The sequence below is a fragment of the Pseudomonas sp. MWU16-30322 genome (assembly GCF_020515535.1).
Lineage (GTDB): Bacteria > Pseudomonadota > Gammaproteobacteria > Pseudomonadales > Pseudomonadaceae > Aquipseudomonas > Aquipseudomonas fluorescens_H.
Genome location: NZ_JAIWYL010000004.1, coordinates 114611 through 229953, shown reverse-complemented (window position 1 = coordinate 229953; position 115343 = coordinate 114611). Strand labels below are relative to the sequence as shown.

At 60.5% G+C, this 115343-nt stretch carries 104 protein-coding genes, 9 tRNA genes and 1 pseudogene (1 of these 114 cut by a window edge); 35 read left to right on the top strand and 79 right to left on the bottom strand.

Going from position 1 to position 115343, the window contains the following annotated elements; all coding sequences use genetic code 11:
- The 13 genes from LCH64_RS09650 to LCH64_RS09590 form a co-directional block, all read left to right on the top strand.
- Nucleotides 1-180, top strand: partial view of a polysaccharide biosynthesis/export family protein gene (locus tag LCH64_RS09650; RefSeq protein WP_226500081.1) — the final stretch only. It extends 846 nt beyond the left edge of the window; the window shows 180 of its 1026 coding nt (coding positions 847-1026); the start codon falls outside the window, past its left edge; it ends in the stop codon at nt 178-180.
- A 17-nt stretch (nt 181-197) separates the two neighbouring features.
- On the top strand, nt 198-1790 hold the full coding sequence (locus LCH64_RS09645) for a Wzz/FepE/Etk N-terminal domain-containing protein (protein ID WP_226500080.1): 1593 nt from the start codon (nt 198-200) through the stop codon (nt 1788-1790).
- Nucleotides 1787-2878: a glycosyltransferase family 4 protein gene (locus tag LCH64_RS09640; protein ID WP_201137184.1), complete on the top strand. Its 1092-nt coding sequence runs from the start codon at nt 1787-1789 to the stop codon at nt 2876-2878. The genes LCH64_RS09645 and LCH64_RS09640 overlap by 4 nt, the downstream gene beginning before the upstream one ends.
- Nucleotides 2875-4245 (top strand): O-antigen ligase family protein, encoded by a 1371-nt coding sequence (locus tag LCH64_RS09635; RefSeq protein WP_226500079.1) that lies wholly within the window; start codon nt 2875-2877, stop codon nt 4243-4245. The genes LCH64_RS09640 and LCH64_RS09635 overlap by 4 nt, the downstream gene beginning before the upstream one ends.
- Nucleotides 4242-5210: a glycosyltransferase gene (locus tag LCH64_RS09630; RefSeq protein WP_226500078.1), complete on the top strand. Its 969-nt coding sequence runs from the start codon at nt 4242-4244 to the stop codon at nt 5208-5210. Before LCH64_RS09635 ends, LCH64_RS09630 begins: the two co-directional genes overlap by 4 nt.
- Nucleotides 5203-6339: a glycosyltransferase gene (locus tag LCH64_RS09625; RefSeq protein ID WP_226500077.1), complete on the top strand. Its 1137-nt coding sequence runs from the start codon at nt 5203-5205 to the stop codon at nt 6337-6339. Before LCH64_RS09630 ends, LCH64_RS09625 begins: the two co-directional genes overlap by 8 nt.
- 13 nt (nt 6340-6352) lie before the next feature.
- The gene (locus LCH64_RS09620; protein ID WP_226500076.1) at nt 6353-7354 is read left to right on the top strand and encodes a polysaccharide deacetylase family protein; all 1002 of its coding nucleotides are present in this window, start codon (nt 6353-6355) and stop codon (nt 7352-7354) included.
- A complete protein-coding gene (locus tag LCH64_RS09615; RefSeq protein WP_226500075.1) occupies nt 7351-8655 on the top strand; it encodes an oligosaccharide flippase family protein in 1305 nt (434 codons plus the stop codon). The genes LCH64_RS09620 and LCH64_RS09615 overlap by 4 nt, the downstream gene beginning before the upstream one ends.
- A complete protein-coding gene (locus LCH64_RS09610; RefSeq protein ID WP_226500074.1) occupies nt 8652-10571 on the top strand; it encodes a hypothetical protein in 1920 nt (639 codons plus the stop codon). Before LCH64_RS09615 ends, LCH64_RS09610 begins: the two co-directional genes overlap by 4 nt.
- A 176-nt stretch (nt 10572-10747) precedes the next feature.
- A complete protein-coding gene (locus LCH64_RS09605) occupies nt 10748-11437 on the top strand; it encodes an N-acetyltransferase (protein WP_226500073.1) in 690 nt (229 codons plus the stop codon).
- A gap of 4 nt (nt 11438-11441) precedes the next feature.
- A complete protein-coding gene (locus LCH64_RS09600; RefSeq protein WP_226500072.1) occupies nt 11442-12626 on the top strand; it encodes a GNAT family N-acetyltransferase in 1185 nt (394 codons plus the stop codon).
- Nucleotides 12598-13398: a ChbG/HpnK family deacetylase gene (locus LCH64_RS09595; RefSeq protein WP_226500071.1), complete on the top strand. Its 801-nt coding sequence runs from the start codon at nt 12598-12600 to the stop codon at nt 13396-13398. Before LCH64_RS09600 ends, LCH64_RS09595 begins: the two co-directional genes overlap by 29 nt.
- Before the next feature lie 104 nt (nt 13399-13502).
- The gene (locus LCH64_RS09590) at nt 13503-14195 is read left to right on the top strand and encodes an N-acetyltransferase (protein WP_226500070.1); all 693 of its coding nucleotides are present in this window, start codon (nt 13503-13505) and stop codon (nt 14193-14195) included.
- A 135-nt stretch (nt 14196-14330) separates the two neighbouring features.
- On the opposite strand, the pseudogene LCH64_RS09585 reads toward LCH64_RS09590, so the two are convergent.
- Together LCH64_RS09585 and LCH64_RS09580 are read right to left on the bottom strand one after the other, a co-directional pair.
- A pseudogene (locus LCH64_RS09585) lies at nt 14331-15138 on the bottom strand (class I SAM-dependent methyltransferase).
- Nucleotides 15139-15337: 199 nt separating this feature from the next.
- The gene (locus tag LCH64_RS09580; protein WP_103483592.1) at nt 15338-16225 is read right to left on the bottom strand and encodes a LysR family transcriptional regulator; all 888 of its coding nucleotides are present in this window, start codon (nt 16223-16225) and stop codon (nt 15338-15340) included.
- Nucleotides 16226-16354: 129 nt separating this feature from the next.
- On the opposite strand from LCH64_RS09580, the gene LCH64_RS09575 reads away from it, so the two are divergent.
- Both LCH64_RS09575 and LCH64_RS09570 read left to right on the top strand, forming a co-directional pair.
- The gene (locus LCH64_RS09575) at nt 16355-17371 is read left to right on the top strand and encodes an alpha/beta hydrolase (protein WP_226500069.1); all 1017 of its coding nucleotides are present in this window, start codon (nt 16355-16357) and stop codon (nt 17369-17371) included.
- A 176-nt stretch (nt 17372-17547) separates the two neighbouring features.
- A complete protein-coding gene (locus tag LCH64_RS09570; protein WP_226500068.1) occupies nt 17548-18975 on the top strand; it encodes a mechanosensitive ion channel family protein in 1428 nt (475 codons plus the stop codon).
- Between the two features lie 200 nt (nt 18976-19175).
- Here LCH64_RS09570 and ycaC read toward each other — a convergent pair whose 3' ends face one another.
- The 7 genes from ycaC to LCH64_RS09535 form a co-directional block, all read right to left on the bottom strand.
- A complete protein-coding gene (ycaC, locus tag LCH64_RS09565; protein ID WP_103520016.1) occupies nt 19176-19799 on the bottom strand; it encodes an isochorismate family cysteine hydrolase YcaC in 624 nt (207 codons plus the stop codon).
- Nucleotides 19800-19865: 66 nt separating this feature from the next.
- Nucleotides 19866-21704, bottom strand: coding sequence for an amidohydrolase (locus LCH64_RS09560; protein WP_103520015.1), 1839 nt, complete (start codon nt 21702-21704; stop codon nt 19866-19868).
- Between the two features lie 30 nt (nt 21705-21734).
- Nucleotides 21735-22361, bottom strand: a complete 627-nt coding sequence (locus LCH64_RS09555; protein ID WP_003226324.1) for an antibiotic biosynthesis monooxygenase — start codon at nt 22359-22361, stop codon at nt 21735-21737.
- Nucleotides 22354-22770, bottom strand: a complete 417-nt coding sequence (locus LCH64_RS09550; protein ID WP_226500067.1) for a DoxX family protein — start codon at nt 22768-22770, stop codon at nt 22354-22356. The genes LCH64_RS09555 and LCH64_RS09550 overlap by 8 nt, the downstream gene beginning before the upstream one ends.
- A 105-nt stretch (nt 22771-22875) precedes the next feature.
- Entirely contained in the window at nt 22876-23544 is a 669-nt protein-coding gene (locus tag LCH64_RS09545; protein WP_226500066.1) for a hypothetical protein, read from the bottom strand.
- Entirely contained in the window at nt 23472-25766 is a 2295-nt protein-coding gene (locus LCH64_RS09540; RefSeq protein WP_226500065.1) for a hypothetical protein, read from the bottom strand. Before LCH64_RS09540 ends, LCH64_RS09545 begins: the two co-directional genes overlap by 73 nt.
- A gap of 160 nt (nt 25767-25926) precedes the next feature.
- On the bottom strand, nt 25927-26850 hold the full coding sequence (locus LCH64_RS09535) for a LysR family transcriptional regulator (protein ID WP_226500064.1): 924 nt from the start codon (nt 26848-26850) through the stop codon (nt 25927-25929).
- Between the two features lie 181 nt (nt 26851-27031).
- Between LCH64_RS09535 and LCH64_RS09530 the strand changes: the two genes are divergently transcribed.
- Both LCH64_RS09530 and LCH64_RS09525 read left to right on the top strand, forming a co-directional pair.
- On the top strand, nt 27032-27463 hold the full coding sequence (locus LCH64_RS09530; RefSeq protein ID WP_103520180.1) for an AraC family transcriptional regulator: 432 nt from the start codon (nt 27032-27034) through the stop codon (nt 27461-27463).
- 134 nt (nt 27464-27597) lie between these two features.
- Nucleotides 27598-30414, top strand: coding sequence for a winged helix-turn-helix domain-containing protein (locus LCH64_RS09525; protein ID WP_226500063.1), 2817 nt, complete (start codon nt 27598-27600; stop codon nt 30412-30414).
- Here the strand turns inward: LCH64_RS09525 and LCH64_RS09520 are convergent.
- Nucleotides 30370-31827 (bottom strand): winged helix-turn-helix domain-containing protein, encoded by a 1458-nt coding sequence (locus LCH64_RS09520; protein WP_226500062.1) that lies wholly within the window; start codon nt 31825-31827, stop codon nt 30370-30372. The genes LCH64_RS09525 and LCH64_RS09520 overlap by 45 nt on opposite strands.
- 160 nt (nt 31828-31987) lie before the next feature.
- Nucleotides 31988-32938 (bottom strand): GlxA family transcriptional regulator, encoded by a 951-nt coding sequence (locus LCH64_RS09515; protein ID WP_226500061.1) that lies wholly within the window; start codon nt 32936-32938, stop codon nt 31988-31990.
- 212 nt (nt 32939-33150) lie between these two features.
- Between LCH64_RS09515 and LCH64_RS09510 the strand changes: the two genes are divergently transcribed.
- On the top strand, nt 33151-33873 hold the full coding sequence (locus LCH64_RS09510) for a pirin family protein (protein WP_007961274.1): 723 nt from the start codon (nt 33151-33153) through the stop codon (nt 33871-33873).
- A gap of 49 nt (nt 33874-33922) precedes the next feature.
- Here the strand turns inward: LCH64_RS09510 and LCH64_RS09505 are convergent, their stop codons facing one another.
- Together LCH64_RS09505 and LCH64_RS09500 are read right to left on the bottom strand one after the other, a co-directional pair.
- Complete coding sequence (locus LCH64_RS09505; protein ID WP_226500060.1) at nt 33923-34339, bottom strand: hypothetical protein; 417 nt, start codon at nt 34337-34339, stop codon at nt 33923-33925.
- 249 nt (nt 34340-34588) lie between these two features.
- The gene (locus LCH64_RS09500; protein WP_226500059.1) at nt 34589-35464 is read right to left on the bottom strand and encodes a LysR family transcriptional regulator; all 876 of its coding nucleotides are present in this window, start codon (nt 35462-35464) and stop codon (nt 34589-34591) included.
- Nucleotides 35465-35637: 173 nt separating this feature from the next.
- Between LCH64_RS09500 and LCH64_RS09495 the strand changes: the two genes are divergently transcribed.
- A complete protein-coding gene (locus LCH64_RS09495) occupies nt 35638-36636 on the top strand; it encodes an NAD(P)H-quinone oxidoreductase (protein ID WP_226500058.1) in 999 nt (332 codons plus the stop codon).
- Between the two features lie 109 nt (nt 36637-36745).
- The gene (locus LCH64_RS09490) at nt 36746-37690 is read left to right on the top strand and encodes an alpha/beta fold hydrolase (RefSeq protein ID WP_003226339.1); all 945 of its coding nucleotides are present in this window, start codon (nt 36746-36748) and stop codon (nt 37688-37690) included.
- Here LCH64_RS09490 and LCH64_RS09485 read toward each other — a convergent pair.
- Nucleotides 37687-39498, bottom strand: a complete 1812-nt coding sequence (locus LCH64_RS09485; protein WP_226500057.1) for an ABC transporter ATP-binding protein — start codon at nt 39496-39498, stop codon at nt 37687-37689. The two genes, LCH64_RS09490 and LCH64_RS09485, sit on opposite strands and share 4 nt — an antisense overlap.
- A 202-nt stretch (nt 39499-39700) precedes the next feature.
- Between LCH64_RS09485 and LCH64_RS09480 the strand changes: the two genes are divergently transcribed.
- On the top strand, nt 39701-40114 hold the full coding sequence (locus LCH64_RS09480) for a VOC family protein (RefSeq protein ID WP_103483608.1): 414 nt from the start codon (nt 39701-39703) through the stop codon (nt 40112-40114).
- Nucleotides 40115-40171: 57 nt separating this feature from the next.
- Here LCH64_RS09480 and LCH64_RS09475 read toward each other — a convergent pair whose 3' ends face one another.
- The 5 genes from LCH64_RS09475 to LCH64_RS09455 form a co-directional block, all read right to left on the bottom strand.
- Nucleotides 40172-40501, bottom strand: coding sequence for a hypothetical protein (locus tag LCH64_RS09475; protein WP_003226343.1), 330 nt, complete (start codon nt 40499-40501; stop codon nt 40172-40174).
- A gap of 106 nt (nt 40502-40607) precedes the next feature.
- The gene (gene rtcA, locus LCH64_RS09470; protein ID WP_226500056.1) at nt 40608-41636 is read right to left on the bottom strand and encodes an RNA 3'-terminal phosphate cyclase; all 1029 of its coding nucleotides are present in this window, start codon (nt 41634-41636) and stop codon (nt 40608-40610) included.
- A gap of 8 nt (nt 41637-41644) precedes the next feature.
- Entirely contained in the window at nt 41645-42433 is a 789-nt protein-coding gene (locus LCH64_RS09465; RefSeq protein WP_226500055.1) for a nucleotidyltransferase domain-containing protein, read from the bottom strand.
- 14 nt (nt 42434-42447) lie between these two features.
- Nucleotides 42448-43674, bottom strand: coding sequence for an RtcB family protein (locus tag LCH64_RS09460; RefSeq protein WP_226500054.1), 1227 nt, complete (start codon nt 43672-43674; stop codon nt 42448-42450).
- Between the two features lie 336 nt (nt 43675-44010).
- Nucleotides 44011-45558 carry an RNA-binding protein gene (locus tag LCH64_RS09455; protein WP_226500053.1) on the bottom strand — a complete coding sequence of 516 codons (1548 nt, stop codon included), beginning with the start codon at nt 45556-45558 and terminating at the stop codon, nt 44011-44013.
- Nucleotides 45559-45762: 204 nt separating this feature from the next.
- Here LCH64_RS09455 and rtcR point away from each other — a divergent pair, with 204 nt between their 5' ends.
- A complete protein-coding gene (gene rtcR, locus LCH64_RS09450; RefSeq protein ID WP_226500052.1) occupies nt 45763-47370 on the top strand; it encodes an RNA repair transcriptional activator RtcR in 1608 nt (535 codons plus the stop codon).
- Between the two features lie 92 nt (nt 47371-47462).
- Complete coding sequence (locus LCH64_RS09445) at nt 47463-47735, top strand: hypothetical protein (protein WP_003226354.1); 273 nt, start codon at nt 47463-47465, stop codon at nt 47733-47735.
- A 35-nt stretch (nt 47736-47770) separates the two neighbouring features.
- Here the strand turns inward: LCH64_RS09445 and LCH64_RS09440 are convergent, their stop codons facing one another.
- From LCH64_RS09440 to thrS, 12 genes are all read right to left on the bottom strand, one after another.
- Nucleotides 47771-48100 carry an RDD family protein gene (locus tag LCH64_RS09440; protein ID WP_226500051.1) on the bottom strand — a complete coding sequence of 110 codons (330 nt, stop codon included), beginning with the start codon at nt 48098-48100 and terminating at the stop codon, nt 47771-47773.
- 172 nt (nt 48101-48272) lie between these two features.
- Nucleotides 48273-48620, bottom strand: a complete 348-nt coding sequence (locus LCH64_RS09435) for a hypothetical protein (RefSeq protein ID WP_226500050.1) — start codon at nt 48618-48620, stop codon at nt 48273-48275.
- 98 nt (nt 48621-48718) lie between these two features.
- Nucleotides 48719-49381, bottom strand: coding sequence for a DUF2625 domain-containing protein (locus LCH64_RS09430; RefSeq protein WP_226500049.1), 663 nt, complete (start codon nt 49379-49381; stop codon nt 48719-48721).
- Nucleotides 49382-49459: 78 nt separating this feature from the next.
- Nucleotides 49460-49536, bottom strand: a tRNA-Pro gene (locus LCH64_RS09425).
- An 88-nt stretch (nt 49537-49624) separates the two neighbouring features.
- Entirely contained in the window at nt 49625-49981 is a 357-nt protein-coding gene (locus LCH64_RS09420) for a MerR family transcriptional regulator (protein ID WP_003179985.1), read from the bottom strand.
- The gene (gene ihfA, locus LCH64_RS09415) at nt 49962-50264 is read right to left on the bottom strand and encodes an integration host factor subunit alpha (protein ID WP_002553164.1); all 303 of its coding nucleotides are present in this window, start codon (nt 50262-50264) and stop codon (nt 49962-49964) included. Before ihfA ends, LCH64_RS09420 begins: the two co-directional genes overlap by 20 nt.
- A 3-nt stretch (nt 50265-50267) precedes the next feature.
- Nucleotides 50268-52646 (bottom strand): phenylalanine--tRNA ligase subunit beta, encoded by a 2379-nt coding sequence (gene pheT, locus LCH64_RS09410; protein WP_226500048.1) that lies wholly within the window; start codon nt 52644-52646, stop codon nt 50268-50270.
- 26 nt (nt 52647-52672) lie between these two features.
- A complete protein-coding gene (gene pheS / locus LCH64_RS09405; protein ID WP_003226365.1) occupies nt 52673-53689 on the bottom strand; it encodes a phenylalanine--tRNA ligase subunit alpha in 1017 nt (338 codons plus the stop codon).
- 109 nt (nt 53690-53798) lie between these two features.
- Entirely contained in the window at nt 53799-54155 is a 357-nt protein-coding gene (gene rplT, locus LCH64_RS09400) for a 50S ribosomal protein L20 (protein WP_002553161.1), read from the bottom strand.
- A 28-nt stretch (nt 54156-54183) separates the two neighbouring features.
- A complete protein-coding gene (gene rpmI / locus LCH64_RS09395; protein WP_002553160.1) occupies nt 54184-54378 on the bottom strand; it encodes a 50S ribosomal protein L35 in 195 nt (64 codons plus the stop codon).
- 60 nt (nt 54379-54438) lie between these two features.
- The gene (infC, locus tag LCH64_RS09390) at nt 54439-54990 is read right to left on the bottom strand and encodes a translation initiation factor IF-3 (RefSeq protein WP_170929410.1); all 552 of its coding nucleotides are present in this window, start codon (nt 54988-54990) and stop codon (nt 54439-54441) included.
- Nucleotides 54990-56912 carry a threonine--tRNA ligase gene (gene thrS, locus LCH64_RS09385; RefSeq protein ID WP_003226368.1) on the bottom strand — a complete coding sequence of 641 codons (1923 nt, stop codon included), beginning with the start codon at nt 56910-56912 and terminating at the stop codon, nt 54990-54992. Before thrS ends, infC begins: the two co-directional genes overlap by 1 nt.
- Before the next feature lie 381 nt (nt 56913-57293).
- Between thrS and LCH64_RS09380 the strand changes: the two genes are divergently transcribed.
- The gene (locus LCH64_RS09380) at nt 57294-57593 is read left to right on the top strand and encodes a hypothetical protein (protein ID WP_003226370.1); all 300 of its coding nucleotides are present in this window, start codon (nt 57294-57296) and stop codon (nt 57591-57593) included.
- Between the two features lie 292 nt (nt 57594-57885).
- On the top strand, nt 57886-58098 hold the full coding sequence (locus LCH64_RS09375) for a cold-shock protein (protein ID WP_003179963.1): 213 nt from the start codon (nt 57886-57888) through the stop codon (nt 58096-58098).
- Between the two features lie 72 nt (nt 58099-58170).
- On the opposite strand, the gene LCH64_RS09370 is transcribed toward LCH64_RS09375, so the two are convergent.
- Complete coding sequence (locus tag LCH64_RS09370; protein ID WP_226500047.1) at nt 58171-58488, bottom strand: I78 family peptidase inhibitor; 318 nt, start codon at nt 58486-58488, stop codon at nt 58171-58173.
- Between the two features lie 168 nt (nt 58489-58656).
- A complete protein-coding gene (locus tag LCH64_RS09365; protein ID WP_226500046.1) occupies nt 58657-58962 on the bottom strand; it encodes a hypothetical protein in 306 nt (101 codons plus the stop codon).
- 132 nt (nt 58963-59094) lie between these two features.
- Between LCH64_RS09365 and LCH64_RS09360 the strand changes: the two genes are divergently transcribed.
- On the top strand, nt 59095-59307 hold the full coding sequence (locus LCH64_RS09360; RefSeq protein ID WP_003226376.1) for a hypothetical protein: 213 nt from the start codon (nt 59095-59097) through the stop codon (nt 59305-59307).
- Between the two features lie 33 nt (nt 59308-59340).
- Here LCH64_RS09360 and LCH64_RS09355 read toward each other — a convergent pair whose 3' ends face one another.
- The 8 genes from LCH64_RS09355 to LCH64_RS09320 form a co-directional block, all read right to left on the bottom strand.
- Nucleotides 59341-60369: a nucleoside hydrolase gene (locus tag LCH64_RS09355; protein ID WP_003226378.1), complete on the bottom strand. Its 1029-nt coding sequence runs from the start codon at nt 60367-60369 to the stop codon at nt 59341-59343.
- 45 nt (nt 60370-60414) lie between these two features.
- On the bottom strand, nt 60415-60819 hold the full coding sequence (gene rbsD / locus LCH64_RS09350; protein WP_226500045.1) for a D-ribose pyranase: 405 nt from the start codon (nt 60817-60819) through the stop codon (nt 60415-60417).
- Nucleotides 60816-61733 (bottom strand): ribokinase, encoded by a 918-nt coding sequence (gene rbsK, locus LCH64_RS09345; protein ID WP_226500044.1) that lies wholly within the window; start codon nt 61731-61733, stop codon nt 60816-60818. The genes rbsD and rbsK overlap by 4 nt, the downstream gene beginning before the upstream one ends.
- Nucleotides 61734-61757: 24 nt before the next feature.
- The gene (locus LCH64_RS09340; RefSeq protein WP_226500043.1) at nt 61758-62777 is read right to left on the bottom strand and encodes a LacI family DNA-binding transcriptional regulator; all 1020 of its coding nucleotides are present in this window, start codon (nt 62775-62777) and stop codon (nt 61758-61760) included.
- 3 nt (nt 62778-62780) lie between these two features.
- A complete protein-coding gene (locus LCH64_RS09335) occupies nt 62781-63758 on the bottom strand; it encodes an ABC transporter permease (RefSeq protein WP_003226385.1) in 978 nt (325 codons plus the stop codon).
- A complete protein-coding gene (locus LCH64_RS09330) occupies nt 63755-65308 on the bottom strand; it encodes a sugar ABC transporter ATP-binding protein (protein ID WP_103483617.1) in 1554 nt (517 codons plus the stop codon). The genes LCH64_RS09335 and LCH64_RS09330 overlap by 4 nt, the downstream gene beginning before the upstream one ends.
- 57 nt (nt 65309-65365) lie before the next feature.
- Complete coding sequence (locus tag LCH64_RS09325; protein WP_003226388.1) at nt 65366-66322, bottom strand: sugar ABC transporter substrate-binding protein; 957 nt, start codon at nt 66320-66322, stop codon at nt 65366-65368.
- 202 nt (nt 66323-66524) lie between these two features.
- Nucleotides 66525-66980 carry a hypothetical protein gene (locus tag LCH64_RS09320; RefSeq protein WP_226500042.1) on the bottom strand — a complete coding sequence of 152 codons (456 nt, stop codon included), beginning with the start codon at nt 66978-66980 and terminating at the stop codon, nt 66525-66527.
- 348 nt (nt 66981-67328) lie between these two features.
- Here LCH64_RS09320 and LCH64_RS09315 point away from each other — a divergent pair, with 348 nt between their 5' ends.
- The 3 genes from LCH64_RS09315 to LCH64_RS09305 all read left to right on the top strand — a co-directional run bounded on the left by LCH64_RS09315 (nt 67329) and on the right by LCH64_RS09305 (nt 69580).
- Complete coding sequence (locus LCH64_RS09315; protein ID WP_047597376.1) at nt 67329-68417, top strand: asparaginase; 1089 nt, start codon at nt 67329-67331, stop codon at nt 68415-68417.
- Between the two features lie 178 nt (nt 68418-68595).
- Nucleotides 68596-68886 (top strand): DUF1654 domain-containing protein, encoded by a 291-nt coding sequence (locus LCH64_RS09310; RefSeq protein ID WP_003226395.1) that lies wholly within the window; start codon nt 68596-68598, stop codon nt 68884-68886.
- Between the two features lie 4 nt (nt 68887-68890).
- Nucleotides 68891-69580: an endonuclease I family protein gene (locus LCH64_RS09305; RefSeq protein ID WP_064588319.1), complete on the top strand. Its 690-nt coding sequence runs from the start codon at nt 68891-68893 to the stop codon at nt 69578-69580.
- Between the two features lie 55 nt (nt 69581-69635).
- Here the strand turns inward: LCH64_RS09305 and LCH64_RS09300 are convergent, their stop codons facing one another.
- Nucleotides 69636-70547, bottom strand: a complete 912-nt coding sequence (locus LCH64_RS09300) for a siderophore-interacting protein (protein WP_226500041.1) — start codon at nt 70545-70547, stop codon at nt 69636-69638.
- Between the two features lie 86 nt (nt 70548-70633).
- The gene (locus LCH64_RS09295; protein WP_226500040.1) at nt 70634-71002 is read right to left on the bottom strand and encodes an SPOR domain-containing protein; all 369 of its coding nucleotides are present in this window, start codon (nt 71000-71002) and stop codon (nt 70634-70636) included.
- Nucleotides 71003-71252: 250 nt separating this feature from the next.
- On the opposite strand from LCH64_RS09295, the gene csrA reads away from it, so the two are divergent.
- Nucleotides 71253-71447, top strand: a complete 195-nt coding sequence (gene csrA / locus LCH64_RS09290; protein WP_003179932.1) for a carbon storage regulator CsrA — start codon at nt 71253-71255, stop codon at nt 71445-71447.
- A gap of 233 nt (nt 71448-71680) precedes the next feature.
- On the opposite strand, the gene LCH64_RS09285 is transcribed toward csrA, so the two are convergent.
- Nucleotides 71681-72136: a DUF2214 family protein gene (locus LCH64_RS09285; RefSeq protein ID WP_226500039.1), complete on the bottom strand. Its 456-nt coding sequence runs from the start codon at nt 72134-72136 to the stop codon at nt 71681-71683.
- A gap of 523 nt (nt 72137-72659) precedes the next feature.
- Nucleotides 72660-72736 (bottom strand) — tRNA-Val (locus LCH64_RS09280).
- 184 nt (nt 72737-72920) lie between these two features.
- On the opposite strand from LCH64_RS09280, the gene LCH64_RS09275 reads away from it, so the two are divergent.
- Nucleotides 72921-74204 carry an FAD-binding oxidoreductase gene (locus LCH64_RS09275; RefSeq protein ID WP_003226404.1) on the top strand — a complete coding sequence of 428 codons (1284 nt, stop codon included), beginning with the start codon at nt 72921-72923 and terminating at the stop codon, nt 74202-74204.
- 147 nt (nt 74205-74351) lie between these two features.
- Here the strand turns inward: LCH64_RS09275 and LCH64_RS09270 are convergent, their stop codons facing one another.
- The 23 genes from LCH64_RS09270 to leuC all read right to left on the bottom strand — a co-directional run bounded on the left by LCH64_RS09270 (nt 74352) and on the right by leuC (nt 99545).
- Nucleotides 74352-75323: an XdhC family protein gene (locus LCH64_RS09270; protein WP_226500038.1), complete on the bottom strand. Its 972-nt coding sequence runs from the start codon at nt 75321-75323 to the stop codon at nt 74352-74354.
- A 1-nt stretch (nt 75324) separates the two neighbouring features.
- Nucleotides 75325-76560, bottom strand: coding sequence for a cytochrome c (locus LCH64_RS09265; protein ID WP_226500037.1), 1236 nt, complete (start codon nt 76558-76560; stop codon nt 75325-75327).
- Between the two features lie 2 nt (nt 76561-76562).
- A complete protein-coding gene (locus LCH64_RS09260; RefSeq protein ID WP_003226408.1) occupies nt 76563-77102 on the bottom strand; it encodes a (2Fe-2S)-binding protein in 540 nt (179 codons plus the stop codon).
- Nucleotides 77095-79926 carry a xanthine dehydrogenase family protein molybdopterin-binding subunit gene (locus LCH64_RS09255; protein ID WP_139055549.1) on the bottom strand — a complete coding sequence of 944 codons (2832 nt, stop codon included), beginning with the start codon at nt 79924-79926 and terminating at the stop codon, nt 77095-77097. The genes LCH64_RS09260 and LCH64_RS09255 overlap by 8 nt, the downstream gene beginning before the upstream one ends.
- Before the next feature lie 499 nt (nt 79927-80425).
- Nucleotides 80426-80502: transfer RNA gene (locus LCH64_RS09250), tRNA-Asp, on the bottom strand.
- Nucleotides 80503-80596: 94 nt separating this feature from the next.
- Nucleotides 80597-80673 (bottom strand) — tRNA-Asp (locus tag LCH64_RS09245).
- A gap of 55 nt (nt 80674-80728) precedes the next feature.
- Nucleotides 80729-80804 (bottom strand) — tRNA-Val (locus LCH64_RS09240).
- A gap of 216 nt (nt 80805-81020) precedes the next feature.
- Complete coding sequence (locus LCH64_RS09235; RefSeq protein ID WP_003226413.1) at nt 81021-81797, bottom strand: SDR family oxidoreductase; 777 nt, start codon at nt 81795-81797, stop codon at nt 81021-81023.
- Complete coding sequence (locus LCH64_RS09230; RefSeq protein WP_226500036.1) at nt 81794-83005, bottom strand: O-succinylhomoserine sulfhydrylase; 1212 nt, start codon at nt 83003-83005, stop codon at nt 81794-81796. Before LCH64_RS09230 ends, LCH64_RS09235 begins: the two co-directional genes overlap by 4 nt.
- Before the next feature lie 80 nt (nt 83006-83085).
- On the bottom strand, nt 83086-84591 hold the full coding sequence (purF, locus tag LCH64_RS09225) for an amidophosphoribosyltransferase (protein ID WP_003226416.1): 1506 nt from the start codon (nt 84589-84591) through the stop codon (nt 83086-83088).
- A 41-nt stretch (nt 84592-84632) separates the two neighbouring features.
- Nucleotides 84633-85193: a CvpA family protein gene (locus LCH64_RS09220; RefSeq protein ID WP_045122548.1), complete on the bottom strand. Its 561-nt coding sequence runs from the start codon at nt 85191-85193 to the stop codon at nt 84633-84635.
- 98 nt (nt 85194-85291) lie between these two features.
- Nucleotides 85292-85933 (bottom strand): SPOR domain-containing protein, encoded by a 642-nt coding sequence (locus tag LCH64_RS09215; protein WP_226500035.1) that lies wholly within the window; start codon nt 85931-85933, stop codon nt 85292-85294.
- The gene (folC, locus tag LCH64_RS09210; RefSeq protein WP_226500034.1) at nt 85917-87224 is read right to left on the bottom strand and encodes a bifunctional tetrahydrofolate synthase/dihydrofolate synthase; all 1308 of its coding nucleotides are present in this window, start codon (nt 87222-87224) and stop codon (nt 85917-85919) included. The genes LCH64_RS09215 and folC overlap by 17 nt, the downstream gene beginning before the upstream one ends.
- Nucleotides 87221-88141 (bottom strand): acetyl-CoA carboxylase, carboxyltransferase subunit beta, encoded by a 921-nt coding sequence (accD, locus tag LCH64_RS09205; RefSeq protein ID WP_027611535.1) that lies wholly within the window; start codon nt 88139-88141, stop codon nt 87221-87223. The genes folC and accD overlap by 4 nt, the downstream gene beginning before the upstream one ends.
- Nucleotides 88142-88341: 200 nt before the next feature.
- Nucleotides 88342-88986 carry a phosphoribosylanthranilate isomerase gene (locus LCH64_RS09200; protein ID WP_226500033.1) on the bottom strand — a complete coding sequence of 215 codons (645 nt, stop codon included), beginning with the start codon at nt 88984-88986 and terminating at the stop codon, nt 88342-88344.
- Between the two features lie 65 nt (nt 88987-89051).
- A complete protein-coding gene (gene truA, locus LCH64_RS09195) occupies nt 89052-89876 on the bottom strand; it encodes a tRNA pseudouridine(38-40) synthase TruA (RefSeq protein WP_226500279.1) in 825 nt (274 codons plus the stop codon).
- Nucleotides 89877-90143: 267 nt separating this feature from the next.
- The gene (locus LCH64_RS09190) at nt 90144-92783 is read right to left on the bottom strand and encodes a FimV/HubP family polar landmark protein (protein ID WP_226500032.1); all 2640 of its coding nucleotides are present in this window, start codon (nt 92781-92783) and stop codon (nt 90144-90146) included.
- 209 nt (nt 92784-92992) lie between these two features.
- Nucleotides 92993-94003 (bottom strand): aspartate-semialdehyde dehydrogenase, encoded by a 1011-nt coding sequence (locus tag LCH64_RS09185; RefSeq protein ID WP_226500031.1) that lies wholly within the window; start codon nt 94001-94003, stop codon nt 92993-92995.
- Between the two features lie 247 nt (nt 94004-94250).
- On the bottom strand, nt 94251-95363 hold the full coding sequence (gene asd, locus LCH64_RS09180) for an aspartate-semialdehyde dehydrogenase (protein ID WP_003226428.1): 1113 nt from the start codon (nt 95361-95363) through the stop codon (nt 94251-94253).
- 66 nt (nt 95364-95429) lie between these two features.
- On the bottom strand, nt 95430-96512 hold the full coding sequence (gene leuB / locus LCH64_RS09175; RefSeq protein ID WP_226500030.1) for a 3-isopropylmalate dehydrogenase: 1083 nt from the start codon (nt 96510-96512) through the stop codon (nt 95430-95432).
- 52 nt (nt 96513-96564) lie between these two features.
- Entirely contained in the window at nt 96565-97332 is a 768-nt protein-coding gene (locus LCH64_RS09170; RefSeq protein WP_226500029.1) for a class I SAM-dependent methyltransferase, read from the bottom strand.
- Between the two features lie 137 nt (nt 97333-97469).
- Nucleotides 97470-98114, bottom strand: a complete 645-nt coding sequence (gene leuD, locus LCH64_RS09165) for a 3-isopropylmalate dehydratase small subunit (protein WP_103484400.1) — start codon at nt 98112-98114, stop codon at nt 97470-97472.
- A gap of 12 nt (nt 98115-98126) precedes the next feature.
- Nucleotides 98127-99545, bottom strand: coding sequence for a 3-isopropylmalate dehydratase large subunit (gene leuC, locus LCH64_RS09160; RefSeq protein ID WP_226500028.1), 1419 nt, complete (start codon nt 99543-99545; stop codon nt 98127-98129).
- 141 nt (nt 99546-99686) lie between these two features.
- Here leuC and LCH64_RS09155 point away from each other — a divergent pair, with 141 nt between their 5' ends.
- Together LCH64_RS09155 and LCH64_RS09150 are read left to right on the top strand one after the other, a co-directional pair.
- Nucleotides 99687-100577 carry a LysR family transcriptional regulator gene (locus tag LCH64_RS09155; RefSeq protein WP_007969232.1) on the top strand — a complete coding sequence of 297 codons (891 nt, stop codon included), beginning with the start codon at nt 99687-99689 and terminating at the stop codon, nt 100575-100577.
- Nucleotides 100578-100645: 68 nt separating this feature from the next.
- Nucleotides 100646-103924 carry a PAS domain S-box protein gene (locus tag LCH64_RS09150; protein ID WP_139055556.1) on the top strand — a complete coding sequence of 1093 codons (3279 nt, stop codon included), beginning with the start codon at nt 100646-100648 and terminating at the stop codon, nt 103922-103924.
- A gap of 48 nt (nt 103925-103972) precedes the next feature.
- Here LCH64_RS09150 and LCH64_RS09145 read toward each other — a convergent pair whose 3' ends face one another.
- From LCH64_RS09145 to gltX, 10 genes are all read right to left on the bottom strand, one after another.
- Entirely contained in the window at nt 103973-104416 is a 444-nt protein-coding gene (locus tag LCH64_RS09145) for an Hsp20 family protein (RefSeq protein WP_007969230.1), read from the bottom strand.
- Between the two features lie 121 nt (nt 104417-104537).
- Nucleotides 104538-105497 carry a tRNA-dihydrouridine synthase gene (locus tag LCH64_RS09140; RefSeq protein WP_003226441.1) on the bottom strand — a complete coding sequence of 320 codons (960 nt, stop codon included), beginning with the start codon at nt 105495-105497 and terminating at the stop codon, nt 104538-104540.
- Nucleotides 105498-105666: 169 nt separating this feature from the next.
- Nucleotides 105667-106116, bottom strand: a complete 450-nt coding sequence (locus tag LCH64_RS09135; RefSeq protein WP_103520446.1) for a thioesterase family protein — start codon at nt 106114-106116, stop codon at nt 105667-105669.
- 46 nt (nt 106117-106162) lie between these two features.
- A complete protein-coding gene (locus LCH64_RS09130) occupies nt 106163-106996 on the bottom strand; it encodes an alpha/beta fold hydrolase (protein ID WP_003226446.1) in 834 nt (277 codons plus the stop codon).
- 30 nt (nt 106997-107026) lie between these two features.
- A complete protein-coding gene (locus LCH64_RS09125; RefSeq protein ID WP_045122549.1) occupies nt 107027-107566 on the bottom strand; it encodes a TetR/AcrR family transcriptional regulator in 540 nt (179 codons plus the stop codon).
- A 181-nt stretch (nt 107567-107747) separates the two neighbouring features.
- A tRNA-Glu gene (locus tag LCH64_RS09120) sits at nt 107748-107823 on the bottom strand.
- 80 nt (nt 107824-107903) lie between these two features.
- A tRNA-Ala gene (locus tag LCH64_RS09115) sits at nt 107904-107979 on the bottom strand.
- Nucleotides 107980-108032: 53 nt separating this feature from the next.
- Nucleotides 108033-108108: transfer RNA gene (locus tag LCH64_RS09110), tRNA-Glu, on the bottom strand.
- A gap of 79 nt (nt 108109-108187) precedes the next feature.
- A tRNA-Ala gene (locus LCH64_RS09105) sits at nt 108188-108263 on the bottom strand.
- Between the two features lie 203 nt (nt 108264-108466).
- Nucleotides 108467-109948, bottom strand: a complete 1482-nt coding sequence (gene gltX / locus LCH64_RS09100; RefSeq protein ID WP_103484287.1) for a glutamate--tRNA ligase — start codon at nt 109946-109948, stop codon at nt 108467-108469.
- A gap of 231 nt (nt 109949-110179) precedes the next feature.
- On the opposite strand from gltX, the gene LCH64_RS09095 reads away from it, so the two are divergent.
- Both LCH64_RS09095 and LCH64_RS09090 read left to right on the top strand, forming a co-directional pair.
- Nucleotides 110180-111229 carry an HlyD family secretion protein gene (locus LCH64_RS09095; RefSeq protein WP_103522046.1) on the top strand — a complete coding sequence of 350 codons (1050 nt, stop codon included), beginning with the start codon at nt 110180-110182 and terminating at the stop codon, nt 111227-111229.
- 49 nt (nt 111230-111278) lie between these two features.
- Nucleotides 111279-112769 carry an MDR family MFS transporter gene (locus tag LCH64_RS09090; protein ID WP_226500278.1) on the top strand — a complete coding sequence of 497 codons (1491 nt, stop codon included), beginning with the start codon at nt 111279-111281 and terminating at the stop codon, nt 112767-112769.
- A 227-nt stretch (nt 112770-112996) separates the two neighbouring features.
- Here the strand turns inward: LCH64_RS09090 and uvrB are convergent, their stop codons facing one another.
- Nucleotides 112997-115012 carry an excinuclease ABC subunit UvrB gene (gene uvrB / locus LCH64_RS09085; RefSeq protein ID WP_003226454.1) on the bottom strand — a complete coding sequence of 672 codons (2016 nt, stop codon included), beginning with the start codon at nt 115010-115012 and terminating at the stop codon, nt 112997-112999.
- Between the last annotated feature and the right edge of the window lie 331 nt (nt 115013-115343).

Sequence of the window (115343 nt, the reverse complement as noted above, 5' to 3'; positions counted from 1 at the left end):
CTGTCGGGCGACGCGTCGCAAATCGCCTACCTGCAACCCGACGACATGCTGTTCGTACCAAAAACCAAACTGGCGAGTGCCGGCGATCTCGCCCGGCAACTGGCCGACGTGGTGTTGTTTCAGGGCGTGGGCTTCAGCTTCGGCTACCGCGTCGACAACAAAAGCAGCAGCAGTAACTGACTCTCAGGTGACCGATCATGAATCCAAAGGAAAACTACCTGCATGAGTTCTTCAGGATCTTCTTCGCCAACAAGCAATTGGTGAAACGGGTCTTCCTGATCTTTGCAGTCATCGCGTTGCTGCTGCCGCTGGTGCTCAAACAGAGCTTCGATATCACCGCCCAGGTGATCGTGCAGTCGAAAAAACTTTCCCAGGGTGACGCCACCACGTCACTGACGGTCGATAACGCCACCTTCATTCCGCCGTCGCTGGCGGACATGGAAACCGAGAGCAATATCCTGCGCTCGCCCGCGTTGATCCGGCAGACCATCAGTGAGCTGCGCGACAAGGGCGAATACAGCCCTCCGGTCGGGATGTTCGCCAAACTGATCGGCGATCCGTTCCGCCGTTATGTCACCTCGCCCCTGCGCCAATACGTGATCAACCCGCTGCGCAACATGCTCGGGCTGGAGACCGATCCGGTGCGCGACACCGTGCTCGACGGCCTCACTCAACAGGCCCTCGACAGCCTGAAGATCGAGACCCTGCCCGGCTCCAACGTGATCTCGATCGTCTACAGCTTTCCGGATCCGCATCAAGGCACGACGTTTGTCGCCGCCCTGCTGCAGAACTATCTGGTAAGCCGTCAGGCGCTGCAATCGATCGACCTGCCGCAATCCTTCTACGAAACCAAGAAGCACCTGTATCAGGTGCGTCTCGATGGACTGGAGGGCAATCGCCAGGCGCTGCTGGAAAGCGTCGGCTCGTCCGATCCGAAGGAAGAGATCACCTTTCGCCTGAACGCGATCAACACCGAAGAACAAGCGCTGAACCTGTACCAGGATCGCCTGTTGCAGAGCCAGCGCTGGCTTGAATACCTGAAAACCGCATTGGCCGCCGCCAGCACCAACAAGCTCAACGACTACACCTTCCCCTACACCTTCACCACCACCGTCGACAACGTGGCGTTCGAGGATCGGGAAGTCAAACAGTTGGGCGAGCAACTGACCACTCAGGTCAGCCGCTACATGAATGACCTCGCGGTGTTCCAGCCCGGCAGCGAGCCGATGCTGCTGACCCGCGAGCAGATCGCCCGCACCCGTCAGCAGTTCCTCAAAGTGGTGAGCAACCGCATTCAGGAACGCACCAACGACCTGGCCGTTGTGCAACAGGTGATCGATCAGAAAACCGCGCGCATCGCCGACTTCAAGAACCGCATCCACACCTTGCAGCAGACCCAGAGCAAGCTGCGGCAGATGGACACTGAAATCGACGCACTGCACACGGCGTTCTCGACCTACGCGCAACGCTTTGCCGAAAGCAGCACCGCCGGTTCACTCAACGATGACCTGTCGAACGCCAAGGTGCTGAGCCCGCCGTTCGAACCGACCGAGCCGGCGTTCCCCAAACCGCTGCTGATCATCCCGTTCGGGCTGTTCACCGGTCTGCTGTTGGCGATTGCCCTGGTCTATGTGCGTGAGTTCTTCGATCACCGTTTCAAACATCCGGCGCAAATTACCCACGAACTGGGTCTGCCGGTGTTGCTGGTGATCAACGACGAAAACGTTCTGCCACGCAATCCGCACAAGAACTGGACCGTGCCAAGCTTCGTGCACTGGGTGCGCAATTGAACACGCCGTCCACCCCGAACGCCGCTCTGCCGATCATTCATTTGCTCAGCAGCGGCGGCTTCTATGGGGCCGAGCGCATGTTGCTCGATCACTGCCTGGCGACACCGGGGCAGCACCAGGTGCTGTGTCTCGATGCACCACCCGCCTTGATCGCGCGCTTTCGCGAGGCCGGGGTGGACTGTCGTGGCTGCTCCGGGCTGGGCGAGTTGATGCGCCATCTACGTGCCCGGCGCAGCGAGCAACCGCTGATCAACACCCACAACTTCAAAGGGCTGTTGTTCGGTTGGGTCGGGGCGACGCTGTTGCGTCTGCCACTGGTCATCACCCAACACGGCTTCACCCCGCGCAGCCGCAAGCAGAAGTTCTACACCTGGCTGAGTCTGCAGTTGTGCCGCACCGCTTCGGTGGACCGGGTGGTGTGCGTGGCCGAGAGCATCGCCGTGCTGCATCGTCAGGCCAGCGTGCAGGCGGAAAAACTGCAAGTGATCCCCAACGGTTTACCGGCCGCCGCCGCGCTGGTCAGCACCGTTGACCGCCAGCGCTGGCTCGCCGGTTACGTCGGGCGTTTGAGCAGCGAGAAAGGCCCGGATCTGTTTCTCGATGCACTGATTCCGCTGTGTCACCAGCACCCGCAACTGGACGCGGTGATGCTCGGCGACGGCCCGGAACGTGAAGCGCTGCAAACACGCATCGACGCCGCCGGATTGACCCAACGGATTCGCCTGCCCGGTTACCAGACCGCCATGCAACCGTGGTGGCAGCAACTGGATGCGCTGGTGATCAGCTCGCGCACCGAAGGCACACCGATGATTCTGCTGGAAGCGATGCAGGCCGGCGTGCCGGTGGTGGCTTTCGCGGTTGGTGGCATTCCCGACGTGCTCGAACACCGCAATAACGGCCTGCTGGCGGCACCCGCCGACAGCTCTGCCCTCGCCCGCCAGCTCGACAACCTGCTGAGCGAGCCGAAGCTGGCCCGGCATTTGTGCGACAACGCAAAGCGTACGCAACAGGATCGCTACGACCTCAAGGCTTTGGCCGAACGCTGGTCGCAGCTGTACATCCGCACGGCACGGGAGGCACGCGCATGATTTTCCCGCTCTCGATCGTCACGCTGCTCGGTCTGGTGTGCATCGGTCTGCTCGCCAGCCCTTATCCGTTTCTGGCACCGGGCGCCGTCATTGCTCTGGTGGGTTTCTCGGTGTTGTACCGCAAGCCGACCTGGGGCCTGCTGGGCATCGCCGCGCTGGTGCCGTTCGAAGGCTTCTTCAAGGACAGTTCGCTGTCCGGGAGCAAACTGATCGGTGCCTCGCTGGCGGTGATCCTGATGCTGCAACTGGCCATGCATCAGATTCCCTCCGAGCGCCTGCGCAGCAATATCTGGCGGTTTCTGCTGTGGTTTCTGGTCCTGTATTTCCTCAGCCTGCTCAATACCGATGACATGGGTATGTCGCTGGGGCACCTACGTGAGCTGAGCGTCGGCCTGATCCTGTTTGTCATCACCCTGCTGATCGGCCGCGAACTGAACCTCGATCTGTTCGCCCGATTGGTGACCCTGAGCGTCAGCGCCACCTGCGCCATGGCGATGTTTTCGACCAAATTCCAGGATCAGGGCCGCGCCGCCGGGCTGCTCGAAGACCCCAACGCCTTCGCCCTGCTGATCGCCTTCGCCATTCCGCTGGCCCTGCTGCTGGTGATTCGCGGCCAAAACCTGTTGCACCGCTTGTTCTGGGGCGCTTGCTGCGTGCTGCTGCTCGGTGGCATGACCAAGACCGAGTCGCGCTCCGGGCTGGTGGTGGTGGCCTTGAGTCTGTTGATCGGCTGCTGGCACTACCGCGCGCAACTGACCCGGATTCGCCCACGGCACCTGGGTTTCGCCATGCTCGGCGCAGCGATCGTGATTCCGCTGGCGATCTACGCGATGCCCGCCGGTTACATCGCGCGCATTCAGTCCCTGAGCGTGTTGAGCGCCGGCGCCAAGGGCCACGACGACGAATCCCTCGGCCGACGTGCCTCGTACATCGTGGTCGGCGGGCAGATGATCCGCGAGAATCCGCTGCTCGGCTCCGGCCCCGGCACCTTCCCGCTGCACTACGCAACCACCGGCTATGCCAAGGCGTTTTCCGCCAACCGCAAGATCGGCGACCTGTACCGCCGCGCCCACAACACCTACCTGGAAATCTTCAGTGAACTGGGGATTCCCGCCGGCCTGTTGTTCGTCGGCATGCTCGGCCTGGGCCTGTACAACCTGATCCGCGCCCGCGCTGCGTGGATGCTGCGGCGCGACTGGCAGCAGGCAGACCTGATGACCCACCTCGGTGTGATTTTCCTGTCGTTGACCCTGTTCCTGATGTTCCTCAGCGCACCGAACCAGAAGTACGTGTGGATCATGCTCGCGCTGACCAGCGTGCTGCGCCTCAAGGCCGAGCAAGCGCCACTGACCGAGGCCAGAACATGAGCCGCATCAGCATCATCATCCCGATGTACAACGAGGCCCGGCACATCGGCCGCACACTGCTGGCGGCGCAAAAAGCCGCACATGTGGCCAATGTCGACTGCGAGTTGATCGTGGTCGACAACGGCTCGAGCGATGACGGCCCGCACATTGCCCGGCAGTTCGGTGCGCAGGTGCTGGTGCTGCCGGGCCTGCTGATCGGTGCGCTGCGCAATCGCGGTGTCCTGCTGGCAAGCGGCGAGTGGCTGGCGTTCATCGATGCCGACGTCGAAATGCCCGAAGACTGGCTCAGGCCACTGTTCGAACTGGAGGAAAGTGGTCAGGCCGATGTGTTTGGTCTGGATCTGCATACTCCCGCCGCTGCGCCGTGGTACGCGACGGCCTGGCAACGGCGCACGCTGCGCACTTCCGGGCAGGCGTCGCACACAGTGGACTGGCTGCCCAGCTCCAACTTGCTGATGCGTCGGCGCTGGTTCGAGAAGGTCGGCGGCTTCGACGAACACCTGCGCACCGGCGAAGACAAGGAATTCACCCTGCGCCTGAGCGAACAAGGCGCGCGCCTGTTGTCGGTGAACAACAACGTGGCCCTGCACTGGGGCTACGAGATGAACTGGCGTGAGTGGATGGGCAAGGAAATGTGGCGTCAGGGCAGTCATCTGCAACTGTTGCGCACCCACGGTTTCAGCCTGCGTCTGCTGCGCTTTCCGCTGCTGTCGCTGATGGCATGGCTGCTGGACTTGCTGGCGATTTCCGCGCTGCTCAACGGCTTTCCGCATCACGCAGCGGTCATGGTGATGCTGACCCTGATTCCGGCGCTGGTGCTGAGCATTCGCCAGAGTTCACGCCATCACGACATTGGCCTGACCCTGCAACTGTGGGGCCTGCACTGGGTGCGTCTGCACCTGGCCGGGGCGGCGCTCATTCTCAGTGTGTGTCATTGGAACGCCAGGAGGCCTGCCCGTGGCTGAATTCATTTTCTGGCTGTGCCTGCTGCTGCCGGTGTACGCCTACCTCGGCTACCCGCTGCTGCTGACGGTGCTGGCGCCGCTGTTCCCGGCCTGGCGCCACAGCCCGGCGCCGCCGCTGAACATCAGCATCGTGATCGCCGCGCACAATGAGGCGCGGCACATCGAGCACAAGTTGCGTACGCTGCTGGCGCAGGACTATCAGCCGGCCACGCTGCAGATCATTCTCGCCAGCGACGGTTCGACCGACGACACCGTGGCCTGCGCGCACAAAGTGATCGATTCGCGCATCACCGTGCTCGATCTGCCGCGCCTGGGTAAAGCGGCGACGCTGAATGCCGGCGTGGCCCTTGCCACTGGCGATATTCTGGTGTTCACCGATGCCGACAACCAGTGGTCGCGGGAAACCCTCGGCTACCTGCTCGCGCCACTCAGTGACGCGAATGTCGGCGCCTGCGCCGGGCACATGGTGATTCCGGTGACTGGCGGTGGCCTGAGCGTCGGCGACAGTCTGTACCGCCACTACGAAGGCTGGCTGCGCCGGGTGGAGAACCGCACCGGCTGCATGGTCTCGGCCGACGGCGCCCTGCTCGCCCTGCGCCGCGAGCTGTTCCAGAACGTGCCGGCGGAGGTCAATGACGACTTCTTTCTCAGCACCTGTGCACCGGTGGCATTCAAGCGCATTGTGTACGTGCCCGAGGCGCAAGTGATCGACCACGGTGTCGACGAAGCGGACAAACAATTCCGCCGGCGTCAACGCGTCACCGTCGGTGGCCTGCAAAGCCTCGCCCAGCGCAGTGAGCTGCTCAACCCACTCAAACATGGCCTGTATTCGATTGCGCTGATCAGCCACAAGCTGATCCGGCGTCTGGCACCGATCCTCCTGCTGCCATTGCTGCTGAGCAACTTCTGGCTGTGGGACGACCACGGTTTCTATCGACTGGCCCTGATCGCACAACTGTTCGGCTACGCCGTGGCGATTGCCGGACTGCTGGATTCACAACACCGGTTACCCAAACCGTTCCGCCTTGCGGCATTCCTGCTGGTGACGCTGGCAGGCATGAGCATCGGCCTGTGGCAATTCCTGCGCGGCCACCGTTACGCCCAGTGGAACCCTGAACAAAACCGTTGAGAGGACCGAAGCCATGGCGATCAAACAATTGATAAAACGTACCAGCGGCTGGCTTTACCTCAATTCGCCCGTAGGACGAAACCAGTTGCACGGTGCCGGGGTGATCCTGATGTTGCACCGGGTGCTGGACAACGACCGCGCTGCCGACCTGCCGCACCGCAATGAACTGTGCGTCGGCCCCAAGGCGTTCGACCACCTGCTGGTGTGGCTGCGTCGGCATTTCGATTGCGTGCCGCTGATGGATATCCTGACGCCCGGCTCAGCGCGCGACGAGCGCCCACGGGTGGCGCTGACCTTCGACGACGGCTGGCGCGACAACGCAGTCAACGCCTTCCCGCTGCTGCAGAAGCACCAGGTGCCGGCGAGTATTTTCCTCTCCACCGATTTCATCGGCAGCCGTCAGCGCTTCTGGTGGGAAAGCCTCGGCGAAACCCTGTGGGGCAGCCATGGCGAAAAGACCCGCCTGCACTTGATCGAATGCCTGCACGCGATTCATCACCCGGTGCCGGTGCTGGTCGACGACATTGACGTCGATCGCCGCAGCCTGTCGCTGCTGCATTACCTGCAAAGCCTGAAGAGCCTCGAACCGCAAATGCTCGAACGCCTGACTGACGAATGTCCGCCGGAATCGTTGCCGCAAGCGCTGGACTGGCATCAGGTACGCGCGCTGGAGGCCTCGGGACTGGTGCGCTTCGGCCCGCACGGCGCCAGCCATAAAATCCTCACCGAACTGGACGATGTGCACCTGAGCGAAGAAATCAGCCGCAGCCGTGAAGCCTTGAACAACGGCTGCAACCGGCCGCTGCCGGTGTACTGCTACCCCAACGGCAACAACGACGAACGCGTGCGCAAGCAGATTGCCGCGCACGACTACCGGTTCGCCCTCGGCACCGGCACCGGCATCTATCGCGGCGAAGGCGATCCGCTGAACCTGCCGCGTTTCGGTGTCAGCCAGCGCACCGCGCGTAATCCTGAGCTGCTGTCGTGGCGCATCTTTCGTGGCAACCGGCCATGAGCCGCAGCCACTATCTCAGGCATCTGGCACTGAGCATGGGCACCAAACTGGCGATGATCGCCCTGCGTCTGCTGCGTAACGTGTTGCTGGCGCGGATCCTCGGGCCGAGTGAACGGGGGCTGTTTGCGCTGCTCAGCACCTTGCCCGACCTGATCAGCGCCGCCACCAGTGGCGGGTTGAATTCAGCCGTCGGCTATCAGGCCGCCAAGCAACGGCCGATGGGCCTGCTGCTGAGTCAGGTGCTGGTGTTCGGTTGCTTGCTCGCCGGTCTGCTGACCTTGCTGGTGGTGGCGCTGGTGCGTGAGTTCGGCAGTGAGCTGGATGTGACTGTGCAGCTCGGTCTGCTGGCCTGGCTGTTGCTGCTGGCGGTGCCGCTGACCGTGCTGAAAAGCGGCCTGCTGACCCTGCACAACGCCTCCGGCGGCGTGGTCGCGTTCAACGCCTTGCGCCTGACCGAATCGCTGGCGCCGTTGCTGCTGTTTCTCGCGCTGTTCTGGATGTGGAAAAGCGCAGCGCTGGAAGCCGCGCTGATCAGTTGGCTGGCCGGGATCAGCCTGGTGGTGCTGGCCGGTTGGGTCTGGCTCAAACGCGCGCAACCGCTGCAGTTGCAATGGGATCGCGCCAGCCAGAACGAACTGCTGCGCTACAGCGCGCGCAGCCATCCGGATCTGCTGTTCCAGCAAGTTATTCTGCGCTCGGACTACCTGTTCATCGGCGCCCTGCTCGGCAGCACCGCGCTGGGTCATTACGCGATGGCCAGCGCCGCCGCCGAACTGCTGCTGATCGTCCCGGAAGCGGTGACCACGCCGCTGATGAAGCGCCTGCTGCAACAGGACGAAGGCATGGACAAGGTCACCCCGCTGGCCTTGCGTCTGACCGCGACAGTGATGCTAGCTGCGTGCCTGAGCATGGCAGTGATCGGCAACTGGCTGATCGTCACCCTGTTCGGCATCGCCTACCAACCGGCGTATCCGGCGCTGCTGGCGTTGCTGCCGGGGCTGCTCGGCTTGTGCTACGCGAGCATCCTGCGTCTGGATCTGCTGGGGAAAAACCGCCCCGGCTCGGTATCGCTGCTGATGGGCCTCGGTGCCCTGCTCAATCTGGCGCTGAACCTCGTGTTGATTCCGGCCTACGGGATCGTCGGCGCGGCGGCGGCTTCGTCCATTGCCTATCTGGCCGTCACCGTGGCGATGCTGGTGCTGTACTGCCGTTTGAGCGGCGTGGCGTTCTGGCAAACCCTGATCATCCTGCCCAGCGACATCACGCCGATGTGGCAAATGCTGCAACGGAAGGCCGCATGAAAGGCCTGGTCCTGCTGCTCGGTCTCGGCCTGTCGCTGGACGCCTTTGCCGCGTCGATGCGCTGGGGCGAGATCCGCGACGGCAGCCTGTACCTGCAAACCGATCGCCCGGACACCGTGACCGTGCGCTGGACCCCGGCGTGGCAGGCCGATGCCAACGAAGAGCATCTGTACCTGCTCGACGGCCAGGGCAAATTGCAGGACGAACGCTTGATCAAGGCCAGCGAAACCCGTGGCACCCAGAGCTGGGCGTTGCTGCCGGGTGCCGCCAGCTATCGCCTGGAAATTCCCGGCTACAGCTTCCGCAATTACCGGGTCGAGCACGACGACCGCACCGTCGCGCTGTTCGAGCCGGCCAAAGTGCATTTCAGCGCGCAGACGCAGAACGGCGACGAGTTATATTTCAAGGTCGCGCCGGGGGAACACGCGGTGCTCGCCGGCAAGTTTCATGGCGGGGTCAACGCGCTGCAGGTACAAAGGGTTGGCGATGACCGGCCACTGACGCTGGCGCTCAAACCCTATCGCGCCTATTGGCAGTTCGATCAACTGGCGCTGCCGGTCAGCGCGCGTGAACAGGTCTGGCGCCTGCGCCTGCAAGGCAGCGGCAAAGCGGCGTTCTGGCTCGACGGCACGGCCAATCGGTTTGCCCAGAGTCCGCAACAACTCAAGCCTGTGCGCGAAGAGACCGGTCAGATCCACCTGACTCTGCACGACAAAATCCTCGGGCGCACCCCGGATCTGGGCATCGCCCTGCCCTACGTGATGCCGCCCGCCGCCAGCCATGCCGCGCTGGATGCGCTGAAACCGACCGCCGCCAGTTACTACAGTTTTGTCGATGTCACGGCGAAGAATCCGCACTTCGAGGACGCGTTTCGTCTGGCTTATCAGGAGCGCTTCGGCATCCGTCAGGACATCACCCTGCTCGCCGGCAGCCAGCGTCAGGCCGATCTGCGCGCCGATGTGCAAAGCAATGGCGGGCTCGATGCGTGGCTGGCCAGCACCCGCGCCTTGGGCGGCAAAGGCACGCACTACATCGGTTTTGCCGACGAGCCGAACCTCAACTATTCGAGCTTCGAGCAATACCGGGCGATTTTCACCAGCATGGCCAGACAGGTGCGCAGCGATCCGGCGAATGCCAAGGCCGGCGTGCGCATCGCCATGCCGGCCAGTTCACGGCTGGTCAACGGGCCGTTCGCCGACAACGCGGCAGACAAACGCGGCATCGACTGGGCGCGGCGCTTGCTCGGTGAATCCGCCGAGCAGATCGACGCGCTGGCGTGGCACGAATGGATGATCCGCGACCTGCTCGCCACCCGGGTCTACCGCGACAGCGTGCGCCGCGCCGCCGAACTGGTCGGCCTCGACGCCCATGGCCAGCCGCGCAAGGCCTTGCTGCTGGATCAGACCAATCTGTCCAGCGGCTCCAGCCTCAGCCCTTACGATCAGGAGACCCATTACGCCTCGCTGTGGTGGGCCTCGGTGGTGATCAATGCCTCGCAGGACGGTTTGCTGACGATGCTCAACTGGTTTCAGGCCGCCGATGAACCGCAGTACCCCAAGGGCATGATCCAGGTCTTGGGCGCTGAGCGTTTCGAGCTGAAACCGGTCGGGCTGGCCCAGCAATTCATCGCGCAACACTGGCTGCACAAGGTGCTGTGGCTGGAGAACGATGGCTTTGAAGTCGATGTGCTGGCGATGGCCGGCGACGACCAGCGTGGCCTGCTCGGTGTGAACAAGGGCACGCGTTTGCAGCGTGTCGACCTGAGCGGCGCCAAGTGCCCGCTGAACAACGGTGCGTTGCGTTACTTCGGCGCAGACAACCGCAGCCGCGACGCGCCGTTTGCCTGTCGCGCCGGACGCGTCAGCTTCGACTTGCCAGGGGAAACCCTGTTCGCGTTGAGCTGGAGCGCGTCATGAATCCCAATTTCAGACAATGCATGGCGCAAACAAATGTGTGGCGAGGGAGCTTGCTCCCGCTGGGCTGCGAAGCGGCCCCAATACTTGCGACCCCATTGGCGACTGCTGCGCAGCCGAGCGGGAGCAAGCTCCCTCGCCACAGTCGTTCGCCCTGCGATAACGCCGGAGTACAGAACATGGGTACCGTCAGCAAACTCAGCGAACACATCAAACAAAAAGGCCTGCGCGCCACCCTCGGCAAGGCGTGGAAGCACTACGTGTTTTTCCATCAGGAACTGCTGTGGATGGAACGCGATCTGGTCAGTCCGGTGCCACCGCACAGCCTCAAACCGTATCCGCCACTGCGAGTGGTAAAAATCACCGCCGACAACGCCAGCGCCTTCGCCCGCTACTTCGGCGACCGCGTCGGGACCATGGCCGAGCTGGCCAACGAAGGGCATACCGGGCACATGCATCTGGACGATCAGGGCGATGCCGTGGCGTTCATCTGGGGCAGCGCGCGGGACTACTTCGACCGGCATTACTACGGCTGCCTGTTCCCGGTGAAACCCGGCGAGTTCTTCGAATTCGGCGGCGAGCTGACCCGCTCCTACTGGGGCACCGAACTGTCGGTGGACCTGCAACTGGAACTGTGGAAAGCCATGGCGGCCCAGGGCTGCGACAAGGTGGTGGACGTCTGCGAGTTCCACAACATCCCGGCGCTGAAACTGCACCTGCGCATGGGGTACACCGAGCAAGGCCGGATCATGAATGTCTACACCCTGTTCGGTCGCTGGCGCTTCTACCGCGAAACCCGCTACAGCGGTTCGCGCCTGGATGCGCTGCGCAAACCGTCCCGTCCACCTGTCACAGCAACGGCGGTCTGAGCCTATGCCGGCGCGATTCGAATGGCGCACTTCGCTGTGCGCCGCCGACTTCCCGGCAGCAGCCTATGAAGCGCTGCGCCTGCAAGTGACGGACCACACGCCGTTCAACCACCTGGACTGGTTGTGCGCGGCCGAGCAGGCACTCGACGAGAGTGAGCGCCTGCACATCCTGCTCGGTTGGGAAGCGGAAGAATTGCGTCTGTGCCTGCCGCTGGTCGCGGGCCGCGAGCGTTTCGCCGGGGTGCCGTTCCGCGTTCTGCATCACTTGGGGCATCCGCTGGCGGACCGGCTGGCGCTGTTGTCATTGCTCAAGGGCGAGGACATGCGCGAAGCCTTGCGCCTGATCCACCGACAGCTGCCGCACGCGCTGCTGCAACTCAACGAATTGTCCGAGCCTGCGGGTGAAGAAAGCGTGCTCACCGAATGGATGGCCCACAGTTCTACAGGCGAACGCCGTCTCAGTTGCCGGGTGCCGGTGCATCTGATCAGCGACGCCGATCATCAGGAAGTCTCCGGCGACCCGCGCTACAAGCTGCGGCGGGCGCGCAAACGGATTGCCGCGTGTGGCGCCCAGGTGCGGCGCATCACTCCCGACGCGCTGAGCATGGGTCCGCTGTTGCAGGCGATCAGCGAAGTCGAAGCGGTGAGCTGGAAAGGCGACGAAGGCGTGGGGATTTTCGCCAGCGAACGCAGTCGGCAATGGATCGAACGCGCCTTCACCGCCCTCGCCGGCCAGGGCCTGGTGCGAGTGGTGACGCTGGAACTCAACGGACGTTGCATCAGCTATCGCCTCGGGCTGCTCGAACAGGACCGACTCTACGATTACAACCTCGCGTTCCTGCCACAATACGCCGATCTGGGCAGCGGCCGTGTGCTGCTGGAGGAGTGGATTCGCTGGGGGCTGGACGAGCATTGGCGCTGGATCGATGCCTCGCGGGTCAGTCTGGAAAATTCCAGCCACCAACTGCACGAACGCATGACCGGACAACTGGAACACTGGCGCTGGAGTTTCTATTCCTGGCGCCCCAGCGGGATGTTGCTGGGGCTGGGGTTGCGGCTCTGGCATCGATTGAAACCGACGGTGCAGCAATGGCGAGCGCGGCGTGCAGCCAAACCGGCATTGCCCACCCCACCTGTCGTCATCACCACGGAGGGCGATCATGCCTCGCCAAGTCATAGTCAACGCTGACGATTTCGGGTTGAGCCCGAACGAAAACGCGACGATCTTCGCGGCGTTTCAGGCCGGGGTCATCAGCTCGGCCACAGCCATGGCCAACATGCCGGCGTTCGAAGCAGCCTGCGCGATGGCCCGGCATCCGACGCTGCAAGGTCGGGTCGGGTTGCACTTCAACCTGACTTACGGCCGGCCGTTAAGCACTTCGATCCTGCGCAGTCGTACCTTCTGCGATGGCCACGGCGTGTTCGATCTGAGCCTGCCGCGCCACAGTCTGTGGCTGAGTCGCGAAGATCGCGATGCGGTGCGTGAGGAGTTGCATGCGCAGTGGCAGCGCTGTGTCGAACATGGCGTGCGGCCGAGCCACATCGACTCGCATCAGCACGTGCACAACATCTGGCCGATCGGCGAAATCGTCGCCCGGTTTGCCGCCCGGCAAGGCGTGCCGGTTCGCCTGGCACGCAACCTGGGGCAGAACCTCAGTCTGCCGAAACGCCTGTTCAAAGGTTTGCTCAACTGGCGCTTGCAGACTCTGGCCGGGGCCACGGCGGACTACGTGTGTACCCCGGTGGATCTGCGCAACGACCCCGCGCCGACCGACGGCGTGCTGGAAATCGTTGCCCACCCGAATCAGCTCGGGAGCGATTTCGGTGATGCCTATCTCAACCCCGGAGAATCCCTGAGCCGCGTGCTAGAGCAGCGGCTGCCGGGCGTTCCACGGGTTTCCTATGCCGATCTGAACAAGGACTTTCTACGCGGTGCCGCGGCACTCGATCGACCTACATAACTTGCAATACTTTCGAAGATGGCGCTTCGAAACGGCATTGCAGGTGTGATCTATACCCACAAAAGCAACATCCACTACACCGGGCCTCGGCCACGGAGGGCAACATGAGTGTTATCGAAAAACTGCGCGAACGCATTCGTCAAAAGGGCCTCGGCCGACTCTTCGCCACCCTGTGGAAGCGCTACGTGTTCTTTCACTGGGAGCTGCTGTGGATGGAGCGCGATCTGGTCTCCCCGGTACCGCCACACAAGCTGCGCCCGTACGAAGGCTTGCGCAAAGTCGATATCACACCGCACAACACCGGGGCCTTCGCCAAGCACTTCGGCGACCGCGTCGAAACCATGGCCGAACTCGCCGCCGAGGGCCACACCGGACACATGTACCTCGATGCCGACGGTCATGCAGTGGCATTCATCTGGGGCAGTATTCGCGACTACCACGACCGCCATTATTACGGCTGCTGGTTCCCGGTCAAACCCGGTGAGTTCTTCGAATTCGGCGGCGAAATGGCCCGGCCGTATTTCGGCACCAGCCTGTCGGTGGACGTACAAGTCGCCCTCTGGGAAGCCATGGCCGCCCAGGGCTGCCACACCGTCGTGGACACCTGCGAAACCCGCAACATCCCGGCGATGAAACTGCACCTCCGCATGGGCTACCACGAACAGGGGCGCATCACCCACGTCTACGGCCTGTTCGGCCGCTGGCGCTTCTACCGCGAAACCCGCTATGACGGCTCACGCCTGGAACCACTGCGCAAACCGGAACGGCCGGTGGTGAGTGCGCCGGCGCAGGCGTGAGCCGACCTTGGAATCTGCGGCGGCAGTGAGGCCGCGTTCGCGAGCAGGCTCGCTCCCACAGGGATCTCGTGTACGACACCGATCAACTGTAGGAGTGAGCCTGCTCGCGATGGGGCCAGACGGGGCAACGAACTCTCAGGTCTTGCTGGCGACCAAGGTGAAGCACAACGGCATCTGCGCCTCGCGATTCAGGTACTGGTCATACACCTCTTCGCGGTTCGAGTGCGCATACTCCTTGAAGTGCGCGATGTTCAGCCCGGCCGCGATGGCACCGCTGAAGATCGCGCCGAGGGTGTGCACAAACCAATAGGACTTGGCGGCCTGCTGCTCGACCTTGCCCACGTAGACGATCGGTTCTTCCTGCACGAATGGCTCGGCGCGGAAGTAGGAGCTGGCGAGGCGGTACGGGTCTTCGCCTTCAGGATCGACCATTTCCAGAAACGGATGGGTTTCGTAGATCACCAGTTTGCCGCCCGGTTTGAGAGTCAGCGCGACATGGCGGAAGAACTCGCCGATGTCGGGCATCCAGTTCAGCACGCCGATGGTGATCAGCGCCACGTCGAAGCGGCTGTGCAGCGCAGCCGGCAGGTGATGGATATCGCTTTCGATGAATTCGGCGTTGTACGGCGAACGCTGATTCAACTCGCGGGCCTGTTCGAGAAACGCCTCCGATTGATCGACGCCGACCACACTGCGCGCGCCGAGGGCAAACAGCGACAGGCTTTCGCGGCCGTTGTTGCAACCGAGTTGAATCACCTCTTTACCGTCGACGCCGACCTGCTCCAGCAAGCCGCGCAAGGTATCGTCGAGGCAAGAGAAATCAGCCTGGGACACGTCGTTCAACAGCGCTTGCCATTCGGCCGACTCACGGTGATGACGAGCCGAATCGTTCCACGCCTGTGGGATTGCTGTCGATGGCGGTTTTATTGTTGGGCACTTCCATGGCGCACTCCGGTACTGCTCGTGATTGAGCGGTGCCGAGTGTAGAACGACCCGCTCAGTACGGTTGTGGCGACTTTGTAAGCCACACCGCCGATCCACTGTGGGAGCTAGCCTGCTAGCGATGGCGTCGGTACAGCCAACATCTTCATCGCCTGAACCACCGCTATCGCGAGCAGGCTCACTCCTACAGTTCGGAGCGCTTACATCTGGTTGAGGCGTTCACGCAAAAATTCGACCAGCGCCTGCACCGGGCGCGAAGCCTGGCGATGTTGCGGATACACCGCCGACAAGGTCAGCGGTTCAGTGCGGTAATCGTCGAGGACCGGCACCAGTCGCCCATCCTTCAGCGCCGCGCCAACGATGAACGTCGGCAGATAGGTAATCCCCATCCCCTGCACCGCCGCATCGCGCAGCAACTCGCCATTGTTCACCCGCATGCGCCCGGTGACGTTGACCAGCAGCGGCTTGCCCTGCCCCGCATTGAAGCGCCACTGCACCGAACGACCGTGGCCGTACGGCAGGCAGTCGTGGCTGTGCAGGTCTTCGGGATTGAGCGGTGTGCCGCGTTCGGCCAGATACGCGGGACTGGCGCAGTACACCCGTTCGATGGCGGCGATGCGCCGCGCGATCAGCGTCGAGTCTTCCAGCACACCGATGCGCAGCGCCAGGTCATAACCTTCGCCGAGCAGGTCCACCGGGCGATCGCTCAAATCCACCTCCACGGTGACCTCGCGATAGCGCTGCAGGAACAGCGGCAGCAGGCATCCCAGATGCGCCACGGCAAATGACAGCGGTGCACTGACGCGAATCGTACCGCGCGGCTCGGCGGTCTGCCCGGCGATGCCCTGCTCGACCTGTTCCACTTCGCCCAGCAGGCGCAGCGCCGATTCGTAGTAGCTCTGGCCCAGTGGCGTGACGTCGAGACGCCGGGTGGAACGGTTCAACAAGCGCACACCGAGGCGCTCTTCGAGCTGCATCAAACGGCGGCTGACGAACTGCTTGGACAGGCCCAACTGATCGGCCGCGGCGGTGAAGCTGCCGGAGTCCATGACCTGGCAAAAAATACGCATGTCTTCGAACGGGTTCATTGTCACTCTCTGGTAGACAGTCAAACGCTTTATAGCCGCTTTTTCACTTTTCGACAGCTCATTAATCTGTGCTCACGGTTTGAAAACAGCCCGACACAACACCAATAATTTTCGAAAAAGGAATTGAGCATGAACATCAAAAAGACCCTGACCGCATCCCTTCTCGCCCTCTCCGTCGGCAATGCTTTTGCCGCTGGCAGCCCGGGTGTCGAACACACCACCCAGGCCTTCCTCGAAGCCCTCGCCGCCGGCGGTGGCAAACCGCTGGAACATCTGAGCCCGAAAGATGCCCGTGCGGTGCTGACTGGCGCTCAGGCGTCGGTGAAAGTCGACCTGTCCGGGGTTGAAGTCAGCGACAAGGCGATCACCGTCGATGGCCAGACGATCCACCTCAAAGTGGTGCGTCCAGCCAAGGTCAAAGGCGAGTTGCCGGTGTTCATGTTCTTCCACGGCGGCGGTTGGGTGTTGGGCGATTACCCGACGCACCAACGCTTGATTCGCGATCTGGTGGTCGGTTCTGGAGCGGTCGCGGTGTACGTCGATTACACGCCGTCGCCGGAAGCGCAGTACCCGACAGCGATCAACCAGGCCTACGCGGCGACCCAATGGGTGGCTGAGCATGGCAAGGACATTGGCGTCGACGGCAAGCGTCTGGCGGTGGCTGGCAACAGCGTTGGCGGCAACATGGCGGCGGTCGTGGCGCTGATGGCCAAGGAACAGCAAACCCCGGCCCTGCGCTTCCAACTGCTGATGTGGCCGGTGACCAACGCGCAGTTCGACGACGGCTCGTACCAGCAGTTTGCCGAGGGCCACTTCCTCACCAAGGGCATGATGCAATGGTTCTGGGACAACTACACCACCAACCCGGCCGAGCGTGCGCAGATCCACGCCTCGCCGCTGAACGCCAGCAGCGACCAGCTCAAGGGCCTGCCCGCCGCGCTGGTGCAGACCGCCGAATTCGACGTGTTGCGGGATGAGGGCGAAGACTACGCACGGCATCTGGATGCGGCCGGCGTGGCAGTGACCTCGGTGCGTTACAACGGGATGATTCATGACTTTGGTTTGCTCAATCCGCTGAGTCAGATTCCGGAAGTGAAAGCGGCCGTGCGGCAGGCGGCGGCGGAGTTGAAGACGCATCTGAACTGAGGCCCCTCCCTCGCCACACCTGACGGTGTGGCGAGTTTTTTGCCTGACCAAATTCCGTGGCGAGGGAGCTTGCTCCCGCTGGGCTGCGCAGCGGCCCCAAAATTGTGTGAGCGCTGCGCACTCAAGCGGGAGCAAGCTCCCTCGCCACAACAGCGCTCATCATCGTGGAGCACATCATGTCCATCCTCCTCACCCACCCACTGTCCTGGAGCGCCGCCCTGCTGCTGCTCGACGCATTGCTCTGGCACCTCGCCCTGTTCCAGCATCGCGCACCGAGAGTCGGTATTCGCCTGGCGCTGTTCCTTGGTTTCAGCGCACTGATCATCAACGCCGAGATCAGCCCGTTGCAGGCGCCGTTGTTCGCCGATGACCCGGTGATGCAACTGGGCGCGACGGCGCTGGGAATTGTCTGGTGGCTGTACGCCGCGCGTGTATTGACCGAAGTGATCGGTCTGGCGCTGATGCGGCGCATCGGGCACAGCGGTCGGCTGTTGCAGGACGTGATCGGCGCGCTGGTGTTTCTGGCGGCGATCGTGGCGGCCGCCGGTTACGTGCTGGAGCTGCCGGTCAAAGGTTTGCTGGCGACCTCCGGGGTGGTGGCGATCGTCGTCGGTCTGGCGCTGCAAAGCACCTTGAGCGACGTGTTTTCGGGGATCGTGCTCAACACCACCAAACCGTATCAGGTCGACGACTTCGTGGTGATCGACGGTGTCGAGGGCAAGGTGCTCGACATCGACTGGCGCGCCACACACCTGCTGACCAGCACCGGCACGCTGGCGGTAGTGCCGAACTCGGTGGCGGCCAAGGCGAAGATCGTCAATCTCAGTCGTCCGAGCAACCTGCACGGCGTCTCGATCAGCCTCAAGGTGCCGAATCACATTCGCCCACGACGGGTGCTCGACGCCCTCGACCGCACCCTGCAGGGCAGCAGCAGCCTGCTGCTCAATCCGCCGCCCAAAGCCGTGTTGAAAGAGGCCGGTGAGGAGATGTCGGAGTATGTCGCCAGCGGTTTCATCAGTGAACTGAGCAACAAAGGCGAAGTGCGCAATCAACTGTTCGACCTCGCCCACCGGCATCTCGAAGCCGCAGGGATTTCCCGGCATCCAGATGGCGTGATCGAACCCTCGACCCGCGCCCGCGCGTTGCTCGATGAAGTGAAAGTCTTTCGCTCGCTGAGCCATGAAGAACGTGATCGCCTCGCCGAATCGATGGTCGCGCAGCAGTACGCGGCCGGTCAGGTGGTGCTGGATCTGAATGAAGTGCCCGACAGTCTGTTTGTCATCGCCACCGGCGTGGTCAGTGCGACCGTGCCCGATGGCAACGGCCAGACCGAGGCCGGGCGCATGGGGCCGAGCGAGGTCATGGGCGAACAGAGCATCCTCGCCGATACGCCGTCGCAAGCCACGTTCACCACGCTGACCTCGAGCATCATCTACCGCCTCGACAAAACCCTGGCGCGCCAATGCATGGAGCAGCGCAGCGAAGTCGGCCAGGCGCTGAACAAATTGCAGGCCGTGCGACAGCAGAGCAGTCGGCTGGCGCTGATGGCGAAACCGGCGGCGGTACGCAAGGGTGGTTTTTTGGGTTGGCTGCAAAAGCGCTAGCCCTATCAGACAGTTGAACGCCAAACCTTGTGGCGAGGGCGCTTGCTCCCGCTTGAGTGCGCAGCGCTCACAAGATTTCGGGGGACTGCTGCGCAGCCCAGCGGGAGCAAGCTCCCTCGCCACAGGAGGTGGTGGATTGCGCCTCTTTTTACTGCACATGAAAATGCCCGCAATCAAGCGGGCACTTTCAGTTCAAGCAATTACTTGGCAGTGAACTTGGTGTAGCTGTTGATCAGGTTGCGGTAGTTCGGCAGGCGCTCGGACAGCAGATGCGCCAGGCCTTCCATGTCGTTACGCCAATCGCCTTGCAGCTCGCACGCCACTGAAAACCAGTTCAACAGTTGCGCACCGGCAGCGGACATCCGCGCCCACGCCGCTTGTTGCACGGTGGTGTTGAAGGTGCCGGAAGAATCGGTGACCACGAACACTTCATAACCTTCGGCGATGGCCGACAAGGTCGGGAACGCCACGCACACGTCGGTCACCACACCGGCGATGATCAGCTGCTTGCGACCGGTGGCCTTGATCGCTTTGACGAAGTCTTCGTTGTCCCAGGCATTGATCTGGCCTGGACGCTGAATGAACGGCGCGTCCGGGAACTGCTCGCGCAGCTCAGGCACGATCGGGCCGTTCGGACCGGCGTCAAAACTGGTGGTGAGGATGGTCGGCAGCTTGAAGAACTTGGCGATGTCGCCCAGTGCCAGCACGTTGTTCTTGAACTCGTTGGGGGTGAAGTCCTGCACCAGCGAGATCAGACCGGTCTGGTGATCGACCAGCAGCACGACCGCATCATCTTTGTTCAGACGCTTGTAGGGAACGCTCATGGGAAACTCCTTGGGTGGATGTTGCAAGAAGCGCCGTGCCGGTTGGCCGGCGCTTTTTTGTAGGGATCAGAAAGCGAAACAGGAACAGCCGAACGCGCCCCAGAAACCGGCGAAGTCGCTGACCGGTGCGTTCGACAGACGCGCTTTTTCATGGCTGTGCGAGTGCACTGCGCAGGCACCGACGCACTGGTGCACTTGCGCCTGCAACGGCGAGTTCGGCCGCCAGTGGCCCGGCACCTTGACCACCGGCGACCAGTCCGGCAGCACGGGGATCGAGCGGGGGCCGAGGTCTTCGAAATCGCCGGCGGCGTAGACGATCTTGCCGCCGACCACGGTCAGCACCGACTCGATCCACTTGATTGCTTCTTCCTCGACATGGAAAAAGTCCGCGCTCAGCGCCGCCAGATCCGCCAGTTGCCCGACCTTGATCTGGCCCTTGTTGCCCTGCTCGGAGGAAAACCAGGCGCTGCCGTGGGTGAACAGTTCCAGTGCGGTGGTGCGTGGCAGACCTTCTTCGTACAAGGCCAGACCACCGACGGTGCGGCCGCTGACCATCCAGTACAGCGAGGTCCACGGGTTGTAGCTGGACACCCGCGTGGCATCGGTGCCGGCGCCCACTGGCACGCCCTCGGCAAGCATGCGTTTGATCGGCGGCGTGGCTTCGGCGGCTTTCGCGCCGTAGCGGTCGACGAAGTATTCACCCTGGAACGCCATGCGATCCTGAATCGCGATGCCGCCGCCCAGCGCCCTCACCCGCTCGATGTTCTGCGGGGTAATGGTTTCGGCGTGGTCGAAGAACCACGGCAGACCATTGAATGGAATGTCGCGATTGACCTTCTCGAACACGTCGAGCATGCGGCTGATCGATTCGTTGTAAGTGGCGTGCAAGCGGAACGGCCAGCGCTGCTCGACCAGATGGCGCACAACCGGTTCCAGCTCCTGTTCCATGGTCTGCGGCAGGTCCGGGCGCGGTTCGAGGAAGTCTTCGAAGTCGGCGGCGGAGAACACCAGCATCTCGCCGGCACCGTTGTGCCGCAGGTAATCGTCGCCTTGGTGCAACTTGACGCTGCCAGTCCAGTTCTGGAAATCGCTGAGCTCTTCTTTCGGTTTCTGGGTGAACAGGTTGTAGGCGATGCGCACGGTCAACTGGTCGTCCTTGGCCAGTTGCTCGATCACCTGATAGTCATCCGGATAATTCTGGAAACCACCGCCGGCATCGATCGCGCTGGTCAGGCCGAGGCGATTGAGTTCGCGCATGAACTGCCGGGTCGAGTTGACCTGGTATTCCAGCGGCAGCTTCGGCCCCTTGGCCAGCGTCGAGTACAGAATCATCGCGTTGGGTTTTGCCACCAGCATGCCGGTCGGGTTGCCGTTGGCATCACGCACGATCTCGCCGCCCGGCGGGTTCGGCGTGTCGCGGGTGTACCCGGCGACGCGCAGCGCGGCGCGGTTGAGCAGCGCGCGGTCGTACAGGTGCAGAACGAACACCGGGGTGTCCGGTGCCGCCTGGTTGAGTTCTTCGAGGGTCGGCATGCGTTTTTCGGCGAACTGGAATTCGTTCCAGCCACCCACCACGCGTACCCATTGCGGAGTCGGCGTACGGTCGGCCTGCTCCTTGAGCATGCGCAGCGCATCGGCCAGCGACGGCACGCCTTCCCAACGCAGTTCGAGGTTGTAGTTCAGGCCGCCACGGATCAGGTGCAGGTGCGAGTCGTTGAGACCGGGGATCACGCAGCGACCGTGCAGGTCAATCACTTGCGTGGCCGAACCACGCAGGGCCATGGCCTGGGTGTCGTTACCGACGACGACAAAGCGTCCGTCCTTGATCGCCACCGCACTGGCCAGCGGTTTGCTGCGGTCTACGGTATGAAATTGGCCATTGAACAGAATCAGATCGGCGTTCATCGCAGTTCCTTTCGAGTAGATGAATGGGGTTCAGCGTGACGGCTGTTTCGCGGGCTCGACGTGAGCATGGGCCTGACCGGCTTCCAGCCACGGCGCGAACAACCGGGTCACGCGGGGCATGAACACGTACACCACCGACAGGACGATGGTCAGGGTGATCAGGAACGTGGCGACCACGTAGTTGGAAAGCAGCGGATGCAGCTTGAGCAGCGGCCCCCAGATCAGCGGCACCAGCAGCGTGTGCGGCAGAATCACCAGCAGGGTGATCACCGCTTGCTTCCAGCGCGGCGGCGGCTTCGCGGCATCGGCCAGCGGCGCGAACCAGAATTCGTTGACCGGCGCGACTTCGGTCTGGTCGCCATCGGCGAGCATCGGCGCTGCTTCATCCACCAGCGCCTGCCGCTGCGGCGACTCCAGCCACAGCTGCATGGCCTCGGTGGAGCAAAAACGCAGCACGCAGGTATACGTGTCGAGGCCTTTGAGCTTGCCGCGCACCACGTCAACCCCGAGGTGACCGTCGCGCTGCCCGGCGACCCTGACGATGTTGCGCAACCACGCCTCGTAAGGCTGTTCAAACCCGGCCTTGACCCGATGCTTGACGATCAGGGTCACGGTTTCACCGACCCCCGGTGCTTTTGGACTCAGGGCTTCAGGCATAACGCAGCACTCCGGGCAGACGAACATTGAGCGCCAGGCGTCCCGGCCCGGCGATAAACACAGTGGCGAACAGGATCAACAGCAACCAGCCGAATTGCCCCTCGGCCACACTCCATTGCGGATGCACGACCAGCAGCGCCACCAGCAGAACAAAAAGAATAGGCAAGCAAGCCAATCGCGCCAGCACTCCGGCGACGATCAGTAGCGGGCAGAGCACTTCGGCGAAAATCGCCAGGCTGAGGGTGAGGTGCGCGCCAAGGTGGAAAGGGTCTTCGATCTGCTGCAATTGCGCGTTGAAGTTCAACAGCTTGGGCAAGCCGTGCACCCACAGCAGAAACAATCCGCCGCTGACCCGCAGAAACAGCAAACCGGCGTCGCGCGCCCGTTCATCCTTTCGAGAAGCGTTCATGACCTCACCCTTTCTTTCTTATCGGGGTGAATCATGCTCGTCGCGGGCGGAGAAAAATTGAACGTATGTGCTGCGGCAGCTCCTACGGCGGGAGTGCGCACAGCATCAATTGAGCTGGTAGGACAACTGCTGAAACAGAGGATCCTGAACCGCGTCGCTGTTGCCCCCGCCCCCCGGCAAGCCTGCGGTGATCAAACGGCGATCGAACGTCAGGAAAGCAAACGCCTGGGCGTTACCGACAATCAATCTGACCCCTGTCAGTTGACCGGCGACGGACCTGATATCGCCCCCCCACACCGGGTTGCCAAACGCTTCGACCGTGCCGTCCGCATAGAGCACCGCATAGGCACCATTGGTGCTGGCGATCTGCATGACATCGGTGCGCCGGCCCACCGCAGGGGGAACAGTCCCGCCCTGGGCCGGATCGCCCCACGTATCGATTTGATAGTTATCCAGGCGTACCGCAAAGCCGTAGCCGCCACCAATGATTTCGATGACGTTTGTATAGGCGGCAATTCGCCCAGGCACTACCCCCCCTGCCTCTGGATTGCCCCAGGCGACGACACGGCGATCCGCAAGCAGTGCGGCAAACGCCGATCCGGAGCTGATCACCAGGACGATGTTCCTGAGTCGGGCAATCTCGGGCGGCACCGTGCCGCCCGACACATCTTCGCCCCAGCCGACGACGGCGCCATTGGCTCTCAAGGCCACGCACGCATTGTGATTGCAGGTGACTGCGATGACGTCGCGCAGGTCCGCGATCTCGACGGGCAAGCTGCCGCCAAATCGGGCATCGCCCCACGCCACGATCTGCCCGTTGGCAAGCAACGCCACGAAAGCTGAAACCGTTGCGCTGATGCTGACGATGCCAACCATCTGCGCGATAGCGGGGGGGACCGATCCGCCAAACCGGGGGTCGCCCCAGGCGGCCACTTGACCGTTGCTGCGCAAGACCGCAAAGCCATACCCCCCCCCGTGATGCTCTTCGCATCGTTCAAGCCCGCCACCTCGGCGGACAGCACTCCGCCGTAAGCAATATCGCCCCATGCCTTGACGGTGTTGTTGGCGCGCAACAAGGCCATGGCTCGCGCACCGCCGAAGACCTCGCGGACATCATGAAGCTCGCTAATTTCCGACGGCAAGGTACCGCCATAGCGATCCAGCCCCCAGGCTTCCAGACTCCCGTCATCACGCAGGGCAACAAATACCGCATTCACCTCACCCGGCCTGGCGGGATCACCCCAGCCATTGCCGAACAGGTTGGCGCGCTGTAACACCACCTCAAACCCATCGCTGCCCACGCGAAGCAGACGCCGGGGCTGCGTGTCATCGAAACTGGAGCCGTGAAATTGCTGACTGTCGCCGTCGTACCGCCACACGGTTGACATGGGTCTGAGGCTGGCAGGATCGAGCGCTGTCAGCAAACGCGAGCTGCCTCTGTTCGACCAGTAGCGGGTGGTGGTGCCGCGCGAACCGATGACCAGCGGCGCGACCCGGGTCGCAGCTTCTCTGATCAACACGGACAAGGGCGACGACTTATAGGTTCGGCCATTGCGGTACAAATGATAGAACAGCGTGAACGTTTCACCCCGGTGACTTTCGATGAACTGCTTTTCCACCGGATAATTGGCACGGCTGTTGGCGTTCAGGGGCTTGTTCTCGAATGACGGTACACCGGGTCCGGACGGCTGCTCAAAGAACGGCTGGACCCTGTCTCCCGGCAGAAAGCCCAAGAGTTCGACCTGCAGATTCGCACCTGCAACATTCGCCGGATCATCAGGGTCGTAGACACCGTTGACCGACCGTTGAAACCGTGGCGGTTGCAGGTCCGGCAGGCGTTCGCCGATGACCTGCGCCGAGGCGGGCATCGATACTCCGACCGGTACAGCGCCGCGCCGCACTTCGTACTTTGCCGTCACCAAACTGGCGCTGATTACCTTGTCATTGGGCACTTGCAGGACGCATGGCCGGGTCTGGCCGAATTCATCGGCCTCGACCACACCACTTGCAGGTACTTGCACATCCGGCTGTCCTGCAATCCTCGAAATGTAGGTCGCGTTAATCGTGTCACCCGCCTGAAAGCGTCCGCCGGCGGTGAGCACGATCATCAACAGCGGTTTGTGCGCGAGTTTTTCCAGATCGATGGTTTCCGGGATGTCTCCGGTATCGCTCTGCACTTCACGAAAGATCAACGGCGAGAATCGGGTGCCGTCCAGATTCTCTTCAACGACCTGCGAAGCCGACCAGATGGCATCTGGATCAACAGTGTTACCCAATTGGTCGGTGACGGTGCAGTCAAACTCAAGGGTCTGATCCGGCCGCTTCGCACTGTCCAGATAAGCCCGAGGAACGTTGAAACATACGGTGATGGGCACCGCCGAGCCCGGATTGGGCGGAGGCGGTGCTTCGGTCGCGCTGACCGTGAAGTCCCGCTTTTCGCCGTTGCACCGCAGGGTGATTACGTCGTAGGCCCGGCAATACGGGTAACTGACACAAACCTGAGCGCTGACGAAGTCGGCAGCGACGCCTTTCAAAATGGCTTCGGGCAAGTGCAGCTTCAGTTCCGAATGCACTCCGTTGGTGGGCTTGGCGGCCTCGTGGCCCGGACGAATCTTGTTGTACAGCCCTGTTACAGTCGCCGAAGTACCGACATTCTGACTGCCTCGTATGACCTCGCAGTAAAGCCCGAAAACACTGGCGAATGGCAGCCGGCCCTTGGGGATACGCATGAACACTTTAGCGTCGACGTCACCGAAGATGTGACTGTCGAGAATTGCCGTCTCGCCCTCCAGCCTCAATCGCATGACATCTCCTGGGTCAACCGTTCCGCTCAACGGTGGATCGACTGTCACGGTCGTCCCGAGACCATCGACCACATCGTCATAGATGCGCAACGAGACGCCTATTGATGCGCCATTGACAGGAATGGTGGCGTCGACTACGAAGGGCGCAGATACCTGAAGTACGCCGTTGTCATCAGAATCGGGGAGGTTCATAAGCCGTGCACCTGTGCATTATTGGGGGCAGGTGACAGCAAACCGCTAAACGGGTGTTGGCGCACCTGTCAGATCTGACAGGTGCGCTGATATCACGACGAACGGTCGCGCACCGGATCGCCAGAACTTACAGGTGAGTGCCAGTTACCAACGAACGGCATCAGGCCGCCGGTATATCCAGCGGCGCCGCCATGAACTGGCTGATCCGCGAGCGCAGCCAGCGCTCGGCCGGGTCGTTGTCGTGCACCCCGCTCCAGGCCATCGATAGCTGCGCGGCATCGATCGGGAACGGTGGATCTTCGGCGCGCAGGTTGCAGCCTTCGACCAGCGCACACGCGGCATAGTCAGGCACGGTGGCTATCATTTCGGTGCCGGCGAGCAACGCGCGCAAACCGCTGAACTGCGGCACACCGAGCACCACGCGCCGCCGCCGGCCGAGCTTGGCCAGATCCAGGTCGATATTGCCGCTCAGGTCGCCGGAGAACGACACCATCGCGTGCGGGCGCTCGCAGTATTCGTCCAGTGTCAGCGGCCCGGGACGGTCGTCGCCGCGCAAAACCTTGCAGGGAATATCGCGCAGCTTCTTGCGCTTGGCGTTGGCCGGCAGATCAGTGGTGTAGCTGACCCCGACCGAGATTTCCCCGGACGCCAGCAGCGCCGGCATCAACAGATAGTTGGCGCGTCGCACCACCACGACAATCCCCGGTGCTTCTTGCTGAAGCTGTCGCAGCAGCGGCGGAAACAGACCGAATTCGGCGTCGTCCGACAGGCCGATGCGGAACACGTCGCAACTGCTCGCCGGGTCGAACTCCTTGGCCCGGCTGACCGCGCCGGAGATCACGTCCATCGCCGGTTGCAGTTCCTGCAGAATCGCCAGCGCGCGGGCGGTCGGCTCCATGCTGCGGCCGTTGCGCAGCAGCAACGGATCATCGAACAGGTCGCGCAAACGTCCCAGCGCCGCGCTCACTGCCGGCTGGCCCATGAACAGTTTTTCAGCGACGCGGGTCAGGTTCTTTTCGAACATCAGCGCTTCGAAAATCACCAGCAGGTTCATGTCGACGCGACGCAGATCGTTACGGTTCATGGGCGGCAATTCCTTCTATGACCAGTCGCAAGTGCTGAGCACTTTACCCGATCAACGGCGGTTTGCATCCGGGTCAGGCCTGCGAATTAACAACGATTAACTCGTCAGCCTGCCTCTCCCGTCTTAACAATGCAGGCCTCTGCGCAGCGTTGTTATTGCCCCCACGACACGGACTTTGGCCATGGCTCAATTACAGCAATCAGTCGCCCTCGCCCCTGCCAGCGAACCCCGCAAGCCGCTCATCGGCGGCCTCAGCCCGCAACGGGAGCGACAGGTCAAACAACTGATCCTCGAACGCCTCGGAGAAAGCCTGGAAGTGGCCGAGCTGGCACGCGCCTGCTCGCTGTCGCGCAGCCATTTCTCCCGGGCGTTCAAGGCCAGCACCGGCCAGGCACCCCAGGACTGGATCCGCGAACAGCGCATCGCCCGCGCCAAGCTGCTGATCCGCCACACGGGCCTGAGCCTGACGCAGATCAGCCTGGAATGCGGCTTCTGCGATCAGGCACATTTCTGTCACATGTTTACTCGCAGCGAAGGGATCAATCCGTTCGCCTGGCGCTGTCAGGTCATGCGTGAAAACCAGGACACCCGGACCCGGCCCATGACCTTTTGAGCGTTGCGCAGGAGCCCGGCGTTGCACTGATGGCCAAACCTGAGGAATATGCTGCGATACCTTGCACCCGACGATCTGCGTCCTCACGCAGCGTTCATTTGCCAGGATCGCCGCATCACCGCAGGAGTGTGCTGTTGAGTCTTTCCCCGAATCAGGCCATCGGCTTCGGCCCCTATCGGATCTACACCGGGCAGCGGCTGGTCATGGAAGGTGACCAGCCGCTGCGCCTGGGTCGGCGCGCCATGGACATTCTGCTGATGCTGCTGGCGCATGCCGGTGAAGTGGTGAGCAAGCAGCAACTGCTCGCTGGCGTGTGGCCGGACAGTGTCGTCGAAGACATCAATCTGCGAGTACACATGGCCGCCCTGCGCAAGGCGCTGGGCGATGGTCAGGCCGGCCAGCGCTACATCGTCACCGTGGCCCAGCGTGGCTACAGTTTCGTTGCCCCGCTGACGGTGCAAGTCAGCGGACAACGGCTGCTGGAGGCAGCACCCGGACGCCATAATTTGCCGTTGCGCCATACCCGGATGATCGGCCGCCAGCCGCTGGTGGACAATCTGATGCAGCAACTGCCGCGACAGCGTTGCATCACCCTGGTCGGCCCCGGCGGGATCGGCAAGACCACCGTCGCCCTGCGCGTCGCCGAGCAGTTGCTCGGACGCTATCGCGACGGTATCCGGCTGCTGGATCTGGCCCCGCTCAACGACCCGACGCTGATCGCCTCGCAACTGGCAACCCTGCTTGATCTGCCAGTGCACGACGGCGAGCCGCTGGCGGGTGTGATCAACGATTTGCGCGAGCGGCAGATGCTGCTGGTGATCGACAATTGCGAGCACCTGATCGATGCCGTGGCGCTGCTCGTCGAGAGCCTCCTGAGCGGCGCGCCGCAGGTGCACATTCTGGCCACCAGCCGTGAAAGCCTGCGCGCTGAAGGCGAGTTCGTGCAGCGTCTGGAATCCCTCGATTGCCCGCCAGCGATGGCCGTTCTTGATCGCCAGCAGGCGATGGGTTTTGCTGCCCTGCAACTGTTCGTCGAACGGGCCATGGGCGCCCATGAACACTTTGAACTGAGCGACGCCGACGTACCGCTGGCCATGGAAATCTGTCGGCGCCTGGACGGTATTCCCCTGGCCCTGGAGCTCGCGGCAGCGCAGGTCGAGAGCCTGGGCCTGAGCGGCTTGCTGGAGCAATGGCAGGGCCATCTGCACCCGCTGGCGGCGGGCAACCACCCGCGCCATGCTCGGCACCAGACGTTGCACGCCACGCTGGACTGGAGCTTCAACCTGCTCAGCCTCTGCGAGCAGACTTGCCTGCGCCGCCTCGGGGTCTTTCGCGGCAGCTTCAGCCTGGCATCCGCCGCGGCGGTGATCGTCGGTCAGCACATCGATCCGACGCAGGTACTCGCGTCGGTCACGCAGCTGGTGGGTAAATCGCTGCTGAATGTGTATGTTGGCGATGAAGAAGTGTTTTATCGCCTGCTCGACACGACCCGCCATTACGCCCTGGAAAAACTCGAATACAGCGGCGAGCACGAAACCCTGCGCGAACGCCACGCCGAACGCTGTCTGGCATTGATGGAGCAGGCGCAAACCGAATGGGAAAGCACTCCGAGCACGCAATGGATCGAGCGCTATGCCCGAAGCCTGGAAGACCTGCGCGCCGCCCTCGACTGGAGTTTGCACGGCAACGGCTCGCGCCATCTCGGCATCCGTTTGACGGCGACGTCGGCCGCGTTGTGGCAGGAGCTGTCGTTGCTCAAGGAATATGGCGACCATGTGCGCCAGGCACTGACCTTGCTCGGCGGTGCCGAGCAACCCTGCCCACGTCTGGAGATTGCCCTGCAACTGGCACTCGGCAGCGCCTGCTACCACACCTGGGGCGGTTCGCCGGAGACTGTCGACGCCTTCACTCAAGCCAACGCATTGGCGCAACAGCAAAACGATGTCGCCGGACAATTGCGTGCCATCTCCGGGCACCTGGCGGTCAATCTCAGTTGCGGGCATTACCAGGCGGCATTGCTGCAAAGCGAACAGTTCGATCGTCTCGGCGGCCACGACGAGCCACTGCTGTCGTTGAGCATTCACCGCTTGCGCGTCCTCGCCCTGCACTTCGCCGGCGACCAGCCGCAAGCGCGGGTCAGTGCCGAGCAAGTGATCCAGCGCATGGCCCACAGTGGCTATCGCAACCGCTTCACCCACGGTTTCGGCGTGCAGTACGACCAGAGCGTGGCTTCGCTGACCATTCTTGCCCGGGTGCTGTGGCTGCAGGGGTTTCCCGAACAGGCTTGGCGCACCGCTCGGCAAGCGCTGGACATCGCGGTGCAGATCAATCACGGCACTTCGATCTGCTACACCCTGGCGCTGGCCAGCTGTCTGATCGCGCATTACAACGGCGACGACAAGAACGCTCGCGCGCTGTTGCAACTGCTGTTGGAGCAGGCGCAGAAGCACTCGGTGCTGCTGTTCTATCGCTGGGGCCGGCACTATGCGCAGGTGATCGATAACCATCTGGCCCAGCCCGACGCTCCGGCGGATAACGGGCTGATCAAGGAGCTGATGGTCACGCTCGATGCTCGCCATATCGATGATGCGTTGCTGGAGCGGGCGCACAGCGGTGCGGCAGGCTGGAGCACCGCAGAAGTGTTGCGGGCCGAGGCTGAGCGGTTATTGGCGGATGAGGCGGGTTGTCCGCAGGGACGCCTCAGCGAGCAGGCAGAACACCTCCTGCAAAACGCTCTCGCCATCGCCCGCTCCCAGGGCGCATTGGCCTGGGAGCTACGCGGCGCCACCTCATTGGCACAACTGTGGCAGCGTCAATCACGCCATCGCGAGGCACTGGATCTGCTGACCCCGATCTACCAGCGCTTCACCGAAGGCTATGCCACCCCGGACCTGCGCAAAGTGCGCTTACTGCTCGACGCGTTGCGTGGCCAGTTGTCCGCCCGCGCTTGATCGATTTCGTCCGCTGTACAGGACATGACGCTGCAGGTTTTCCATCCGTTCAGCGCTGGTTTCCAGCTGTTCGCGGACATAACAGCGAAGGGTGTTGAGCATCCGATACCGCGTCGAATCTCCACCGCGCTCCATCGTCAGCCATGACTTGGCGGCCAGGCGTTCAATCACCGCCCGCAGATGCGCACCGTCAATGACCCGCAGCGCAGCGTCCGCGGTGAAGGCCATGTTGAACACCGACAGGCGCTGCAATACCCGTCGTTCACAGGGACGCAGATCCTGATAACTCCAGTCCAGCGCGGCGCTCATGGATTGATGCCGGGGCATCGCGGTACGTCGGCCATGACTGAGCAGGCGCAGACCGTTGTCCAGTTGCGCTAGCAGCCCCACCAGCGCCAGCGCATCGATTTGCGCAGCCGCCAGCTCGATCGCCAGCGGCAAACCGTCCAGGCGCCGACAGATCGCGCACACGGTGTGCAGATCCTGCTCGCGCAGGCGGAAATCGTGCTGACGGGCACGCGCACGGCTGACCAGCAATTGCACCGCCGAATAGCCCATGAGCTCGTCGACACTGGCCGGCGCAGACGCCTTGGGGAAGGTCAATGGCGCAATCGCTTGCAGGGTCTCGAGATGGGCTTGCAGCGGTTCGCGACTGGTGACCAGTAGCGCCAGCCGCGGCGCCGCCAACAGCAATCGTTCCACCAGCGCCCGGCATGATTCGCGACGCCGCTCGCCGTTATCCAGGATCAGCAAGGCATGCCGCGACGCTAACGTATCGAACGAGGTATCCAGAGTGTGCAGCAGACAGTCGAGCAACGACGGCGCATCATCGGCAATGGACAGGTCGATGTACCAGACACCGTCGCGATAATGCTGCAACAGCAACTCGGCCACCCGCAGCGCCACCGTGGATTTGCCGATGCCCGCCGGGCCCGTCAACGTCATCAGCCGGCATAGCGGCATTTGTCGCACCAGGCTGCCGACCAGCGAATCGCGGCCGATGACCGGGGTCAAGCGTGCGGGCAGGTTATGTTGCGGCGCCTGCAGGGTTTCGAATACCACTTGCGCGACACTGTCGCCGTACACCGGGGCGATAAAGCTGTAACCACATTGCGGCACGTTGACGATATAACGCTGGCCGTTCTCACCATCGCCCAGTGCCCGGCGCAACGCAGCGATGTGCACCCGCAGGTTGATCTCTTCGACCACACTGTCCGGCCACACCCAGGCGATCAACTGCTCCTTGCGCACCACTCGACCAGCGTGCTCGACCAGCACCTGCAAAATATCGAGGGCGCGCCCGCCCATGCGCAACTGTCGATCCCCTTCGAGGATCAACCGTTGGCGCAGATGAAAGGCGTATGGCCCGAAATGCAGGACCGATGCCGCGGGTAAATCATTGTGGCTGTTCATGCCGTTTTCCGGCGCCAGTGCTCGCGGGCAGCATGCCCTCGGCGTCCAGTGCCTCTCCCTCCCAAGCGTTGCCGTTTATCTTGGCAGGCGCCGGTAACGGCACAACCTCCGTACGGGGCGCAACACGGACATCCGGATGCGCCGGACGGACACAACCGCTCTAGCTGAACTGTTCGCGGTATTGCGCCGGGGTCAGACCAAGCTTTTCAGTGAACAGAAAACGCATGTGCCGCACACTGCCGAAACCACTTTTATAGGCGACGGTCTTCAACGGCTGCTCGGTGGTCTCCAGAAGATTACGCGCGCAATCGATCCGGGCGTTTTGCAGAAACTCCATCGGCGTCATGCCCACATCCCGCGCGAACAGCCGCGCAAAGTGCCGGGTACTCATGTTCGCCAGACCCGCCATGCGCTCGACCGTGAAGGCTTCTTCGAGGTGTTCCAGGACATGGTTCTGCACCCGCGTGATCGCGGTTTCCTGGGGGGATACTGCCGCCATCAACGGACTGAACTGTGCTTGTCCGCCCTGTCGTTTCATCACCACCAGCAGAACCTTGGCCACGTCCTGAGCGACTTTTTTCCCATGATCCCGGGCGACCACGGCCAGCGCCAGATCGATACCGGCGGTCACGCCCCCCGAGGTAATCAGATTGCGGTCTTCCGTGTAGATCCGGTCGGTCTCCACCTGCGCCTCGGGGAAGGCCTTGATCAGTCGTTCGGTGTAGTTCCAGTGCGTGGTCACGCGATAACCGTCGAGCAGACCGGCATGCCCGAGCACAAAGGCCCCGGTGCAGATCGAACCGTAGCAACCAGCCTGCCTCACCGCGCGCCGCAGCCAGGCGAGCAGCGCCGGATGTCTTTCGTTATAGGCACCCGGCCCACCCGGTACCAGCAACAGGTCGAAGGCCTGGGCAGGATCGTCGATATGGCGGTCGGTCTGCACCTGCACGCCATTGGACGCCCGCAGCATCCCGCGCTCGGTGCCCAGGGTAATCAGTTGATAGTGATCTTCGGGCTTCAAGTAGCGATTGGCGACCGAAAACACCTCCATGGGACCGGCCATGTCGAGCAGAAGAAAGTCGGGAAACAGCACCATTGCCACGGTTTTCATGGGTGAACATCACTGAAATCAAGGAAAAGGAAGCAAGCCTCGCATTATGGCCAAGTGCATAGAGAGCGGCGAAAAGAATGCGTGATCGACTGCGCAAAACTGTCAACCTGAGAGGGACAGTATTTCAATTTCCATCTACTTATTGCATCCATCGTTTAACAGTAACCTTCTCCTCACTCGGACGAATCAACGTCCCGCAAGGAGAATCCATCATGCTGACCCTTCGCAAAGCTTCCGACCGTGGCCTCGCCAATCATGGCTGGCTGAAGTCCTTCCACACCTTTTCCTTTGCCAGTTACCGCGATCCACGCGAACAGGGTTTTTCCGACCTGCTGGTGATCAACGATGACCGCGTGGCGGCCGGCAAGGGTTTCGGCCAGCACCCACACCGCGACATGGAGATCTTTTCCTACGTGCTTGAAGGTGCGCTGGAGCACAAGGACACCCTGGGCACCGGTTCGGTGATCCGCCCTGGTGATGTGCAACTGATGAGCGCCGGCAGCGGCGTGGCCCACAGCGAGTTCAACCATTCGGCCACCCGGCCTGTGCATTTTCTGCAGATCTGGATCGTGCCGGAAGTGGCCGGTGCCAAGCCGCGCTACCAGCAAGAGCACTTCAGTGCGCAGAAAAAACGCGGCCGCCTGCAACTGATCATCTCGCCGGACGGCGCTGATGGCTCGCTGAAAGTACGTCAGGACGCACGGGTCTACGCCGGCCTGTTCGACGGCCAGGAAAGCGCAACGCTGAAACTGCCGGCCAACCGTTATGCCTACGTGCATGTGGCGCGTGGCAGCGTGGAACTCAACGGCGTGCAGTTGCAGGAAGGCGACGGTGTGCGGGTTCGTGAAGAACAGGCCCTGACCTTGAGCAACGGCGTGGATGCCGAAGTGCTGGTGTTTGATCTGCGGCCGCAGGAGTTGCCGCAAATGCCATGAGGCACGGGTTTAACGCCTGCAAAAACGGCCTTCATTTGAAGGCCGTTTTTTATTGCGGTGGCAGTGGCGTCGGCAACTCCGGCGATTTGGGTGTGTGGGCATCCTTGCCCGCCTGGACCGCCGCGAAGGTGGTTTGTATCGCTACGTACATGTTGGCTTGATTGGCGTAATAGGCCCCAACGACGATGGCGACTATTCCAAGTAACTGGACAGCCGTTGCTGCCCAGACATTGGCCTTGACGGTCGCGCCCTGCCTTGCTGCGTCCTGCGCGCCGTCGGCAATTCTGCGCATCTCTTGCGTAATCAAGTCGTAGCGTTTGTCTCGTTCGACTTGAGTTTTGTCGCGCTCAATCTGAACAGATAGAAAACCGTCAATTTTCATTGATACCGCGTCCAGTCGAGCATCCATTCGTGTCTCGATGGTCTCGATCCTGGCGTTGAACTCTTCTCGACTGATGGCGCCCATGACTTGCGTACTCTGACCGTTACCCGTTATGTCACTGCTTTGAAAGTGACTGAATTCCCTGGCTTCCAATTCGACACCTTTATCGGGCTACCGATACCGTCCGTGGTATGTCACTCCAGTGCAAGCGTGCGGCCTCGCACCAGCCTTTGGGTACGATAGCCCCCGGTCCTTCGGCCTACAAGCCAGCGGATTCTGCGTCCGGCGTAGGCCATTTCGTCAGACCTTGTGAGTTCGCCGAGAAAACGCGCCTTACTCGTTTTCCGACGCAAACACCTCGACGATCTGCTCGATCACTGCCCTCACCCGCGCGGTATGACGCAGGTCCGCATGGGTCACCAGCCACACCTCATACGGCTGCGGCCGGGTACGCTGCGGCCAGAGCCGCACCAGACCGTCGCGCTCGCCCATGTACAGCGGGATTTCTCCTACACCAATACCCGCCGCAATCGAGCGACGCATCAACAGGCTGGAACCGAGGCTGGCGACGATTCGTCCGCGGCTGATCGGCTCCCCCACCAGGTTCAGGTCCCGGTTGCTCTGCAGATACGGTTGATAAACCACCAGATCATGCCCGGCGAAAGCGTTGCCGGGTTCAGGTTCTCCGTGGGCGTCAACGTAAGCTTTTGAGGCGAACAATCCCGTTGGCCAGCGCGCGATACGCCGGGCGATCAGGTCCGGATTGTCGGGCCGGGTGTTGCGTACGGCGATATCCGCCTCGCGCTTGGCCAGACTGAGGATCTGCGTGGAGGCGTCCAACTGCACGCGTACGTCCGGATGCAGTTCATGCAGGCGGGCGATGGCCGGGATCAGGAAGTCGATGGCCAGCGAATCGGTGGTGCTGACCCGCACCGTGCCGGTCAGGCGATCATCCAGGCCCTGGATCTGCCGCTCCAGCTCCAGCGCCGAATGCTCCATTTTCTCCACGGACCTGAGCGCCGCTTCACCGACAGCGGTCAGCGCATAGCCGTCAGACGTGCGCAGGAACAACGTTGCGCTGAGGGACTTTTCCAGTGCGGTAATCCGCCGTCCGACGGTGGCTTGATCCACCCCCAACACCCGCGCTGCGCCGCGCAGTGTCGACTCGCGACAGACCGCGAGAAATACCCGTGCGTCATCCCAATTCATCTGATCTCCCGCTGATGCAGATTTGCATCACTGTGCCGCCAAAACGCTGCGCTAAAGCAGCAACAATAGCCGATATCCTCACCCCTGTTCTCAAGCTTGAAATGCTTTTGCAGGGAATCATTGGCGCTCCTCTGAACTCCCACCTACAGACCACCTACGCAACAGGACCGGATATGACACTGCCCAGCGAAATGACCCGTATCGAAATCACCCAACCCGGTGGCCCCGAAGTCTTGCAGGCCAAACACGTGCCCCTGCCCGTCGCCGCAGCCGGTGAAGTGCTGATTCGCGTGCACGCCGCCGGGATCAACCGCCCCGACGCCCTGCAACGCGCCGGCAAATACCCGATAAAGCCCGGAATGAATCCGATCCCCGGCCTGGAAGTGGCCGGCGAAGTCGTGGCGCTGGGCGCCGGCGTCAGTGAGTTTGCCGTGGGCGACAAGGTCTGCGCGCTGACCAACGGTGGCGGTTACGCCGAGTACTGCACCGTCCCGGCCGGGCAAACCCTGCCGATCCCCGATGGTCTGGATTGGGTGCAGGCCGCCGCCATCCCGGAAACCTTCTTTACCGTGTGGGCCAACCTGTTCGGCCTCGGCGACGCCCAGCGTGGTCAGCGCGTGTTGATCCACGGCGGCACCAGCGGCATCGGTACCACCGCGTTGATGCTATGCCGCGAGTTTGGCATCGAAGCCTTTGCCACTGCCGGCAGCGCGGATAAATGCGCGGCCATCAGCGAACTGGGTGGCCAGCCGATCAATTATCGCGAGCAGGACTTCGCCGCGGTCATCGCCGAAAAGACTGCAGGCCTAGGGGTAAACGCGGTTCTCGATATCATGGGTGCCTCGTACCTCAACGGTAATGTCAGCGCATTGGCAATGGATGGCCGGCTGGTAATGCTCGGCTTTCTCGGCGGCGGACGGGCCAACGACGTCGACCTGCTGGCGATCATGGCCAAACGCGCGGTGATCACGGGTTCGTTGCTGCGTGCGCGTACCTCGGAGGAAAAGGCCGCAATTGCCGAGCAACTGCGCGAACACGTGTGGCCGGTGCTGGCCGCCGGGCGCTGCCTGCCGATCATCGACAAGGTCTACTCACTGAACGATGCGGCCCAGGCGCATGCGCGCATGGAAGGTGGCGATCACATTGGCAAAATTGTGCTACGGGTGGACTGAGCCGCAGCATTTTGTAAGCGTTGCAAGCACACGGCGGTCGAAAAAGTCACGCGCAGGCGGAGGCTTCTGGTAAAAAGCCTTCTTTGTCTGCGTTGTGGTGAACCGTTTAATGTTCCTGTCCTTCATGACTCGTTTGCGTCGTCGCCGTCTGGCGTTCGCCTGCATGGCTGCGCTGATCATTGGCGTGCCGACGAGTTGCGCGGTGCTCGAACACACCGAGCGCAAACTGCTGTTTCGCATCGAACCGGGCACGGCCGGCTGGTATCACGGCTTGCCGGGCAGCGTGCAGGAACTCGACTTGCAGCCCAAGAGCTTCAAGGCCGGGCAGAATATTCATGCCTGGTGGTGGCCGGCAGAAAAAGCCAATGCCCCGGCAATCCTCTATCTGCACGGCGTGCGCTGGAACCTCACCGGGCAGTTGTTCCGTATCGAACAACTGCGCGCGGCCGGCTACTCGGTACTGGCCATCGACTACCGTGGTTTCGGCCAGAGCAAGGGTGATCTGCCTTCAGAAAGCAGCGTGTACGAAGATGCTCGTGTGGCGTGGGAACGTTTCAAACTGCTGCAGCCCGACCCGAGCAAACGCCTGATCTACGGTCACTCGCTGGGGGGCGCCGTGGCCATTGATCTGGCTGCCGAACTCGGCCAGGACGCCGTTCGGGACAATACTCCGCTGCCGGTCAAAGGCCTGGTGATCGAGTCGACGTTCACCTCCCTCGCCGACGTGGCGGCCGCAGTGGCCAACACTTCACTACCGGTGCGCTGGCTGCTGTCGCAGAAGTTCGACTCCATCGACAAGATCGCCGAAATTCACATGCCACTGCTGGTGGTGCACGGCATGGCCGACGCGTTTGTGCCGCCGCGCTTCAGCGAGCAACTGTTCAACGCCGCCCAACAACCAAAGCGACTGCTCTTGGTGCCGGGAGCCACCCACAACAACAGCATGGCGCTGGGCGGGCAGAATTATCGCAAGGCGATTGATGCGCTGATGCAGTCCAAACCCGCGCCCCACGTCGCAGGCCCCGCGCTGGCACGCAGCGCACAGGACTCCTAGCGATAGCCGCGAGCCTGCAGATCAAACAGCTTGGCATAGTGTCCATCGGCGGCGATCAGGCTGTCGTGATCGCCCTGCTCCAGTATCCGTCCGGCCTCCAGCACCATGATCTGATCGGCGTTGCGCACACTGGAGAAGCGATGGGAGATCAGCAGGGTCATGCGCCCTTCGGTGTGCTGGCTGAAATGCTCGAACACTGCCGCTTCCGCTGCCGGATCCAGCGCCGAGGTCGGTTCGTCAAGGATCAGGATGTCGGCATCGCGGCGCATATAGGCCCGGGACAAGGCAATCTTCTGCCATTGCCCACCCGACAACTCCTGACCGCCGGCAAACCAGCGACCCAGTTGCGTGGCGTAGCCGCGGTCGAGCCCTTCGATGAACGGCGCGGCCATGCCTTCAGCCGCTGCCGCGTGCCAGCGCGGTTCTTCGTTGAAGGCCGAAGTATCCCCCACGCCGATGTTTTCACCCACAGTGAACTGGTAGCGAATGTAGTCCTGAAAAATCACGCCGATACGCCGCCGCAAGGTGATCTCTTCCCAATCCTGCAAATCGCTGCCGTCGAGCAGAATGCGCCCCTGATCCGGCCGATACAGACGGGTCAGCAATTTGATCAGTGTGGTCTTGCCTGAGCCATTCTCCCCCAACAGCGCCACGCTCTTGCCCGGCACCAGGTGCAGGTCGATACCTTCCAGCGCTGCCCGGGTTGCTCCGGGATAACGGAAACCGACGCTTTCAAAGCGCAGGCCATCGCCCGGTTGCGCGCCGACAGTGAGGTGACCGGAATCGGCCAGCACCGGTTCGGCCAGGTACTCGTACAGGTTCGACAAGTACAGACCGTCCTCGTACAAGCCGCTGATCGCACTCAGGCTGCTGCTGACCGCACTCTGGCCCTGCTTGAACAGCACCAGGTACATGGTCATCTGGCCGAGACTGATATTGCCGTTCACGGCATCGATCACCACCCAGGCGTAAGCCAGATAGAACGCCCCGGTGCCGAGCAAGCCGAGACTGAAACCCCATCCATCGCGACGCAATGTCAGGCGCCGATCCTCGGCGTAGAGCTTGGCGAAGGTGTCCCGATAACGCTGCAACAGCAACGGCGCGAAGCCGAACAGCTTGACCTCTTTGATATAGGCCTCATGGGACAGCAAGGTTTCGATGTAATTTTGCTGCCGACTCTCCGGCGCACGGCGGGTGAACAAGCGGAAAGCGTCGCCGGAAAAATGCGCCTCGGCAAAGAACACCGGCAACGCGCCGATCACCAGTAATACCAGCGCCCACGGCGAAAAATGCACCAGCAGCACACCGAAGCTGATCAACATGATCAGGTTCTGGATCAGCCCCAGCGACTTCATCACCAACGCCAGCGGCCGGGTCGAAGCTTCGCGGCGCACGCGGACCAGTTTGTCGTAGAACTCGGAATTCTCGAACTGCACCAGCGACAGGGTCTGCGCCTTCTCCAGAATCAGCGTGTTGACCTTCTGCCCCAATTGCACCCGCAGCAACGACTGTTGCACCGAGAGCGCCCGTTGCGTGCCGGACAACAGCGCCAATACCCCCGCCTCCATCAGCACATAACGCAACACCGGCCACAGTGGCGCATCGCCCTGCTGCGCGTGCAACTGCATCGCCGTCACGACCGCATCGACAATGCGCTGGCCCAGCCACGCAGCCAGCGCCGGCAGAACGCCGGCAATCAGGGTCGCCAGCACCAACCCCAGAAACAACCCGCGTGATGTCGCCCAAACCAGCAACAGGGCGCGTCGGGCCTGATCGAACAGGGCGTTGAAGCGGGAAATCAAAGGCATGGCGGATCAAGCTCGATAGGTCGTACAGGGTGTCATGGTACTCCGCAGGTTTTATCCGTGCTGAAGCGCGGCGTTTTCAGAAGAAAAACATCTGGAAAAACTCTGGCCGTTGCGGCGTCTAATGCTTTGCTATGGTTTAACCGCCTTTCGCGGAACCTGGCGAAAATCGCCTCACTCCGCGCCTACTGCCAGGAACGCCATCATGAGAATCAATCCCTACCTGATCTTCAACGGCAACTGCCGCGAAGCCTTCACCTTTTATGAACAAGCCTTGCAGGGCAAACTCGAAGCGATGATGACCTACGGCGAAACACCCGCCGCCGAACACGTACCGAAGGAGCACCACAACCTCGTCAACCATACCTGCCTGAAGGTTGGCGACCAGATGATCATGGCCTCGGACACCACACCAGACCGGCCAACCGGGGGCATGAGCGGGTGCTCGATCTCCCTCAACGTCGACAGCATTGCCGAAGCCGAGCGAGTGTTTAACGCGCTGGCCAAGGACGCTCGCGTCGACATGCCGCTGCAAACCACATTCTGGGCCGCCCGTTTCGGCATGCTGGTCGATCGCTTTGGCGTGTCATGGATGGTCAATTGCGAGACTGACCAGTGATGCTGACATTTCGTCAGGCATGAAAAAGCCCAACCTCTTCAGGTTGGGCTTTTGGGTTCATCGCTGGGCCAGCTCATGCCGCACGCATTGTTCGTAATAGGTCTGCTTGACCGCCGCGGGTTTGAGTCTGGAGGTGCTGTTGTACGTCTGCTCGGTAATGCCCATCGCCGTCATGCGCATCCACGGTTGCTGGAACTTGCGCACCTGCAACTGCTTGCGCGCGCCGTACAGCGAGATCCCCGACAGCTTCGACTGCTGCGCCCCGGCAGCGATGTCCGAGCCCCAGGTACAGGCAAAACGATGACTCTTGCTCAACTCCTTCGCTTCAATGGCCGAAGCGAAGGCAGCCAGGGAAAGCGTTGCAACGGTTATGACAATCGTCCGCATATAGCCAACCTAACCTTTTGAAAAAAGGCGAGTTTGCCGGGGAAGCCCAAGCCTGGGGGCCAGCAAATTGCCGCTTTTCCGAGATTGACCTGTGCCTGCGCCGTGATCAGCGACCGCTGCGGACCTCAACCCGCAGACGCTCGGCGCCCTCTTCCGAGCATTCGATATTCACCGGCAAGAAGCGCTCGATCACTGCGATATTGCTGTGCAGATGCTCGGTCATTCTCGGGGTGGTGAATGACCCGCCGCCGGCCAGCGCCATCGGCAGCAGCAACTGGTCGGCGAGGTGTTCCGCCACCGCAGCGTCACTGCGCAACCAGTCTGCCGCCTGATTGATTGCGGTATCAGCGACCTTCTCCGCCCGTAACAACACCTGGCCAAAGGCACTGAAGACTTCGGTGACCCGTTCGAACACGTACTCCAGCAACAACACGTTACCGGGGCCACGCGCCGGATCGAGCGTGATCGACTGCAATGTTTCCGATGACCAGTTCAGGCGTTTGGCCACCCGATTCAGTTCTCGCTCGGCGACGCTCGATGCGAGACCGGCCGTCAGCGCCATTGCTTGATGCGACAGCAACGCCCCGCGTTCACACAGATCAAGTCGCGTCAGTTGCGACGGCTGCACCGTGACGTCGATCTCACCACCACCGGCCGGGACGAAGCCGTGACGCAACAGATCCAGCTCAATGCCGGCCCCCATGCGTCGCATCAGCGGCAACCAACTGCGCGTGAGGAAATCGGCAGGCGGCGCCAATGGATTATGCGTGCCGCCGCTGATCCGCACGCGACTTGTGCCCGGCGCCTGCAACAGCGCCGGCAGCAATGTCTGCAACACCAACGTGCAACTACCGGCCGTGCCGATCGCAAACCGGTAATCACCCGAACGAATCGTTCCCGGCTCGAAATGCAGCTCCTGCGAGCCCAACTCCGCTCCCGCGATCCGTGCGCCGCAGACTTCGGCAGCTGCCATCACTGCCGTCAAATGCTGTCGCAACAATCCCGGCCGACTGCGGCGGGCGCGGATCTGTTTAATGCGAAACGCCTGGCCCGTCACCATCGACAGGCTCAGCGCGCTGCGCAACACCTGACCGCCGCCAATCGCGCCGTCCAGTTCAATCACTTCCTGTTCCATTTCAATCCTTACGCGTACAACCCGACGGTCTCCCTGAGGTAGTCATCCAGTCGTCGCGAGTCTTCCTGAGTTCTCAGTAATGTGGGCACATCGCGCTCGAGTTCGGCCGCGATGAACCTGTGCAGCGCCGGACGACGCGGACCATAGGTGCTCTCGTCGGCATTGCGTTTAAGTGCCAGCAGTTCGTCGACTTCAGCCAGCAGTGCCCGGTCGTCGACCGTGGTCAGCAGGTCAGCGAAGGTCATCGGTGGACGTCCACGCCCCTGATCGATCCAGCGTACCGCCAGCAATGGCCGCAGCACGTAGAAGTACTTCTTGAACCGCACGCTGTCGCCTTGCAGGTACTGGCGAAAGTTGTTTTTCGCCATCGACAGATAGTGGCTACGGGCTGCCGGCGGGCTGTAGAACGCTTCGGCCAGCTCACGCAGTTGCGCAACCTGTGCGCTTTCGCTGCGGTACACCAATGGCGAGTCGAGCCACTCCAGCAGCGTCGGGTTGGACTTGCGCAACAACCCGAGGGTCTTGCGCAGCTCCCAGCCGCTGACATCCAGCTCATCGTCCAATGGCCGCTCGATCACATCGCGCGGCGTGTCGACCTGAACGAACCATTGCGGTTTTTCCACGTACACGAACCGTACGTCGTAGTCACTGTCAGTCGAGGCAAAGCCCCAGGCCCGACTGCCGGACTCACAGGCGTATAACACCGTGACGTTGCGCTCGCGCTCTATATGCGCCAACTCTTCCAGTACCCGCGCACGCATCGTGTCGCACAGCGGGTGGCGTTCTTCGAATTCCATGCTTGCTGATCCTTTTATCCTTTGACGCACACCACTTGCCGCAGGGTGTGCAGCACTTCCACCAGTTCGCGCTGGGCGTGCATGACTTTGTCGATGTCCTTGTAGGCCATCGGAATTTCGTCGATCACCGCTTCGTCCTTGCGGCACTCCACATGCGCCGTGGCGCGGATCTGATCTTCGACGGTGAATGTATTCTTTGCCTTCGTTCGGCTCATGGTCCGGCCAGCGCCGTGGCTGCAGGAGTTGAACGACTCTTCGTTGCCCAGGCCGCGCACAATGAAACTCTTGGCGCCCATCGAACCCGGAATGATCCCCAGCTCACCTTTCTTCGCCGACACCGCGCCTTTGCGAGTGACCAATACTTCTTCGCCGAAATGCCGCTCTTTCTGCACGTAGTTGTGGTGGCAGTTGACCGCTTCCAGCGCCACCTCGAACGGCTTGCGAATGATCTGGCGCGTGGCCTGAATCACCGCACGCATCATCAGTTCGCGGTTCTGTCTGGCGAAGTCCTGCGCCCAACTCACCGCTTCCACGTAATCATCGAAGTGCTGGCTGCCTTCTTCGAAGTACGCCAGGTCGCGATCCGGCAGGTTGGCGATGTGTTGCCGCATATCCGCCTGAGCCATCTGAATGAACAGGTTGCCGATAGCGTTGCCGACACCGCGAGAACCACTGTGCAACATGAACCAGACCCGGTTGGCTTCGTCCAGGCACACTTCGATGAAGTGGTTGCCACTGCCAAGCGTGCCCAGATGCCCGCGGTTGTTGGTGTTGGCCAGTTTCGGGTACTTGTCGGTGATCAGTTTGAAACGTGGCTGAAGCCCCGCCCACGCCTGATCGGCTTGCTGCGGAATCTCGTCCCACGCGCCCTTGTCGCGCCGCGAACGGTTCGAACTGCGGCCATGGGGCACCGCTTGCTCGATGGCGCTGCGCAGGCCTTGCAGATTGTCCGGCAGGTCGGCAGCGGTCAGCGACGTGCGTGCGGCGATCATGCCGCAACCGATGTCCACGCCGACGGCCGCCGGGATGATCGCGCCCACCGTCGGAATCACGCTGCCAATGGTCGAGCCCTTGCCCAGATGCACATCCGGCATCACCGCCAGATGCTTGAAGATGAACGGCATCTTTGCGGTGTTCATCAGTTGCTCGCGGGCCTCGGTTTCTACCGGGACGCCTTCGGTCCAGAGTTTGATCGGCTTGCCGTTGGCGACTTCGAGCAGTTGGTAAGTGTGTTCTTTCATTTCTCTATTCTTTATTCGTTGGCCGATGATTCGGCGTGGTTCCGTCATGTGCAGCGACAAAAAAACAGACACTGTGGCTCTGCCAGTCGAGCCCCCGTTGCCGGGGCGGGATTCGAACCCGCGTTCCGATGGAGTACCTGTTGCATTCGCTGCCTTCTTTTTCAATTAAGGTGGCACGACAAAAGTTGATGACTGTTGCGCGTTGCCGCGCACCGGGTTTAACCGGCCTCAGATGTACAGCCATCAGGCATTCGTGCCGTCACACACGCTGACAAGGGTTTGATGAGACGTCTTGGATGTAGTCCCACCGGCATTCAGCGCCTGTGACAAATCAATTCATTGCATGCTCTCGATCGCTTCGACCCAGTGCTGCGCGCCGTAACGGCCGCTGGTGAACTGCTCGACCACATCGAACACTGCATCGCTGAAACCGCCGACATTCAGAATGTCATCGCGGTCCGCCGCCTGGGTTGCATAACCCGGCTGGATATCGATGCACACCAGCCGCGCCTGCGGGTTGATCTGCTTGATGCGCTCCCACTGGCGCATGGTCTCACTGGCACCATGGCGTCGCGTATCGATCCAGGACTCGTTGTCCGATACCAGAATCAGCGTATCGACCCTGGCCTTGCTGTCCGCCAGTTTCTTCAGCGGCGCCGAGCAGTTGGTGCCGCCACCAAAGGCCGCGGCCAGCTTCTCTGCGTTGCTGATCACGCTGTCCCGTGGGTTGAGCTTGATATCCACCACCTTCACTTCGAACGGCATCACCCGCGCCGCCGGCTGTTTGCGCAACACCGCTGCCGCGACCAGTGCCGCCACATCGATGCAACGCACCGCCGTGGTCGCGCCCTGACGATAACCGGTGGCCGGGCTGCCCATCGAACCCGAGACGTCCGGGCAAACCACCACCGCGCCTTCCAGCTTCGGCACGTTGGCCAGCGACAACTCAAGTGCGTCCTGCAACGCCTCGCGGATCTGCAGCGGTACGTTATCGCCAACCATCCGGTAGGCCGCCAGCAACTGGTATGGATAAACCCGCGCCTTGGCCACTTCCTGCGGGTCCGCCAACCGCGCTGCCACGTATTCAACGCAACCCGGAACTTCAAACGCGCCATGCCGCTCCAGGGTGTTGAGGTTGATGCGCAATCCCTGCCAGCCCATGTTGTAAGCCTGCGCAGCCCATTGTTCTTTGCTCAGGGTTTCGTTGCCGAGCAGTTGGAACGGTACCGCGGGTACTTGATGACTCGCACCGCTGCGAAATGCCAGCAGATCGCGGGTCAACTCAGGCAATGCCTGCACATCCACCGGTTTGCCGATCAACCACGCGAAGAATGCTTCGCGCCAGGCCTCAGCCGGTTTCGGGTGAACCATCTTCACCACATCAGCCAGCGATGGCTGGTTGCCAATCGACGCTTGCAGCAGTTGACGTTCGGTCGCGCGGTTCAGCCAGTTCTGCACCAGACGCTTGGGTTGCGAACCGAGGGATTTGCGCCCGGTGGCGCCACTGCGCAGGATCTGCACGTAGTTGCGCAACATCTTGCCGCTGTCGATCACTTGTTCAAACACCTCAGGTACCAGCGACGAACGGTTCGCCGTCAACGCCGCCAGCAGCAACGCCGGCATGTCTTTCATGTGGCCTTTTTGGCGAGCGTAGACAGCAGCCTTCGCCACGAAACGGCTGTCGAGTTCAGCCACCAGCTTCAACACTTGATCCAGCTGACTTTCAGCGCTGGCGTAAAACGTCTGGTTCAGGCAACCGGTGACCGCCAGTTGAGCCAGTTGATGCTTCGGGGTGTAGGCATATGCCGAGGCACCCGAAGCATTCAAAGTGTCGCAGGCTGGCAGTTGCTTCGATTGCCTGTTGAAGAGTTTGAAGTTGGCCATCGTGGCGTCTCGCTTTGTTGTCCTGTTCGTTGCGATAGGTATTGCAGCGGCTGTGCCAGTTTTGGAAAGTCGTAAAATTTATTTCTTATCTAATTGATTTATAAAGACTTTTTATTTTTTATGGTTTTCTTTTAGCTGAACCGAAGACAAACCAACCATGAGAAACCTATCATTTGATATCGTCATTTATCTTTTGAGATAGCCATGCCCAACAAACGCACCGTCGCCATCGGTTTTATCGGCGCCACCCTGGACCGCGTTGGCAAGGGCGCCAATCGCTGGAGCCATTGGCGGCCGAGCGTTGGCCTGTGCCAGCAACCGGACGTACTGATCCATCGTCTGGAACTGATTCACGGTATCGACGCGCGCGACATCAGTCTCGCTGAACGGGTTCGCGCCGATATCCAGCAGGTCTCACCGGAAACCGAAGTCCACCTGCACCCCATGGCACTGCGCAATCCGTGGGATTTCGAAGAGGTCTACGGCGCCCTGCATGACTTCACAACGGCCTACAGCTTCGATACCGAGCACGAGGATTATCTGGTTCACATCACCACCGGCACCCACGTCGCGCAGATTTGCTGGTTCTTGCTGACCGAAGCACGCTATCTGCCGGCGCGCCTGATCCAGACCTCCCCCGCCCGACGCAAAAGCGAAGATGAACAAGCCACCGGCACCCACGCCCTGATCGACCTCGACCTGTCGCGTTATGACCGCATTGCCTCGCGTTTCGCCAACAAACGCCTCGAGGGCCTGGAGTTCTTGAAGTCCGGCATCGCCACCCGTAACGCGGCGTTCAACCGCTCCATCGAACAGATTGAACGCGTGGCCGTGCGCTCCAAGGCGCCCATGCTGCTGATCGGCCCGACCGGCGCCGGCAAATCGTTTCTCGCCCGACGCATCTATGAACTCAAACGCAGCCGCCATCAAATGCAGGGCCGGTTTGTTGAGGTGAACTGCGCCACCCTGCGGGGCGACGGTGCGATGTCGGCTCTGTTCGGTCACGTCAAAGGCGCATTCACCGGAGCGCAGAACGCCCGCGACGGCCTGCTACGGGCAGCGGACGGCGGCATGTTGTTTCTCGATGAAATCGGTGAGCTGGGCGCGGACGAACAGGCGATGCTGCTCAAGGCGATCGAAGAAAAGCGCTTCTTTCCGCTCGGCTCCGACAAGGAGGTCGACAGCGACTTCCTGATCATCGCCGGCACCCACCGTGACCTGCGCAGCCGCGTCGCCGAAGGCCTGTTCCGCGAAGATCTGTACGCGCGGATCAACCTCTGGACATTTGATTTGCCCGGCCTGGCCGGGCGCCGCGAAGACATCGAGCCCAACATCGACTTCGAACTGGAACGCCACGCTCGCGATCACGGCCAGCTAGTGCGCTTCAACCTCGAAGCACGGCGGCGCTACCTCGCCTTCGCCAGCTCTCGGGAAGCGGCATGGCTGGGCAACTTTCGCGAACTGTCAGCGTCGATTACCCGGATGGCCACACTGGCGGACAGCGGACGAATTGATGAGGCGCAAGTGCAGGAAGAAATTGATCGGCTGCGTTATGCGTGGGGGCTGACGCAAGCGGACGGGATGTCGGATGAACTACCGGGAGACGCCGACAGCCTGGACCTGTTCGATCGACTGCAATTGAAGGCGGTAATTGAAGTATGTCGGCAAGCGGACAGCCTGTCGGATGCCGGACGCAGACTGTTCGGCGTATCGCGCCAGGCCAAGGCGCAGCCGAATGATGCAGATCGCTTGAGAAAATACCTGAGCCGGTTCGGGATTGAATGGGCCGACTTGCAAGCCGCAAAATCATAGTCCCCGCCGACTCTACCGCTCGTCCAACAGCAAGCACCTTGGGCCTGTTCATGCCTCCAATGGTTTACCCCCATCGCACGGAAGACTCAACAATGAACAAGTCGATTGTAACCATGACGCTTGCCAGCCTGCTGTTGACTGGCTCGCTCTCCTCGCAGGCCGCGGAGAAATCAGGAACGGTAGAAGCACCCGCCGTCTCACCCGGAGCCAATCAGGCGAACAGCTCCGAGTCCAACGACGAAAAAGCCAATAAAAAGGGGGAAGAAGCGTCAGGTTCAAACTCTGGTGCCGAACCCAAAGAAACCCAGAAAGATGCCGCTACCTCGAGTGACTCGGAGGATATTCAGCAAGATTCTAAACCTTAAGACTTGGGCGACTGCCGCCGCCTCATTTGACTCATCTAAACGCGGATCACAATTGTCGAGGCAAGCATGTCGCCCAAGCGTTTGCGCGAGCCAAAGAAGATGAAAATCCAGTCGAGGATGTTCAGAAACGGCGTTGTGATGTTGCGGATGAACGATTGATACAGATTGCAGTTCAAGTAACTACGCTCATCAATCACCGACATCCCCAGCAGCTTTTTACCCAGGCTTTGCCCGTTGGGCATTGCATCGGAAAACAGGTAATACGACACACCCGTACCAAGAGCCAGGATAGCCACCACATTTGGCGGCAAACCAATAAACTCCGCCAGCCGTCCTACGAAGAGGATCAAAAAGTAGGTGATCAACGTATCGATGATCTGCCCGCCCTAGCGACGGCCCAGCCCTGCGAGATTTTTGGGCTTTTGATATTCACTGCTGGTATTGCTGATGTCCATGCGCCTTCGCTCGATCGGAATTTAGATAACCGGGTATCGGCATCCGATCGCCAATATTTAATGGCGCTTCAGGGGAGTGCGGTCAATCAAACCCACAAGATTGCTCCGAATGAATAGGCTCACTGAAGGTAAAGAAGTAGAACGATATTTTCTCGTCCTCTACGTCTTTTAATTCATATCTGATCCTGTCGAGCCCACGATCGATTCGGGTAACGACGAGCTCCATGAATTGAGTCAGCCCGCCACCAAAGCCACTTAGATCAAGCGCACTGACATCCTGAAAATTTATAGTGATAGCGCTTTCTGCTGCGTCATCGAGCGACGACATCGTCAAGGCCAAGTTGTACTTGAAGTCTAGAATTTCGATATTCAGCGAAACGACCGCATTGTGCTGAATCAAAAGCGAGTTCAAGCGAGATAACTTATCCATTTTCTTATGAACCAATGACGGAAAAGATGTGGCCTGCACTTCATTCGTGTATCTGAGCGAGCATCTTCAGCCCTGGCTGGCAGAGTATCAATCCGACATCAGATTGGCTGCGCAGAACCATTGCCGAGCTTGCGTGCCAACTCGACATTCATTTCGAACTGTTCGCTAACATCAATCGCCGTACGACGACTCTTTTCGACTGAGCCTTCCCGAGTCCAGAGAAACGGGAAAAACGAAAAGCACTGATCCGCTTCCAGCGCCTGCAGGTCGCGAATCCAGCCGTTCCAGCGCAAACCGTCGTAGAAGGTCGCGAGCCGATCACTCAACGCCCAACCCAGAAAGTCGGTGTAAGCAATGTGCAATGGCTCCCACAACAGCGTGTCAGGCGCCCAGTAATACATCGCCCCAACCTCTTCACCCAAACCACCGCCATTGAGAGCAAAAAAACCTCCAGCGGCATCGTCGGCGACCAACATATAAGCATCAGCACGGCCGCCATTCCAATCCAGAAGATTTCGCGGTAATTGCGGATGCCCGGAGCCGAGCACACGTAGCCAGCCGTGATCAATCAGCAGCCCACCCGTTTCGAAAGCGATCGCACCCAAAGTCGATTTAGTCGTGACCTGAAGACCTGAAAGAACTCTGCTATTTTCGGCGGAGGGAGGGAGTAACTGATAGTTGAGTACGGCTTCCCCCAGCATTTTTTCAATGATGGGCAGCGCCGGATCCTGCTTGTCTATCAAGTGATCCAAACTTTTCATCCAGCGACCTTTTTTGCGCAGGCACAAAAAAGCCGATCTATATGATCGGCTTAACTGTCTGACTTTACTCAGGAAATATGGTCGGGACGGAGTGATTCGAACACTCGACCCCTAGCACCCCATGCTAGTGCGCTACCGGACTGCGCTACGCCCCGACTGGTTTGAAACCTGCCCTTCATCTCGAAGAGCGCTCAAGAATATAGCGCAAGCTTTTGAAAACTGGAAGTATTCAAACGCAGCTTTTTATTTCTTGAGAACCACCAGTACATCTTCAAGCTCAGCGATCATCTGGCGAATCATTTGCTTGTATTGAGTGGTGTCGTCTTTGGCTTCATCGCCGGACAAACGCAGACGCGCACCGCCGATGGTGAAACCCTGATCGTAAAGGAGCGCGCGGATCTGCCGGATCATCAGCACATCCTGGCGCTGATAATACCGGCGGTTTCCGCGGCGTTTGACGGGGTTGAGTTGAGGAAACTCCTGCTCCCAGTAGCGCAGCACGTGTGGTTTTACTGCACACAGCTCGCTGACTTCACCAATGGTGAAGTAGCGTTTGCCCGGGATGACGGGTAGTTCGTCGTTATGACTTGGTTCCAGCATAAGCCTCAACTCGGGCCTTCAACTTCTGCCCTGGACGAAAGGTGACCACACGGCGAGCCGTGATCGGGATTTCTTCCCCCGTTTTCGGGTTGCGGCCAGGCCGCTGGCGCTTGTCCCGAAGGTCGAAATTGCCGAAACCGGACAATTTGACCTGCTCGTTGTCTTCAAGAGCGTGCCTGATTTCCTCGAAAAACAGTTCAACCAATTCCTTGGCTTCCCGCTTGTTCAGGCCCAGCTCTTCATACAGACGTTCCGCCATCTCAGCTTTCGTCAAAGCCCCCATACGTCACTTCCTTAACGTGGCGTTCAACCTTTGTTCGAGCGAGGTGAGGATATTTTGCGTCGTCGAATTCACCTCATCGTCATTAAGAGTGCGCGATGGATGCTGCCAGGTCAAGCCAACTGCAAGGCTTTTTCTATCAGGATCAATACCTTTACCCTGATACACGTCAAACAGCCTGAGATCCGTGAGCCATTCGCCTGCATTTTCTCGGATTACGCCCAATACCGCCGAGGCCGCGACGTCTTTGTGCGCGATCAGCGCAAGGTCACGACGCACTTCAGGAAAACGCGACAACTCGTGGAATTGCGGCATTTTTCCGGAAGCGACTTCAGCCAGAACCAGCTCGAAGACGAAGACCGGACGATCCAGACCCAGGGCCTTGGACAGCTCAGGGTGAATTGCACCGATAAAGCCGACTTCACGCCCGTCGCGTTCGATGCGCGCGGTTTGCCCCGGGTGCAGCGCCGGGTGTTTGCCCGGAGCGAAAGTGAAGGTATCCAGCGCACCGGCAAAGCCCAGCACCGCTTCAACGTCAGCTTTTACATCGAAGAAATCGACGGTGTCGCGACCTTGCGCCCAACCTTCCGGCAGACGGCTACCGCAAACCACGCCCGACAGCATCGGCTCTTGCTTCAGACCTTCCAGTTGACCGACGAAGCGCAGACCGCTTTCGAACAGACGCACGCGATCCTGCTGGCGGTTCAGGTTGTGCTGCAACGCCTTGACCAGACCCGGCCACAGCGAAGAACGCATGGCAGCCATGTCATTGGAAATCGGGTTGGCCAGCAACAGCGGCTCGACGCCCGGATTGAACAGTTCGAACTGCTTCGGATCGATGAAGCTGTAAGTGATCGCTTCCTGATAACCACGGGCTACCAGCAGACGACGCAGCTCAGGCAATTCGCTGCGCGCTTCAGCCTTGGCCTGTGGCGCCAGACGCGCTTGCGGGTAACGAACCGGCAGACGGTTGTAGCCATACAGGCGAGCCAGCTCTTCGATCAGATCGACTTCCAGGCTGATGTCGAAGCGATGGCTTGGCACTTCTACGCGCCACTGCCCTGCTCCGTCAGTGGAAATATTCAGACCCAAGGCGCTGAGCAGACGCTCGACCTGAGCCGAATCCATTTCCATCCCCAGCATCTGGGTGATGCGCTGCGCACGCAGGGTGATCGGCGCGATCGACGGCAGGTGCTGCTCGCTGACGGTCTCGATGATCGGGCCGGCTTCGCCACCGGTGATTTCCAGCAGCAGGCCAGTGGCGCGCTCCATGGCTTCACGGGCCAGTTGCCAGTCCACGCCGCGCTCGTAACGATGCGAAGCGTCGGTGTGCAGGCCGTAGGAGCGAGCCTTGCCAGCCACAGCGATCTGATCGAAGAACGCACTTTCCAGGAAAACGTCGCGAGTGGTCGCGGACACACCGCTGTGCTCGCCACCCATCACGCCGGCAATCGCCAGAGCACGGGTATGGTCGGCAATCACCAGCGTATCGCTACGCAGGCTGACTTCCTGACCGTCGAGCAAAACCAGCTTCTCGCCCTCTTCCGCCATACGCACGCGGATGCCGCCATTGATTTCGGCGAGATCAAAAGCGTGCAGCGGCTGACCCAGCTCGAGCATCACGTAGTTGGTGATGTCGACCGCGGCGTCGATGCTGCGCACATCGGCGCGGCGCAGACGCTCAACCATCCACAACGGGGTTGGTTTGGACAGGTCGACATTGCGGATGACGCGGCCCAGATAACGCGGGCAAGCGGCAGGCGCCAGCACTTCTACCGAACGCACTTCGTCGTGCACAGCCGGAATCGCCATGACCACCGGACGAGCGACCGGCGTGTCGTACAGCGCGCCGACTTCACGGGCCAGACCGGCCAGCGACAGGCAGTCGCCACGGTTCGGGGTCAGGTCAACCTCGATGCTGGCGTCTTCCAGATCCAGATACACACGGAAATCTTCGCCCACCGGCGCATCCGCCGGCAGCTCCATCAGACCGTCATTGCCTTCACCGACCTGCAGCTCGGCTTGCGAGCACAACATGCCGTTGGACTCGACGCCGCGCAGCTTGGCCTTCTTGATCTTGAAGTCGCCCGGCAGTTCGGCACCGATCATGGCGAACGGAATCTTCAGGCCCGGACGCACGTTTGGCGCACCGCACACGACCTGGAAGGTTTCCGCGCCATTGCTGACCTGGCATACACGCAGCTTGTCGGCGTCAGGGTGTTGCTCGGTGCTCAGCACCTCGCCCACTACCACGCCGCTGAATACACCGGCGGCCGGGGTCACGCTATCGACCTCCAGACCCGCCATCGACAGACGAGCAACCAGCTCGTCGCGACTTACCTGCGGGCTAACCCAGCCACGCAGCCATTGTTCACTGAATTTCATCCTGCTCTCCTAAGAATTCGTTACGACTAGCGAAATTGCGCGAGGAACCGCAAGTCGTTGTCGAAGAACAGACGCAAGTCGTTCACGCCGTAACGGAGCATCGCCAGACGCTCGACGCCCATGCCGAAGGCAAAACCGGAGAACTCTTCCGGATCGATGCCGGACATGCGCAGCACGTTCGGATGGACCATGCCGCAGCCCATGACTTCCAGCCAGCCGGTCTGCTTGCAGACGCGGCAGCCTTTACCGCTGCACATCACGCATTCCATGTCGACTTCAGCGGATGGCTCGGTGAACGGGAAGTACGAAGGACGGAAACGTACGGCCAGCTCTTTTTCGAAGAACACCCGCAGGAACTCTTCGATGGTGCCTTTGAGATCGGCGAAATTGATGTCGCGATCGACCAGCAGGCCTTCGACCTGGTGGAACATCGGCGAATGGGTGATATCGGAGTCACTGCGGTACACACGGCCTGGGCAGACAATGCGGATCGGCGGTTGCTTGGACTCCATGGTGCGGACCTGTACCGGCGAGGTATGGGTGCGCAGCAACATGTTCGCATTGAAATAGAAGGTGTCATGCATCGACCGGGCCGGGTGGTGGCCTGGGATGTTGAGCGCTTCAAAGTTGTGATAGTCGTCTTCGACCTCAGGGCCTTCGGCAATGCCGTAGCCGATGCGGGTGAAGAACTGCTCGACTCGTTCCAGAGTCCGGGTCACCGGATGCAGACCACCGGAGGTCTGACCACGGCCCGGCAACGTCACGTCAATGGATTCGGCAGACAGTTTGGCAGCCAGTTCGGCTTCTTCAAACAGAGCCATGCGCGCATTGAGAACGCCTGTGACACGTTCCTTGGCAACGTTGATCAGGGCGCCGACTTGCGGACGCTCTTCTGCCGGCAAATTCCCCAGGGTCTTCATCACCTGAGTCAATTCACCTTTTTTGCCAAGGTATTGAACCCGGATTTGCTCCAGGGCATTGATATCTTCAGCGCTTTGCACAGCCTCTAGTGCTTGAGAGACCAGCGCATCCAGGTTTTCCATGTACAGACTCCAGATACAAAATAGGGGAAGAGCTTGAAGGCTCTTCCCCTATTTATGACGTTTAACACCTGGCCCCACAGAGGTGAGGCCGGGTGACTGTCGGGGGTACTTAAGCCAAGGTGGCTTTAGCTTTCTCGACAATCGCAGCAAACGCCGCTTTTTCGTTCACTGCCAGATCAGCCAGAACCTTACGGTCGATCTCGATGGACGCTTTTTTCAGGCCAGCAATGAAACGGCTGTAGGACAGACCGTTAACACGAGCACCAGCGTTGATACGAGCGATCCACAGAGCGCGGAACTGACGTTTTTTCTGACGACGGTCACGGTAGGCGTATTGGCCTGCCTTGATTACCGCTTGCTTGGCAACACGGAATACGCGGGAGCGTGCGCCGTAGTAGCCTTTAGCAAGTTTCAGAATTTTTTTGTGACGCTTACGGGCAATGACGCCACGCTTTACACGAGCCATGAGTTACTTCCTCTATTCTTGACTAAAATTAACGAAGGCGCAGCATGCGCTCGACTTTTGCCACGTCAGACGGATGCAGCAAGCTGCTACCGCGCAGTTGACGCTTACGCTTGGTCGACATTTTGGTCAGGATGTGGCTCTTGAAAGCGTGCTTGTGCTTGATACCGTTAGCAGTTTTCAGAAACCGCTTAGCAGCACCACTTTTGGTTTTCATTTTTGGCATGTTCGGATACTCCGCATTCAGTTGATAAACATAATCAGAAGGCCTGCCGTGCCCTGTTGATTACTTCTTCTTTTTCGGGGCGATGACCATGATCAGCTGGCGTCCTTCCATCTTAGGATGCTGTTCGACCGAACCGTACTCGAGCAGGTCAGCTTCAACCCGCTTGAGGAGTTCCATCCCCAGCTCCTGGTGGGCCATCTCACGGCCGCGGAATCGCAAGGATACCTTGGCCCTGTCCCCGTCACTCAGGAAACGTACCAGGTTGCGCAGTTTTACCTGGTAATCCCCTTCCTCCGTCCCTGGACGAAACTTGATTTCTTTTACCTGAATCTGCTTCTGGTTTTTCTTCGCTGCTGCAATCTGCTTCTTCTTTTCGAAGATCGATTTGCCGTAGTCCATCACCCGGCAAACCGGTGGGACTGCGTCAGCAGAGATTTCTACCAGATCAAGCTTTGCTTCTTCAGCAATACGAAGCGCTTCATCAATCGAGACGATGCCAATCTGCTCGCCATCAGCGCCAATTAACCGAACCTCGCGTGCCGAGATATTCTCGTTGATCGGGGCTTTCGGTGCAGCTCGTTTATCTTGTCTCATTTCACGCTTAATAATAATTACTCCGAATCTGGGCGACCACGCCGGGAAACCGCTTGCGCGAGAAACTCAGCGAACTGGGCGACGGGCATCGAGCCCAGGTCAGCACCTTCACGAGTACGCACAGCGACAGTCTGCATCTCGACTTCCTTATCTCCGATAACCAAAAGATAGGGAACCTTGAGCAAAGTATGCTCGCGGATTTTAAAGCCGATCTTTTCATTTCTCAAGTCGGACTTGGCACGAAATCCGCTTTCGTTGAGAGTTTTTTCCACTTCAGCAACAAAATCTGCCTGTTTATCAGTGATATTCATGATCACTGCCTGGGTTGGCGCGAGCCACGCAGGGAATGCACCTTCATAGTGCTCGATCAGAATCCCGACGAAACGCTCGAACGAACCGAGGATCGCCCGGTGCAACATCACTGGGTGCTTGCGACTGTTGTCTTCGGAGACGTATTCGGCGCCAAGACGGACAGGCAGGTTGAAATCGAGCTGCAAAGTACCACATTGCCACACACGACCGAGGCAATCTTTCAGCGAGAATTCGATCTTCGGCCCGTAGAACGCGCCTTCACCTGGCTGCAGATCGTACGGCAGGCCAGCACTGTCAAGGGCTGCAGCCAGTGCCGCTTCGGCGCGATCCCACAACTCGTCGGAACCCACACGCTTTTCCGGACGAGTGGACAGCTTCATCTCGACGTCGGTGAAGCCGAAGTCGCGGTAAACGTCCATGGTCAGCTTGATGAACGCTGCGGATTCGGCCTGCATCTGCTCTTCGGTGCAGAAAATATGGGCGTCATCCTGAGTGAACGCACGCACACGCATGATGCCGTGCAGCGCACCCGACGGCTCGTTACGGTGGCAAGCACCGAACTCGGCCAGACGCATCGGCAGCTCGCGGTAGCTCTTCAGGCCCTGGTTGAATACCTGCACGTGGCACGGGCAGTTCATCGGCTTGATGGCGTAGTCGCGGCTTTCCGACTCGGTGGTGAACATGTTGTCGGCGTAGTTGGCCCAGTGCCCGGATTTCTCCCAGAGGCTGCGATCGACCACTTGCGGTGTCTTGATCTCCAGGTAGCCGTTGTCACGCTGCACCTTGCGCATGTACTGCTCGAGCACTTGGTACAGGGTCCAGCCGTTCGGGTGCCAGAACACCATGCCCGGTGCTTCTTCCTGGGTGTGGAACAGGCCCAGGCGCTTGCCGATCTTGCGGTGATCGCGCTTTTCCGCTTCTTCGATGCGCTGGATGTAAGCCGCCAGCTGCTTCTTGTCAGCCCAAGCTGTGCCGTAAACGCGCTGCAATTGCTCGTTCTTGGCATCGCCGCGCCAGTAGGCGCCGGACAACTTGGTCAGCTTGAAGGATTTCAGAAAACGCGTGTTCGGCACGTGCGGGCCGCGGCACATGTCGACGTATTCTTCGTGGTAGTACAGGCCCATGGCCTGCTCGTTCGGCATGTCTTCGACCAGACGCAGCTTGTAGTCTTCGCCGCGGGCCTTGAACACTTCAATCACTTCGGCGCGCGGAGTGACTTTCTTGATGACGTCGTAATCTTTGTCGATCAGCTGATGCATGCGCTGTTCGATGGCGGCCATGTCGTCCGGCGTGAAAGGACGCTCGAAGGCGATGTCGTAATAGAAGCCTTCGTCGATGACCGGGCCGATGACCATTTTCGCAGTCGGGTACAGCTGCTTGACCGCGTGGCCAACCAGGTGCGCGCAAGAGTGGCGAATGATCTCCAGCCCCTCTTCATCCTTTGGCGTGATGATTTGCAGCGTCGCGTCGCTGTCGATGATGTCACAGGCGTCGACCAGCTTGCCGTTGACCTTGCCGGCCACGGTGGCCTTGGCCAGACCGGCACCAATGGATGCGGCGACCTCGGCTACGGAAACCGGGTGATCGAATGAACGTTGACTGCCGTCGGGAAGAGTAATAGTTGGCATGGCGCCTCCTCTCCTAGTGGTGACCCCTACCAAAGGTCACGTGGGTTGGGATGAGCCAGTACAAGATCCGATCCAGGCCATTCAATGACGAACGCCTGCCTTACAGCGGCAGGAGCCTTGCGGCCAACCGGAAAACCGAACCAGAGTGACTGGGATTCAAATCAGAATATTCGCACGCTGACCGCTGCCGGGGCTGAAGGCCTTCCGGAGCCTGAGAACGCTTGAGCCCGGCATGCTAGCACAGATGAGCGGTCATCGACGTCATCGAATTGAGGTGTTGCTGATTTGCGCATTTTTGCGGCGCGAAGTGAACTTGGGATATACGCTTTGCCTCAAATAAGCTGAGAATCGTCGCCGATATCAACCCAAGGAGTTTCCGACATGCGCCTTATCCGACTTTTTGCTTTCGCGGCCCCGCTGGCCCTGCTGCTGCCGCTGAGTGCCAACGCGGCCTGGCCTGCCGGCGTCAAAGCCCAGTACATGAACGACTGCACCGCCGCAGCCAGCAAGAGCGTCAATCCGGCCGAAGCCAATAAGCACTGTGCTTGCGGTGCCGACGTTCTGGAAAAGAAATTCACCACCCAAGAGATCGCACAGCTGATGGACAAGAACACCCCGCCGAGTGGTGAACTGGGTCAGCGCGCACTGAAAGAAATCTCGGTTTGCCGCGTGCAGAAATAAGCGCTGACGAATGTTTTTTCGGGCGTCCAGCAGGCTGAAAACCGCCAAAAAGACCCCGAAATCGATAATTTACGCAGGTTTTATAGCTTTTTTTACACCCTCTTCTTTCGGCTGAAAGCCACTGAAACCGGGGCTTGCAGACATTTCAGAGGTCGAAATCGATGCAATATGAAAGCAAACAGCACGTCCGGGGGGCTACCAAAGCGAACATTTCGACTATGATACTCCGGTGTGCCCAGTTGGCCTGAGCAGCACAGTACTACTGAAAATATATGTTTCTTGGAGATACACCATGTCTAATCGCCAAACCGGCACCGTTAAATGGTTCAACGATGAAAAAGGCTTCGGCTTCATCACTCCTCAAGGTGGCGGTGACGACCTGTTCGTACACTTCAAAGCTATCGAATCCGACGGTTTCAAAAGCCTGAAAGAAGGCCAGACCGTCTCTTTCGTGGCTGAGAAAGGCCAAAAGGGTATGCAAGCTGCACAAGTTCGCCCAGAGTAATTTCCCGGCGCACTAAAAAAACCCCGTCCATGTGACGGGGTTTTTTATGCCTGCAACAAAAGCGGTCAGCGATCAGCCGCAGTTGACGCGGGTGACTACCAGGTTGTTGTCGGTATTCAGATTCAAGCGATCGGAACGATACTCCAGAGTAATCATGTCCGTTGGCTTGAGGAATCGAGCGTTTTGCGCGCCAGCCTTGGCACGAGCCTGATCGAGCAATTCCGGCGAAGCTTTTTTACCGATGGCAAATTCCGCTGCCTTTGCTTCACAGCGGCTATGACCGGCATCGGTCGCCACAGGATCCTTTGCCGACTCGCTGAAGGTTGTGCTGCAACCGGCCAACATGGCAACGGCCATAAGTGCACCCAGTGACGCGAACTTCAAAGGCATGAAGCCTCCTTTTTTCAAATGGTTAAGCTGAGATCGTGCGACCGCCAATCTGGCGTTTGGTTTCACAACAAGTGCTGCCACCCTGCCCCACAATCCGGAAAAACGCCGAGTCTGCCTGAAGTGCGGGCACCGCATCCTCACGCAATCGTCACCGAATATTAACGAAGCTCAATAGACGTCGATGTAATCGAGCGGCGGATTCGGCCAGCTGTCTTTCAGCGCGTTGAAAATCTGCATCACCCAGACTTCATCGCTGGCCGCGACGTTGCCGACATACCCCGAACCCTTGGCCCAGGTTTCCAGACGAAACAGCAGGCCATCGATGTCCTGCCCGCCGGTCACACCGGAAGAGATATAGGCAATCCCACCCTTGGTCACACGCAGTTGCGTGTGCACATCATCGCTGGCCGACGCCAGCAACTGGCGCACAGCGTCGAGTGTGAGGCCGTCGGGGGTGTTCAAATCGATCTGCACAGCACATTCCTTGGATCAGCCGGAAAAGACCAAGTGTCGCATAGCGTCGCGCTCATGCCTAAGTCGCAGTGCCAAACGCCCGACAAAGTGGTTAACTCAGGCACAGACATTCCCGACTTTTCGAGCACATTCATGAGCACTGTAAGCATCAACGCCGACATCAAGGTTCTTTGGCCAAAGGGGCACAGTTCATATAGCCCTGGCAGTTCGGAGGAGTTGGCGTTGATCAGCATCGATCTGCTGGTCAAGACCATGGGAACACAAGGTGCGCAGACGTTTATCGCCCAGATTTTCGAACGCTATCAGCACGAGCACAAGGGCGCGCAGGACACCGAGAGGGAGTAACGACCCGCAGGCTGGCACCTGCGGGTCCATGCCTTACTTCAAGCGCTTCAGACGCTCGGTCAGCAGATCGAAAAAGCCCTGGGCATCGCCGTTCTCGACCCAGAATGCATTCTTCGGTTGTTTCAGGCCATCGTACCAGTCGACGACAGTCTGGCCAAAAGTGATCCCTTCACGGCTGTCGATGGCCACGTTCACCGAGCGACCGGTGAACAGCTCAGGCTTGAGCAGGTAAGCGATCACGGTCGCGTCATGCACCGGGCCACCCGGAATACCGTAGTGCTCCATGTCACCCTTGATGTACTCGTTGAGGATGTCGCCAACGATCTTGCTCGCGTTGTTGTTCAGCGCAGCAATCTGCTTCAGACGCGCGTCGCTGGTGAGGATCTTGTGGGTCACGTCCAGCGGCAGGTAGGTCAGCTTCACGCCACTCTTGAGCACCACTTCCGCCGCTTGCGGGTCGGCGAACAGGTTGAATTCGGCCACCGGGGTGATGTTGCCGCCATTGAAATGCGCGCCCCCCATGATCACCACTTCCTTGATGCCATTAACGATCTCAGGCTCCTGGATCAGCGCCAGCGCAAGGTTGGTCTGCGGGCCGAGCATGGCGATGGTGATGCTGTGCGGCTTGGCTTTTTTCAAAGTGTCGATCAGGTAGTTGACCGCATTGCCTTCGGCCAGGCCCTTTTTCGGCTCATGCACGGTGACACCCGACAGGCCTTCCTTGCCATGGATGTTCTCGGCGTAGATCGGCGTACGCATCAGTGGCTTCGGCGCACCGGCATAGACCGGAACATCTTCTCGCCCTGCCCACTCGCGAGCCAGGCGCGCGTTACGCGAAGTCTTGTCGAGACGCACGTTGCCGGCCACGGTGGTCAGTGCGCGAATGTTCAGTTCATCCGGCGAAGCCAGGGCGAACAGCAAGGCGACCACGTCGTCAGCACCCGGATCGGTGTCGATGATCAGATCGATCTTTTCAGCAGCCTGAGCGCCGGTGGCGGTAATAAAAGACAAAAGCAGCAGACTCCGAAGCAATTGGTGGAGTTTTTGAGCATAGCGGTGCATGGCGCATTCCTTGTGCTGATGAAAATGAAAGGGTCGAAAACCCGATTAGAACGTTACCCCGGCCACCAGCACGATGTTGCAGTACGGCTGACATTCGCCTGTACGAACAATCGCCCGTGCCTGTCGGCTGAGAACCTTGAATTGCTCATGAGTCAGCAGATCGCGCCGACCGAGAGCGCCCTCTTCTTGCAACTCATCCAGCACGGCCAATGCAGTCGGCCGCTTGGCGAGGATTTCGTTGGCCAGCACATGGCGCTCCACCTGCATCTCACTGAGCACGACTTTCAGCGTGCCGATGAAATCCGGAACACCGTGGGTCAGGGCCAGATCGATCAACTCGACACCTGGCGGCACCGGCAGTCCGGCATCACCGATGACTACCATGTCGCCATGGCCCAGGGAGGCGATCAGCCGCGACAACGCGACGTTGAGCAGTGGAGTCTTTTTCATGCGGGTTTGAACGCCTGTACGTCGGACATCGTTGGAATGGAAGGTTGTGCGCCGGCCCGGGTCACAGACAATGCTGCCGCGATCTGCCCGTAACGGATTGCCTCGGCCTCGGATTTGCCACTGGCGAGCGCCGCGGCAAAACCGCCGACGAAGGTATCGCCCGCGGCGGTGGTATCGACGGCCTTCACTTTCGGCGCCGGGAAATGCTCGAACCCTTTGCCATTGGCAAACAGTGAACCTTGCGCACCGAGGGTAATGATGACCTTGCCCGCGCCCATGGTAATCAGCTGGCTGGCCGCGCTTTCTGCGGTTTCCAACGAATCGACTGGCAACCCGCTCAACGCAGCGGCTTCACTTTCGTTGGGGATCAGGTAGTCGATGGCGGCAAACCAGTCTGCCGGCAGCGGACGACTGGCCGGCGCCGGATTGAGGATCACGGTCTTGCCCAGCGCACGTGCGCGCTTGAGCGCATGACCCACCGTCGCATCCGGGATCTCCAGCTGACAGATAACCACGTCGGCCGCCTGCAGCACCGCATCAAAGCGGTCAATCACGGCCGGGGTCATTGCACCGTTGGCGCCGGCGACGATCACGATGGCGTTCTGACTGTTGTCATCCACCACGATCAGCGCCACACCACTGGAATCCTCAACCGTGCTCACAGCGTGACAATCGATGTGCTCGGCCAGCAACGCGTCGCGCAATTGCACGCCGTAGTCATCGTTGCCAACACAGCCGACCATCGCCACTTGTGCCCCCAGACGCGCAGCAGCGACTGCCTGATTGGCGCCCTTGCCGCCGGACACGGTGGCAAAGGAATGACCGATCAGCGTCTCCCCACCCTTGGGCAGCCGTGGCGCCCGGGTGACCAGGTCCATGTTCAGGCTGCCTATTACCACTACATTTGCTGGCATACATCACTACTCGTCAATTCGGTTTCAGCGGTACTCGGTGAACACGCCGGACAGCGGCGCAGTCGATTCGCGCAAGACAATACTCGGGGTCACGATCCGTTGATCGGTGACCAGGCTCGGGGTAGCAATCCTTCGCAGCAGCACTTCGGCAGCCATTTCGCCCAACTGCAGGATCGACTGGCCGACAGTGGTCAGCGCCGGGTACACATAGCGGCTCATCTGGATATCGTCGAAACCGATCACCGACAGTTCGCTTGGCACGCGCACATTGCGCTCCGCCGCCGCACGCAGCACACCGATACCGATCATGTCGTTACCAGCGAAGATCGCGCTTGGCGGATTGCTTTGGAGCAGGATCGCCGCTGCGTTGTAGCCGCCGGTACTGGTGAAATCGCTTTCCAGTATCCGCTCGGGACGCACCATGACTCCCGCCTCCTTCAGCGCCCGACAAAAACCGGCCTGACGCATTTGCGCCACGCTGGTACTCGACGGACCACCGATGGTGGCGATGTCACGATGCCCCAACTCCAGCAGGTGACGAGTCGCCAGATAGGCGCCATATTCATGATCAATGCGCACCAGATCCGCATCCACGCCTTCAAGCCCCCGGTCGACGATGACCATTGGCGTTTTCACGCCCGCCAGTCCTTGTGCCAGACCGGTATCGCCACCCGCGGAGGCGACGATCAGACCGTCGATGCGCTTTTCCAGCAGCACACGCAAATAGCTGCGCTGTTTTTCCGGGTTGTCATCAGAGTTGCAGAGGATCACGCAGTAGCCGTTACGCTCGCAGTAATCCTCGATACCCCGCGCCAACTCGGCAAAATACGGGTTGAGGCTGTTGGGCACCAATAAGCCAATGGTCGCAGTAGTCTTGGCCTTCAGCGAGCGCGCCACCGCACTCGGCACGTAATCGAGGGTTTTGATGGCCGCCTCGACTTTCAGCCGCACTTCCTGACTGACCGGGCGAGTCTTGTTCACCACGTGAGAAACCGTGGTGTAGGAAATCCCCGCGAGCGCCGCCACATCCTTGATCGTTGCCATTTCTTAGCCCCGTCGACTGGCGCGCTGGCTGCGATAGGTATCGAGCACCACCGCAATGACAATCACCGCGCCGGTGATGATGCGCTTGGTTGGCTCGGTGGCACCGATCTGCGCCAGACCGGCGGCCAGTACCGAAATGATCAACACGCCAAAGAAGGTGCTGATCACCGACCCACGGCCACCCATCAGACTGGTGCCACCGATCACCACGGCGGCGATCACTTGCAGCTCAAGGCCAGAACCAGCATTCGGGTCCGCCGCTTCCAGACGGGAAATCTGGAACAGCGCGGCGATACCAGCGAGCAGGCCCATCAGGCTGAACACCAGAATCTTGTACGGCTTGGGATTGATCCCGGCCAGACGCACCGCTTCTTCGTTGGTGCCGATACCGATCAGGTAACGACCGAACACGGTGCGGGTCAGTACAGCTTGCGCAATGAAGATCACCAGCAAGGCAATGATGAACGACGGCGAAATGCCGAACGCGATCGGGTTCGACAGCCAGGCAAACGAATCACCGATGTAGGCGGTGCGCGAACCGGTCATCTGATACGCCAGGCCACGGGCCATTTCCAGCACACCGAGCGAAACGATGAATGACGGAATGCGCCACGCCACGGTGATCGAACCGGTCACCGTACCTGCCAGTGCCGCCACCGCCATGCCGAGCAATGCGGCTGGCAACACGCCCCAGCCCCAACCGAGAATCGCCACGCTGACCGTCGAGGCGGCAAGCGCCAGCACTGAACCGACCGACAGATCGATGCCGCCGATGATCAGTACAAAGGTCATGCCCACCGCCAGCACCATCAGATCGGGGATCTGGTTGGCCAGCGTGCTGAAAGTGTCATAGGACAGAAAGTGGCTGCTCATCATCGAGAACAGCGCCACCATCGCCAACAAGGCCCCGGCCAGGCCCAGATAGGTGCCCAGACCGTAGAAATTGCCACTACGTTTGCCGGCAGAAGATGCAGTTTTCATGGGAGATCCCTAGGCGCCGCTTCATTGAGCAACGCATCACGTTTTTGGTAGCCGGCGAACGCGGCGGCAAGCAAATCATCCTGGGTCCAGCTGTCGCGCTCGAAGGTGTCGATCAAACGCCCTGCCGACAGCACACCGATCCGGTCGCAGATCAGCATCAGCTCGCGCAGGTCACTGGAAACCACCACCAGTGCCTTGCCCTGACGCGTCAACTCGCCCAGCAAGGCGTAGATATCGAACTTGGCACCGACGTCGATACCGCGAGTCGGCTCGTCGAACAACAGCACCGAGCAATCGCGCTCCAGCCAACGACCGATCACCACTTTCTGCTGGTTGCCGCCGGACAATTCCGACACCAATTGTGTCGGGCTGGAACTGCGGATGCGCATGGCGTCGATCTGACGCTGCGCCAGGGAAATTTCGTCGCTGGCATTGACGATCCCTGCCCTGGAAATCTCCGGCATGTTGCCCAGGGCGATGTTGGCGCTGATCGATTGACTGAGCAGCAGGCCTTCGCCCTTTCGGTCTTCGGTGATCAAGGCAATGCCATGCTTCACCGCATCAACCGGCGAACGCACATTGACTACCTGCGCCGGCGAACCCAGCGCAATCGTGCCGCTGTCGGCCAGATCGGCGCCAAAGATCAGTCGCAGCAATTCGGTGCGCCCTGCCCCGATCAGCCCGGAAATCCCGAAGATCTCGCCGGCACGCACTTCGAAGGAAACATCACGCACCTTGTCGGAGCGGGTCAAGCCCTTGACCGTCAGTGCCGGGGCGCCGATCTTGCGCGGGCCCATGTCGATGTGTTCGCCCAGTTCGCGGCCGACCATCAAGGTGACCAGTTGCTCACTGTTGTAGTTGGCCATCGGCTCGACGCAGACCAGATTGCCATCACGCAGCACGGCAATGCGCTGCGCGACGCGCGCCAGCTCTTCGAGACGGTGGGAGATATAGATGATGGAGACGCCACGCGCCTGCAAACGAGTGATCTGCTCGAAGAGCATTTCCACCTCGCGGGCGGTGAGCATCGCGGTCGGTTCATCGAGGATAAGCACATGGCAATCGCCGATCAGGTTGCGCGCGATTTCGACCATCTGTTGATGGCCAATGCCCAGTTCGCCGACCAGGGTGTCGGGGTCAATGGCGTCGAGGCCGACCTGTGCCATGGCTTCGATCGCGGCTTTGCGCAATTGCTTGCGACTGATCCAGCCGCCGTTGCTGGGCAGATTGTCGAGAAACAGGTTTTCCGCCACCGACAGGGTCGGCAGCAGATTGAGTTCTTGCATGACCATGCGCACGCCAAGCTCTTCGGCCTGGGTGCGACTGCCCGGACGGTAGTCCTTGCCCTGGAATTGCATCTGACCGGTGGTGGGCGTAACCAGCCCCCCAATGATCTTCGACAGCGTGCTTTTGCCGGCGCCATTCTCGCCGGTCAGCGCCAGCACTTCACCGCGCATCAGCGTCAAGTCGATGCCCGTGAGCACCGGTTGCGCATAGGTCTTACCGATACCGCTGACCGAGAGGACAGCGTTCGGGGCGGAAACTGACATAAAAAACTCTCCATGCGCTCGTCCGGACGGACGAGCGCCGTTGTGTCGCCGGAAGACTTACTTGGTGACCAGCTCGACTGGCGTTTCGATCACGCCATTGACGCCACTGTCGACTTTTTCGCCCTTGAGGATTTTCAGCGCAGTCTCGATACCGAACACGGCCTGCTTGGCAGCGAACTGATCGGCCGTCGCCAGCACACGACCATCCTTGAGCATCGGCTTGATCGCATTGATGTTGTCGTAACCGACCACTTGGACCTTGCCCGCCTTGCCGGCAGCGCGCACAGCGGAAACAGCGCCAACGGCCATGCTGTCGTTACCCGCCAGCAGCGCCTTCACATCCGGGTATTCGCTGAGAATCGACGCGGCAACCTTGTTGCCCTTGTCGATCTCCCAGTCGCCGGATTGCAGCGACACCACCTTGATCTGCGCCGCCTCCATCGCATCCTTGAAGCCTGCGGTGCGTTGCTGGGCGTTGGTGGTGGTGGATACGCCTTCGATGATGCCGACTTCGTCACCGGCCTTCAGTTGCTTGGCCAGGTATTCGCCGACCAGACGTGCACCTTTACGGTTATCCGGGCCTACGAAAGGCACGCTGATGTTTTTGCTTTTGACGATCTGCGGATCGAGCTGGTTGTCGATGTTGATCACGGTGATGCCGGCATCGACGGCTTTCTTGATCACCGGCACCATGGCTTTGGAATCGGACGGCGCGATGACCAGCGCGTTGACCTTGGCCAGAATCATCTGCTCGACGATGCGGGTCTGGCCGGCGGTATCGGTCTCGTCCTTGATGCCGTTGGAGATCAGGTCGAAGTCGGCGGAGTGTTCTTTCTGGTAGGCCTTGGCGCCATCTTCCATGGTCAGGAAGAATTCGTTGGCCAGGGATTTCATGACCAGTGCGACTTTGGGTTTTTCCGGGGACTCGGCGAAGGCCGAAGAGACAGGTAGCGCGGCGGCTGCGGCAGCCAGCATAGCGACAGCAAGAAGACGTCCAGCGAATGGCAGCTTCATGGGTTCACTCCGATCTTATGATTATTGTGAGCAACGCTCGCGCTGGCGTAAGCTTCAGCGCTGTCGCCGGAGCAATAGCGCACCGGAAAAGCCGCGCAAACGTTTGCGTAGACCGAACTATGCGAATCCCGCCGACATTTGTCAACAATCAGAAATCGTCGTTGTATTGCGGGGCGCAATCGTCTGATTCGCCCCTTACCGCTCAGGCCGTGGTGCTGACCAGGTTGCCGCTGGTGGAATCCTTGGACATTTCCTTGACCAGCGCCGCCGCCACTTGCATCAGCTCCCCGCTGGTTTGTGCAATCTGTCCCTGGACCGACATGACCGCCTGCGACTTGGCCTCAGGTGTTGGATAGCTCGCGGCCTGGGCTGCAGCCAGTTGCTGTTGCTGCTCCTGCAGTTGCTTTTGCAATTCCTGCATGCGTTTGAGCAGCATTTTCACGGTGACGCTCAGATTATCGCCGCTGTCAGCGCTATCCGCCTTGCTGGCTTCTTGCGCAGGACCACCAGTGCGGACTTGATTGCTCGGTTCTTTTTCAACGCCAAGCGCCTCGTCGGCCGCATCTGCTTCCGCCTGGTTCATTGCATTGATTGTCGCTGCGGTTTTACCGCCAATGGTGACTGAGCCGGGATTTGAAAAACCGATCGTCAGTGACATGTGAACTCCCTAAATAAACGTTTCCTTCCACAGCCATCGGCCTGCTGACGGGTTTCTTTAGCAGAGAACCTGAACCGGCAAGCCGTTGCGGTCGCCAGGAGGTGTAGTCCCTTTCGGTGAACCGAACACGAAAGCTTTCTTTGTTCGGAAACCCGGATAAGCCATTCACTCAAGAATCCGCCAACTTACAAAATATTGATATAAATCATCAGGTTAAACATTTCTCTAAAGCAAAGTAGCGCTGGTACAGATCCTGCTCCCTAGCCTGCACCTCGGGCATTCAGATCGGCTCGGGGCGCATCTAGATGAACCTGCATCAGCACCGTCTCACTACTAGAGAGAAAAATAATGAAATCTGCTTTCAACACCTTGGTTCCGGGCGCTTTGGCCCTCCTCCTGCTCCTGCCAACTGCCCTTCAGGCAAAAGAAGTCGAAACCCAGACCAAACTCGCCAACGTCGTGGTGCTTGCCACGGGCGGCACCATTGCCGGTGCCGGCGCCAGCGCCGCCAACAGCGCCACCTATCAGGCGGCCAAGGTCGGCATTGAACAACTGATCGCCGGCATCCCCGAGCTGAGCAAACTGGCGAACGTGCGTGGCGAACAGGTCATGCAGATCGCCTCGGAAAGCATCACCAACGACAACCTGCTGCAACTCGGGCGCCGCGTATCCGAACTGGCCGACAGCAAAGACGTCGATGGCATCGTCATCACCCACGGCACCGATACCCTGGAAGAAACCGCCTACTTCCTGAACCTGGTGGAAAAAACCGACAAGCCGATCATCGTGGTCGGCTCGATGCGTCCGGGCACCGCCATGTCGGCGGACGGCATGCTCAACCTGTACAACGCCGTCGCCGTCGCCAGCAGCAAAGATGCGCGCGGCAAAGGCGTGCTGGTGACCATGAACGATGAGATCCAGTCCGGTCGCGACGTGAGCAAGATGATCAACATCAAGACCGAGGCGTTCAAAAGCCCTTGGGGCCCATTGGGCATGGTGGTTGAAGGCAAATCCTACTGGTTCCGCTTGCCAGCCAAACGCCACACCATGGATTCGGAATTCGACATCAAGAACATCAAGAGCCTGCCTGACGTAGAAATCGCCTACTCCTACGGCAATGTCGACGACACCGCCTACAAGGCTCTGGCCCAGGCCGGCGCCAAAGCCATCATCCACGCCGGTACCGGCAATGGCTCGGTGTCCTCCCGCGTTGTGCCATCCCTGCAAGCCCTGCGTAAAGATGGCGTGCAGATCATCCGCTCTTCCCACGTCAACGCCGGCGGTTTCGTCCTGCGCAACGCCGAACAGCCTGACGACAAGTACGACTGGGTGGTCGCTCACGACCTGAACCCGCAAAAAGCCCGCATCCTGGCTATGGTCGCCCTGACCAAAACCAACGACAGCAAAGAGCTGCAACGGATGTTCTGGGAATACTGATTGGCCTTCGCCTGACCCTGTCCGGGTCGGGCAACCTGCTTACCACTCGCCCACACGGCGGGTGGTGCTGCCGCCTACGCTGAGCGCGAATTTTTCGTACAAAATAATCGACCCGACCTACACCAAAATCGGAAAAGCGCTGTCAGAGGATTTTCTTGAATTTTAAGCAGTTGCGAAAATGCTTACAGTTAAATACTGTATGCACGTACAGCTTAATAAGGATAACCTCGTGGCCACCTCTCCTGATGCTCCTGACGCTTACGAACGCATGGGCATGCGCGTTCAGAAAATCATCAATTCCCCTACCGCACAAAAAGCCAAAGCCGCACTGATCTTCCGTCTGCCGGACGAGCCTGTGGATGCATGGGAGCAACTGCTCGAGGAAATCGACGAGAACGACAACGTCACACTCGCCTATCGCGACGATGGCGGCGTGCAGATTTTTTGGGTTGTGCCGAAGGAAGATTGATTCAATGAGTGTCCGCTGTTTTGCTTTGCTGTTGCTGTTCATCGCTTTTGGCGCCCAGGCTGGCGCACCCCGCACCTTTACCGAGGCCAAGAAGGTCGCCTGGAAACTGTATGCACCGCAGTCCACCGAGTTTTACTGCGGGTGCAAGTACACCGGCAACAAGGTGGACTTGAAGGCTTGCGGCTACGTACCACGTAAAAACGCCAAGCGCGCTTCGCGCATTGAATGGGAGCACATTGTCCCGGCGTGGGAGTTCGGTCACCAGCGCCAATGCTGGCAGTCGGGCGGACGCAAGAACTGCACCCGCTATGACCCGAGCTATCAGAAAGCCGAGGCCGATCTGCACAACCTGGTGCCGAGTATTGGTGAGGTCAACGGTGATCGCAGCAACTTCAGTTATGGCTGGCTGCCGGTGCAATCCGGACAGTACGGATCGTGCCTGACCCAGGTCGACTTCAAGGCCAAGAAGGTCATGCCTCGCCCGTCGATTCGCGGCATGATCGCTCGCACCTATTTCTACATGAGCAAGCAATACGGCTTGCGCCTTTCGAAACAGGATCGGCAGTTGTACGAGGCGTGGGACAAGACCTACCCGGTGCAGGACTGGGAACGTCAACGCAATCAGAGCGTGGCGTGCGTGATGGGACGCGGCAATGAATTCGTCGGCCCGGTAAACTTGAAAGCCTGCGGCTGATCCTTCAGCCCAAAAGAAAAGGCCTCGAACGTGGTGTTCGAGGCCTTTTTTGCTTTTAGCTGCCAGCTTTGTTGTAGCGCCAGTAGCCCATCAGATTGAGTGACTCGCGCGGGATACCGCATTCCTTGATCAGGTATTTACGCAGGCGCATGACGGCAGCGCTTTCTCCGGCAATCCAGCCATAGAATCCTGCAGGGGCGGTGTTGGCGATCTCCCAAAGAATGTTTTCGTCGATATCGACCTCGGCCAGTTCAGCGACCTGCCCGAGTGATTGGCCCTCTGTTGGCCGGACCCCGTGCATCACCGCTTCCACCATCAGCGCTCCAGCCACTGTTGCTGGCGCCTGATCGCGAACCAGCCACTGCACTGTCAGCCCGGGCCAATCCGGCACCGAGAGCATGTCTTGCGCACTGTCCACCTCAAAGAACGCCTGAGTCCGGGGCGGCTCGTACATGGCAGCCAGCTCTTCGAGAATCCCCATCGCAGCCGGCAATGCCGTGGCATCAGCCACCAGCAAAACCTCCTTGAGCACCTGCGGCGGTTTCCATTCGAATCCTCCGGCGTCCTGTGCCGAAAACTCGCTGTCGGGAGCAAGAATCTGCAAAGACGCTCCCGGCTGCGCATGCAGCGCCCAGCGCGAAGCGGGGCCGGTCTCGCCATGCAGAACGAAATCGATATCGACCTCACCCTGTTCGGCGCGCAAATGACGGATGGTGTAAGTGCGCATTGCTGGTCGACGACTCGCGAGCATCGAGCGAAAACGGGCGTACCAGCCCTCTTCCTGCGCAAGATTTGCGGGTGTTCCATCTTCAGCGGGGAAAAACAGTTTGATCCGCTGATCAGGCGCCCAGGTGGCCATCCCACTGATTGAGGGGTCGGTCAGCGTGATCCGCATCAGGTGCGGACTCAAGAGGGTCTTGCGATGCAGAACTGCATTGAAGAGTGTGTAGGGAGCGGCGGAGGCCATGCGGAGCTCCTTCGAGAAATCGTGATTGACTCGTATAAGACGAGTCACCTGCGATGTCCTTTAGGCCGCTCCGCTGAATGTGCTGCTTACGGCGCGAGCGGATGCTCCACGATGACCGACTCGACATTCTGCTTCTTGGCTTTCACCAATGCTGCATCCACTTCTACCTTGCGAGCTTGCGCCTCGGCCTGGGAGTTGAACGGACCGATCAGGATCCGTGTCTTGCCGCTGCTGTCCTTGATCACGGTCGGCACGAATGCATGCTCGATCAACCAGCCACTCAGATCGCTGACAGCCTGGGGCGTTTCGCCGCGTACTTCGAGGTCCCACTGCGGAGCAGATGCCGCAGCAGTCGCGGCCGCGACTGTCGTTTTCGGCTTCTGCACATCTACACTCTTGCCTTCACCACACCCTGCCAATGCCAGTGCCGCGACCATCCAGACCAATTTGCGCACAACGCTTTCCTCGAAAATCACAAAGCGCCGATCTTAACATTCATAAATACTTCGCGAGGCCCGCAAAATGGGCACAAAACAACGAGATTGATGATTGCAGCCTCTGTATAGTTACGCCCTGGGAATTAATGCCACATCTGCGCGTCAGAAAGAGGCACCCAAACCGTGAGACTTCGCACTAATCTATACGTACCACCGACCTCTGCACTGTCTGAATCAGGTGCCCTACAAAGCAATCAAGGAGAAGACCATGCTGATACTCACCCGCAAAGTCGGTGAAAGCATAAACATTGGTGATGACATCACCATCACCATCCTCGGCGTAAGCGGTCAGCAAGTCCGTATCGGCATCAACGCCCCGAAAAACGTTGCCGTGCACCGTGAAGAGATCTATCAGCGCATTCAGGCTGGCCTGACCGCCCCGGACAAGCCACAAACGCCTTGAGCCACCCCGCAGTCAGTAGCCAGTTCGTTTGCCTCTGCGTAATGACTGGCTAAAAATTCACGCGCCGTATTGCCATCCGCTCCCCAGTCCACTCACTGGGCACGGCGCCTGACACATGCCCTTCCTCTCCGCTTCATTCGCTCCCTTCCCTCTCCCCAGCAGCGCGATACTACCTGCGACTGCCAAGCTTGGCTGTCAGACATTTCCGAGAGAACACAGAGAATTGCTCCCTGCTAGCCGAACGTCACGCCGCGCGCCATGCCGGTGGCTGCAATCACCATCAATACCAACAGCAGCGCCTCGATGTGACTGAACCGTGCATACAGCTTTGCACGCCCGGTATCGAACGCCTTGCCCCGCGCCAACGCGATCCGCCACTTGATCAGCGTGATCATCGGCGCCAGCTCAATCAGCAGAATCAGTACGAACAACGCCATCTTCAAATGAAACAACGGCTGATGCAGATAGTAGTCAGTGCCCTTTTCAAATCCGCCGAAGGCGCGCATTCCCCCGGTCACCAGCAGAACCAGCGCGGCAATCCCCCACAGATTATCGGCGAGCAAAACACGCCTGGCCTCGCCGACACCCGCCGCCATGCGACTGAACGCCGTACCACGAGTCAATACCGCCCAGAAGCCCAAGGCAAAAGCCAATAGATGAATTGCGGCAAGAAACCAGTGAGCCAGCATCGACGAACTCCTTTGAGAAAGCCCTGGAAAGGCCAGTCAGTAGTAGTCGAAAAATCGAGGCTTCGCCCATGCGCGATCGTGGATCGCGGGAGGCTTCGCGCGAAAGCTGGGGGAACAAAGACAGGGATTGCCAAATCGCAGGCAAAAAAAATCCCAAGCAGCTGATGGAAGCTTGGGATTTAAAAATGCATAAACCGTGGTGGTGAACGCGGGGCAGATGTTACTGAAGTTCACGAACAGCAACAACATTTTTTTGATAACCGGTCGGTTAAAAATACCGGTAAGCCCTTCAATATCCACACTTTTTCGACGGATCCAAAAAAGAACAGAACGCCATATCAGCAGGTCGTGTTATTTCGAAACACGCTAAGCGCTTGGGTAACGGAAGCGGCGAAGTGTCGAGGGGTGCGCTGAGGTGGGGGTTTTGAAAAAGTTTTGCAAAAGTTTTGCAAATCGCAGACAACAAAAAAGGGCCCACCTTTCGGTGAGCCCTTCTAGACCGCCCAGCAGAGCGGATTTTGTTTGGTAGGCGCGATTGGACTCGAACCAACGACCCCCACCATGTCAAGGTGGTGCTCTAACCAACTGAGCTACGTGCCTGCTGTGAGGCGGCATTCTACGGAATTCCGGAGGGGTGTCAACACCTTTTTTTCACCTAACCCTATGAATATGCAAAATATTTAATTTCGGGCCGGTAGAGAAGATTTTTCCGGTGGCTGGCGGAGGTTTTTCAACTCGGGTAGGATCGACGCACTCGTAAAATATATTAAACAGAGGCTGCAGGATGGCGAACACCCCTTACCCAGAGTCTTATTACGCTGCGTCGGCCAATGCCGTACCGCCACGTCCGGCCTTGCAGGATGATGTGGAGACGGATGTCTGTGTGATCGGCGCCGGGTACACCGGGCTGTCCTCGGCGTTGTTTCTGCTGGAGAACGGTTTTCGCGTGACGGTACTGGAAGCGGCCAAGGTCGGCTTCGGTGCGTCGGGGCGTAATGGCGGGCAGATCGTCAACAGCTACAGCCGCGACATCGACGTCATCGAGCGCAGCGTTGGCCCCAAGCAGGCGCAACTGCTCGGGCAGATGGCCTTCGAGGGGGGCCGGATCATTCGTGAGCGCGTCGCCAAGTACAACATCCAGTGCGACCTGAAGGACGGCGGCGTGTTCGCCGCGCTGACGACCAAGCAGATGGGCCATCTGGAATCGCAGAAACGCCTGTGGGAGCGTTTCGGCCATACCCAACTGGAACTGCTCGACCAGCGCCGCATTCGCGAAGTGGTCGCCTGCGATCAATACGTCGGCGGCATGCTCGACATGAGCGGCGGCCACATTCATCCGCTGAACCTGGCCCTCGGCGAAGCCGCTGCAGTGGAATCCCTCGGCGGCACGATCTATGAGCAGTCGCCAGCCGTGCGCATCGAGCGCGGCGCCAACCCCGTGGTGCACACGCCGCAAGGCAAGGTCAGGGCCAAGTTCATCATCGTTGCCGGCAACGCCTACCTCGGCAATCTGGTGCCGGAACTGGCGGCGAAATCCATGCCGTGCGGCACCCAGGTGATCACCACCGAACCGCTGGGCGATGAATTGGCGAAAACCCTGCTGCCGCAGGACTACTGCGTCGAAGACTGCAACTATCTGCTCGACTACTACCGCCTGACGGGCGACAAGCGCCTGATCTTCGGCGGCGGCGTGGTGTATGGTGCGCGGGATCCAGCGAACATCGAAGCGATCATCCGCCCGAAAATGCTCAAGGCATTCCCGCAACTCAAGGACGTGAAGATCGATTACGCCTGGACCGGCAATTTCCTGCTGACCCTGTCGCGTCTGCCGCAGGTTGGGCGCCTTGGCGACAACATCTACTACTCGCAAGGCTGCAGCGGCCATGGTGTGACGTACACGCATCTGGCCGGCAAAGTGCTGGCCGAAGCATTGCGTGGTCAGGCCGAGCGATTTGATGCATTTGCCGATCTGCCGCATTACCCGTTCCCGGGCGGGCAGTTGCTGCGTACGCCATTTGCGGCGCTGGGTGCGTGGTATTACGGATTGCGTGACAAGCTGGGTTTCTGATCAGTTTTCTTGACTGGCAAACAACTGTGGCGAGGGAGCTTGCTCCCGCCGGGTCGCGCAGCGGCCCCTCTTTTATCTAGAAAGAAGGCCTGCTGCGCAGTCCAGCGGGAGCAAGCTCCCTCGCCACAAATATTTGCAGAATTCAGATCAAAGTTGGTCTCGGGTAATTCCGCTACGAATCCGCAAGATATCCGCCAGCACCGCCAAAGCGATCTCCGCCGGCGTCTTGCTGCCCAGGTTAAGCCCGATCGGCGCATGAATCCGCGCCAGTTCTACCTCCCCCAGCCCCCCAATCCTGCGCAAGCGCTCGAAGCGTTTCTGCGAAGTCTGCTGCGACCCCATGACGCCGATGTAAAACGCCTCGGTGCGCACCGCTTCCATCATCGCCGGATCGTCGATGCGCGGATCATGGGTCAGCGCCACCACCGCGGTATCGCGATGACAACCGCCGTCAGCGATAAACACCGACGGCAGTTGCCGACGAATCTCCACGCCATTCAGTACGACGCCTTCGAGCACTTCATCACGCGGATCGCAGAGAATCACCTCGAAGCCGAGCCCCACCGCGAACTCGGCACAGGCCTGCGCCACGCTGGAGTAACCCGCCAGCAACAAGCGCTGAGCGGCACCGATGCGAATCCGCACCCGATCGATCTCGCGCTCGATGCGTGCGCCCTGCTCGCGATCAGCGAACAAACTGCGCACACCGCTGGCCAGATCGACTTCGCGAATCAAACGGCGCTGCCCAAGCAACGCCGATTCGAGTTCACGCAGATGCGCCTGCACCTCGCAACCGGCGTCAAATTTCTCAACCAGTACATCGAGAATGCCACCACAGGGCAGGCTGACCCGCGAGCGCGGATCATCGCCTTCACCGTAACGCACGACGTTGACCGCATCGAGAAACGCGCCCTCAGCCACGCGCTCGAGAAAGTCTTCCTCGACGCAACCACCGGACAGCGACCCGATCCACTGGCCGGTTTCGTTCACCGCCAGCAGCGAACCCGGCGCACGCGGCGCCGAGCCGTAGGTGGTCAGCACGGTGCAAAGCCAAATGCGCTGCCCCGCCACCGACCACTCCAGTGCCCGCCGCACAACCTGTAGATCGAGATGCTGCATGTCAGTGCGCCTTGTGCTCGACGGCCGGAGCGTCAGCCTGCAGTTTCTGCACGTCGCTCACCGCCAACGCTGCCGATTGACCGCCCCAGCCTTGCCGCAGGTAGTTCAGCAGATCGGTCAGCTGTTCAGCGCTGAGTTTCTCGGCGAAACCCGGCATCGGTTGCATGTGTTCGAACCCAGCGAATTTCTGCTCGCCGATGCCGTCCTCGATCACCCGCACCAGGTTGCGCGGATCTTCCAGACGCAGCGTGGTGTTGCCGCGCATGGCCACGGCGATGTGCGGTTTGCCTTCGCCACCGGCAGCATGACAACCGGCGCAGACGTTCAAATATTCCTGACGGCCGCGCTGGGCACTTGGGCTGAGTTTGTCCAGCGACACTTCAGCCAGCTCTTTGGCTACTGGTGGTTTGTCGCCGAGCAGGAACGTCGCCATCGCCGCCAGATCCTGATCGTTCAGGCCCTGGGTGCTGTTGTGAAACACCGGGAACATCTCGTTGAACATCGTGCCCTGGGCGCTCATGCCGTGCTTGAGGAACGTGCTCAGGTCCTGCTGATTCCAGCCGCGCGCCGCCAGATCGGTGGCGAGCAGGCTCGGTGCCAGATAACCGTTGAGGATGCCGCCGGTCAGGCGCTTGTCCAATTGCATCGCACCCGGCAGGCCGCGTGGCGTGTGGCATTCGCCGCAGTGGCCGAGCACCTCAACCATGTACTGACCGCGCTTCCAGGCTTCGCTTTTGCCTTCGCCCGACTCGAGTTTCAAGGCCTTGCCATACATCATGTTCCAGCCGATCAGGCCCGGACGCACGTTGAACGGAAAACTCAGGCTGGTGACCGGCGCAGCGCGCTCGATCGGCTCGATGGTTTTCAAGTAAGCGTGGATTGCATCCGAGTCTTCCCGAGGCACCAGGTGATACGAGGTGTAGGGCATCGCCGGATACAGATTCGCCCCGTCGCGACGCTTGCCTTCGGTCAGCGCAGCGAAGAATTCGTCATCGCTGTACAAGCCGATGCCGTGCTCTTTGCTCGGGGTAATGTTGGTGCCGTAGATCGTGCCGAACGGCGAGACGATCGGCAGCCCGCCGGCAAACGGCGCACCGCCCGGCGCGGTATGGCACGCCATGCAGTCGGCGGCGCGGGCGAGGTATTCGCCGCGCTTGACCTGATCATCAGCGTGAGCAAACAACACCGGTGCAGCCAGCCCGACCGCCAGGGTCAGGCGGGTCAATAGATGCTTCATGCTCAACCCTCCTTGACCAGGCCGAGATCGGTCAGCACGTTGCGCGTGGCGTTGTAGTAACGCACGTACCCGGTGCAACGGCAGATGTGGTGGCCGAGGCTGTCCTCGATGACTTTTTCCAGTTGGCTTTTGACGATCGGCTGGCGCTGCAGCTTCTCTACCAGCACCGTCGCGGCGTTGACGAAGCCCGGCGCGCAGTAGCTGCACTGGAAGGCGAATTCGTCGACGAAGCGCTGCTGGATCGGGTTCAGCTCGGTGACCTGACCACTCTCATCACGCTTGGCGTGACTTTCGATGGTGCGGACTTTCTTGCCTTCGAAGTAATGCGCGCCAGTGATGCAGGTGCGCACTTCTTCGCTGGTGCCGTCCGGGTTGTCGACGATCACCACGCAGGCGTGGCAAATGCCCTGGCCGCAGCCCAGGCGCGAACCGGTGAGGTTCTTGTATTCGTGCAGATAGTCGATCATCGGCAGGTCATCAGGGATGTCCACCGGGCCGACGGATTGACCATTGAGGGTCAGTTGAAGCGGACGGTTAGCCATTGAGGGCCTCCTTGATGCGCGCAGCAGTGATTGGCAGATCGCGAACACGTTTACCGATGGCGTGCGCCACGGCGTTACCGATGGCACCGACCACCGGGATCATCACCACTTCGGCGATGCCTTTGGACGGATCGCTTGGCGACAGCGGCGGCAGAATCTCCGCAGTCTGCTTCCACACCGCCACGTGACGGGCCATCGGCAGGCGATAACGGTTGAAGTTCCAGTCACCCTCCCCCGGCCCGCCTTCGTACAGCGGCATCTCTTCCATCAGCGCATGACCAATGCCCATGGCGATCCCGCCTTCGAGCTGGCCCTTGACCAGTTCTTCGACCAGCACCCGACCGCACTCGACCCACGAGTGGTGGTTGAGCACTTCGACTTCCGCCGAGCCTTTGTTGACCTTGAGCTCTACCAGCGTCGCCACCGGGCTGTAGTAAGTCACCGCGGCGTTGTTCAACTGGACCACCGGGTAGTTGATGTTCTGACGATCCAACAGGTGGAAACCCGCTGTGCTCATCAGCGCTTTCTTCGCCTTCGGCGCGCCATCACCGTACTTCACTGCCAGACCGTCGAGCGGCAGACGCTCGCGCACGCCGTCGATGCTGTATTCGGCCTCGGCCCAGCTCCAGCGGTTGAATGCGTGAACGGTGGCACCGGTCACCAGACCACGCTCGTGAGCATGCTTGGCCAGCTCTTCGAAGCTCAATGGCTGCATACCGTTGGCAGTGAGTTTGCCGTCGACCCAATGCGCATCTTCACGACGCACGACATAAGGGTTGGCTTGACCGCCGTAAGGCCCTTGGCGCCAGATCTCCATGGCCGCCGGCCACAAACCGTTGTTGAACAGCACGCGCGCCGCTTCACGGGTGGCGTGGCTGAAGTAGTAAGCCGAGTTGGTCGCGGACGACGCCGAGGCCAACTTGCCGACCCAGCGCGGGTTGCGCAGCAGGTTGTCCTGCTCGGCCTGGCTCATGATGTAAGGGTTGCCGCTGGTGATCAGCTGCATTTCCTTCCATTCGGTTTCGCCGGTCTTGACGTCGTGTGCCGGGCTACCGAGGAAGTCGGCAACAACCAGCGCTTGCGAAGTGGACATGCCGGTGCCGATTTCGATACCGATGTGACGCAGGGTGATGCGCCCCTCGGCGGTGAACTCGATACTGGCCATCGGCGCTTCGGAGCCGGTGCCGAAGTCTTTCTGGCAAATCGCGAAACCCACGCCGTACCAGTTGTCCGGGTCGGCGGCTTCGCGCTGTTTCTTGATCGCGTCGCGGTTTTTCCAGACTTCGTGCACCGAGGCCTTGTCGAGAATCTCGTGCAGGCGCAGAGCACCGGCCGGAATCGCGCCCTGGGTGTTTTTCATGCCCGAACGCAAGGCGTTCTTGCGACGCAGATCAATCGCGTCGACACCGAGGCGATTGGCGATTTCGTCGACCATCATTTCGGTCGAGGCCATGCTTTGCAGGGTGCCGTAACCGCGCATCGAACCCGCTTCAACACCGCGCGAGTGGTAAGCGGTGACCTGCAGATCGTTCTGCGGCATGTAGTAGATCGACTGGGCTGCCGTGGCACCCACTGCCGCTACTGAAGGGCTGTAGTTGATTCGGCCGCCACCGTCGACGCTCATCTCGGCACGGAAAATCTTGAAGCTGTAGTCGTTCTTGTCCACCGCCAGTTGGTAGCGGATGTCGAACGGGTGGCGCTTGATGCCGCTCTGGAACTGCTCGTAGCGGTCATTGGCCAGACGGATCGGCACACCAGCGCCATACAGCGCAGCGAGGGCCGCGTAGTAGACGAAGATGTTGTGGTCTTTGGAACCGTAGCCCACGGTGTAGCCCGGGTGCATGTTCAGGTTCGCCAGGCCGAAGCGCGATGGCGCGATCATTTTCGCGGTTTCGGTCGCGGCTTCCAGCGGGCACTGAGTGGCGACCACGAAGTGCAGGGTCTTGGTTGCCGGGTCGTACCAGCCGTTACCGTTGTCTGGCTCCATGGCGGCCGGTTCGATCGACGGGGTTTTGTAACGTTCGTCGAACACCAGCCAGTTGTCCGGTGGCGTGTCGATCTGCTGCTTCATGCGATCGGCGTAGAACAGGCCGCGCTCGGTCAGGTTGCCGTGCAGGTTCGGCTGGGAATTCCATACCGGGCGACGGTTCTTCAGCATCGGGAACAGGATCGAGTCCTTGAGGCTGGCGAACTCGTCTTCGTCGGCCGAGGTCGGGCCGCCCACACGCACGTAGCGGAAGCTGCCATAGGGGTCGCCTTCGTAGTACGGCACTTGTGCACCGTAACGAATCGCCTTGTCATTGAATTTGAGTTTGTTCTTGGCCTGACGGAAACGCTCGAAATCGTTCCAGATCAGGATCGCCACCGGGTGACCGATGAACATCGGCACTTTGCCTTCCGGCAGCAACGGGTCCGGCGCGTGCTCTTCCGGGAAGACGATGCCGTCCTTGTCCAGATCGGCAGCGGTGACGATACGGTCAGGTTGCAAGTCGGCACCAAGCCACGACAGGTCGTAACCGGCGTAGATACGGTCAGCCTTGATGGTTTTCAGCAGCATGGCGTGGCCTTGCTGTTCAGGCCAGCCCGGCATGTCCTTGGAGCGAATGTCGCGGGCAAACACTTTGCTGCCGCAGACCTTGGACAGGGCGTCGTTACGTTGACGTGCCTTGCCGTTGTGGCCGAGCCACTTTTCGGACGGCACGGTTACGCTGTTTTCCATCAAGGCAGCCAGCGCCTGACTGCTGAGCGGCGTGAGCGTGACGCTCACACCCGCCACCAGCCCGCCCTGGAGGAACGAGCGCCGGGATATATCACGGTTGGACATGGATCATCCTCTGGGCGGTTATGTGTCCGCCCTTCTGGTTATCTACTGGGAATCTCGAGTCTTGCAGAAGCCCTTCTTGGCTAAACAAAGGGCGTGTTGACAGTGCAAAGCTGACCGAAAGGTTAACTTTAAAGGTTTCTGAGCGTCCGGCAAACAACCAGTTACAAAAATTTGACTAAAGAATCAAAAAATCAATGCGACGTGGCACCGCAGCAGATCGCCGGGTAAACCGACAACCCACTGTGGGAGCGGGCTTGCTCGCGAAGGTGTGGTGTCAGGCAGCCCATTTTTAACTGACATACCGCTTTCGCGAGCAAGCCCGCTCCCACAAGGGAATTTGTAATGGAGTCAGGGTGTGGGCAGGAGGAAAAGGAGGGAAATAGCAAATTTCAGACACAAAAAACCCCGGTCTTTCGACCAGGGTCTTTGCTATCGATTCCGAAACAACCAACGGTTGCTTTCGGTGTTTCAAGGCGTTCAGCGGTCCTTGAAACAGATATGGCGCAGCGGACGGGACTCGAACCCGCGACCCCCGGCGTGACAGGCCGGTATTCTAACCGACTGAACTACCGCTGCGTATCGCTTTGAGCTTGCGCTCAAGTAACTCGTTTTGACTGAAAGCTTCGGTGCTTTTCAATCGCGAACCAGACAGCGTCTGACTCGTAAAATATGGCGCAGCGGACGGGACTCGAACCCGCGACCCCCGGCGTGACAGGCCGGTATTCTAACCGACTGAACTACCGCTGCGCGTCGGTGGAGGCACTTTCAGCCTACCTCTTGCTTGCGCAAGTTTCTCGGGGAGTGGTGGGTGATGACGGGATCGAACCGCCGACATTCTGCTTGTAAGGCAGACGCTCTCCCAGCTGAGCTAATCACCCGTTTGCATCTCCGAGGCCGCGAAATTTACGCAGGTAGCGAACCTAAGTCAATAGCAGGATTGAAGTTTTTCTGAAAAAGACAAAATTGCTTCCTACCTGCGAGACCGCCTTCGCGAGCAAGCCCGCTCCCACAGGGAAATGCATTCCTCATGTGGGAGCGAGCTTGCTCGCGAAGACGGCAGCCCATTTGACGCAAATTCAGGAGAAGAACGCGATCTACTCGGTGTAAATCATCTTCTTGGTCATGCCACCATCAACGACGAATTCCTGCCCGGTGACAAAACCGGCATTGCGCGACAACAGCCACGCCACCATCGCCGCCACATCCTCGACCGTCCCTACCCTGCCCGCCGGATGCTGCGCATGATCGGCATCGGCCAGCGGCTCGGCACGGCGTGCGGATGGATCCCGTGCATCGATCCAGCCCGGACTGACCGCATTGACGCGAATCTCCGGCCCGAGGCTGATCGCCAACGCATGGGTCAACGCCAACAAGCCGCCCTTGCTCGCCGCATACGCCTCGGAATCAGCCTCCGACTGCCGCGCACGGGTCGAGGCCAGATTGACGATCGAGCCGTTATGCGCGCGCAGATACGGCGCACAGTGTTTGGCCAGCAACATCGGCCCACTGAGATTGACCGCCAGCACCCGGTTCCAGTAAGCCAGATCAAGACTTTCCAGAGTGATGTTATGCGGATCAGCCACCGCCGCGTTGCACACCAACGCATCGAGACGACCAAACTGCCCAAGCACTTCGGCGACACCCAGCGCGACCTGGCTCTCATCCGCCACGTCCATGGCGATGAACCAGGCATTCTCGCCCAGCACCTTCGCCACTTTCGAACCGCGCACACGATCCAGATCGGTCAGCACCACTTGCCAGCCTTCGCTGATCAGCCAGGCAGCAATACCCAGACCGATGCCACGCGCAGCACCGGTGACCAACGCCACGCGGCCATGGGTCCCCGCCTTCGGAGTAGACAATTCGATCACAACGCCGCCAGACCGCGCGACAGGTCGGCCTGCAGGTCCGCCACGTCTTCCAGACCGACCGCGATGCGGATCAGGCTGTCACGAATCCCTGCGGCTTCACGCTCCTGTGGCGCCAGACGGCCATGGGAGGTGGTGCTCGGATGGGTGATGGTGGTTTTGCTGTCACCGAGGTTGGCGGTGATCGAGATCAAGCGAGTGGCGTCGATAAAGCGCCACGCGCCCTCTTTGCCGCCCTTGACCTCGAAACTCACCACCGCACCGAAGCCCTTCTGCTGACGCTGGGCCAGTTCATGCTGCGGATGGCTCTTGAGACCGGCGTAATGAACCTTCTCGATACCGTCCTGCTGCTCCAGCCATTCGGCCAGTTGCTGGGCGTTGGCGCAGTGCGCCTTCATCCGCAGATTCAGGGTTTCCAGGCCCTTGAGGAAGATCCAGGCGTTGAACGGGCTCAGTGTCGGCCCGGCGGTGCGCAGGAAACCGACAACTTCTTTCATCTGCTCGCTGCGACCAGCCACCACACCGCCCATGCAACGGCCCTGACCGTCGATGAACTTGGTCGCCGAGTGCACGATGATGTCCGCGCCGAGTTTCAGCGGCTGCTGCAAGGCAGGCGTGCAGAAGCAGTTGTCGACCACCAGCATCGCGCCTTTGGCGTGAGCGATTTCCGCCAGCGCGGCGATATCCACCAGCTCAGCCAGCGGGTTGGACGGCGACTCGACGAACAGCAGCCTGGTGTTCGGCTTGATCGCCACCTCCCAACCCGACAGGTCGGCCAGCGGCACGTAGTCGACTTGCACACCGAAACGCTTGAAGTACTTCTCGAACAGACTGATGGTCGAACCGAACACGCTGCGCGACACCAGGACGTGATCACCGGCGCTGCACAGGCTCATCACGACAGCCATGATCGCGGCCATGCCCGTGGCGGTGGCGACCGCTTGTTCGGCGCCTTCCAGCGCGGCGATACGCTCTTCGAACGCGCGCACGGTCGGGTTGGTGTAGCGCGAGTAAACGTTGCCCGGCACTTCCCCGGCAAACCGCGCAGCCGCGTCGGCGGCGGTACGGAACACGTAGCTGGAAGTGAAGAACATCGGATCACCGTGTTCGCCTTCCGGCGTACGGTGCTGACCGGCACGTACGGCCAGGGTATCGAACGCTACGCCTTCGAGGTCGCTGTCCAGCCGACCGGCATCCCATTCCTGACTCATGCTGTCACTCCTTGCCCTGTTCTGAATAAATGAAAGTCTTTTGCCAGATACAAAACCGGCCCCTCAGGGCCGGTAGAAACTCAGTTGTTGTACAGATCGATGATCGCACTGACCGCCTGGGTCTTGACCTTGGAGGCATCGTTGCGTGCCTGCTCGATCTTGTCCAGGTAAGCCTCGTCGACGTCGCCGGTGACGTACTTGCCGTCGAACACTGCGCAATCGAAGTTTTCGATCTTGATCTTGCCGCCACCGACCGCTTCGATCAAGTCAGGCAGGTCCTGATAGATCAGCCAGTCAGCGCCGATCAGATCCGCCACATCCTGAGTCGAACGATTGTGCGCGATCAGTTCGTGAGCGCTCGGCATGTCGATGCCGTAAACGTTCGGGAAGCGTACGGCCGGAGCCGCCGAGCAGAAGTAGACGTTTTTCGCGCCGGCTTCGCGAGCCATCTGGATGATCTGCTTGCAGGTGGTGCCGCGCACGATCGAGTCGTCGACCAGCATCACGTTCTTGCCGCGGAATTCCAGCTCGATCGCGTTGAGCTTCTGGCGAACCGACTTCTTGCGCGCCGCCTGACCCGGCATGATGAAGGTCCGGCCGATGTAACGGTTCTTGACGAAGCCTTCGCGGAATTTCACGCCCAGGTGGTTCGCCAGTTCCAGCGCGGCGGTGCGGCTGGTGTCCGGGATCGGGATGACCACGTCGATGTCGTGCTCTGGACGCTCGCGCAGGATCTTCTCGGCGAGTTTCTCGCCCATGCGCAGACGCGCCTTGTACACCGACACACCGTCGATGATCGAATCCGGACGCGCCAGATAGACGTGTTCGAAGATGCACGGGGTCAGGGACGGGTTGGTCGCGCACTGACGAGTGTGCAGCTTGCCGTCTTCAGTGATGTAGACCGCTTCGCCCGGGGCCAGGTCGCGAATCAGAGTGAAACCGAGCACGTCCAGCGAAACGCTTTCGGAAGCGATCATGTACTCGACGCCTTCGTCGGTGTGACGCTGGCCGAACACGATCGGACGAATGCCGTGCGGGTCACGGAAACCGACGATGCCGTAACCGGTGATCATCGCCACCACCGCGTAACCGCCGACGCAACGGTTGTGCACGTCGGTCACGGCGGCAAATACATCTTCTTCGGTCGGCTGCAGCTTGCCGCGCTGGGCCAGCTCGTGAGCGAACACGTTCAACAATACTTCCGAGTCGGAACTGGTATTGACGTGACGCAGGTCGGATTCGTAGATTTCCTTGGCCAACTGTTCAACGTTGGTCAGGTTGCCGTTGTGCGCCAGGGTGATGCCGTAAGGCGAGTTGACGTAAAACGGCTGCGCTTCGGCCGAGGTCGAGCTGCCGGCAGTCGGGTAACGGACGTGACCGATACCCATGTGGCCGACCAGGCGCTGCATGTGACGCTGCTGAAACACGTCACGCACCAGGCCATTGTCCTTGCGCAGGAATAACCGGCCATCATGGCTGGTCACGATACCGGCAGCGTCCTGGCCGCGGTGCTGGAGCACGGTTAGCGCGTCATACAGCGCCTGATTGACGTTCGACTTACCGACGATACCGACGATGCCACACATGCGACGCAACCCCTACTTAATGGATCTGAACTGAACAACACTCACTGAGGCGTTTTGGCCGACGGCAAGAGTTGCTCCTTGAACGGAATATCAGCGGGTACGCTGATTCCGCTGGCAAGCCACTGACTGCTCCACCCGAGAATCAGGTTTTTGGACCAATCGGCGACCAATAGAAACTTTGGCACGAGCTGTGACTCTTTCCACCACCCGTCCTGCTGTACCGGCCCCAGGCTCAACAGCCCGACTGCCACGACCACCAGCAACACGCCACGCGCCGCGCCGAAGGCCATGCCCAGGAATCGGTCGGTGCCGGACAACCCGGTCACGCGAACCAACTCGCCGATAAGATAATTGATCATTGCGCCCACGATCAGTGTGGCGACAAACATGATGGCACAGCCCGCGATCACGCGAGCCGATGGGGTTTCGATGTATCCGGCGAGGTACTCGGACAGTGAGCCACCGAACATCCAGGCAACAGCTCCTGCGATGATCCAGGTCACCAGCGATAATGCTTCCTTGACGAAGCCGCGGCTCAAACTGATCAAAGCGGAGATGGCGATGATTGCAACAATCGCCCAGTCAACCATGGTAAATGGCACAGTGCAGCCTACAGACGGATAAGGCGGCGCATTTTAGCAGAGCGCACCGCTGTCGGTAAGCTGCGATTGTCAGTGCATTTCAATCCGGACGATAGTTTTTAGCCACGCTCAGGCTGGAAGCGCACGACAAAACCCTTGAGGTTCTGCTGACGGCCCAATAGATCACGCAGACGATCGGCTTCGGCGCGCTCGATCAGCGGGCCGACGAACACCCGATTCTTGCCATCGGCGGAACGGATGTAGGCGTTGTAGCCTTGGCTGCGCAGGGTTTTCTGCAGGCTTTCGGCGCTGGCGCGACTCGACAGACTGGCCAGTTGCACCGACCAGCTGACCGACAGACCGTTGGCGTCGACGCGGCTTTGTGTGGTGTCAGGCTTGGCCGGAGCGGCAGCAATCGGTTGAGCCGGCGCCGGAGCAGGCTTGGCGACTGGCGCAGGCGCAACCGGTTTGGCTACCGGAGCTGGTGCTGGGGCAATCGGCATCGACGGCGCCGATTGCTCGGCCACCTCATCATCACTCGGGACCGGTTCCTGCGGCAGTGCTTGCGGCTCGGGCACGGCTACCGGCTCAAGCTGCACTTGCGGCACGGCAGGCGCTTGCGGCGCAGCCGGTGCATCGACCGTGACCTGGCGCTGCTCGTCCTGACGGGAAAACAGCATCGGCAGGAAAATCACCGCCAGCGCCACCAGCACCAGGGCACCAACCATGCGCTGCTTGTACGCTTTATCCAGCAAAGCCATTTGCCGCTTCCTCCGTGGAGCGCCGGGCCAGCCATTCAAGGGCCTCGGCGACACAATAAAATGATCCGAACAACAGAATCTCGTCGTCGCTGGTTGCGATCTCGCACTGCCCTTCCAGCGCAGCCGCGACACTGTCATAGGACGTGACGGACGCGCCAAGGTTCTGCAACGCCGCGTGTAATTCACTGACCGGACGCGCACGCGGCGAATCCAGCGGCGCTACCGCCCAGTGCTGGACACTAGCATTCAATTCGCCGACAACACCATCCAGATCCTTGTCCGCCAACAGGCCAAAGACCGCCAGACGCTTGCCCACCGGTGGCCGGCTGGCCAGACGTCGCGCCAGATACTCCGCCGCGTGCGGGTTATGGCCCACGTCCAGCAGCAGGTTCAGGCGCTTGCCGTTGAACTCGAACGAGCGGCGATCCAGCCGGCCGACCACGCGAGTGGCCTGCAAGGCAGCAACAATTTGCGACGCATTCCACGGCAAACCGAGCAGCAGATACGCCTGCAATGCCAGCGCTGCGTTTTCCATGGGCAGATCAAGCAGCGGCAAATCATGCAATTCGACCGCCTGACCCTGTGCGTCAGTGCCGCGCCATTGCCAGTTGTGATCGGTGATTCCCAGATCGAAGTCGCGCCCGCGCAGAGAGAACGGGCACGCCAGCTCGCGAACCTTGTCGAGCAGAGGTTGCGGAGGATTCAGGTCGCCGCACAGCGCAGGTTTGCCCTGGCGGAAAATCCCGGCCTTCTCGAAGGCCACGGATTCGCGGGTATTGCCCAGGTATTCGGCATGATCGACGCCAATGCTGGTGACCAGCGCGATATCGGCGTCCACCACATTGACCGTGTCCAGACGCCCGCCCAGCCCGACTTCCAGCACCACAGCGTCAAGTTTTGCCTGCTGAAACAGCCAGAACGCCGCCAGGGTGCCCATTTCGAAGTAAGTGAGGGAAGTGTCGCCACGCCCGGCCTCGACCGCAGCGAAAGCTTCGCACAGCTGTGCGTCAGTGACTTCGAAGCCGTTAAGCTGCACCCGCTCGTTGTAACGCAGCAGGTGCGGAGAATTGTAGACACCCACGTTCAGGCCCTGCGCCCGCAGCAACGAAGCCACGAAAGCGCAGGTCGAACCCTTGCCGTTGGTGCCGGTAACCGTAATCACCCGAGGCGCCGGCTGGCCCAGCCCCATGCGGGACGCTACCTGTTGCGAACGCTCCAGCCCCATGTCGATGGCCGATGGATGCAACTGCTCAAGGTAGGCGAGCCACTCGCCAAGGGTACGCTCGGTCATACGTTGGCAGGCACCGGTGGAACGACGATTGGCTCGACAGGAGCGGCGACGTAGGTCGGAGTCGGCTGGCCGGTCAGTTGCGCCAGCAGATTGCCCAGACGTGGACGCAGTTCACGACGATCAATGATCAGGTCGATCGCGCCATGCTCCAGCAGGAACTCGCTGCGCTGGAAGCCTTCCGGCAGCTTTTCACGCACGGTCTGCTCGATCACACGCGGACCGGCGAAGCCGATCAGGGCTTTCGGCTCACCGACGATCACGTCGCCGAGCATTGCCAGACTGGCGGAAACGCCGCCGTAGACCGGGTCGGTCAGCACCGAGATGAACGGAATGCCTTCTTCACGCAGACGTGCCAGGACGGCCGAAGTCTTGGCCATCTGCATCAGCGAGATCAGCGCTTCCTGCATGCGCGCACCACCGGAGGCGGCGAAGCAGATCATCGGGCAACGGTTTTCCAGGGCGTAGTTGGCGGCGCGCACGAAGCGTTCACCGACGATGGCGCCCATGGAACCGCCCATGAAGCTGAATTCGAACGCCGACACCACCACCGGCATACCCAACAGGGTGCCACTGACGGAGATCAGCGCGTCTTTTTCGCCGGTCTGCTTTTGGGCTGCGACCAGACGGTCCTTGTACTTCTTGCCGTCGCGGAATTTCAGACGGTCAACCGGCTCCAGGTCTGCACCCAGCTCGTTGCGGCCTTCGGCATCCAGGAAGATGTCGATGCGCGCCCGTGCGCCGATGCGCATGTGGTGGTTGCACTTGGGGCAAACGTCCAGGGTCTTTTCCAGCTCAGGGCGATACAGCACAGCCTCGCAGGACGGGCATTTGTGCCACAGACCTTCAGGCACCGAGCTCTTCTTGACCTCCGAACGCATGATCGAAGGGATCAGTTTGTCTACCAACCAGTTGCTCATGCTTTTTTTCTCCAGTACCGGCGGCCCGAACGCTCTGGTTCGCAGCCCCGCGTATGCCCTTCAGCTAAATTCATGTGTGTGGCGATGATTGATGGAACGCCGCGGTCAGCGCGAAACATGACCTGCGTGCAACTCCAGAAACCCTCAGCCTCGCCTGCTTTGTGCAAGTGCATTGATGGACGGCGGCAGACTGCCAGCCGTCACATCGAAGTAGACGCTCCCTGCGAGCTTCTACGTACGGCATTGATGAACGCGCGGATCTTCGCATGATCCTTGATGCCTTTGCTCGCTTCTACCCCGCCGCTGACGTCGACCGCGTAAGGTTTGACCCGGGCCACGGCGTCGGCGACGTTATCCGGGGTGAGGCCACCGGCCAGGATCAGCGGCTTGCTCAACGTTTGCGGAATCAATGACCAGTCGAATGCCTCGCCGGTTCCGCCGGGCACGCCTTCGACGTAAGTGTCGAGCAGCACGCCACTGGCGCTCGGATAAGCATCGACGGCAGCCGCGATGTCGTCGCCAGCCTTGACCCGCAGCGCCTTGATGTAGGGACGATGCCAGCCTTCACAGTCGGCAACGACTTCGTCGCCATGGAACTGCAACAGATCCAGCGGCACGGCATCGAGGATTTCCCCCAACTCGCAGCGGCTGGCATTGACGAACAGGCCAACGGTGGTCACGAACGGCGGCAACGCCTGAATGATCGCCCTTGCCTGCTGCACGCTTACCGCCCGCGGGCTCTTGGCGTAAAACACGAAACCGATCGCATCGGCTCCCGCCTCGACCGCTGCCAACGCATCTTCTATGCGGGTAATCCCGCAAATCTTGCTGCGAACGGCTGACATGTCGATAAAAACCTCAAGGCAAAAACCGGGAAAGCCCCGGATGGTAACAAAAGCGTTCGGGGGCGTCAGCCGTCAAGGCCCGAGAAACCCGTAAGGAAATGTGGCCCGATGAAACGCTCGGGCAACGGGAACTCGTCGTGGTACTCGACTTGCACCAGATACAGACCGAACGGATGCGCCGTCACGCCCCCGGAACGGCGCTCGCGACTCTCCAGGACTTCCTTCATCCACTCGACCGGACGCTCGCCGGCACCGATGGTCATCAGCACACCGGCAATGTTGCGCACCATGTGGTGCAAAAAGGCGTTGGCGCGAATATCGAGAACGATCATCTTGCCGTGGCGAGTCACGCGCAGGTGGTGCATTTTCTTGATCGGCGATTTCGCTTGGCACTGCCCTGCACGGAACGCACTGAAATCATGAGTACCGATCAGATACTGCGCCGCCTCGGCCATGCGCTTGACGTCGAGCGGGCGATGGTTCCAGGTGATTTCTTCATTGAGATGGGCCGGACGAATCTGATCGTTGTAGATCACATAGCGATAACGCCGCGCGATGGCTTTGAACCGCGCATGAAAATGCGCCGGCATCACCCGCGCCCAGCTGACGCTGATGTCGTGGGGCAGATTGATGTTGGCGCCCATCACCCAGGCTTTCAGCGAACGATCGACTTGCGTATCGAAATGCACCACTTGTCCGCAGGCATGCACGCCCGCGTCGGTACGCCCGGCGCACTGCAGTGAAACCGGCGAGTTGGCGACTTTCGACAAGGCTTTCTCGAGCTCTTCCTGCACCGTGGCCACGCCGGTCAACTGGCGCTGCCAGCCGCTGTAGCGCGAACCTTTGTATTCAACGCCAAGCGCGACGCGGTAAAAGCCGTCGGGTGCCATTTCGGCGACCGGGTTATCTATGTTTGCCAAGGTGGGACAGCCTGCTGATGTGCAAAGGCGGGCATTATAAGGCTGTGGACCGGGGATGCCAGTCAGTTCTGTGTTGACGGATCCGGCCTCTTCGCGAGCAAGCCCGCTCCCACAGGAGGAATGTATTCCAAATGTGAGAGCGGGCTTGCTCGCGAAGGCGGTCGATCAGGCACCACCGAAATCCAGCCCAAACAAAAACGGCAGCCTCGATGGGCTGCCGTTTTGTTTACCGCCGAATCACGCCAGGTGCGAAAGCATTTCCTTGGCTTCGCCACGCTGCTTTTCGTCACCCTCGGTCAACACTTCGTTGAGGATGTCGCGCGCGCCGTCGCTGTCGCCCATGTCGATGTAGGCCTGAGCCAGATCGAGCTTGGTCGCGGCTTCGTCGGTGCCGGCGAGGAAGTCGAAATCGTCTTCCCCCAGATCACCACCCAATGCCGCATCGGCTTCGGTGAAGGTCGGCTCGGCAATGCTCTGCGACAGGCGGTCCAGCTCGGCATTGACGTCATTCAGCTCGGCGGCGAATGCGTCCGGCTCGGCCGGATTGGTATCCATCTCGTCGGCCAGCGACAGATCGAAATCGGCCGGCAGTTCCAGATCGTCCTGCGGCACTTCGCTGACGACCGCAGGCTCGACCGGCGACAGGTCTTTCACGCCTTCGTCCAGATCCAGCAGGAAGTCATCGTCCGCCAGGTCCGCCGCCGGGGCTGGCGCAGGCTCGGCACCCAGATCCAGATCGAGGTCGAAGTCCGACAGGTCGTCGAGGTTCTCTTTTATCTCGGTCTGCTGTTGCAGCACCGATTCGAAGCTCAGATCGTCGTCTGCCGGGAATTCGTCCAGCTCTACCGGCGCTTCAGGCGCGACGACAGGGGCAGGCTCAACCGGGGTGATGTTGTCGAGGTCGTCCAGGCTCAGGTCGAACGCGCTATCCAGATCGTCTGCCGCAGGAGCAGGCTCAGGTGCAGGCGCCTCTGGCTCGTCGAGCAGCAGATCCTTGACGTATTGCGCGTCGAGTTCGGCGGCGACCGCCGCTGCGGCCAGACCCGCGACAGCGACAACTGCCATGGCCGGGAAGCGTTTTTTCAGCTCTTCGACCTTGGCGAAGTTATCGCCGTTGGCCACCAGCTGACGCTCCTGAGCGACGAACGCATCGCGGTCGCCCTGCTGACCGTAGACTTCCATCAGCTTCAGACGCAGATCACTGCGCTGCGGCTCGAGGCTAACGCCCTCTTCGAGCAGCGCGGCGGCCTGATTCAGGCGACCGGCGTTGATGTGCGACTGAGCCTTGTCCAGCACGTCATCGGAACGCTCGGCGGCCGGCGCGACCAATGGCGCGGCAATCGGCTCAGCCATTACCACCGGAGCCACTACCGGAGCAGGTGCTGGCGCAGCTGCCGCGGTGTTGAGCTTGACGCTGGCAGCGGGCACTTCAAGGCCTTCGAAGCTGCTTTCCGGCAGATCCTGCTCGGCAGAGAACTCTTGCTCTTCCGCCAGGGCGCGGGCCATGCGCAGGTGTTTCTCGGCTTCCTGCTGGGCTTTGCGGCGACGAGCCAGCAGCAACAGCAGAAGCAGCAGCACCACCGCACCGCCACCGATCAGACCCAGCAGGATCGGATTGGTCAGCAGTTCGTTGAAGGTTTTATCCTCATCGACAACCGGCTTCGGCGCGACCGCCGGCGTTTCGGCAGGCGTATCGACCGGTGGCGCGATCGCCGACTCTGGCGTTGGCGCCGCTTCTGCCGGGGTGGCTGGCGGGGTCGCGGCCAGTTCGGCGGTGATCGCCGGTACGGCAGCGGTGGCGGCTGGCGCGGCGCCCGGGCCTTCGGCCTGCATCTTCGCCAGTTGATTGTTCTTCAGCTCGATCAGGCGCTGCAGCTTGTCCAGCTGGCTTTGCAGATCGGCCATGCGGCTTTTCAGTTCCTCGTTGTCACGACGGGTCGTGTCGAGGCTTTCCTGAGTCACCGCCAGTTTGTTGCTCAAGGCCTTGGCATCGCCGGCCGGGCCTTTGCCACGCCCTTTGGCGTTTTCGGCAGAGACCAGACTCAGGTTGTCCTTGGCATTCTGCCCGGTGCCGACATTGCTGCGACCACGCTTGGTGGCGTCGAGCTGCTGCTGACCGGTACCCGGCTTGGCCACATAGCGACGACCCTGACGCCAGGCTTCGTTCTGCGCCGCCACTTCGGCAATCGCCTTGGACTGCGGCAGTGCGGCACTCTGCGTTGCATCCGGCAGACGCAGCACTTGGCCGGTTTTCAGCCGGTTGATGTTGCCGTCGATGAACGCATCCGGGTTCAGCGCCTGAATCGCCAGCATGGTCTGCTGCACCGAACCGCCGGTACGCGCCTTCGCGGCGATTTCCCACAGGGTGTCGCGCGGCGTGGTGGTGTATTGCGTCGGGTGCGTGGCACCAGTGGTCGGCGCAGTGATGGTCTGCGACGGCGCCGGTTGCGCGGCGGCGCCAGCGGTCTGCGGCGAGAACTTCGACGGATCCAGCAGCACGCTGTAATCGCGCAGCAGACGGCCGTTCGGCCACATCACCTGCACGAGGAATCTCACCATCGGTTCCGACAGCGGCTTGCTCGAAGTCACGCGCAGCACGCTCTTGCCGCTGGCGTTGAGCACCGGGGTGAACGTCAGGTCGTTGAGAAAGGCCTGGCGATCAACGCCGGCCTTGGCGAAATCTTCTGGCGAGGCCAGGCTTGGCACCACTTCGGCAGCGGTGAGATCCTTGACGTCGAGCAGCTCGATCTCGGCCACCAGCGGCTGGTTCAGGGTCGACTTCAGGGTCAGCTCCCCGAGCCCGAGGGCATGCGCCATACCGGAGGACAGCGCCGAGGCGGCCGCTATTGCTAACACCAGTTTGCGAACTTGAACCATAGCCTCATCCTTTGTTTGAACGTTCCTCGGCCAGCGAGAAGATGTTGATTGCCGCTGCCGTAAGGCATTGCGCGCGACGACGACAGACTGCCGCGCGCGATCATTTCTTTGATGCCCCGGAAAGTCCCGGAGGGTGACACGTTATCAAGTGCTCCGGGCAAGCATAGCGCTCACCTAGAATCAGTCGACAAATTGTTGCCAAGTATCTTTTACAGCAGGTCTTTTATCAACAATTCAGCGACCTGCACAGCATTCAGGGCTGCCCCCTTGCGTACGTTATCTGACGTCAGCCACAGATTAAGTTCCGCCGGGTCATCGACGCCGCTGCGCACCCGACCGACATAGACCACATCCTGCCCCACCGCGTCACCCACCGCGGTCGGATAATCGCCGGCTTCAACCAGCTCGATGCCGGGCGCGTCCTCAAGTGCAGCGTTGACCTTTGCCAGGTCGACCGCGCTCGCTGACTGCAAGGTCACGCTATAGCTATCGCCAAAAAACACCGGGGCTTGAACGCAAGTGGCGGAAATCTTTAATAAAGGCTGCTTCAGCACCTGACGCAACTCGCGCACCAGACGTTTTTCCAGCAGCGTGTGGCCTTGAGCGTCGGGGGTGCCGACCTGGGCCAGCAGGTTGAAGGCCATCTGACGGTCGAAGAACGTTGGCTCCAGCGGACGCATGTTCAGCAGCTCGGCAGTCTGCCGGGCCAGCTCGGTCACGGCTTCGCGACCCTGGGTGGACACGGCCAGATTGGCGGTGACATTGACGTATTGCAGCTCGATCAGATCGAGCAGCGGCGCCAGCACCACGGCCAGCGCAGTGGCCGAAGGGCTTGGGCTGCTGACCTGGAACGGCGCTTTCAGACCGGCGAGCACCTCAGCGTTGGCTTCCGGTACCACTTGCGGCGCCTGCTCGGCCGGCAACGCGCCGGACAGGTCGATCAGCGAGCAACCGGCCGCGTGGGCACGCGCCGCGTAACTCAGGGAAACGGCAGCGCCAGCGGCGAAGAACACCAGTTTGACCTTGCTGAAATCGAACTCGTCGACTTCGCGCACGCGCACGTTCTTGTTGCGAAACAGCACCGAACTGCCGGCGGATTCGCTGCTGGCCAGCAAGTGCAGGTTGCCGACCGGGAAGTCGCGCTCTTCGAGAATCTGAACGAGGGTTTCGCCGACAGTACCGGTGGCGCCGACGACGGCAATATCAAGGGTCTGGGTCATGGTTCTACCTCTGGCGAAACGGGGGGAGCGGCACTTTACCGGGTGAGTGAGATGCAGGCAATTTCTGCGGGACTTGCAGTGTCTGTTCTGACCTCTTCGCGAGCAAGCCCGCTCCCACAGGGGGAACGCATTTCAAGGGTGGGAGCGGGCTTGCTCGCGAAGGCGCCAGACCTGACACCGGAAAACCTCAGACATAAAAAAACCCGCACCTCTCACAAGGCGCGGGTTCTTTCACGACTTCAAGCGATCAACGCTCCAGCAGGATCCGCAGCATGCGGCGCAGCGGTTCGGCCGCGCCCCACAGCAGTTGGTCGCCGACGGTGAAGGCACCGACGAATTGCGAACCCATGTTCAGCTTGCGCAGACGACCCACCGGTACGTTCAGGGTGCCGGTGACCTTGGTCGGGCTCAGCTCCTGCATGCTGATGTCGCGGTTGTTCGGCACCAGTTTGACCCAAGGGTTGTGCTGGCTGATCAGCCCTTCGATGTCGGCGATCGGCACGTCTTTGTTCAGCTTGATGGTCAGCGCCTGGCTGTGGCAACGCATGGCGCCGATGCGCACGCAGATGCCGTCGACCGGGATCGGGCTCTTGAAGCGGCCGAGGATCTTGTTGGTCTCGGCCTGGGCCTTCCACTCTTCGCGGCTCTGGCCGTTCGGCAGTTCCTTGTCGATCCACGGAATCAGGCTGCCGGCCAGCGGTACGCCGAAGTTTTCGGTCGGGTACGCGTCGCTGCGCATGGCTTCGGCCACGCGACGGTCGATGTCGAGGATCGCGCTGGCCGGATCGGCCAGTTGATCGGCGACAGCGGCGTGAGTCGCCCCCATCTGCTTGATCAGTTCACGCATGTTCTGCGCGCCGGCACCAGAGGCCGCCTGATAAGTCATGGCGCTCATCCACTCGACCAGACCGGCCTCGAACAGACCGCCCAGGCCCATCAGCATCAGGCTGACGGTGCAATTGCCACCGATGTAGTTCTTGGTGCCCGCGTCCAGTTGCTGGTCGATGACCTTGCGGTTGACCGGGTCGAGAATGATCACCGCGTCATCGTTCATGCGCAGGCTGGACGCCGCGTCGATCCAGTAACCCTGCCAGCCGGCTTCGCGCAGCTTGGGGAACACTTCGCTGGTGTAGTCGCCGCCCTGGCAGGTCAGGATCACGTCGAGGGTTTTCAGCTCTTCAATGCTGTAAGCGTCCTTGAGCGGAGCAATGTCCTTGCCCACGGACGGGCCTTGGCCACCGACATTGGAAGTGGTGAAAAACACCGGCTCGATAAGATCGAAATCCTGCTCTTCCAGCATCCGCTGCATGAGCACGGAACCGACCATGCCGCGCCAACCGATCAGACCTACACGTTTCATCGCAACTACACCTTCTTGAAAAGTGGGCCGCTGCTTTGTATTGAATTTCGCAGCGGGCCCGAGAGATTACAGATTCCGCAGCGCGGCGACTACTGCGTCACCCATTTCCTGCGTTCCGACTTTAGTGCAACCGGCCGAATAGATGTCGCCGGTGCGCAAGCCTTGATCCAGCACCACGCTGACGGCTTTCTCGATGGCATCGGCCGCGTCGTGCAGATTGAAGCTGTAACGCAGCATCATCGACACCGACAAAATCGTTGCCAGCGGGTTGGCAATGCCTTTGCCGGCGATGTCCGGCGCCGAACCGTGGCACGGCTCGTACATGCCCTTGTTGTTCGAATCCAGCGAGGCCGAGGGCAGCATGCCGATCGATCCGGTAAGCATCGAGGCTTCGTCGGAGAGGATGTCGCCAAACATGTTGTCGGTGACGATCACGTCGAACTGCTTCGGTGCACGCACCAGTTGCATGGCGGCGTTGTCGACGTACATGTGGCTCAGCTCGACGTCCGGGTAATCCTTGGCGACCTGCTCGACCACTTCACGCCACAGTTGGCTGGATGCCAGCACGTTGGCCTTGTCCACCGAGCACAGCTTCTTGCCACGGACCATGGCCATGTCGAAACCGACGCGGGCGATGCGGCGGATTTCGCTCTCGCTGTACGGCAGGGTGTCGTAGGACTGACGCTCGCCGTTTTCCAGGGTACGGGTGCCGCGTGGCGCGCCAAAGTAGATGCCGCCGGTCAGCTCACGGACGATCAGGATGTCCAGACCGGCAACGATTTCCGGCTTCAGGCTCGAAGCGTCGGCCAGTTGCGGGTAGAGGATCGCCGGACGCAGGTTGCCGAACAGGCCCAGTTGCGCACGGATTTTCAGCAGACCACGCTCAGGGCGGATGTCACGCTCGATGGTGTCCCATTTCGGGCCGCCCACTGCGCCCAGCAGGACGGCGTCGGCAGCACGGGCACGGTCGAGGGTTTCGTCGGCCAGTGGCACGCCGTGCTTGTCGATGGCCGCGCCACCGATCACGTCATGGCTCAGCTCGAAGCCCAGGCTGTACTTGTCGTTGGCCAGCTCCAGCACCTTGACCGCTTCGGCCATGATTTCCGGACCAATACCGTCACCTGGGAGAATCAGAATCTGCTTGCTCATGCTTTCCTCATGTCATCAGTCGGAGCGCCCGCAGGCGCGCCCGGAAAAATTCTTAGCGCTCGGCCCACAGTACCAATACATCTGTACTGAACGAGCCATCGGCATCAATCTCAAAATATTCGCGCACTTCGTTGCCCATCGATTGCTGCAACTGGCGGATCGCCGCGCGCATCACTTCGGGTGTGCGCATGCGCTCGACCCAACTGCTGTATTCCAGACGCAGGCGCTGACGACTGGTGCTGCGGGTATGCAGCCCGGCCTCGCTGACCTGCCGCAGCCACTCGCCGGCGGAATAATCGCGCACGTGGCTGGTGTCGCGCAGCACTTCGACGCTTTGCAGGTAAGTGTCGAACAACGGACTGCCCGGTGACAACACGTCGATGAACGCTGCCACCCCACCCGGCTTCAGCACCCGGCGCACTTCACGCAGGGCCACCCCGAGGTCGCTCCAATGGTGCGCCGAATAACGGCTGAACACGTAATCGAATTCGCCATCGGCAAACGGCAGGCGCTCGGCGGCGCCGTTGACCGTGGAGATATTGGCAAAACCGCGATCAACGGCTGCGGCGGCGACCACGTCGAGCATTTGCTGCGACAGGTCGTAGGCCACCACTTCTTTCACCAGCGGCGCCACATGAAAACTCACATGACCGGCACCGCACCCCAGATCCAGCACCCGAGCCTGGCCCTGCCCTGCCAGTTCAGCCTGTAGCAGCGCGAATTCAGTGCCCTGAGCGTGAACGGCGCTGCTCAGGTAAGCGGCGGCCTGTTCACCGAATTGCTTTTGTACAACCTGACTGTGCTGGGCGGTGCTGGTCATAGTCATTTCCTGGCATTTGTGTTGTTTGAGCTGCCGCCTTCGCGAGCAAGCCCGCTCCCACATTTGAAATGCATTCCCCTGTGGGAGCGGGCTTGCTCGCGAAGAGGTCAGCCCTGACTACATCAATCTCGAATCAATCATGCGTCGCGAAACAACCACGGCTGGCTCACACGATGCTTGGCTTCAAACGCCGCAATCGCATCGCCGTCCTGCAAGGTCAGTCCGATATCGTCCAGACCATTGAGCAGGCAATGCTTGCGGAACGCGTCGATCTCGAAGCTCAAGACTTTGCCATCCGGACGGGTCACGGTCTGCGCCTGCAGATCGATCTGCAACTGGTAGCCCGGATTAGCCTCGACCTGCTTGAACAGTTCATCGACTTCAGCGTCGCTCAAGATGATCGGCAGCAAGCCGTTCTTGAAGCTGTTGTTGAAGAAGATGTCGGCGTAGCTCGGCGCGATGATGCTGCGGAAACCGTATTCTTCCAGCGCCCACGGGGCGTGTTCACGGCTGGAGCCGCACCCGAAGTTCTCACGGGCGAGCAACACACTGGCGCCTTGATAGCGCTCGGCGTTGAGCACGAAGTCCTTGTTCAGCGGGCGCTTGGAGTTGTCCTGATACGGCTGGCCGACATCCAGGTAGCGCCACTCGTCGAACAGGTTCGGGCCGAAACCGGTGCGCTTGATCGATTTCAGAAACTGCTTGGGAATGATCTGGTCAGTGTCGACGTTGGCACGATCCAGAGGCGCGACAAGACCAGTGTGCTGGGTAAAAGCTTTCATGCTGCGCTCCTTTTAGATCAATTCACGAACGTCGATGAAACGACCGTTCACCGCCGCCGCAGCGGCCATGGCCGGGCTCACGAGGTGGGTACGGCCACCGGCGCCCTGACGGCCTTCGAAGTTACGGTTGGAGGTCGAGGCGCAATGCTCGCCGGACTCCAAACGGTCCGGGTTCATCGCCAGGCACATCGAGCAACCCGGCTCGCGCCATTCGAAACCGGCTTCGAGGAAGATCTTGTCCAGACCTTCGGCTTCCGCCTGCGCCTTCACCAGACCCGAGCCCGGTACGACGATTGCCTGCTTGATCGTCGAAGCGACTTTGCGACCCTTGGCGATCACGGCCGCAGCGCGCAGGTCTTCAATACGCGAGTTGGTGCAGGAACCGATGAACACGCGATCCAGCTGAATGTCGGTGATCGCCTGATTGGCAGTCAAACCCATGTATTTCAAGGCGCGCACGATCGAATCGCGCTTGACCAGATCCATCTCTTTCGTCGGGTCCGGCACGTTCTGATCAACGGCCAGGACCATTTCCGGGGAGGTGCCCCAGCTGACTTGCGGTTTGATCTGCGCAGCGTCGAGTTCAACCACGGTGTCGAACTTGGCGTCGGCATCGGAGACCAGGTCTTTCCAGGCTTCAACCGCCTGATCCCACTGCGCGCCTTTCGGTGCGAACGGACGGCCCTTGACGTACTCGACAGTCTTTTCGTCCGCAGCCACCAGACCCACACGGGCGCCGGCTTCGATGGACATATTGCAAATGGTCATGCGGCCTTCGACGGACAGATCGCGAATCGCGCTGCCGGCGAACTCGATGGCATGGCCGTTACCGCCGGCGGTGCCGATCTTGCCGATCACCGCGAGAACGATGTCCTTGGCGGTGACGCCGAACGGCAATTGGCCTTCGACACGCACCAGCATGTTCTTCATTTTCTTCGCGACCAGGCACTGGGTGGCGAGCACGTGCTCGACCTCGGAAGTGCCGATCCCGTGCGCCAAGGCACCGAAAGCGCCGTGGGTCGAGGTGTGCGAGTCGCCGCAGACCACGGTCATGCCCGGCAAGGTTGCGCCCTGCTCCGGGCTGATCACGTGGACGATGCCCTGACGGATGTCGTTCATCTTGAACTCGACAATGCCGTACTCATCACAGTTGTCATCGAGGGTCTGAACCTGCAAACGCGAGACCTGGTCGGCAATCGCTTCAATGCCGCCCTTGCGCTCTGGCGTGGTCGGTACGTTGTGGTCCGGGGTCGCGATGTTGGCATCGATGCGCCAAGGCTTGCGCCCGGCCAGACGCAGGCCTTCGAAGGCTTGCGGCGAGGTCACTTCGTGGATGATGTGACGATCGATGTAGATCAGCGCCGAGCCATCGTCGCGCTGTTTGACCAAATGCGAATCCCAGAGCTTGTCGTAGAGCGTTTTGCCGGCCATCAGACGGTTCCTCATCAGCTTGTTTCTATGCCTTGGGCTTATCAATAACCCTTTGGCTTGTGAGGCCGATCCTATGGCGTTACATTAAATAACTCAAATTCATATTTTTTATGCTTTGGATAACCAACTGGAATACGAACCATGGATCTGGCCAACCTCAATGCTTTTATCGCTATCGCCGAGACCGGCAGCTTCTCCGGCGCCGGGGAACGCCTGCATCTGACGCAGCCGGCGATCAGCAAACGCATCGCCGGACTGGAGCAACAACTGAAGGTGCGGTTGTTCGATCGACTGGGTCGTGAAGTCGGTCTGACCGAGGCCGGCCGCGCCCTGCTGCCCCGGGCGTACCAGATTCTCAACGTGCTGGACGACACCCGCCGTGCCCTGACCAACCTGACTGGCGAAGTCAGCGGCCGGCTGACCCTGGCCACCAGTCACCACATCGGCCTGCACCGTTTGCCGCCGCTATTGAGGGAATTCACCCGCCGCTACCCACAAGTGGCGCTGGATATTCAGTTCCTCGATTCGGAAGTGGCCTACGAGGAAATTCTCCATGGCCGCGCTGAACTGGCAGTCATCACCCTGGCGCCAGAGCCGCACACGCTGGTCAAAGCCACGCCGGTGTGGGACGACCCGCTGGATTTTGTGGTGGCGCCGGAGCATTCGCTGATCAGCAACGGCGCGGTGAGTCTGGCGGATATTGCCGGTCATCCGGCGGTTTTTCCCGGAGGCAACACCTTTACTCATCATATTGTCCAACGTTTGTTCGAAGCCCAAGGGCTGACGCCGAACATCGCCATGAGCACCAACTACCTGGAAACCATCAAGATGATGGTCTCCATCGGTCTGGCCTGGAGTGTTCTGCCACGCACCATGCTTGATGAACAGGTCGCGCGCATACCTTTGCCGGGCATACAGCTCAGTCGCCAGCTAGGCTATATCGTGCACACCGAACGGACGCTGTCGAATGCAGCAAGGGCCTTCATGGCTTTGCTGGATGCGCAAATCGATCTGCCAGGGACTCCGGGCTAACTTGTGCTACTCCTACAGAGCCGCTGTCCCTGTGCCTAACGCCACCATCAGCTCAAGGCCCGTTAACAATGCCCAAATCAGTTGACCGAATTCCGCCGATGCCGCGTATTCAGGCCATTGATCCGCGACGTTCCGAGCAGAGCTGGGAGAGTGCGCCGCAATTGCTCGCCGCACTCAACGGTGCCCGGCTCGGTGCCTGGTATTGGGACATCGAGCGCGGGCAGATCAGTTGGTCACGGGGCACCCAGGCGCTGTTCGGCTTCGATCCACGGCAACCGCTGCCGCAGGATCTGGAATACCTCGACCTGTTGCCGCCCGAGGATCGTGCGAAAACCGTCAGGGCATTCCACGCGGTGATCGCCGGAGCACCGCTGGAACAGGCGATGCACCACCGTATCCGCTGGCCCGACGGCAGTCTGCACTGGCTGGAAATCAGCGGCAGTCTGCTACCGGACAAACAGGGGCGTCCTCGAATGATCGGGGTGATTCGCGAAATCACCCACCAGCGCCAACGCGAGCAGGCCCTGAGCAGCTCGGAGAAACGTTTCGCCACACTCTTTCACCTGTGCCCGAACATGGTGCTGCTGACGCGCCAGGAAGATGGCCTGATCACCGAGGCCAACCAATATTTCGAAAGCCTGTTCGGTTGGCCGGTACAGAGCGCCATTGGCCGCACCACCCTGGAGCTGGGCTTGTGGGTGCACCCGGAGCAACGCGCAGAACTGGTGAAAAGGACCAAGGCCAAGGGCGAACTGATCAGCATGGAAGTGCAGTTCCGCGCCAGCAACGGGCAGATTCATGACGGCATCCTCAGCGCACAGAAGGTCGAACTTGAAGGCCAGCCGTATCTGCTCAGCACGTTTCTCGACACCACCGAACGCAAAGCCGCCGAACACGCCTTGAAAGACAGCCAGGAACGCCTCGATCTGGCGCTGGACTCGGCGCAACTCGGCACCTGGGACTGGCACATCCCCAGCGGCATGCTCTATGGCTCGGCACGGGCCGCGCAGCTGCACGGGCTGGAGCCGATCCCGTTTCACGAGTCGTTCGAAGAGTTCTTTGAAGGCGTGCCCGGCGAAGAACGCGACAGCATGCGCGACGCCTACCGCAGCCTGCGCGAAGGCCCGGCGGGCAATTATCAGCTGACCTACCGCGTGCAATTGCCGGATGGCAGCTCACGCTATCTGGAAAGCCGCGCCCGCCTCTATCGCGACGAGAACGGCGCGCCGCTGCGCATGGCCGGGACCTTGCTGGACATCACCGATCAGGTCGAGCGCGAGCAACGTCTGGTGGCCTCGGAAGAGAAATTCGCCACGTTGTTCCAGGTCAGCCCCGATCCGATCTGCGTCACCCGCCAGGACAGCGGCGAGTTCATCGAAATCAATAACAGCTTCACCCAGACCTTCGGCTGGAGCGCCGCCGACGTGATCGGCCGCACCGCCGAAGACATCGGCCTGTGGGACGCCTCGGCGAAAAGCCTGCAACGCATCGAGCGGGTGATCCGCGAACAGGGCCTGAGCAATGTCGCGATCATCGTCCAGCACAAGGACGGCCAGTCGCTGACCTGCGTGATTTCCAGCCGACAGATCAGCGTTGGCAATCAGCCGTGCATCGTCACCACTTTGCGCGACATCACCCAGCAGCAGCGCTCCGAAGCCGCACTCAAGGCCAGCGAAGAGAAATTCGCCAAGGCGTTTCACTCCAGCCCCGATGCGATCACCATCACCGAGCGCGACACCGGGCGTTATCTTGAGGTCAACGACGGTTTCTGCCGCCTCACCGGCTATCGCGCGGAAGAAGTGGTGGGCAAAACGGTGTACCAGATCGGCATCTGGGCCGAAGAGAAGCAACGCTCGGCGCTGTTTGCCGAACTGCAGATCAAAGGCCGCGTGCATCATCAGGAAATGCTCGGGCGCAACAAGCGCGGCGAACTGCTGACCGTGGAAGTGTCGATCGAACCGATCACCCTCAACGAAACCGCATGCCTGCTGCTGACCGCCCGGGACGTCAGCCTGCTGAAAAATGCTGAAGCGCAGATCCGTCACCTGGCCTATCACGACCCGCTGACCAATCTGCCCAACCGCGCCCTGCTGATGGATCGCCTGAGCCAGCAGATCGCCCTGCTCAAGCGCCACAATCTGCGCGGCGCGCTGCTCTTCCTCGATCTTGACCACTTCAAGCACATCAACGACTCGCTCGGCCACCCGGTCGGCGACACGGTGCTGAAAATCGTCACTGCGCGGCTTGAAGCCAGCGTGCGCATGGAAGACACGGTTGCACGTCTCGGCGGCGATGAATTCGTGGTGCTGCTCAGCGGTCTGGAAGGCACGCGCAACGAGGTCAGCGCACAAGTGCGGGAACTGGCCGACACCATTCGCGAACTGCTGTCGGAGCCGATGTTCCTCGACGGCCAGCGCCTGCAAGTGACGCCGAGTATCGGCGTGGCACTGATTCCCGATCACGGCTCGACCCCGACCGATCTGCTCAAGCGCGCAGACATTGCCCTGTACCGGGCCAAGGACTCCGGGCGCAACACCACGCAGATGTACCACAACACCATGCAGAAGGCGGCCAGCGAACGGCTGCGCATGGAGACCGATCTGCGTCTGGCGCTGTCCCGTGGCGAATTCAACGTGCACTACCAGCCGCAGGTCGATGCGCGGGACAACCGCATCATTGGCGCCGAAGCCCTGGTGCGCTGGAATCACCCGGAACTCGGCGCGCAATCGCCCACCGAATTCATCAAGGTGCTGGAAGACAGCGGTCTGATTCTGGAAGTCGGCACCTGGATCCTCGACGAGGCCTGCGAGGCGTTCAAACAGCTGATTGCCTTGAAACTGGTCGATCCGCTCAACTTCAGCCTGTGCGTGAACATCAGCCCACGCCAGTTCCGCCAGAACGATTTTGTCGAACGCATCGAACACAGCATGAGCAGCCACGGCCTGCCCTGCTCGCTGCTGAAACTGGAGATCACCGAAGGCATCGTCATCCAGAACCTGGAAGACACCATCAGCAAAATGCGCCGCCTGAAAAAACTCGGCGTGAGCTTCGCCATGGACGATTTCGGCACCGGCTATTCATCGCTGACCTACCTCAAACGCCTGCCGGTGGACACCCTGAAAATCGACCAGTCATTCATCCGCGACGCAACCACCGACCCCAACGACGCCGAGATCATCCGCGCCATCGTCGCCATGGCCCGCAGCCTGGAACTGGAGGTGATTGCCGAAGGCGTGGAGACACCGGAACAACTGGCGTTCCTGCAAGGGCTGGGCTGCCATTTGTATCAGGGCTATCTGCACAGTCGGCCGGTGGCGCTGGAGGCGTTGAAAAAAATGCTCGAATGACGAGCACAAAAAAAGGGCGCCAGTGGCGCCCTTCTTTTTTGCTCGGCCTTATTGCAGAACCGGCTTCTGCGCTCCGTTGATCGGGATGCGCTTGGCTTTCGCTTCTTCCGGGATCACACGCAACAGGTCGATGCTCAGCAGACCGTTGCTCAGATCGGCGGCCTTGATCTCGATGTGATCGGCCAGGCGGAAGGACAGCTTGAAAGCACGCTGGGCAATGCCTTGATGCAGGAAGGTCACGCCTTCGTTGGCATCACGCTTGCCGCCACTGATGGTCAGCACACCCTTCTCGACTTGCAGCTCCAAGTCTTCTTCCTGGAAACCGGCTGCCGCTACGACGATGCGGTATTGATCGTCACCGTGTTTTTCCACGTTGTAGGGTGGGTAGGTGCTGCCTGGCTCGTTGCGCAGCGCGGTTTCGAACAGATCGTTGAAACGGTCGAAACCAACCGAGGAACGGAACAGTGGTGCCAGGGAAAATGCAGTACTCATGGTTCAAATCTCCTGAAAACAATCAGCAAGGTTTTTTGACTCCGCGACCCGAATTCGGCATCGCGTAACCCTTAGATAGGGACCGCCAAAATGATTTCAAGAGATTATTTGAAGATTTTTTTCAGGCCGCTTCGGCGACCGGCAAGCCCAGTAAACGCGAGACTTGATCCGGTTCTGTCTCACGGCGCAGCACGGTAAACAGCTCGGTGGCCTCGGGATAATTGCGCGTCAGCATCGCCAGCCATTGCTTCAAGCGACCTGGCGATTGGCGTGCAGTCATCTGCGCCTTGGCTTGCAGCCAGAAGTCCTGAATCAGCGGCAGCAGCTCGGCCCAGCTCATCTCGACCACTTCTTCACCGGCGCGCGCGGCAGCGATCTGCCGGGCCAGATCCGGGCGCGATACCAGACCGCGTCCGAGCATGATGTCTTCGACGCCGCTGATCTCGCGGCAGCGGCGCCAGTCCTCGACGCTCCAGATATCACCGTTGGCGAACACCGGCACCTTGACCACGTCCTGCACCCGCGGAATCCACTCCCAATGCGCCGGCGGCTTGTAGCCATCGACCTTGGTCCGGGCGTGAACCACGATGTGCTCGGCGCCGCCCTCGGCCAGCGCAGTGGCGCAGACCAGCGAACCGTCCGGGCTGTCGAAGCCCAAGCGCATCTTCGCGGTGACCGGGATATGTGCCGGCACGGCGCGACGCACGTGTTCGACGATGCTGTTGAGCAGTTCCGGCTCCTTGAGCAGCACTGCCCCGCCCCGGGATTTGTTGACGGTCTTGGCCGGGCAGCCGAAGTTCAGGTCGATGACTTCCGAGCCGAGCTCGCAGGCCAGCGCCGCGTTTTCCGCCAGGCACACCGGATCGGAGCCCAACAATTGCACACGCAGCGGCACGCCGGAACGGGTACGGGCGCCGTTGAGCAGCTCCGGGCCGAACTTGTGGAAGTAGGCCGGGGTAAGCAACTGATCGTTGATCCGAATGAATTCGGTCACGCACCAGTCGATGCCGCCAACGCGGGTCAGCACGTCGCGCAGGATGTCGTCGACCAGCCCCTCCATGGGCGCCAGGGCAATTTGCATGGGGAAAACACTACTCAGGAAGAAAAAACGTGCGGCAGTTTACTGGATATCGCGCAAATCCGCAGAACAACACTCTTTCCTGTGGGAGCGAGCTTGCTCGCGAAAGCGGTGTATCAGTTGATGCAACCGTCACTGGCCCACCGCTTTCGCGAGCAAGCTCGCTCCCACATTAGAGCTGCACTGTTTCTGGATTTTGGATCGCCGGGCCATAACCCTCGATGAACTCCGCCGGCATGCGCTTGGGCTTGCCGGTAGACAGTTCGATGCAGACGAACGTGGTTTGGGCGCGCAGTAAAGTGGCGTTGTCGCTGGGGCGGATCAGCTGGAAGTGGCGGGTCATTTTCAGGCGCTGATCCCAATCGACGATCCAGGTCGCCAGTTGCAGCTCGTCGCCTTCGTAGGCAGCCGCCAGGTAATCGATTTCGTGGCGCACCACGGCCATCGCCCGGTCCAGGCGCCGGTACTCGACCAGATCCAGCCCCAGCCGCTGCGAGTGGCGCCAGGCGCAGCGTTCGAGCCAGGTCACGTACACCGCGTTGTTCGCGTGGCCCAGCCCGTCGATGTCCTCGGCGCCTACTTGCAGATCAATGGTGAACGGCGTTGCCCGATCCCAGCCCATGCCCCACTCCCGGTCAGATTATTCAACCGGGGCAGTGTAACGGATGTCAGGCCGATTGCCGCGCCTGAAGGCTGCGCCCCGCCAACAGTGATAACACCCCATCAACCACCCGAGGGTCGGCCAGCACTCGCTGGTGGCCGCCGCTTTCCAGGCGCAGCAGACGACTGTCGAACCATGATTCGTGGATCAGTTGCGATTCCTTGACCGAGACGAAGGTGTCGTCCTCGGCATGCACGATCAGGCCCGGCATATCCAGTTGATAGTGCGCGACATCGAGGGTCGCGGCACGCATGCCGACGTCCTGCTCGACCTGGCGGATGAACGCCGAGCGCGCCCGCGGTGGCATGCCGACATAGCGGGCAAAACCGCGCAGCACGCCGAGAATCCGCGCGGGAGCTGCGATGCTGACGAGGGTTTCGGTGCGCAGGCCCAGTTGCACGGCAAGCATGGCGCTGGCGCCGCCCATCGAGTGGCCGATGACGGCTTGAAGAGGTGGCAGTTCCGCAGCGGCTTCGAGCATGGCGCGGGCGAACAGCACGACATTGGCCTCGCGCCCGGGTGAGCGGCCGTGGGCCGGGCCGTCCAGCGCGACAACGGTGTAACCGGCCTCGACCAGCGCGGTGATCAACGCCGCAAACTGCGTGGGTCGCCCTTCCCAGCCGTGCATCAACAGCACCGCCGGTCCCTGGCCCCAGCGCAGCGCCGACAGGCCGAAACGCAGCGTGATGCGTTCGGCGCTCGCCAGCAGCGGCAGCTCCCAATCGCGCAGCGGCAGCGAACGTGGCGTCATGAACGCCTGACGCATTTTGCTTGCTACCCGCTGCGGTGCAATCCAGCCCAAGGTGCCATTAACGCCACGAACCCACTTCAACGTGTTCATCGCTCTCTCCTCAGGCGTGTTGCCTTCAGGTCAACGCACCGCCGACTTGGCAGCGCGCAGCAATCGATCGGATAAATCGCCCGGGCCAAGCGCGCGTGCCAACGCCAGACCACCCACCATCAACGCCACATCGGCCAGTGCTTTGTCGGTGTCCTCGGGGCTGGACGCCAACTGCGCAATCATCAGTTCCAGGTGTTCGTTCAGCGCGATGCGAAACGACTCCGGCAAACGTCCCAGCTCGCCGATCGAGGCCGGAATCGGACACGCGGCGTCGCTGGAATCCCGATGCTTGCGCGACAGGTAGAACGCAGCGACCAGGGCGCGACGCTCTTCGCCGGTCAGCTCGGAGTCCATGTCGGCAATCAAGTCGCGTCGACGTCCCAGCAATTGCTTGAACGCCTCGAGCATCATGGCGTCCTTGCTTTCGAAGTGCGCATAGAAACCTCCGACGGTCAGGCCTGCAGCGCCCATCACTTCGCCCACGCTGGGATCTGCTGGGCCACGCTGGATCAGTGCGGCGCTGGCAGCCTTGAGGATGCGTTCGCGGGTTTGAGCTTTTTTATCGTTCATCGTTGCCTCCGAATATTACGACTAGAATATTATTCGCATAATAATATTCTGCAAGTCGAGGATATGACCGCTGGTCTGAAGCACAGTGTAAGGAAAAAGGAGATTTGGCCAAATGCCAGACAAACAAAAGGGCCATTCAATAATTGAATGACCCTTATAAATCCCGCAGAGCGGGTAATCGTGGCGTCCCCTAGGGGACTCGAACCCCTGTTACCGCCGTGAAAGGGCGGTGTCCTAGGCCACTAGACGAAGGGGACACAAACCCTTCTATACAGCTGATCAGTGCTGAGATCTGATCTGATTCAAGGCCGGTGTGGCCAGACCTTGAACTGTAAATTGGTGGAGCTAAGCGGGATCGAACCGCTGACCTCCTGCATGCCATGCAGGCGCTCTCCCAGCTGAGCTATAGCCCCGGATTTTTCGCCTCGCGGCGGAGTGACATCTTGCAACATCACTTCTGTAAAACTGGCGTCCCCTAGGGGACTCGAACCCCTGTTACCGCCGTGAAAGGGCGGTGTCCTAGGCCACTAGACGAAGGGGACGCAAACCCTTCTATACAACTGATCAACGCTGAGTGTTGATCGCTTCGGAGCCGGTGTGGCCAGGCTTCGAAGTGTAAATTGGTGGAGCTAGACGGGATCGAACCGTCGACCTCTTGCATGCCATGCAAGCGCTCTCCCAGCTGAGCTATAGCCCCTCATCGTTGATGTCATCGCTGAGGACGGGGCGAATCTTAAGGGCGTATCGAAAGCCTGTCAAACTTATTTTTGAAAAATTTCAAAGTTTTTTGTCGGCATAACAATCACTTACCGCCCTCCCCCCGAAAATCCGGGGGAAAAACGCCGAAGGCCGGAATCAAACGATCCCGGCCTTCGGTGGTTACTGCAGAGTCAGACGTGCTCAGGCAATCGCGCCCAGCAGCTTTTCCCACTCTTTGTTTTCTTTCTTCGACACACCGCCCAGCAGGTCGATCGCCTGGCGCAGACGGAAACGGGTCAGGTCCGGGCCGAGGATTTCCATTGCATCGAGCACCGACACCGAACTGGCCTGCCCGGTGATGGCGGCAAACATCAGCGGCATCGCGTCACGCAATTTCAGCTCGAGGGATTCGACCACTGCCTGAATCGTTGCGGTGATGTTGTCCTTCTCCCACTGCCGCAGGCTTTCCAGCTTCCACAGGATCAGTTGCATCAGTTGACGCACCTGGTCACCCGAGAGCTTTTTCGACTCGAACAGCTTGGCATCCGGGTTCACGCCACCGGCAAAGAAGAAGCCGCCCAGCGGTGCAACCTGGCTGAAGGTTTCCACGCGACCCTGCACCAGCGGTGCGATCTTCATCATGTATTCGGAGTTGAACGCCCACTTCTGCACGCGTGCGGCGAACTCTTCCACCGGCAGGTCACGCAGCCACTGACCGTTGAGCCACGACAGTTTCTCGATGTCGAAGATCGGCCCGCCGAGCGACACGCGCTTGAGGTCGAAGTTGTCGACCATTTCCTGCAGCGAGAACTTCTCGCGCTCGTCCGGCATCGACCAGCCCATGCGACCGAGGTAGTTGAGCATCGCTTCCGGCATGAAGCCCATGCGCTCGTAGAACGTCACCGAGGTCGGGTTCTTGCGCTTGGACAGCTTGCTCTTGTCCGGGTTGCGCAGCAGCGGCATGTAGCACAGCTCCGGTTGTTCCCAGCCGAAGTATTCGTACAGCAGAATCAATTTCGGCGCCGATGGCAGCCATTCTTCGCCCCGCAGCACATGGGTGATACCCATCAGGTGGTCGTCGACCACGTTGGCGAGGAAGTACGTCGGCAGGCCGTCGGTCTTCATCAGCACTTGCATGTCCATGCGATCCCACGGGATCTCGACATCGCCGCGCAACATGTCCGGCACTACGCAGACGCCTTCGGTCGGCACTTTCATGCGGATCACGTGCGGTTCGCCAGCCGCCAGACGGGCCGCGACCTCTTCCTTCGACAGCAGCAGCGCGCGGCCGTCGTAACGCGGGGTTTCGCCGCGCGCCATCTGCTCGGCGCGCATCTGGTCCAGCTCTTCAGCGGTGCAGAAGCACGGGAACGCGTGGCCCATGTCGACCAGTTGCTGGCAATACTTCTGATAGATATCGCCACGCTCGCTCTGCCGATACGGACCGTGCGGGCCGCCAACGTCCGGGCCTTCGCTCCAGTCGATACCCAGCCAGCGCAGGGCGTCGAAGATCTGCTGTTCGGACTCGCGGGTCGAACGCAACTGGTCAGTGTCTTCGATGCGCAGGATGAACTCACCGCCATGCTGCTTGGCAAAGCAGTAGTTGAACAATGCGATGTAAGCGGTACCTACGTGGGGGTCCCCGGTAGGCGATGGCGCGATGCGAGTGCGGACGGTGGTCATGGCATGTCTCGAAAAGAATGAAAAGCAAAGAACAATCAAGCCGCGAATGGTAACAGGCGACACCCGCCCCGCTCCAGCGGACAGGGCATTTAAGCCAAGTTTGCGTCTGTAACGCCCATAGACCGTGGTGACGGGCCGAATATCAGCCATTGGCATTTACCGTTTATCGGCTGTATGCCAGATTCAGCCGCAGAGAACTTTCCTTACAATTCCTCGACTACAGTTTGCCTCATGCCTGCCCAACTCAAGCGTCGCCTGTTTATTTTCCTGCTGCTGGTTCTGTTGATTGCCGGGGGCTTCTTCGCCCATTGGTTTTTCAAGGGCCGGTTTTACGAAAGCACCGATAACGCCTATGTCCAGGGCGAGATCACCCGCGTCTCCAGCCAATTGAGCGCACGCATCGACGAAGTGCTGGTGCAGGACAACCAGCATGTGGAAAAGGGCCAGTTGCTGGTGCGCCTTGAACCCGCTGATTTCCGCCTGGCCGTCGATCGCGCCAACGCCGCCCTCGCCACCCGCGAAGCCGAGCGTTTGCAGGCACAGAGCAAGTTGACTCAGCAGGCCAGTCTGATCGCCTCCAGTGACGCACAAGTCGCCGCATCGCAGGCCACGCTGGGCCGCTCGCAGGTCGATTTGTCGCGCGCCGAAACCCTGCGCAAACCCGGTTACGTTTCCGAGGAGCGGGTGACCACCCTCTCCGCTGACGCCCATATCGCCCGCTCGCAAGTGGCAAAGGCCCAGGCCGATGCACAGAGCCAGCGCCAGCAGGTCAACGCACTGACTGCCGAGATCAAACGCCTCGACGCGCAGATCGCCAACGCCCGCGCCGATCTGGCGCAAGCCGAACTCAACCTGACCCGCAGCGAAATCCACGCGCCGATTAGCGGCATGGTCGGCCAGCGTGCTGCACGCAATGGCCAGGTGGTGCAGGCCGGCGCCTATCTGCTGTCGATCGTCCCCGATGAAGACATCTGGGTGCAGGCCAACTTCAAGGAAACTCAGATCGGCCGCATGCTCCCCGGACAAAAAGCCGAGCTGACCTTCGACGCCTACAGTGACACGCCGATCGAAGCACGGGTCGACAGCCTGTTCGCCGCCTCCGGTGCGCAGTTCAGCCTGCTGCCGCCGGACAACGCCACCGGCAACTTCACCAAAGTCGTGCAGCGGATTCCGGTGAAACTGACGTTCAAGGCCGACAACCCGCTGCACGGCAAGATCCGCCCGGGCATGTCGGTCACCGCCACCGTGAATATCAAAGACGCCCCAGACAATGGCCGGTGATTCGCTGATCCGCCCGGTCGGCGAACCGACCCGGCGGGACTGGATCGCGGTGATGAGCGTAATGCTCGGCGCCTTCATGGCAGTGCTCGACATTCAGATCACCAACTCTTCGCTCAAGGACATTCAGGGCGCGCTGTCGGCGACGCTGGAAGAAGGCTCGTGGATTTCCACCTCATACCTGGTCGCGGAAATCATCATGATCCCGCTGACCGCGTGGCTGGTGCAGCTGCTCTCGGCGCGTCGGCTGGCGGTGTGGGTGTCGCTGGGTTTTCTGATTTCATCCTTGCTATGTTCGATGGCCTGGAGCCTCGAAAGCATGATCGTCTTTCGTGCCATGCAAGGCTTCACCGGCGGCGCGCTGATTCCGCTGGCGTTCACCCTGACCCTGATCAAACTCCCCGAACACCACCGCGCCAAAGGCATGGCGATGTTCGCCATGACCGCGACCTTCGCCCCGTCCATCGGCCCGACACTGGGCGGCTGGCTCACGGAAAACTGGGGCTGGGAATACATTTTCTACATCAACATCCCGCCGGGGCTGATCATGATCGCCGGACTGATGTACGGACTGGAAAAGAAGGAAGCGCACTGGGAACTGCTGAAAAGCACCGACTACACCGGGATTCTCACACTGGGTGTCGGCCTCGGTTGTCTGCAGGTATTTCTCGAAGAAGGCCATCGCAAGGACTGGCTCGAATCGAACCTGATCGTGACCTTGGGCAGCATTGCCCTGCTGAGCCTGATCACCTTCGTCATCGTGCAGATTTCCAAACCCAATCCGCTGATCAACCTCGGCATTCTGCGCAATCGCAACTTCGGCCTGTCGAGCATTTCCAGCCTCGGCATGGGCGTCGGCTTGTATGGCTCGATTTATCTGCTGCCGCTGTACCTGGCGCAGATCCAGAACTACAACGCCCTGCAGATCGGTGAAGTGATCATGTGGATGGGCGTGCCGCAGCTCTTCCTGATTCCGCTGGTGCCGAAGCTGATGAAGTTCGTGTCGCCGAAGTGGCTGTGCACCTTGGGCTTTGGCTTGTTCGGGCTGGCGAGTTTTTCGTCGGGGGTGCTCAACCCGGATTTCGCCGGGCCGCAGTTCAATCAGATCCAGATCATCCGCGCGCTGGGTCAGCCGCTGATCATGGTCACCATTTCGCTGATCGCCACGGCGTACATCCTGCCGCAGGACGCGGGGTCGGCATCGAGTCTGTTCAACATCCTGCGCAACCTGGGTGGTGCGATCGGCATTGCCCTGCTCGCCACGCTTTTGGATGCGCGGACCAAGACCTACTTCGATTATCTGCGTGAGTCGATTGTGCCAACCAACCCGCAAGTGGCCGAACGCATGGCCTCAATGACCGACCGGTTTGGCAGCGACACCGCGGCGCTGGGCAAGATGAGCGAGATCGTGCATCAGCAGGCGCTGATCATGGCCTATAACGATGCGTTTCACTTTGTCGGGATTGCGCTGGGGATCAGCATGCTGGCGATTTTGCTGACCAGAAAATTGCCGGCGGGGTTGAAGGCTGGGGAAGCTCACTGATTTCTGTGGTGTCTGCACTGGCCTCTTCGCGAGCAAGCCCGCTCCCACAAGTTTCTTTGGTGATCACACATTTTGTGCACACCATCAATCCTTGTGGGAGCTGGCTTGCCAGCGATGGGGCCAAGTCAGTTCTCACAGGCTTCTTTGGTGATCACACATTTTGTGTACACCATCAATCCCTGTGGGAGCGGGCTTGCTCGCGAAGAGGCCCGGTCAGACGATGAAGATCAAACCGCCAACAGCCGCTCGCGAAGTTTGGCAATCTCATCGCGCATCTGCGCCGCCGCTTCAAATTCCAGATCCCGCGCCAGCTGATACATCTTCTCTTCCAGCGCCCGAATACGCTTGGTGATTTCGCTCGGCGAGCGCAGTTCGGCTTCGTACTTGGCGCTTTCTTCGGCAGCCTTGGCCATGCCCTTGCGCTTCTTGCTGCGCGAGCCGGGTACGGTGGCGCCTTCCATGATGTCGGCGACGTCCTTGAACACACCCTTCGGCGTGATGCCGTTTTCCAGGTTGAAGGCGATCTGCTTGTCGCGACGACGCTCGGTCTCGCCAATCGCCCGCTCCATCGAGCCAGTGATGCGATCAGCGTAGAGAATCGCCCGGCCATTGAGGTTCCGCGCCGCCCGGCCGATGGTCTGGATCAGCGAGCGCTCGGAACGCAGGAAGCCTTCCTTATCCGCGTCGAGAATCGCCACCAGCGACACTTCCGGCATGTCCAGACCTTCACGCAGCAGGTTGATCCCCACCAGCACATCGAAGGTGCCGAGGCGCAGATCGCGAATGATCTCGACCCGCTCGACCGTGTCGATGTCCGAGTGCAGATAACGCACGCGCACGCCGTGGTCGGCGAGGTAATCGGTGAGGTCTTCGGCCATGCGTTTGGTCAGCGTGGTGACCAGCACCCGCTCCTCGACCGCCACGCGTTTGGTGATTTCCGAGAGCAGGTCATCAACCTGGGTCAGCGCCGGACGCACTTCAACCTGCGGGTCGACCAGACCGGTCGGGCGCACCACTTGCTCGACCACGCGCCCGGCATGCTCGGCCTCGTAGTTACCCGGGGTCGCCGAGACGAAAATGGTCTGCGGGCTCACCCCTTCCCACTCGTCAAAACGCATCGGCCGGTTGTCCAGCGCCGATGGCAAGCGGAAGCCGTATTCGACCAGGGTTTCCTTACGCGAACGGTCACCCTTATACATCGCGCCGACTTGCGGCACGCTGACGTGGGATTCGTCGATCACCAGCAAGGCGTCGGCCGGCAGATAGTCATACAGCGTCGGCGGCGCGGCACCGGCCGGGCGCCCGGACAGGTAGCGCGAGTAGTTTTCGATGCCGTTGCAGTAACCCAGTTCGAGGATCATTTCCAGGTCGAAACGGGTGCGCTGTTCAAGGCGCTGGGCCTCGACCAGTTTGTTGTTGCTGCGCAGGTATTCGAGGCGCTCCTGCAACTCGACTTTGATGTGCTCGATGGCGTCGAGCAGGGTCTCGCGCGGCGTCACGTAGTGACTCTTCGGGTAGAAGGTGAAGCGCGGCATCTTGCGGATGACTTCGCCGGTCAGCGGGTCGAACGCGGAAATGCTCTCGACCTCGTCATCGAACAGCTCGATGCGGATCGCTTCTAGATCGGACTCCGCCGGATAGATGTCGATCACATCCCCGCGCACCCGGAAGGTCGCCCGGGCAAAATCCATGTCGTTGCGGGTGTATTGCAGATCGGCCAGACGCCGCAGCAAGGCGCGCTGATCGAGTTTGTCGCCGCGATCGACGTGCAGCACCATCTTCAAATAGGTTTCCGGGCTACCCAGACCGTAGATGCACGACACCGTGGTGACGATGATCGCGTCCTTGCGCTCGAGCAACGCTTTGGTCGCCGACAGACGCATCTGCTCGATGTGGTCGTTGATCGACGCGTCCTTCTCGATGAAGGTGTCGGACGACGGCACATAGGCTTCGGGCTGGTAGTAGTCGTAGTAGGAAACGAAATACTCGACCGCGTTGTTCGGGAAGAACGCCTTGAACTCGCCATACAGTTGCGCGGCGAGGGTCTTGTTCGGCGCCAGCACCAGCGTCGGGCGCTGTACCTGCGAGATGACATTGGCGATGCTGAAGGTCTTGCCCGAGCCGGTCACACCGAGCAGCGTCTGGTGCGCCAGCCCGGCTTCGATGCCCTCCACCAATTGGCGGATGGCTTCAGGCTGATCGCCGGCGGGCTCGAAGCGGGTGACTAGCTGGAATTCGGACATACACACCTCTGGGATCGCGGCTCGCGCAGAAAACAGCCGAGCCACGGGGATGACCGCAAACGACCGTTGTCGCCCAAGGAAAAACGAAGATTGTGCTCAATGTGGAGCCGATTGCCTCGCCTTTCAAGGCAAACGTCCTACATCCGGTAAAGTCTCTGACAGAGTCAATAGACTAACGGTCAAGAAATAATCGGAAAAACTTGCCTGAAAAGCTGAATCGCCTGTCGCCATCGCTCAGTGATGGCCTCTATACTAGCTCCCCGTTTGTGCACCGCTCTAGTGCATTCGGCTGGAGCGCGACACGTCCCTCCACTCTCCATTCAGAGCCGCC

Coding starts and splice junctions, on each gene's coding strand:
- LCH64_RS09645 (WP_226500080.1), top strand. CDS start 198: ATGAATCCAAAGGAAAACTACCTGCATGAGTTCTTCAGGATCTTCTTC.
- LCH64_RS09635 (WP_226500079.1), top strand. CDS start 2,875: ATGATTTTCCCGCTCTCGATCGTCACGCTGCTCGGTCTGGTGTGCATC.
- LCH64_RS09630 (WP_226500078.1), top strand. CDS start 4,242: ATGAGCCGCATCAGCATCATCATCCCGATGTACAACGAGGCCCGGCAC.
- LCH64_RS09620 (WP_226500076.1), top strand. CDS start 6,353: ATGGCGATCAAACAATTGATAAAACGTACCAGCGGCTGGCTTTACCTC.
- LCH64_RS09615 (WP_226500075.1), top strand. CDS start 7,351: ATGAGCCGCAGCCACTATCTCAGGCATCTGGCACTGAGCATGGGCACC.
- LCH64_RS09610 (WP_226500074.1), top strand. CDS start 8,652: ATGAAAGGCCTGGTCCTGCTGCTCGGTCTCGGCCTGTCGCTGGACGCC.
- LCH64_RS09605 (WP_226500073.1), top strand. CDS start 10,748: ATGGGTACCGTCAGCAAACTCAGCGAACACATCAAACAAAAAGGCCTG.
- LCH64_RS09600 (WP_226500072.1), top strand. CDS start 11,442: ATGCCGGCGCGATTCGAATGGCGCACTTCGCTGTGCGCCGCCGACTTC.
- LCH64_RS09595 (WP_226500071.1), top strand. CDS start 12,598: ATGCCTCGCCAAGTCATAGTCAACGCTGACGATTTCGGGTTGAGCCCG.
- LCH64_RS09590 (WP_226500070.1), top strand. CDS start 13,503: ATGAGTGTTATCGAAAAACTGCGCGAACGCATTCGTCAAAAGGGCCTC.
- LCH64_RS09580 (WP_103483592.1), bottom strand. CDS start 16,225: ATGAACCCGTTCGAAGACATGCGTATTTTTTGCCAGGTCATGGACTCC.
- LCH64_RS09575 (WP_226500069.1), top strand. CDS start 16,355: ATGAACATCAAAAAGACCCTGACCGCATCCCTTCTCGCCCTCTCCGTC.
- LCH64_RS09570 (WP_226500068.1), top strand. CDS start 17,548: ATGTCCATCCTCCTCACCCACCCACTGTCCTGGAGCGCCGCCCTGCTG.
- ycaC (WP_103520016.1), bottom strand. CDS start 19,799: ATGAGCGTTCCCTACAAGCGTCTGAACAAAGATGATGCGGTCGTGCTG.
- LCH64_RS09560 (WP_103520015.1), bottom strand. CDS start 21,704: ATGAACGCCGATCTGATTCTGTTCAATGGCCAATTTCATACCGTAGAC.
- LCH64_RS09555 (WP_003226324.1), bottom strand. CDS start 22,361: ATGCCTGAAGCCCTGAGTCCAAAAGCACCGGGGGTCGGTGAAACCGTG.
- LCH64_RS09550 (WP_226500067.1), bottom strand. CDS start 22,770: ATGAACGCTTCTCGAAAGGATGAACGGGCGCGCGACGCCGGTTTGCTG.
- LCH64_RS09540 (WP_226500065.1), bottom strand. CDS start 25,766: ATGAACCTCCCCGATTCTGATGACAACGGCGTACTTCAGGTATCTGCG.
- LCH64_RS09535 (WP_226500064.1), bottom strand. CDS start 26,850: ATGAACCGTAACGATCTGCGTCGCGTCGACATGAACCTGCTGGTGATT.
- LCH64_RS09530 (WP_103520180.1), top strand. CDS start 27,032: ATGGCTCAATTACAGCAATCAGTCGCCCTCGCCCCTGCCAGCGAACCC.
- LCH64_RS09520 (WP_226500062.1), bottom strand. CDS start 31,827: ATGAACAGCCACAATGATTTACCCGCGGCATCGGTCCTGCATTTCGGG.
- LCH64_RS09515 (WP_226500061.1), bottom strand. CDS start 32,938: ATGAAAACCGTGGCAATGGTGCTGTTTCCCGACTTTCTTCTGCTCGAC.
- LCH64_RS09510 (WP_007961274.1), top strand. CDS start 33,151: ATGCTGACCCTTCGCAAAGCTTCCGACCGTGGCCTCGCCAATCATGGC.
- LCH64_RS09505 (WP_226500060.1), bottom strand. CDS start 34,339: ATGGGCGCCATCAGTCGAGAAGAGTTCAACGCCAGGATCGAGACCATC.
- LCH64_RS09500 (WP_226500059.1), bottom strand. CDS start 35,464: ATGAATTGGGATGACGCACGGGTATTTCTCGCGGTCTGTCGCGAGTCG.
- LCH64_RS09495 (WP_226500058.1), top strand. CDS start 35,638: ATGACACTGCCCAGCGAAATGACCCGTATCGAAATCACCCAACCCGGT.
- LCH64_RS09490 (WP_003226339.1), top strand. CDS start 36,746: ATGTTCCTGTCCTTCATGACTCGTTTGCGTCGTCGCCGTCTGGCGTTC.
- LCH64_RS09485 (WP_226500057.1), bottom strand. CDS start 39,498: ATGCCTTTGATTTCCCGCTTCAACGCCCTGTTCGATCAGGCCCGACGC.
- LCH64_RS09480 (WP_103483608.1), top strand. CDS start 39,701: ATGAGAATCAATCCCTACCTGATCTTCAACGGCAACTGCCGCGAAGCC.
- LCH64_RS09475 (WP_003226343.1), bottom strand. CDS start 40,501: ATGCGGACGATTGTCATAACCGTTGCAACGCTTTCCCTGGCTGCCTTC.
- rtcA (WP_226500056.1), bottom strand. CDS start 41,636: ATGGAACAGGAAGTGATTGAACTGGACGGCGCGATTGGCGGCGGTCAG.
- LCH64_RS09465 (WP_226500055.1), bottom strand. CDS start 42,433: ATGGAATTCGAAGAACGCCACCCGCTGTGCGACACGATGCGTGCGCGG.
- LCH64_RS09460 (WP_226500054.1), bottom strand. CDS start 43,674: ATGAAAGAACACACTTACCAACTGCTCGAAGTCGCCAACGGCAAGCCG.
- LCH64_RS09455 (WP_226500053.1), bottom strand. CDS start 45,558: ATGGCCAACTTCAAACTCTTCAACAGGCAATCGAAGCAACTGCCAGCC.
- rtcR (WP_226500052.1), top strand. CDS start 45,763: ATGCCCAACAAACGCACCGTCGCCATCGGTTTTATCGGCGCCACCCTG.
- LCH64_RS09445 (WP_003226354.1), top strand. CDS start 47,463: ATGAACAAGTCGATTGTAACCATGACGCTTGCCAGCCTGCTGTTGACT.
- LCH64_RS09435 (WP_226500050.1), bottom strand. CDS start 48,620: ATGGATAAGTTATCTCGCTTGAACTCGCTTTTGATTCAGCACAATGCG.
- LCH64_RS09430 (WP_226500049.1), bottom strand. CDS start 49,381: ATGAAAAGTTTGGATCACTTGATAGACAAGCAGGATCCGGCGCTGCCC.
- LCH64_RS09420 (WP_003179985.1), bottom strand. CDS start 49,981: ATGCTGGAACCAAGTCATAACGACGAACTACCCGTCATCCCGGGCAAA.
- ihfA (WP_002553164.1), bottom strand. CDS start 50,264: ATGGGGGCTTTGACGAAAGCTGAGATGGCGGAACGTCTGTATGAAGAG.
- pheT (WP_226500048.1), bottom strand. CDS start 52,646: ATGAAATTCAGTGAACAATGGCTGCGTGGCTGGGTTAGCCCGCAGGTA.
- pheS (WP_003226365.1), bottom strand. CDS start 53,689: ATGGAAAACCTGGATGCGCTGGTCTCTCAAGCACTAGAGGCTGTGCAA.
- rplT (WP_002553161.1), bottom strand. CDS start 54,155: ATGGCTCGTGTAAAGCGTGGCGTCATTGCCCGTAAGCGTCACAAAAAA.
- rpmI (WP_002553160.1), bottom strand. CDS start 54,378: ATGCCAAAAATGAAAACCAAAAGTGGTGCTGCTAAGCGGTTTCTGAAA.
- thrS (WP_003226368.1), bottom strand. CDS start 56,912: ATGCCAACTATTACTCTTCCCGACGGCAGTCAACGTTCATTCGATCAC.
- LCH64_RS09380 (WP_003226370.1), top strand. CDS start 57,294: ATGCGCCTTATCCGACTTTTTGCTTTCGCGGCCCCGCTGGCCCTGCTG.
- LCH64_RS09375 (WP_003179963.1), top strand. CDS start 57,886: ATGTCTAATCGCCAAACCGGCACCGTTAAATGGTTCAACGATGAAAAA.
- LCH64_RS09370 (WP_226500047.1), bottom strand. CDS start 58,488: ATGCCTTTGAAGTTCGCGTCACTGGGTGCACTTATGGCCGTTGCCATG.
- LCH64_RS09360 (WP_003226376.1), top strand. CDS start 59,095: ATGAGCACTGTAAGCATCAACGCCGACATCAAGGTTCTTTGGCCAAAG.
- LCH64_RS09355 (WP_003226378.1), bottom strand. CDS start 60,369: ATGCACCGCTATGCTCAAAAACTCCACCAATTGCTTCGGAGTCTGCTG.
- rbsD (WP_226500045.1), bottom strand. CDS start 60,819: ATGAAAAAGACTCCACTGCTCAACGTCGCGTTGTCGCGGCTGATCGCC.
- rbsK (WP_226500044.1), bottom strand. CDS start 61,733: ATGCCAGCAAATGTAGTGGTAATAGGCAGCCTGAACATGGACCTGGTC.
- LCH64_RS09340 (WP_226500043.1), bottom strand. CDS start 62,777: ATGGCAACGATCAAGGATGTGGCGGCGCTCGCGGGGATTTCCTACACC.
- LCH64_RS09335 (WP_003226385.1), bottom strand. CDS start 63,758: ATGAAAACTGCATCTTCTGCCGGCAAACGTAGTGGCAATTTCTACGGT.
- LCH64_RS09330 (WP_103483617.1), bottom strand. CDS start 65,308: ATGTCAGTTTCCGCCCCGAACGCTGTCCTCTCGGTCAGCGGTATCGGT.
- LCH64_RS09325 (WP_003226388.1), bottom strand. CDS start 66,322: ATGAAGCTGCCATTCGCTGGACGTCTTCTTGCTGTCGCTATGCTGGCT.
- LCH64_RS09320 (WP_226500042.1), bottom strand. CDS start 66,980: ATGTCACTGACGATCGGTTTTTCAAATCCCGGCTCAGTCACCATTGGC.
- LCH64_RS09315 (WP_047597376.1), top strand. CDS start 67,329: ATGAAATCTGCTTTCAACACCTTGGTTCCGGGCGCTTTGGCCCTCCTC.
- LCH64_RS09310 (WP_003226395.1), top strand. CDS start 68,596: ATGCTTACAGTTAAATACTGTATGCACGTACAGCTTAATAAGGATAAC.
- LCH64_RS09305 (WP_064588319.1), top strand. CDS start 68,891: ATGAGTGTCCGCTGTTTTGCTTTGCTGTTGCTGTTCATCGCTTTTGGC.
- LCH64_RS09300 (WP_226500041.1), bottom strand. CDS start 70,547: ATGGCCTCCGCCGCTCCCTACACACTCTTCAATGCAGTTCTGCATCGC.
- csrA (WP_003179932.1), top strand. CDS start 71,253: ATGCTGATACTCACCCGCAAAGTCGGTGAAAGCATAAACATTGGTGAT.
- LCH64_RS09285 (WP_226500039.1), bottom strand. CDS start 72,136: ATGCTGGCTCACTGGTTTCTTGCCGCAATTCATCTATTGGCTTTTGCC.
- LCH64_RS09275 (WP_003226404.1), top strand. CDS start 72,921: ATGGCGAACACCCCTTACCCAGAGTCTTATTACGCTGCGTCGGCCAAT.
- LCH64_RS09270 (WP_226500038.1), bottom strand. CDS start 75,323: ATGCAGCATCTCGATCTACAGGTTGTGCGGCGGGCACTGGAGTGGTCG.
- LCH64_RS09265 (WP_226500037.1), bottom strand. CDS start 76,560: ATGAAGCATCTATTGACCCGCCTGACCCTGGCGGTCGGGCTGGCTGCA.
- LCH64_RS09260 (WP_003226408.1), bottom strand. CDS start 77,102: ATGGCTAACCGTCCGCTTCAACTGACCCTCAATGGTCAATCCGTCGGC.
- LCH64_RS09255 (WP_139055549.1), bottom strand. CDS start 79,926: ATGTCCAACCGTGATATATCCCGGCGCTCGTTCCTCCAGGGCGGGCTG.
- LCH64_RS09230 (WP_226500036.1), bottom strand. CDS start 83,005: ATGAGTCAGGAATGGGATGCCGGTCGGCTGGACAGCGACCTCGAAGGC.
- purF (WP_003226416.1), bottom strand. CDS start 84,591: ATGTGTGGCATCGTCGGTATCGTCGGTAAGTCGAACGTCAATCAGGCG.
- LCH64_RS09215 (WP_226500035.1), bottom strand. CDS start 85,933: ATGGCTTTGCTGGATAAAGCGTACAAGCAGCGCATGGTTGGTGCCCTG.
- folC (WP_226500034.1), bottom strand. CDS start 87,224: ATGACCGAGCGTACCCTTGGCGAGTGGCTCGCCTACCTTGAGCAGTTG.
- accD (WP_027611535.1), bottom strand. CDS start 88,141: ATGAGCAACTGGTTGGTAGACAAACTGATCCCTTCGATCATGCGTTCG.
- LCH64_RS09200 (WP_226500033.1), bottom strand. CDS start 88,986: ATGTCAGCCGTTCGCAGCAAGATTTGCGGGATTACCCGCATAGAAGAT.
- truA (WP_226500279.1), bottom strand. CDS start 89,876: ATGGCACCCGACGGCTTTTACCGCGTCGCGCTTGGCGTTGAATACAAA.
- LCH64_RS09190 (WP_226500032.1), bottom strand. CDS start 92,783: ATGGTTCAAGTTCGCAAACTGGTGTTAGCAATAGCGGCCGCCTCGGCG.
- LCH64_RS09185 (WP_226500031.1), bottom strand. CDS start 94,003: ATGACCCAGACCCTTGATATTGCCGTCGTCGGCGCCACCGGTACTGTC.
- asd (WP_003226428.1), bottom strand. CDS start 95,363: ATGAAACGTGTAGGTCTGATCGGTTGGCGCGGCATGGTCGGTTCCGTG.
- leuB (WP_226500030.1), bottom strand. CDS start 96,512: ATGAGCAAGCAGATTCTGATTCTCCCAGGTGACGGTATTGGTCCGGAA.
- LCH64_RS09170 (WP_226500029.1), bottom strand. CDS start 97,332: ATGACCAGCACCGCCCAGCACAGTCAGGTTGTACAAAAGCAATTCGGT.
- leuD (WP_103484400.1), bottom strand. CDS start 98,114: ATGAAAGCTTTTACCCAGCACACTGGTCTTGTCGCGCCTCTGGATCGT.
- leuC (WP_226500028.1), bottom strand. CDS start 99,545: ATGGCCGGCAAAACGCTCTACGACAAGCTCTGGGATTCGCATTTGGTC.
- LCH64_RS09155 (WP_007969232.1), top strand. CDS start 99,687: ATGGATCTGGCCAACCTCAATGCTTTTATCGCTATCGCCGAGACCGGC.
- LCH64_RS09150 (WP_139055556.1), top strand. CDS start 100,646: ATGCCCAAATCAGTTGACCGAATTCCGCCGATGCCGCGTATTCAGGCC.
- LCH64_RS09145 (WP_007969230.1), bottom strand. CDS start 104,416: ATGAGTACTGCATTTTCCCTGGCACCACTGTTCCGTTCCTCGGTTGGT.
- LCH64_RS09140 (WP_003226441.1), bottom strand. CDS start 105,497: ATGCAAATTGCCCTGGCGCCCATGGAGGGGCTGGTCGACGACATCCTG.
- LCH64_RS09135 (WP_103520446.1), bottom strand. CDS start 106,116: ATGGGCTGGGATCGGGCAACGCCGTTCACCATTGATCTGCAAGTAGGC.
- LCH64_RS09130 (WP_003226446.1), bottom strand. CDS start 106,996: ATGAACACGTTGAAGTGGGTTCGTGGCGTTAATGGCACCTTGGGCTGG.
- LCH64_RS09125 (WP_045122549.1), bottom strand. CDS start 107,566: ATGAACGATAAAAAAGCTCAAACCCGCGAACGCATCCTCAAGGCTGCC.
- gltX (WP_103484287.1), bottom strand. CDS start 109,948: ATGACCACCGTCCGCACTCGCATCGCGCCATCGCCTACCGGGGACCCC.
- LCH64_RS09095 (WP_103522046.1), top strand. CDS start 110,180: ATGCCTGCCCAACTCAAGCGTCGCCTGTTTATTTTCCTGCTGCTGGTT.
- uvrB (WP_003226454.1), bottom strand. CDS start 115,012: ATGTCCGAATTCCAGCTAGTCACCCGCTTCGAGCCCGCCGGCGATCAG.